Below are 110901 nucleotides of genomic sequence, written 5' to 3'. Positions count from 1 at the left end.
CAACTGCGTGACAACGCCGACGAACAGCAGCCCAAGGAAAGGCTCGCACCCGAGTTGCTTCGGGACGAAGAGGTCCCCGTGCCATATCCGTGCCAGATCGTGCAGGGAATCACGGGGAACAAGGGGCGTTGTCGGACTCTGGGGTGTAGATCAGCTCCCGCAGCATCTGTGCATGTCAGGCATGGCACGGCCCTCCCGCTCTCCTAAAGCGGTGGTTCTCTGACGAACCGCGGCCAGCTGGCGCAGGCCACCAGTGCGCTGCCGTCCTCGGTGAGGAAGAGCAGGGACGTCCATGTCCGATCGGCAGAATCGATCAGCCCTGTGCGCACGGGCTGGCCATGTTCGCGGACGAGCTGCACTGCTCGTTCCAGCCCAAGAGGTTCGAATCCGTGCATCCGCATGCGCTGAAGTCGGCGCTTGAAGACTCCAGCATGCGCGCCAGCGGGTTGTGCCCGGTCTCCCACGCTGTAGGTGGCGCCGCTGCGGAGGAGGGCCAGAGCTATCACGGACGCCTCGTCGTCACCGGCCAACAGCGATTCCAGCACATGCCGTTCCATGGTCACCCCGTCTGGATCCTGCGGTACGGCAGCCAGGTACCGCAACCCGAGCAATCGCCCGCGTCCAGTAGCGCCCCTACAGGGCTTGGTAGCGGCCGGTATGGCCGTCGCTGACCGATCCGGCTAGAGCTACGGATCAGAAGGGTCGGGAGATCCCGTGAGCTTCGAGTGCTGCCGTGTAGCGCTGGAGCTTCGCGCCCAGGTCGGCCTGGAGGAGGCTGGCCACGTGCTGCGCCTCCTTCAGGTCGCCGGCGGCGCACAGTTCGACGAGCTCGGCGACATTGCTCTGCAGGATGCTGAGGGTGTCCCCCTGGATCAGGACGCCGGGGAAGTTGCGGCGCGGGAGGCGGACCACGGCGTCGTTGCCGCCGTCGGTGAACAGCTCGGCCTCAACTCGTTCCATCGCTACCCCCGTCTCAGTTTCCGTCTCATTCAGCTCCGTTCACGGGGGTTCAGGGCAGGCCCAGACCCGGTACCGGCTGAGCCGCCGACCTCGCACGAACGCAGGTGAACAGCCTCGTACACGACGCCGTGCAGCATCAACAGACTTGGAAAGCGGGTTGGGGGCAACCCCTCACGAGTTCGAATCTCGTATCCTCCGCCAGTGCCTCACCGGGCACGATGTCGAAGGGCCCCACCGCTTGCGGTGCGGCCCTTCGACGTACCTCGGTCTCAGCCCGCAGCCGCCGTGGCGGGTTCTGCCGGTGCCGAGGGCAGGCTGCGGAGTCGGCTGACCGGGGACAGGACGAGCGCGATCAGTACCGCAGCAGATCCGACCGCCGCCACGGTCAGCGCGTCCTGGGCGCCGATCCGGCCGGAGAGCAGGCCCGCGGACAGGCCGCCGAGTGCGCCGCCGCCGAACAGCAGGGTGCGGAAGACCGCCGTCATCCGGCCCATCATCGACTGCGGGGTACTCGCCTGGCGCAGGCTGACGATGACGACGCCTGCGACGCCGAGTCCCAGGTAGGTGGTGAAGAAGGAGAGGACGAACATCCCCACCATCACCGGCCGGGGGCCGGCGGCCAGGACGATCAGCATCGGGCCGATGAGGAGGGTCGCCTGGGCGACGAGATAGACCCGCCCGAGCCGGAAGCGCCGGATGATCTTGCGGGAGATCGCCGCGCCGATCAGTCCGCCCACGGAGGCGGTGGCGAAGATGCCGCCGAGGGTCGTCGAGTCCAGGTGCAGGTCGCGTGTTCCGTACAGCAGGAACATCGTCCATACGGTGACCATGGAGAAGTTGCAGCAGAACCCGATCAGGGCCAGCGACCGCAGGACCGGGTTCTTCAGGACCCAGCGCAGGCCGTCCCGGAGTTCGGTCGGCACATGCCGTCGTACGGCCGGGGGCGAGGGGCTTGGCTCGGGCGTGCGGATGAGCAGCAGCGAGATCAGGGACACCAGGTAGGAGAACGCGTCGACGATCAGCGCCACGGGCGCGGTCAGGGCGCCGACCAGGACACCCGCGAGCCCGGGTCCCGCCACATCGGCCGCCGACGAGCTCATCCCCATCTTGGCGCCGGCTTCGACGTAGTGCTCGGGGTCGCGTACGAGAGTGGGCACGTACGACATCCAGCTCACGTCGAACAGCACCGAGGCGACACCGACGGCGCAGGCGATCACCAGGAGCGAACCCATGCTGAGCGCGTCCGTCCAGTACAGGACGGGCACGAGGGCCAGCAGGACCATCCGGACGAGGTTGGCGCCGAGCATGATCCGCCGACGCCGGGCGCGGTCCACCCAGACCCCGAAGACCAGGGCGAGTCCGAGGTACGGGACGAGCTGCAGGAAGCGCAGGACACCGACCTGCTCGTCGGTGGCGTCGAAGGCGATGATCGCGGTCAGCGGCAGGGCCAGGTTCGTGACCTGGGTGCCGAGGAGCGAGAGGGTCTCGCCGAGCCAGAACTTGAGGAAGTCGCCGTTGCGCCAGAGGCTTTGCCCGGACGGTTCTGCGGTGCGTGTCTGCGTGGCGGTCATCGCCGTCCCTGGCGGGCGAGGTCCGCGACCGCGTCCGCGACGTGGTCCACTTCCTCCTCGGTGTTGTAGTAGTGCGGCGACAGGCGCAGACACCAGTCCACGTCCTTGTCGCCGAAGTCGAACTGCGCGAACTCGCGGAAGCTGAGCGCCGAGTTGATGCCGCGGGCATCCATGGCCGCCTTGAACGGCTGCGGCTGCCAGCCCTCCACGCCGAAGGTGACGAGCGCGGCAAGACGCGGGCCGCGGTCGAGCACGCGCACCCCCGGAATCGGTGCGAGCCGGTCGCGCAGCCGGGCCGCGAGCGCCGGTGTGCGCTGCTCGATGGCCTCGATGCCGACCTCGCGGGCATAGCGCGTCGCGGCGGCGCTGCCGAGCACCGTGGCGTAGGGGAACTCCCACTCCTCGAACCGGGCCGCCGTCCCGACGGGCTCGTAGCCTCCCGGCTCGGTCCAGCGAGCGCCGTGCATGTCGATGAACAGCGGTTCGTAGCCCGCGCGCAGGACGCGGTCGGAGACGTACAGGAATCCGGAGCCGCGCGGGCCGCGGAGGAATTTGCGGCAGGTGGCGGTGAGGAGGTCGCAGCCGATCTCCTCGACGTCGATGACGAACTGGCCCACCGACTGGCAGGCGTCGACCAGGTAGAGCAGGTCCAACTCGCGGCAGTGGCGGCCGATCTCGGCGACCGGCGAGACCAGCCCGGAGTTGGTGGGGACATGGGTGGCGGACACCAAGCGCGGGCGGTGGGTCCGCATCAGCGCGGCCATCGCCTCCACGTCGACCCCGCCCTCGGGCGCGTCGGGCGCGTGGACGATGCGTACGCCGAATCGCTTGCGCAGGGACAGGAAGGCGATCTGGTTGGAGACGAAGTCGTCGCGGGTGGTGAGGATGACGTCGTCGGCCTCGAACGGGATCGACGAGAGGGCGTTGGCGTAGGCGTGTGTGGCGCTGCCCGCGAAGGCGATGTTGTCGGGCGTGGTGTTGATGAGGGCGGCGATCTCCGTGTAGAACCCGCGGACTTCGGCGGCCTGGGCGGCCGATGCCTCGTAACCGCCGATCCGTGCCTCGAGGTTCAGATGGCCGACCATCGCGTCGAGGACCGGGGCCGCCAGCAGGCCACAACCCGCGTTGTTGAAGTGGATGACCTGGCGGCACCCCGGGGTGTCCGAGCGCAGGGCGGCGACGTCCAGCTGAAGTGCTTCCGAAGCAGATCCAGTAGCGCTATTCTCATCTCTCATGAATGACGGTAGCACTTCTGGGGAGTTGGCCGACAGACTCCGTACGCTGCTCTCCCGGCTTTCGCCCGGCGACCGGTTGCCGAGCAGCCGGGAGTTGATCAAGGAGTACCGGGTCGGCCCCGCGACCGTGGCGCGGGCCATCGCCGCACTGGCCGCCGAGGGCGCGGTGGTGACCCGTCCGGGCAGTGGGACGTACGTGGCGCAGCGCACCCGGCTCGGCGCCGAAGCCACTGCCGCCGACACGGACTGGCAGACGGTCGCCCTCACCGACCGCGCCGTCGACACCCACCTGATCGCCGACCCGCTCGGCCCGCCGCCGGCCGGGACGATCACCATGGACGGCGGTTACGTGCACCGCTCGCTCCAGCCCACCCGGGCCCTGAGTGCGGCGCTGGCGCGGGCGGCACGCCGCCCGGACGCCTGGGACCGCGCCCCGGCCGGCGGCCTGATGGCGCTGCGCACCGTGTTCGCCCAGATCATCGGCGGCAGTGTGGCACCGGAGGACGTGCTCGTCACCGCGGGCGGGCAGAGCGCGCTGTCGATCGCGTTCCGGGCCATCGCCGGGCCGGGCAGCCCGGTCCTGGTGGAGTCGCCCACCTATCCCCGGGCTCTGGCCGCGGCCCGCGCCGCGGGGCTGCGGCCGGTGCCGGTGCCGCTCGACGCCGACGGTGTCCGGCCCGACCTGCTGGCCGACGCGTTCGCGATGACCGGCGCACGACTGCTGTACTGCCAGCCGACCTACCAGAATCCGACCGGCGCCGTGCTGGCGCCCGAACGACGCGGCCAGGTCCTCGATGTGGCGCGCGCTTCGGGTGCGTTCGTGATCGAGGACGACTTCGCGCGGCACCTGGGACACGGCGGCCCGGTGCCGCGGCCGCTGGTCGCCGACGACCGCGACGGCACGGTCGTCCACGTCACCTCACTCACCAAGCCCGCCGCACCGAGCCTGCGGATCGGGGCACTGGTGGCCCGTGGACCGGTCATGGACCGCATGCGCGCGGTGCGCCTGGTCGACGACTTCTTCGTCACCCGCCCACTGCAGGAGTCCGCGCTGGAGGTGCTCAGCTCCCCGTCCTGGGACCGGCACGTCCGGTCTCTCGGCACGGCGCTCCGGGAGCGGTGCGCCGTGCTGGCCGCCGCGATCACCCAGGAAGTCCCCGGCGCGGCCCTGGCCGCGCTGCCCACGGGCGGACTTCACCTGTGGGTTCGCCTGCCGCCCGGCGTGGACGACACCGTACTGACGAGCGCCGCCCGGCAGCGCGGCGTGGCCGTGAGCGCCGGCAGCCGTTACTTCGCCACCGAGCCGCCGGCGGCCCACCTGCGGATCGGATTCGCCGCGACCGCCGACCACGCCGAGCTGACCGAGGGTGTACGTCGGCTGGGAGCCGCGCTTGCGGATCTCGGCCCTGGGCAGGAGTGAGGCGCATCGCCAATGTCGAAGGGCCCCACCGCGAACGGTGGCGCCCTTCGACGTCGGCGGTCGCATCCCGGGGGTCAGGGCGTCCCCGCCCGATCAGAATTCACCTGGTCAGAAGTCACCTGGTCAGAAGTCACCTGGTCAGAACCGCTCGCCCGACCAACGCTCGGAGTACGCTGAAAGTACCGGGAGTAACTCGAACACCCGCTCCCACGCGGACGTCGTTTCCGGCGATCAAGACACTGGGCCGCCCTGCAGGACGGCCCGGAGACGGGTCCGCATCATGACCACGACCCTCGCTCCCACGCTGTCGCCGCGCCTTGCGCTCACGCCGAAGACTTCTCGCACGGGTCTGTTGGACGGCGCGTGGTGGCCTCGTTCACGCGATCTCGCAGCCGAGCTTCCGCTCCTCGTCGACGCACTGGAAGGGCGCTGGGGACGCATCACGCGCGTCATGGTGAACCCCACCCGCTGGCCCGTCGTCCCGCACAAGGTTCCCGTCACCGGGCACACCGTGCACGTCGGCTGGTTCACCGAACAGGATCCCGACAAGGTGATCCTGCTCTCCTACACCGTCGGCCGCTGCGACCTGCTGGTGATCCCGCCCGAGACCGAACCCGCCGCAGCCGCCCGGCTGATGACCGCCGCAGCCATCCCCGGCAGCCTTCTCACCACCGTCACCCTCATGTCCGACGAAACCGCGATCGGCCGCCGTCTGCGCGACGGCGCCCGCGACGACGCCCAAGGCCGGGAGGACGTCGACGACGCCCGAGGCCGGGTCGACGACGCCCGAGGCCGGGAGGACGTCTGGGAGACCGACGGCGGGGCCTCCCCTCCGCCCCTCCGGCATCCGGTCGTCGGGGCACGGATGATCCCCCTGCCCCGGAACAAGTGGGGGTGGTGACGTCATGGAGACCTTCGTCCTGATCGCGGCGGCCGCCCTCGTGATCGCCCTGGGCATGTTCCTGATCCACCGACTCAACGCCGAGCACGCCGCACGCATCGAGGCCCACCACTTCAGCGACCCCTTCCCGGCCATCAGCCGCCCACCCGGCTACAGCCGCAACGGGCCGACAGGACAGACCCCCGGCCGCAGGCGTACAGGCACCTGGCCCTGACCCGACCTGACCGTGGCCCTGGCCCTGGCCCTGACCCTGGCCCTGACCCTGACCCGACCTGACCTGACCTGACCTGACCCGCACCTCAGACCACTCCTCCGACCGAAGGCCGCGGGTGGGGCACCCGACACCCGGGACAACCCACCCACCGGCCTCTCGCTCGCCCCTGAAGGGACGACACACCTTGTACCCCACCGACACCGCGACCCTGCCCTCGGCCGGACACGCCGAGATCCGCATCGTCGCCGCCACCCCCGAAACCGCCCGCGCTGTGGCCGAGTTGCTCCGCCACACCTTCGCCGGCACGGAACAGCGCAGCTACCCCGTTCCCGAAGGCGGCACGCGGCTCCACCTCACCGTCGACACCGAGTCCGTCGCCGAACCGTCCCACTCCTGGTTGGGCACCAGCAGGCCGTCCACCGGCACCGGCACCCACGTCGACGAAGTCTGAGAAGCGCACACCGCCACGCACACCGGGTCACCAGGCGGCTGACATCCCGCCGGGTCCCGATCAGCAGATCGACATGGTCCGTACGTAGCCGCCGAAGTTCTCGTCGTCCGTGCCGAGGACGCCGTCGCCCGCGGCGGATCCGGGCAGGCACTCCACCGCCTCGATCTTGTACTGCGGGAACGTCCCGAGCACGGTCGGGGAGGCGTCGAGCGCGACCCGGACCCGGCCCGACGTGGACACGGTCACCCGGCCTGCGTCGGTCAGCGCCGAGTCGAAGGGGCCGTCGTCGCCGGCGTCCGCCGCCGAGCTGACGAGGACGCGGCCGGCGTCGGTCACCACGATGTCGGAGATGTGCCGCGTTCCGCCGTCGGTCGGGTACGGCGCCCGGTAAGCGCGGCGGGTCACGGCCCCGAACAGCGGCTGGCCCCACGACGCGAACGTCAGCGGCGCCGCGTACAGCGTGGCCGGACGGTCCGCGCCCGCGCCCCGGTCCGCCCAGAGGGCGGCGAGCTTCCCGTTCTGGGCGACGAGCGCGAAGCTCTCGAAGTCGTCGCCCTCGCCGATCGCCGGCAGCGGCGTGTAGTCGACGACCGTCGCCGTGGAGCCGCTGACCTTCAGGCGGTACACGATGCCGCGGCCGGTGAGCGCCACGTACTCCCCCGGCATCCCGGGGATGGCCTCGATGGCCTCCAGATCGACGGGTTCCGGACCGTCCCAGGTGATCGGGGCGACCGTGTCGGAGCCCTCCCCGTGGGTGATCCGGGACAGGCGCTGCTGCCCGGTCCGCTTGTTGTCGTGCACGGCCAGCAGGTGCACCCCGCTTCCGTCCGCGGTCCGGCCCTCGTACGCGAGGCCGCTGACGCCGCTGCGGGCGTCGGCGCCGACCTGCTGCCACGCACCGGCCGCACCGGACGGTGCGGTGCCGAGCACCGCGAGGAGGGTGGTCGCCGCCGCGAGCGAGGCCGTGCGTCGCACCATCGGGAGTTCCACGGGTCGCTCACCTTCTGTCCGATCAGACGCGAGGTCACGCGTCGGGCGCCAGGTTATTGATCATGGTGAGCTCCCCGCAGTGCCGCTTACGCCGTTCGCCGGAGCGCGAAGGCGCACTCGGCAGGCGCGTGTGGAGTGGAGCCCGTGCCGTCCCCGCCGCCCGTGCCGTCCCCGCCGCCCCCACCGCCCGTGTCACCGGTCACCCCCACTGATACGGCTCCCAGGCGTTCGACCCCAGGGGGAACTGGTACGTGGGCATGTTCGCCGTGGCGCTCGTGGTGAAGGGCCGGCCCCGGTCGTCCACCCGGAGCACGCCTCTGCGACCGCCGCTGCTCCACTCCAGCTCCAGGTACCACTTCACGCTTCGGCCCCGCGTGTGCGCGGTGATCGTCAGTACCTGCGGGTCGCTCGCGGACACCTTGTACGGGAAGTCCGACGCCGGGCGGTACTCGTCGCCCTTCCACCCCGCCACAGGGACGGGCCGCGGCCGGGCCGCGTCCAGGTTGATGTCCAGGCTCTGCAGGCGCGCGTCCCCGCCGCAGCCGACGCCCATCGCGTACACGTTGCCCGGCAACGGCGCGGACGTGTCGACCGTTCGTACGTGGAGGGCCTGGAGGACGACCGTGTCGTCACCGAGCCCCTGGAGCGACACATCGATCACCATCTCGCCCCCGGGAACCCCGCCCAGGGGGGTGACCCAGCCCCGCGCGTCCTGCGGGGAGGGCGGTGGCGGCATGCGCTTCGGGTCCTGGTCCACCACGTAGAACTGGCTGCACGGGTCCTTCCATACGTACGGATTGACGTCCACCGCCAGGGGCACCTCGGGCGGCCTCTGCCTCCCCGTGGACGTGTCGCCCCCCTTCCCGCCGGAACCGCTGCCTCCGGTGGGCGTGACCGTGCCGGCCGACGAGGGCCCGGCAGGCGTCGGGCTGCCGGGCGTGGCGCTGCTCGCGGCCGGGCCACCGGGCGGGCGTGCGGCGGTGGAGGGCGCCGCGGAGCTCCCGGCCGCGCCGAGTTGGTCACTGGAGGCCTCCGGCGTACTGGGCCAGAGGGTGGTGGTGGCGAACGTCGCGACGGCGACGGTCGCCGCGACTACGGCGGCCAGCGTCCAGAGACGCCGCCGGCGGCTGGTCCGGGCGGGGGCGGCGGGAGCGGCGGGAGCGGTCGGCTCGGGAAGCTCCTCGTCTTCTGACTCCCGTACGGACTGCGGTTCCTGGGAGTCGGCGTCCGCGGGCGCCGGTACGGCCGGGACCGCCGACACCGCTGGCACCGCCGACTCTGCCGCCGCAGCCGTAGCGGTCTTGGCCCGACGGCGGGTCTCGTCCGCCACGATCCAGAGGCGGTGGAGCCGTAGGAGCTCCTCACGGTTCGCCCCGCACAGCCGCGCGATCTTCTCCAGGGGAGCGAAGTCCGTCGGCACGGCGTCGCTGTTGCAGTAGCGGTGCACGGTCGACGGACTCATGTGCATCTGCTTGCCGAGGGCGCCGTAGCTGAGCCCGGACCGTTCCTTCAACTCCCGCAGAAAGCCGGCCAGGTCCTGGCTGTCCATCCCCACCCCGAGTGGTCCCTTCCGGTCGCCGTGCCGTTCGACGTCGCATTCGACGTCCCAGGCGGGCGTTCCAGGGGGAACCCGTTTCCCCAGGTCAACCCCCGTACGAGCATTCGCCCGTACGACATTCTCTCCCGTCGCTGGTGCGAATGCGAAGGCGGCGCACAAGGTGAGTGCAGCGCCGCTCGGACCGGGCGCTTCCACTGATCCACCGTCACCACCACTCATCCAACGGGGGAACAACCTCATGCGTACGTTCGACATCCGCCGCACCGTCCTGGCCGCCACCGTCCTGACCGCCGCGCTCGCCACCACCGCCTGCGGCGCCACTGAGACGGGCAAGGCCCCCTCCTCCGACGCGGCGGGGAAGGGCCCGTCCGTGACGTCGACGGCGACCGCTTCGCCCTCGCCCAGCCAGTCCGGCGCGACGTCCTCGAACTCCGGCGGAACGAACTCCGGCGGCAAGCAGAGCACCGGGGGCACGAGCACCGGCACGAACACCGACGGGAGCACCGGCGGGAGCACCGGCGGGAAGCAGACCACCGGCGGCGCCAAGCAGCCGGCCGACGGCCCGGTCAAGGCCGTCACCTGCACCGGCGACAACAACAGGGTCGTCGTCACGCGGCCGACCCGCCCCATCAACCACCTGCTGATCACCGCCACCAACAAGGGCTCCGTGCCCTGCGACCTCTACAGCGCACCGCTCCTGCGCTTCGACGAGGAGCAGGCCGCCACCGCCATCGACGACGGCACCAAGCAGCAGAGCGTGATCCGGCTCGCCCCGGGCCAGTCCGCGTACGCCTCCGTGATCCTGATGGCCGAGCGCACCGGCAGCGAGGTCAACGGCCGCACCACGTCCCGGCTCGGCGTGAACTTCGCCTCGCGCGACGCGTCCGGCTCCGTCGGCCGGACGGCGTCCGTGACCCTCCCGGCCGACACCTACAAGACCGACGACGCCAAGGTCACGCACTGGGTGACCAGCCTGGACGAGGCGCTCACGTACTGAAGAGCAACACCCCCGGGCCGGATCCGGGGCCGCGTACCCGACCGGACCTGGCCCGGCTTCCCGCCCCGACCCGGAAATCCGCACACCCTGAAGCGGAACTGGCGGTAGGTCGTGCCACCGTCCGAAGCCCCCACCGTTCGCGGTGGGGCCTTCGGACGTACATCCCGCCGCTACAGCTGCACCGGGCAGGGGCGGTACTCGAGGCTCAGTTCGCGGTCGACGGCGTAGCTGGTGCGCATGGAGGCGTCGGTGACCTTCTCCCAGGAGCCGTACTTGGCGTAGAGCTGGTCCGCGGTGGGGCCGAGGGGGTTGCCGTACTTCGCGATGTTCCGCTCCTCCAGGATGCGGACCTCCTGCGGGGTCATGCCCGCGCGGGTGATCTCCTTGGCCTGGTTGCGCATGTCGACCAGTTCCCGGGCGATCTCCTCCTCGGAGGCCCCCGCCGCGCGCATGTTGGCCTCGGTGCGGTGCATGTCCTCCAGGAGGTCGTGGTACCGGATCCGGGTCCTCTGGGCCTCGACCTTCTCGTCCATCGGCATGGCCCGGATACGGCACACCACCGGGTCCGTACTGGGACAGGGGTCGTCGGCGGCGACGGGGCGGGCGAGCGGGGCGGTGATGATCGAGCCGCAGGCCTCCCCCGCGGTGGCCGCGGAGGAGGCGGCTGTGGTCAGCAACGCGACGGCGGCCACGAACGGGACGAGGACGCGGCGGGGCAGCGAAGTGGGAATGCGCATGCGCGCATCCTTGGGGGCGGAGCCGCGCCGGTTCACGCAGGCACACCGGTGATCACCCCTACGGGGCGGCGGCGCTCATCGGCGGCGCTCATCGGGGGAGGTCGGTGGGGGCAGGTCCGGGGAAGGTCGGGGGACGTCCGGGGGACGTCCGGGGGGACGTCGGTGGGTCAGCTCGGCAGGCGCAGGGCCAGGCCGTCCAGGACGACCTCGAGCCCGTACGCGAACTTGGTGTCGCGAATCTCAACCGGATCGGCGGCCAGGGTCGCCTGGTAGGCCTCGGTCAGGTGGTCGTGGCCTACCGCCGCCTCTTGGGCGGCGGGGGTGAGGCGGGCGATGAACTCGGCCTCCGTCTCGCCGGAGCGGGCGACCGTCGTGAGCCAGGCCGCCTCCGTCGTACTCATGCCGATGACGTACCCCAGGAGGGTCTCGATCGCCCGGCTCGGCTCCGGGAAGCCGACGGCCGTGAAAAGAGTGGCCAGTCGCTCCGAGTACGCCATGAGGTTGGGACCCAGGTACGCGAGGCCCGCCTGGCCGAGGACCGAGGTCAGCCAGGGGTGGCGCAGAGCCGACGCGCGGAACGAGCCGGCGGCCTCGGTCGCGGCGGCGCGCCAGTCCGGGCTGTCGGCGGGCGGTACGGCGATCTCGCCGAAGACCTCGTCCACCGCGAGCTCCATCAGCTCGTCCTTGGTGGCGACGTGCCGGTAGAGGGAGGTCGCGCCGGCGTTCAGGCGGGCGCCGAGCTTGCGCATGCTCAGCGCGTCGATGCCGTCGGCGTCCAGCATGGCGATCGCCTCGCGGACGATCGCGGCGCGGCTGAGCGCGGGCTGTTCGGACGCGGCCTGCTGCCGGGCCCACACGGACGGGATGGGGTTCGTCTTGGCGGCCATGACCCTCCTTCGGTGCGTACAGCGTTCGCATTCAGCGTACAGGAGTGAGGGCTTGCGCACGGCGTACGCGTCTGCGTACAGTGTTCGCACCGAAGGAACACCGTGCGCAGCCGAGAGGAACAAGAGGAACTCCCATGGAAACCGTCCGTAATCCACGCCGCTGGTGGATCCTCGTCGTGCTGTGCCTCAGCACGCTGGTCCTGGTCGTCGACAGCATGGCGCTGACGGTCGCGGTGCCCTCGATGACCGAGGACATCGGCGCGAGCGCCCAGGACATCCAGTGGATCCTCGACTCCTACATCCTGGTCTTCGCCGGCCTCCTGCTGACCTCCGGAAGCCTCGGCGACCGGTTCGGCCGACGGAAGATCATGATCATCGGCCTGCTGCTCTTCGGCCTGGCGTCACTGGCGGCGACCTTCGCCGACAACCCCGGTGAGGTCATCGCCGTACGCATCGCGATGGGCGTCGGCGGAGCGCTGATCATGCCCTCGACGCTGTCGATCCTCATCACCGTCTTCGAGGAGGACGAGCGCAGCAAGGCGATGGCGGCATGGGGTTCGGTGTCCATGCTCGGCCTGGTCGGCAGCCCGGTGCTCGGCGGCGTGCTCATCGACCACTTCTCCTGGCAGTCGATCTTCCTCATCAACGTCCCGGTCGTCGTGCTGGCCGTCATCGCGGCGCTCACCCTCATGCCGGAGTCCAAGGGCCCGTGGCAGAAGCCGGACCCGCTCGGCGCGATCCTCTCCGTGGTCGGCATGACCGCCCTGATCTGGTGGATCATCGAGATCCCGCAGCACGGCGCCTTCGAGGGCCGGTCGGCCGTCACCCTGATCGTCGCGGTCGCCGCGCTCGCCGGCTTCGTGATCTGGGAGAACGTCACCCCCTCCCCGATGGTCCCGCTGGTCCTCTTCAAGCACCGCAACTTCAGCGGCGGTTCGCTCTCGCTGACCCTCGTGCAGATCGGCAACGGCGGCCTGCTGCTGGTCCTCACCCAGTACCTGCAGTTCGTCCTCGGCTACTCGCCGGTGAAGGCGGGCCTCGCGTTCATGCCGCTGGCCGTCGCCGCCCTGATCGGCAACGCCGCCGGCGCGGGCCTCGCCGCGAAGATCGGCTACCGCTGGCTGGTCCTCGGCGGAATGCTCGTCATGGCCGCCTCGTTCACCCTGCTGACCACGGTCGACGCCACCTCCGGCTTCACCGTCCCGGCCGTCGCACTCGGCCTGCTCGGCCTCGGCGCCGGCCTGGCGATGCCGGCCGCGGTCGGCGCGCTGATGGGCACGATCCCGACGGAGAAGGCGGGCGTCGGCTCGGCCCTGAACGACACCATCCAGCAGGCCGGCACCGCGCTCGGCATCGCGATCCTCGGCTCGCTCCTGTCGAGCCGCTTCGCCGCCGAGATGCCGGCGGACGCCTCGGAACAGGCCAAGGACTCGATCGGCGGCGCCCTGGCGGCGGCGCAGGGCGACGCGGGCCTGATGAACGCGGCCCGGGAAGCCTTCACGACGTCGATGTCGGCGACCTTCACGATCAGCGCGATCGGGGTCCTGGCGGCGGCGGTACTGGCGGCGGTGGTCATGCGGGACGGGAAGCCGGGGGCGGGGAAGCCGGAGGCGCCGGAGGGCGCGGGTTCGGGTGCGGGTTCGGGTGCGGAGGGCAAGGCGGAGCTCGTGGCCTGACGGGGACGCCGAGCACCTCGGCCTGCACGCGGCGGAAGGCCCCGACCGGGAAACCGGTCGGGGCCTTCGGCGTTCCTCGGAGCGTCTCCGGCCTGTGGCGATGGTCCGACTCGTGTGGTGATTTCACCGGTTCGGGGGGTCCGGGGCGGCAGAGACGTTACGGCGGGTGATGCTCTCCGTAATCGCTGGGACACTTTCCGCAACGCCCGTGTGGGGTGCTCTCAAGGTGGAGGAAACGTGCGGAAGTTGGCGACGGTGGCGGTGGCGGCGGGGTTGTTCCTGGGCGGGATGGGGGTTGCTGTGGCGGATTCCGGGTGGAAGGCCATCGGTCCGATGCGGACCGACGGCGCGGAGCTGCGGGCTGCGCAGTACAAGTTCTGGCCCAAGGGCCAGAACCACGGCGGGTTCCACCTCAAGGGAGCGCTTAGGGACGTCCTGCCCGACGACGGCCACAACGTCTACGCAGAAGTCAGGGTCGAGGGCTACGACTGGAACCGGTTCAGCGGCGTTCAGAAGAAGACCGTCCAGCTGGACAAGGTCGTGTACGACGGCGCCGCCCAGTACACGAAGAACGCTCGGATCCGGGTCTGCCGCGATCGAGGCACCCTGCGGCCGGATGGCTGCACAGCCATCAACTCGTACCACCGCAACTAACCGACGACCGCCTCGTCACGAAGGGACACAACCGTGAACGCCATTCTCCGCGCCGAGGGCGTGGATCTCTTCTACGGGACGCACCAAGCAGTCAGCGGTGCGGACTTCTCGCTGAAGCGCGGGGAGGTGACGGCGGTCATGGGGAGCAGCGGCTCCGGGAAGTCATCACTGCTGTACTGCCTGGCCGGGGTGCTCGCGCCCACGCGCGGCACCGTGGCTTTCGACGGAGTCGCGTTGTCCTCGCTCAGCAACGAAGAGCTGAGCACCATGCGTCGGGAACGGTTCGGATTCGTCTTTCAGTACGGGGAATTGCTGCCCGAGCTGACGGTCGAGGAGAACGCCGCGCTCCCCCTGCGGCTCGCCGGCCAGCGCAAGGCGCCCGCGCACGCGGCCGCCGGGGAGGTCCTCGGACGGCTCGGGATGACCGAGCTGCTCCAGCGCAGGACCGCCCAGCTGTCCGGCGGGCAGAGCCAGCGGGTCGCCGTCGCACGGGCGCTCGTGCATCGGCCGGACGTGGTGTTCGCCGACGAGCCGACCGGTGCGCTCGACAGCGTCAACGCCTCCGCCGTACTGGAAGAGTTCCTGCGTCTCGCGCGGGATCAAGACACCGCCGTCGTCATCGTCACGCATGACCCGACAGTGGCCGAACAGGCCGACAGCCGGTACACGATGGCCGACGGGATCCTGAAATGAACCCGTTCCTGCTCGGCATGCGACTGCTGTGGCGTGGCGGACGCAGAAGCCGGGGCCGTTTCCTGTTGATGGCCATGGGCTGCGCGATCGGGGTCGCCTGTCTGGCCGCCGTCCTCACCATCCCGGCGATCCTCGCCGCCCATGACAACCGGGCTGCCGCCCGTCATCCGCAAGTAACGCACGAAGCGGAACACCCGCCGGCGGCCGGCGACACCTTCGCCATGGCTCCACTTGTGGACTCCTACGGATCCCAGCCGCTCCGCCGGGTCTTCGTCGCCCGCTCGTCCTCCGGTCTTGCCCCGGTCCCCCCTGGCGTGGATCGCCTTCCCGCCCCCGACGAGGTACTTGTCTCACCCCGGCTGCGGGACGAACTGGCGTACCACCCCTCCCTGGCAGGGCTGTTGCCCGGCCGTGTCGCCGGGACGATCGGGCCGGCGGGTCTGACGGGACCGGACGAGCTCTTCGCATACATCGGCAGCACCCGCGCCCAACTGCCTCAGGCAGGAACGGTGGACTACTTCGGGTCGAGGTGGCCGCCGTACACGGTGGTGGATTCGTCCACCCTCGACATCCTTCGGTTCACACTCGCCTGTGTCGTCCTGCTGCCCCTCGCTGTGTTCCTCTCCGTGTGTGCCCGGCTCTCCGCAGAGTCCCGCGCCCGCAGGCTCGCGGCGCTGCGGCTCGTAGGAATGAGCGTCAAAGACACCCTGCGGGTCAACGCCGGCGAGACGGTGTCGGCCGCCTTCCTCGGGGCGCTGCTCGGCGTCGGCGGATACCTCGTCTTCAACGAGATCATGGCGAGGATCGGCCTCCCGGGGCTCCACTGGTACCCGGCCGACGGACGTCCCGAGGCCAGCACGCTCGCTGTCTGCCTGATCCTCTGCCCGGCCCTCGCCTGGTTCGTGGGACGACACAGCGCACGTGCTGCCGCGCGCACTCCGCTCAACGTCCGGCGCACCGCAGAACGGAAGCCGCCCACGATGTACGGAACGCTGCTGCTGATCCCGGGACTCGGCATCATCGGCGGCTACTGCGTGCTCAGCGTGCTGGGGAAGGATCCGTCCGGCGGCTCCCACGACACCCTCCTCGTACCCGCCGCTGTCCTGCTGACCGGAGCCGGGCTGATCTTCGGGCTTCCACCGATCACCATGTGGCTCGCCCGCAGTCTCGCCGGCACCGCACGGTCACTCCCGCTGGCGCTCGCGATGCGCCGCGCCGAAGTGGAGCCGGGCGCCTCGCTCCGCGTGGTCACCGGACTCGTGTTGCTGGTCTTCGCCACGTCCCTAACCCAGGGTGTCCTCGTCGAGCTCGACCAGGTCAGCCGTCGCACAGCGCCGGTGCAGGAGTACGGCGTGCCGCACGCAGGGCTCACGGCGAAGCAAGTCGAGGGGATGACCAAAGCCGACAGCGTGCGGGCTCACGCCGCCACGCTGTCCTCCTGGACTCCCATGGACGACACCGACAGCCCTACGCTGCGTGCCGTGGTCGCCACTTGCGACCAACTCGACGCCTTCGTCGAGTGGTCGAATGGTTGCGTCGACGGGCAGGTTCTCCGGTTGCGCGATTCGACCCTCTTGCCGAACAACGACGCACAACCCGGTCGCGCCTTCCCGTTCCACCTCAGGAGTCGGCAGGTCACCATCACCGTGCCGAGCAAGCACGTAGACCTCCGCGCCTTCGATCCATCCGCCTTCGGGACAGATGTTCTGATTCCCCCCTCCCTCATTCCCTCGGATGAGCTGCCTGCTAGCTCAGAACTCGTCCTCGTCAGTGATGCCGACCCTCAGACCGTCCGCACCACGCTCGACGCCCTCGGTACCATCGCCCCGCTCGCCGAGGTCCGACCCGTAGGCATCGTCATCGAGTCCCTCGCCCAACTCACCGTCATCCGCAGCCTCCTCGCCGCCGGCATGGTCCTAGGCCTCGTCATCAGCGTCGCCGCCTTCGTCGTCTCCGTCGCCGATCGGGCCATGGAGCGACGCGGGCAGGTCGCCGCGCTTGCGTTGCTCGGGGCTCGGGCCGGGACCTTGCGGGTGGTGCAGTGTGTGCAGGTGGTCCTGCCGCTCGGGGTTGGGCTGGGGGCGGCCGTGGTGACCGGGTGGTTGGCCGAGTCGAGTTATCTGATCACCGGGGGTGGGGCCGTGCACTGGGACTGGAGTGGGCTGCCGCTGCTGCTCGTCTGCTGTCTCGGCGTGCTGCTCGCCGCCGCGGCCGCCTCGCTGCCGCTCGTGCGGCGCCATGTCGATCCCGAGCACATCCGGCGCGACTGACCGCCCCCGTCACCCATCGCGTCGCTCGATGGGCGGCAGGCGGTACGTGCCCTCCAGTACCGGGGCCTTGGGCAGGTACAGGCGCACCACCGGACGGAAGTCGCCCTTCGGTGTCGGCAGCCAGTTCGCCGCCTCCGACGGGTCCCCGGGGCGGTCGTGCCGCAGGACGAGGGTCAGGGAGCCGTCGGCGGCGTACGTCAGGCCGGGGGTGCGGTCGCCGATCGAGTAGCGGGCGATCGGGTTGTCGACCAGGTGGTAGTCCGGGGTGTCGTACATGGTCACCGACCAGAAGGCCTCCACGGGCGGTGGCTGGTCGAAGCTCAGCACGTACGCGTGCGCGCCGTTCAGTTGCCGGCCGGCGGAGTCGGCATAGGTGGTCGCGTACACCGCCTCGTAGCCGTGGTTGCCCCAGAGCCGCGCCCGCGCCGCCGCCGCTCTGACCACGTAGGACGCCTCGCGGTCGGCGATCCGCCATTGCGGTGAGCGCAGGGTGCCGACGCCGAAGTGGTCGAGGTTGTAGTCGAAGAGGTGCGGGTCGGCCGACCAGCCGCCGGGCGGGCCCTCCCCGGCACTCGGCCTGGTCGCCGCCTCGACGCGCTCCCGGCCCGCCGCGAGTCCCTCCGTCAGGGCGCGGGCGAGCGCCGGGGCGGCGTTCCGGTACGGGGAGGGACCCTCCTCCAGGAGGCCCAGTGACTGGAAGCGTTCCTCGTACGCCTGGTCCGGGGCCGAGGAGGGGAAGTCCGCCATCCAGACGCGCAGTTGCTCGAAGAAGCGCAGCGCTTCGGGTACGTCGGGGTCGGGCGACGGCAGTCCGTGGAGATGGGCCGTGTGGTCGAGCGGGGTCACGGTGAGCCCCTGCTGCACCGCACGGACCCGGGGCATGTCGTCCGGGCCGTCGCAGGCGTTGCGGCCGACGATCGAGACCACGGACGTCGGCGCGTCGATCACTCCGCTCAGCCCCTCGGGAACGGTGCCGGCCCAGCCGGGCGGGGCGATCAGCCAGTGGCCTTCCGCCGTGCCGGTGGCGCGCTTGCCGACGTACGCGAAGTTGTTCGTCCACACGTCCACGAACTGCAGGACGTAGTACGCGCCCGCCGTGTCCGGCACGTGCAGGAGGAGCGGGCCGCCCGAGAGGTCCAGCTGGGCGATCGAGTACACCGTGTCGTTGTTCACCGAGACGACGTGCGCGTCGGGGGCCGCGAGTCGGTCCGCGTGGGCGAACTCGTTGAACGGCGCCGGGAGGAGGGCGCCGAAGCCGTTCTGTACGCATGCGGCGACCGTCGCGATGTCGTGGACGAGTGGGTAGCCGTAGACGTACGCCTCGGTGGCCAGCGATGTCAGGTCGGGCGCGGATCCGGTCATGTGTCGTTCACCGCCAGCCGCGGCATCGACCAGCCGCCGTTCAGCACCGAGGGATCGGGGCCGTACACGCCGAGCGCGATCGTGAACGGGCCGTCGGGGGCCGGGAGCCAGTTGGCCGCGTGCTCGGGGTCGCCGGGGCGCGTCTGCTGGACGTAGAGCGTGAGGCCGCCGTCGTCGTCGTACACGAGGCCGGGCGTGCGGTCGCCGATCGAGTACCGGTCGATCGGGTTGTCGACGAGCAGGCGCTCCGGGAGGCGGTAGTTCTCCAGGAGGGGGTAGCCCCAGATCCATGCCTCGGCAGCCGTCCGCTGGGCCTCGTCCGGTGTCGGCCGGGCCTCGTCCCGTGTCGGCTGCTGCACGCGATCCCGCCTCTCGAAAGGGGTCAGACGGGATCAAAGCTCGCACTTGTTCGGGCGCTTCGCATCCCCTGCCTGGCGGGCGCCGCCCGGGCCGGCGACCCCTACCCGGCCGTGTCCGGCGGGCCTCGCATCCCCGCCCGGCGGGCCCGGCTCCCGGCCGGGGGCCCGTGCCCGGCCGTGCCCGACGGGCCCCACATCCCGGCCCGGCGGGCCCCCGCTCGGCCCGGCGTCCACCGCCCGCCGTGCCCGGCGGGCCCCACATCTCCGCCCGGCGGGAACCCGCCCGGCCGGTCCGGGCGGGTTCCCGCCCGCGGCGGCCTCGCCTGGCAACGCGCCCGCAGCCGTACCCGGGCCGCGCCCGCACCGCCCGCTGACGCCCCCTCACACCCGCCCGCGCCCGCACCGCCCGCTGACGCCCCCTCACGCCACCAGCGCGTGCTCCGTGCGGCGCGCGACCCTGCTCGTGAGGGTGAGGGTCGTCGCCGCGGCGAGGGTGCCTGCGGCCAGGGCGGTCCACCAGAGAGCTGCCGGGCCGAGGCCGGTGTAGAGCGTCACGCCCAGGGTGAGCGCGCCGAACCGGGCGACGCCCCAGGTCCAGCTGAAGGCACCCTGGTAGCGGCCGCGGGCGTGGGCCGGGGCGAGGTTGGCGACGATCGTCGCGGCGATGCCCGCGACGCACACCTCGCCCAGGGACCAGACGACCACCGACACCGTGAAGCCCACGACCCCGTCCGCGAGACCCGTCAGAGCCACGCCGGAGGCGATCAGCACGCTGCCCGCGGCCTGGACCGGAAGCTGGGGAAGGCGGGCCAGCCGGGCCGTGACGAACGGCTGGAGGGCGACGACCAGGATCGCGTTGACCGCCGCCATCGCCCCGTACACCGCCGGGGAGAGACCGCTGTCGTGGACGGCGAGCGGCAGGGCGACCTCGGTGAGGGAGTAGACGAAGAGCTGGACGCCGAACAGGGGCAGGAGCGCCAGAGCCAGTCGGTCCCGGAACACCACTCCGTAGCCGATGCCGTCATCCGTCCCCTGTGTCGCCTTCGTGCGCGGCGGCTCGCTCAGCCGCGTCGCCACGACCACCGCGTAGATCAGCATCGTCCCCGCGTCCACCGCGAACAGCAGCCAGTAGCCCTGCGCCGCCAGGAAGCCGCCGAGTACGCCCGCCACCGCCGTGCCGATGTTGACGCCCCAGCCGAACAGTGCGTACGCGCGCTGCCTGCGCTCCGCGTCGACGGCGTCGGCCATCAGCGCGAACGCGGCGGGGCCGACCATCGCGCCCGTCGCGCTGATCAGCAGCGCCGCGGCGGCCATCGTCCACACGCCCGGCGCCACGAAGAGCGCGCCCTGCGCCGCAGCCGCGCCCAGCAGGCCGATGAGCATGGTGGGGCGGCGGCCGACGCGGTCGGCGAGGACGCCGCCCACCGCCGGGCCGAGCAGATTGCCGGCGCCCAGGGCGCCGAGGACGTACGTGGTCTCGGGCCCCGTGACGTCGCGCGCGGCGAGGAAGAACACGAGGAAGGGCGTGACCATGAAGCCGAGCCGGTTGATGACGGTGCCGGCGAAGAGGGTCCACACGGTGGGCGGGAGTCCGCGGAAGGAGGAGAGCATGCGAGGAGACTGCGCCCGGGACACCGAGACGTTCCATTGATTAAGCTCAGACCGAATCGATCTGTCGATCCACGGTACGGGGGACGCATGGAATCGGGGCTCAGCTTCTCGGCGGCGGACCTGGCGCAGACCCGGTTCGCCGTCTCCCCCATGTGGGAGGTCGTCACCAGCTTCCGGCTGCTCAGGGACACCGCCGAGCCGCCGCTGCACCGGCGTTGGGCCGCGCAGGTACGGCCCCGGCTCGCGCGGGCGGGGCTCGACGGCGGCTGGCTGGCCGAACTGATCCCGGGCCACGGCTACCTCGCCGACTTCCTCAACCCGACCCCCGCCACGCCCTTCCCCACCCTCGCCGCCGAGCTGGACGCGATCCGCGCGTCCACACCCGCGCAGGTACGCAAGGACCTGGAGCTCCTCCGGGCCAAGGAGCCGGCCGGCCACCGCGCCTCGCCCCGGCTGCGGCTGCTGCGCGAGGCCCCCGAGGAGGCTCTGGAGAAGGTCGCCGCCGAGATCGAGAACTACTGGGAACTCGCCCTCGCCCCCTACTGGGCCCGCATCCGCCAGCTCCTCGAAGCCGACGTCTTCCACCGGGCCAGGCAGGTCGCCGAGCACGGTTCGGCGCGCGTCCTGAGCGAACTCCACGAGACCGTACGGTGGGACGACGGCACTGCGCACTGACCCGCGACCAGGTCGGCTCCGGACTGCTGCTCGTCCCCTCGGCGTTCGCCTGGCCGCGTGTCCTGACCCGCGCCGTGGCGCCCGATCCGCCCCAACTCGCCTATCCCGCACGGGGCATCGGCAACCTCTGGGAGCCGCGGACGACCACCGCGACCGACGCCGTCGCCGCCGTCCTCGGCCGCTCCCGCACCCTGCTCCTCACCGAGCTCGACACCCCGGCCTCCACCACCCAACTCGCCGTCCACTGCGGCCTGTCGGCCGCCGGCGTCTCCCAGCACCTCACGGCGCTGCGCAACGCGGGCCTCGTCACCGCGCACCGCAGCGGCCGCTCCGTCCTCTACGCCCGCACCTCGGTCGCGGACGCCCTGCTCACGCCGTCGGGCGAGCCCGCATGACTCCTGAGGCGGGTAATGACATGTGCGAAGCGGACGCCCTCCACGCGTCGCTCGTGGACGTCATGGCCTCCGGGGCCGGGTCTTGCGCTGGAGTCCACTCCAACTCCTAAAGTCTCCGCATGCGTTATCGCGTACTCGGCGGGACCGGGATCGAAGTCAGCACGTACTGCCTCGGCACGATGATGTTCGGCGCCGTCGGCAACCCCGACCACACGGACTCCGTACGGATCATCCACTCCGCCCTCGACCACGGCATCAACTTCGTCGACACGGCCGACATGTACTCCATGGGCGAGTCCGAGGAGATCGTCGGCAAGGCGCTGCGCGACCCGAAGCGCCGCGCCGAGACCGTTCTCGCCACCAAGGGGTACTTCTCGATGGGCGAGGGGCCCGCCCGTGGCGGTCTGTCCCGGCGCTGGATCACCCGCGCCGTCGAGGACAGCCTGACGCGGCTCGGCACCGACTGGATCGACCTCTACCAGGTCCACCGGCCCGACCACCGTACGGACATCGAGGAGACGCTCGGCGTCCTCGGCGACCTCCAGGCCCAGGGCAAGATCCGCGCGTTCGGCTGCTCCACCTTCCCCGCCGAGGAGATCGTCGAGGCGCACGCCGTCGCCGAGCGGCGCGGCCTGCGCCGCTTCCGCACCGAGCAGCCGCCGTACTCGCTGCTCGCCCGGGGCATCGAGGCCTCGGTACTGCCGGTGGCGCAGCGGTACGGGATGGGGGTGCTGACCTGGGCTCCTCTGGCGTCCGGGTTCCTCACCGGGAAGTACCGCAAGGACCGGCCGATCGACCTCACCAGCGGGCGGCCGGCGCTCCACCCGCACCGCTTCGACCCCACGATCCCCGGCAACGCCGCCAAACTCGACGCCGTCGAGCAACTCGTCGCCCTGGCGGAGGAGATCGGCTGCTCGCTGCCCGAGCTGGCGCTCGCGTTCGCGGCCGCGCACCCGGCCGTGACCTCCGTGATCATCGGCCCGCGGACGAGGGAACAGCTGGAGGGGCTGGTGAAGGGCGCCTCGCTCGTCCTCGACGACAAGGTCCTCGACCGCATCGACGAGATCGTCCCGCCCGGCACGAACCTCTACCGGCCGGACGGGGTCTGGCGCCCGCCGTTCCTGGTGGACGCGACGCTGCGGCGCCGCCCGCTGTCCGAGCGCGCGGCGGGCTGAGCGCGGCCCCGCCCGCCCCGCTGTCCGGTCCCCGCTGGGCCATGCTTGCCCGCATGGGGAACGAGACGAAGCGCCGCATCGACGCGGACGAACGCAGGGCCCGGCTCGCCGTACGGCACCGGCTGGCCGGAGCGGCGCGGGCGGACAGCGCGGAAGCGGTGGCGGGGTCCCTGGTGGCCCTGCACGCGACCGACCCGGCGAGCGTCTTCCTCGCGGTGGGGGCGCGGCTGAGTGGGCAGGCGGGCGTCGAAGGGCCGGTACGGGATCTGGAACGGGCCCTGTACGAGGACCGGACGCTGACCCGGATGCACGGGATGCGGCACACGATCTTCGTCTTCCCGACCGACCTCACCCCCGCCGTGCACGCCTCCACCACACGTGACGTCGCCACCCGCGAGCGCGCCATGCTCGTCAAGGACCTGCGCAAGGGCAGCGAGTACGACGAGGAGTGGCTGGCGGAGACCGAGCGGCTGCTGACCGCGGAGCTGGCGGTACGGGGCGAGGCCACCGGCGCGGAGCTCGGCGAGGCCGTGCCGCGGCTGCGCGTGCAGTACGTCTACGGGATCGGCACCCGCCAGGAGGGGAACCAGCCGCTCTCCAGCCGGCTGCTCCGCGTCCTCGGCATGGAGGGCCGGATCGCCCGCGGCCGGCCGCAGGGCACCTGGACCTCCAGCCGCTTCCGCTGGCGGCTGACCCCGCAGCGCCCCGACCCGAGCGACGCGGACGCCCACGCCCAACTCGTACGGCGGTGGCTGGCGACCTACGGGCCGGCGACCGAGGCGGACCTGAAGTGGTGGACCGGGTGGAAGGTCACCGACGTCCGCAAGGCCCTTGCGGCGATCGACGCGGAGGCGGTGGAGCTGACGGAGGGCACGGGCTACGTCCTGCCGGAGGACACCGCGCCCGTACCGGACCCGGAGCCGTGGGCGGCGCTGCTGCCCGCGCTGGACCCGACGGCGATGGGCTGGCAGCACCACGACTGGTACACGGATCCGGCCCACAAGGCGGCGCTGTACGACCGCACCGGGAACATCGGCCCGACCGTGTGGTGGAACGGCCGCGTCGTCGGCGTGTGGGCGCAGCGCCCGGACGGCGGGATCGTCCACCGCCTGCTCTCCGACGTGGGCGCGGAGGCCGGTGCGGCGATCGCGGCGGAGACGGAACGGCTGGCGGGCTGGGTCGGCGACGTACGGGTGACACCCCGCTTCCGCACCCCGCTTGAACGGGAACTGGCGGCCGGAGGGTGAGGCGGTCAAGGTTCGAGGCGGCCATGGTTCCCCCGGGTGGAATCCGAGAAGAATTCTGATCGGCCCCCGCGAGGTGTCGAGAATCGGTGCCCGGCTCCGACGTCCCCTGTGAAAGGCAACAGGGAACCACGAGTTAAGGAGCAAGTCATGAAGTACCTCGTCATGGTGCAGGGATCCCAGGCCGACTACGACGCCATGGTCGGCAGGGGCTCCGGGCAGAGCCCCGCCTGGAGCGAGCAGGACATGAAGGCGATGTTCGAGTTCATGGGATCGATCAACAACGACCTCGCGGAATCGGGCGAGCTGGTCGACGCGCAGGGGCTCGTCGAGCCGGGCAAGACCCGGCACGTGTCCGTCGACAAGGCCGGGCAGCCGGTGATCACCGACGGGCCGTACAGCGAGACGAAGGAGCTGCTCGCCGGTTACTGGGTGCTCGACTGCGCGAGCCTGGAGCGGGTCACCGAGATCGCGGCGCGCGTCGCCCGGTGCCCGCAGCCGGCCGGTGCGCCGGAGTACCCCGTGGTGATCCGGCAGATCGACGACCGCTCCGCCGACGAGTTCATCGCCGGCTGAGCGTGGCCGGGGAGGAGACCGTCGAGGACCTGCTGCGCCGACACGCGCCGCAGGTCCTCGGTGCGCTCGTGCGCCGGTACGGACACTTCGACGCCGCAGAGGACGCCGTGCAGGAGGCCCTGCTGGCCGCCGCGCGCCAGTGGCCGGAGACGGGGACGCCCGGCAATCCGCGCGGCTGGCTGATCCGGGTGGCCTCGCGGCGGCTGACCGACCAGCTGCGGGCGGACGAGGCGCGGGCCCGGCGGGAGGCGACGGCCGCGCGCCTGGAACTCCGCGAGACCCGGGCGGCGCCGTCCGACGACGACACCCTGACGCTGCTCTTCCTCTGCTGCGACCCGGCGCTCGCGCCCGCCGCGCGGATCGCGCTGACGCTGCGCGCGGTCGGCGGCCTCACCACGGCGGAGATCGCCCGGGCCCATCTCGTACCGGAAGCGACGATCGCGCAGCGGATCAGCCGCGCGAAGGCGAAGCTCCGCGACCACCCGTTCCATCCTCCCGGCCCGGAAGACCGCGACGCCCGCCTGGTCACCGTCCTCCAGGTCCTCTACCTGATCTTCAACGAGGGCTACACCGCCACCTCCGGCCCCACCCTCCACCGCGCCGACCTGGCCCGGGAGGCGATCCGGCTGACCCGGTCACTCCGCCGCCTGCTGCCCCGCGAGGGCTCGGTGACCGGTCTGCTGGCGCTGATGCTCCTGACGGAGGCCCGCGGCGCGGCCCGCACCGGCCCGCACGGCGAGCTGATCCCCCTGGACGAGCAGAACCGCACGCTCTGGGACTCCGCCGCGATCGCGGAGGGCACGGCTCTGGTCGAGGAGGCCCTCGCGGCGGGCCCGCCCGGCCCGTACCCGCTCCAGGCGGCGATCGCGGCCCTCCACGACGAGGCGCCGAGCCTCGAGGAGACGGACTGGCCGCAGATCCTCGCCCTGTACGACCTGCTGGTCGCCCACGCCCCCGACCCGATGGCTGAACTCTCCCGCGCGGTGGCCGTCGCGATGGTCCACGGCCCCGAGTCCGGCCTCGCCGAACTCACCGCCCTGGAACCCCGCCTGCCCCACCACCACCGCCTCGAAGCGGTCCGCGCCCACCTCCTCGAACGCGCCGGCGCGACCGAAGCCGCCCGCGCGGCCTACGCCACGGCGGCCACCCTCACTCTCAGCCTCCCGGAACGCCGGTACCTGCTGACGAGGGCGGCCCGTCTCGATCGGTGAAGGTGCGGTAACAAGGGCCGGCTAGCCCCGGCGCAGCCGCTCCAGGGTCGCGTCGAAGCCGATCCCGCACGCCGCGCCGCGGTTGTACGGGAGCTTTCCGAGCACCACCGCCATGCCGCAGGTGTTCGTGAGCGCCGAGAAGACGAATCCGCCGGCGACGCCCGCCGACAGCAGCTGCCAGGCCGGGTGCAGGAGCAGCCCCAGGGTCAGGCCGATCAGGACCAGCGTCCCGGCGGCGAGCCGGACCTGGCGCTCCATCGCCCACGTGGCGTGCGCCGGGGCGCCCACGGGACGCGCGAGTTCATGGCCGCGCGAGGCCCAGTCGCCGGTGCCGCCGGCGAGGTTGAGCGCCGGCACGCCCTCCGCGGAGAGCCGGGCGCAGGCGCCGGCCGAGCGCCCGCCCGACTGGCACACCACGAGCAGTTCCCCGCGCTGCGCGGCCTCCCTGAGCGCCGGCATCGCGCGGCCGAGCTGGTCGAGGGGGACGTTGAGGGCGCCGGGCACATGGCCGGAGGCGTACTCGCCGGGCGTACGGACGTCGACGACCGTCAGCGCGTCCAGCCGGGCGCGGGCCTGGTCGGCGTCGAGGGAGGAGGGAGTGTTCACGGGCAGCAAGCTACTCCCTGGAGCGCCCACACCGGAACGCCCGATTCCGCGGACTGGTCGGTCGGACGGCCCGTCGGACGGGCCGGCCAGGCCGGTCAGCCAGGCCGGTCAGTCGGACTGGTCGGTCGGACGGGCGGTCGGGCCGGACGGCCGGTCAGTCGACCGCGAGGCCCTTCAGCCGCTTGGCGATCTTCGCGAGCCGCTCGCCCTGGTACCGCGCGGCCTGCAGCACGTTCTCCTCCGGGGCGCCGTTCGCGCCCGGGTGGGCCGTGCCGTACGGGTTGCCACCCGCCGCGTAGACCGCCGGGTCGGTGAAGCCGGGCGAGACGATGACCGAGCCCCAGTGGTGGAAGGTGTTGTAGAGCGCGAGCAGCGTCGACTCGTTGCCGCCGTGCACGTTGTGGGCGCTGGTGAAGGCGGTCGCCGGCTTGTCGGCCATGACGCCCTGCTGCCACACACCGCCGGTGGTGTCGATGAACTGCTTCAGCTGCGCGGCGACGTTGCCGAACCGGGTGGGCGAGCCGAGCGCGTAGGCGTCGGCCCACTCCAGGTCCTCGATCGTGGCGATCTCGACGTCGCCGGTGGCGTCCACATGGGCGCGCCAGGCCGGGTTCGAGTCGATGGCGGCGTCGGGGGCGAGCTCGTTCACGCGGCGCAGCCGGACCTCCGCACCGGACTTCTCGGCGCCCTCGGCGACGGCCTGGGCGAGCTCGTGCACGTTCCCCGTGGCCGAGTAGTAGATGACAGCAACCTTGACGGACATGGCGAGCCCCTTCGGCGGTCTAAGCGGATTCCGTTCCGGTTCAACGAGTCAGAGATTAAACGGATACGGATCCACTTTGCAAGGGGAACACGCGAACAACCGGATAGCGCTCCGTTATGCTCATGCCACGGGCGCACCGAGGGGGCTTGGAACGAAGGGCAGGCGGACGAGATGAGCACGAAGAAATCAGGACCGGCGGCAGGGTCGGGGCAGGCCGCCCCCGCGTCCGGCCTTCCCGGGATCACCCTTCTCCCCACCACCGGCCGCGCCGCCCCCGAGCGCGCCGACGCCGCCCGCAACCGGCGCAAGATCCTCGACGCGGCGGCGCGGATCGTCGCCGAGGTGGGACCCGAGGCCGTCACCATGAACCAGGTCGCCCACGCCAGCGGCATCGGCGTCGGCACGGTCTACCGCCGCTTCGGCGATGTCTCCCAGCTCCTGTGGGCCCTCCTCGACGACCGGGAACGGCAGTTCCAGGAGGCGTACATGGGCGGGCCGCCGCCGCTCGGCCCCGGCGCGCCCGCCGACGAGCGGCTGCACGCCTTCCTCGACGCCCTCGTCGACCGGGTCATCGAGCAGCGCGAACTCCTGCTCGCCGCCCAGGCCGCCGCCCCCAGCGCCCGCTACACCAGCGGCGCGTACCTCGCCATGCACACGCATGTCGCCCTGCTGCTCGCGCAGCTGCGACCGGAGGAGAACGGCGCGCTCCTCGCCCATCTCCTGCTCGCGCCGTTCTCGCCGAGCCTGATGCACCACCTGTCGGTCGAGCAGGACCTCTCCGCCGACGCGGTCAAGGCGGGGCTCACCGCGCTGCTGAACCTCGGGCGATGAGCGCCGCGAACCCGTCCAGGACGCGGGCGAGGCCGAAGGCGTAGGCATGGCCGGCGTCGTACAGGCCCTGGTACGCCACCGCCGACGCCTCCCCCACCCGCGACGCCAGCGGGAAGCGGTCCGGGTCGAGCACCCGCAGCAGCAGCGGCTCGTGCGCCGCCCACCACTCGTGGTCGGACAGCACGCTCTCGCGCTCCACCGCGCGCGCGTCCAACTCGGTCCGCGCCACGGTCTGTACGAAGCCCAGGAGATGCGTCAGCGCCGAGTCCATGGCCACGTCGCCCAGGCCCAGGCCCTCGAAGGCGCCGAGCTCGTGCTCGTACTTGGTCATCACCCCCGGGCCGAGTGGCGGCCGGTGAACCCGCAGTTCCGCCAGCCACGGGTGGTCCAGATACAGCGCCCGGTTGGCGTCGGCGACCGCCGTCACGCGCTCCCGCCAGGGCTCGTCCGCCGCGAAGGCGGCGCGCGGCATCCGCAGGAAGACGGCGTCCAGCATCAGATCGAGCAGCTCGCCCTTGCCCGGGACGTAGGTGTAGAGCGTCATCGGGGTGACGCCGAGGCGCTGCGCGACCGCGCGCATGGTGAGCGCGTCGAGCCCGCCCTCGTCGGCCAGGCCGATCGCCGCGTCGACGACCGCGTCGACGGTCAGCCCCTGCCGGGGCCCGCGCCGGCTCCCCTGCACCGCCGCGCCGTCCCGCCACAGCAGCTCCAGGGTCCGCGCCGGATCGCCCGCGCCGCTGCTCCGCTCCTTCGCCATGTCACCCATCTTCGCAGGTCAGGACCTAATCCTCTTACTTTGTACGCCGTATAGAGTACCGTGTACGGAGATTGGGACCACCATCGGAGGGCGCACACCATGACCACCCCCGCCGCAGCGGACAACCACCACGTCATCCAGGTCCGCGGAGCCCGGGAGAACAACCTCAAGGACGTCTCCGTCGACCTCCCCAAGCGCCGCCTCACCGTCTTCACCGGTGTCTCCGGCTCCGGGAAGTCCTCGCTCGTCTTCGGCACCATCGCCGCCGAGTCGCAGCGCCTCATCAACGAGACCTACAGCGCCTTCCTCCAGTCCTTCATGCCGAGCCTCGGCCGGCCGGACGTGGACGGACTGCACAACCTCAGCGCCGCGATCGTCGTCGACCAGGAGCGGATGGGCGCCAACTCCCGCTCCACGGTGGGCACGGCGACCGACGCGTACACGATGCTGCGGATCGTCTTCAGCCGCCTCGGCACCCCGCACATCGGCACCTCCGGCGCCTTCAGCTTCAACCTGCCCGAGGGGATGTGCCCGCGCTGCGAGGGCGTCGGTCAGGTCTCCGACATCGACGTCGACGAGCTCGTCGACCGCACCAAGTCCCTCAACGAGGGCGCCATCACCGTGCCGGGCTACGCGGTGGACTCCTGGATGTGGCAGATCATGGCCGGCTCCGGTTTCTACGACCCCGACAAGAAGCTGGCGGACTTCACCGAGCAGGAGTGGGAGGACTTCCTCCACAAGCCGTCCTGCAAGGTGAAGGTCGGCAGCAACAACTTCACCTACGAGGGTCTGGTGGTGAAGCTCCAGCGGACGGTCCTCACCAAGGACCGGGAGGCCATGCAGGCCCACATCCGGGCCTTCGTGGACCGGGCCGTCGTCTTCCGCACCTGCCCCGACTGCGCGGGCACCCGCCTCACCCAGGCCGCGCTGTCCTCCCGTATCGACGGGATCAACATCGCCGAGTGCTCCGCGATGCAGATCAGCGACCTGGCGGAGTTCGTCCGCCGGATCGAGGACCCGTCCGTCGCCCCGCTCCTCGCGAGCCTGCGCGAGCTCCTCGACTCCCTCGTCGAGATCGGCCTCGGCTATCTGAGCCTGGACCGGGCCTCCGGCACGCTCTCCGGCGGCGAGGCGCAGCGCGTGAAGATGGTGCGCCACCTCGGCTCCTCGCTCACCGACGTCACGTACGTCTTCGACGAGCCCACCATCGGCCTGCACCCGCACGACATCCAGCGGATGAACGACCTGCTGCTGCGGCTGCGCGACAAGGGCAACACCGTCCTCGTCGTGGAGCACAAGCCGGAGGTCATCGAGATCGCCGACCACGTGGTCGACCTGGGCCCGCGGGCCGGCACGGCGGGCGGCGAGATCTGCTACTCCGGCGACGTGCCCGGCCTGCGCACCTCCGGGACGCTGACCGGCGACCACCTCGCGCACCGGGCGAAGCTCCGCCCCGAGGTGCGGCCCCGGACCGGTTCGCTCTCCATCGAGGGGGCGGCCCAGCACAACCTGCGGAACGTGAGCGTCGAGATCCCGACGGGCGTCCTGACGGTCGTCACGGGCGTGGCCGGGTCCGGCAAGTCGTCCCTCATCCACGGGAACCTGCCGGGCCGAGAGGGCGTCGTCGTGGCCGACCAGTCCCCGATCCGCGGCTCGCGCCGCTCGAACCCGGCGACGTACACGGGCCTACTGAACCCGATCCGTACCGCCTTCGCCAAGGCCAACGGCGTCAAGGCGGCGCTGTTCAGCGCCAATTCGGAGGGCGCGTGCCCGAAGTGCAACGGGCTCGGGCTCGTCTACACCGACCTGGCGATGATGGCGGGCGTCGCCTCGGTCTGCGAGGAGTGCGAGGGCAGGCGCTTCACCAGTGAGGTGCTCTCCTACACGCTCGACGGGAAGAACATCCACGAGGTGCTGTCGATGTCGATCGAGGAGGCGTACGAGTTCTTCACGGCGAAGGGCCAGGCGCGGACGATCCTCGGCCGCCTGAACGACGTCGGCCTCGGCTACCTCCGCCTCGGCCAGCCCCTGAACACGCTCTCGGGCGGTGAGCGCCAGCGCCTGAAGCTGGCGATCCACATGGCCGAGAAGGGCGCGATCTACGTCCTCGACGAGCCGACCACGGGCCTCCACCTGGCCGACGTCGACCAGCTCCTGGCGCTCCTGGACCGGCTGGTCGAGGCCGGCAACACGGTCGTGGTGATCGAGCACCACCAGGCGGTCATGGCCCACGCGGACTGGCTGATCGACCTGGGCCCGGGCGCGGGCCACGACGGCGGCCGGATCGTCTTCGAGGGCACCCCGGCCGAACTGATCGAGAAGAGCGACACCCTGACGGCACGTCACCTCAAGGCGTACGTGGGCGCCTGACCGTTTGGTGGTGGGGGTGGGGGTGGGGGCAGGTACGAACTGCCTCACCCCGGCCCCGGTAGGGTCGGCCGGATGTTCCCGGAGATCGAAGCGTACGAAGAGGGCCTGCTCGACGTGGGCGACGGCAACCACGTGCACTACTCGGTCGCCGGCAACCCGGAAGGGAAGCCGGCCCTGTACGTCCACGGGGGGCCGGGCGCCGGAGCCCGCCCGAGCGCCCGCCGCGCTTTCGACGCGGAGAAGTACCGGATCGTCCTCTTCGACCAGCGCGGCTGACGCTGCCCCTCCGCGCCCTCGCCGGCCGGCGCCCCACGTGCAGGCGCACCACCGCCTGGAGACCGATCCAGTGGCGGGCTCGCGGGCTCCCGCCCCACTACTCCGTGTGGGCATTCGTTCCGCTGGGGCGGAACGGGTGGGCACACGGGACGGCGCCCTTGCGGGCGCGTCCGCTCCTTGGGCCCCTGTACCCCGAGGGCGCCGCGCTGGTGGGCACCGCACACGTACTGATCCACGGCCGCCAGGACATGGGCGGCCCGCTCACCACCGCCTGGGAGCTGGCCCGCGCCTGGCCGGACGCGGAGCTGCACGTGGTCGAACGCGCCGGGCATCTCGGCGGCGAGGAGACCCGCGCGCTCGTCCTCTCGGCCCTGGCGCGGTTCGCGGAAGGGTGACAGGCCGTGCGCGTCCCCTGCCCCGGGGAGATCATCGGGTCATGACCACCGAGATCCACCTCGCCCAGCAGCCCGAGGCCGACGAGCTGCTCGGCCGCTCCCCGCTCGCCGCGCTCGTCGGCATGCTGCTCGACCAGCAGGTCCCCATGGAGTGGGCGTTCTCCGGGCCGTACACCATCGCCCAGCGGCTCGGCACGGACGATCTCGACGCCGGGCAGATCGCCGCGTACGACCCCGAGGCCTTCGGCGCGCTGCTCTCCGACAAGCCCGCCGTGCACCGCTATCCCGGCTCGATGGCCAAGCGGATCCAGCAGCTGTGCCAGTTCCTCGTCGACGAGTACGGCGGCGACGCCGAGGCCGTCTGGGCGGACGCGGGGACCGGGAAGGAGCTGCTGGCCAGGCTGAAGGCGCTGCCCGGTTTCGGGGTGCAGAAGGCGCAGATCTTCCTGGCGCTCCTCGGCAAGCAGTACGGCGTACGTCCCGAGGGCTGGCGGGAGGCGGCCGGCGCGTACGGCGAGACCGGCTCGTACCGTTCGGCCGCGGACATCACGGGACCGGAGTCGCTCGCCAAGGTCCGCGCGTTCAAGCAGGAGGCGAAGCGCGCCGCAAAAGCGGCCAAATCATCCGAGAATTGACGGTTCCGGATGTCAATCCTGCTAATTCCGACATGAATTGTCGCGGAGCTGTTCACAGGAAGCACCGGAGATCGCTAACTTCCCCTCAACCTCGTTCGCATCGGGAAGGACCTCTGTGAACGCATCCTCTCGCAGAGCCGCGGCCACCCTGGCCGCAGCCGCACTCGCCACCCCGCTCCTGCTGGCCGCCGCTTCCCCCGCCACCGCCACCTCGGACCCCGGCGCCAAGCCCGCCCGGGATGCCGCGCAGCTGGCGAAGAAGCTGGTCCGTGAGACGTCCGGCAAGGACGCCTACCGGCACCTGCAGAAGCTCCAGGCGATAGCCGACTCGGCCGGCGGTCACCGCGCGGCCGGCTCACTCGGGCACGACGCCTCCGCGGCGTACGTGTACCAGCAGCTCAAGAAGGCCGGCTACAACGTCTCGTACCAGAAGTTCGAATTCATCTACACCGAAACGCTGGCCCAGAAGGCCTCCGTCATATCCCCGGCGCCCCGCGACATCGAGATCGCGGCGATGACCTACACCAAGTCCACCCCGGTCGGCGGGATCAAGGCCGACCTGGCCGCCGTCCCGGTCGACGCCGACGGCACCAACGGCTGCGAGCCGGGCGACTTCGCGTCCGGCACCTTCACCGGGAAGATCGCCCTGATCAAGCGCGGCGGCTGCACCTTCGCGCTCAAGCAGGAGAACGCCGCGGCGGCGGGCGCCGCGGGCGCGATCATCTACAACAACACCGACGGCGCGCTCTCCGGCACCCTCGGCGACCCGGCGGCCGGCAAGATCCCGACCGGTGGCGTCACCCAGGCCGAGGGCCAGAAGCTCGCCGCGGACCTCGCCAAGGGCGCGGTCAACATCTCCTTCGAGATCCGCCAGCTCCAGGAGAAGCGTTCCACCAACAACGTCATCGCGGAGACGAAGGGCGGCAACGCCGCCAACACCGTGATGCTCGGCGCGCACCTCGACTCCGTGACCGCCGGCCCCGGCATCAACGACAACGGCTCCGGCTCCGCCGGTCTGCTCCAGGCCGCCCTGGAACTCGCCGAGTCGAAGTCGAAGGTCCGCAACAAGGTCCGCTTCGCCTGGTGGTCGGCCGAGGAGAACGGGCTGCTCGGCTCCGAGCACTACGTCGCGAACATGAGCGAGCTGGACAAGAAGGAAGTCAAGCTCTACCTCAACTTCGACATGATCGCCTCGCCGAACTACGGCCTGTTCGTCTACGACGGCGACAACTCCGACAACGTCGGCGCGGGCGCGGGACCGGAGGGCTCCGCCCAGCTCGAGCGCGACATCAACGAGTTCATGGACAAGCGCGGCCTCCCGCACGAGGGCACCGACTTCACGGGCCGCTCGGACTACGGCCCGTTCATCGAGGTCGGCATCCCGTCGGGCGGCACCTTCACGGGCGCCGAGGGCATCAAGACGGCGGCGCAGGCGGCCAAGTTCGGCGGGACGGCGGGTGTCGCGTACGACGTGAACTACCACGCCGCCGGCGACAACCTGTCGAACATCAACATGACGGCGTTCGACGCCAACATCGACATCATCGCCAACGCGGTGGGCACCTACGCCCACGACATCAGCTCCCTGAAGAAGCCGGTCGTCTCCGTCCCGACGGACGGCGACGCCGGCAGCGGCGGCGGCCTGCACGACGGCCACGACCACGAGGTCACGGAGTAGCACGACCTCCGGGGCCCGGTCCTTCAGAGGGCCGGGCCCTCCCTCTCGCGGCGCGCAGCTGTCGCGCCGGCGGGGGTTCGGGGGCGCAGCCCCCGGTCCCGTCAGGGTTTCGGGATGGGGGTCTCCCCGGACGGAGTCCGGGGAGGGTGGGGTGGGGGAAATCCCCGCCCCACCCCCTACCTCTTCCGGCGGGCCGTGCCGAAGAGCGACCGGGAGATCTCCCGGCCCAGCTGCGTGCCGATCGACCGCGCCAGCGACTTGAAGACCCCGCTCCCCACCACCTGTTCGGCGAGCGACTCGTCCTTCTTCGGAGCCGTACGGGCACCCTCCGCCGCCCTCATCGCCGCCTCCTCCGCCTCCCGCTGCTCCGCCGTCAGCTTCTCGTACGCCGACTCCCGGTCCACCGCCTCCGCGTACCGCCCGTACAGCGGCGAGCCCTTCACCGCCGCCTCCAGCGCCCCCGCCTCGATCGGACCCATCAGCGACTCCGGCGCCCGCAGCCGCGTCGCCGCCACCGGCGTCGGCGCGCCCGTCTCGCTCAGCACGGTCACCACCGCCTCGCCCGTCCCGAGGCCCGTCAGGACCTCCTCCAGGTCGTACGCCGACTTCGGGAACGTCCGTACCGTCGCCTTCAGCGCCTTCGCGTCGTCCGGAGTGAACGCCCGCAGCGCGTGCTGCACCCGGTTGCCCAGCTGGGCGAGCACATCACCCGGCACGTCCTTCGGCGTCTGGGTCACGAAGAAGACCCCGACCCCCTTCGAGCGGATCAACCGCACCGTCTGCGTGATCGACTCCAGAAACGCCTTCGACGCCCCGTTGAACAGCAGATGCGCCTCGTCGAAGAAGAACACCAGCTTCGGCTTCTCCAGGTCCCCCACCTCCGGCAGGTCCCCGTACAGATCCGCCAGCATCCACATCAGGAACGTCGAGAAGAGCTGCGGCTTGTCCTGCACGGCCGGCAACTCCAGTACGGACACCACCCCGCGCCCGTCCGCCGCCGCCCGAAGGAACTCGGCCGTGTCGAACTCCGGCTCCCCGAAGAACCCGCCCGCGCCCTGCTGCTCGAACGCCGTGATCGCCCGCAGGATCACCCCGGCCGTCACCGTCGAGAGCCCGCCGATCCCCTTCAGCTCCGGCTTCCCCGTGTCCGAGACCAGGAAGGCCACCACCGCCCGCAGATCCTTCAGGTCCACCAGCTCCAGGCCCTTGGAGTCGGCGTAGTGGAAGATCAGGCCGAGCGACTGCTCCTGCGTCTGGTTGAGCTGAAGCACCTTCGACAGCAGCACCGGACCGAAGCTGGTGACCGTCGCCCGCACCGGGATGCCGGGGCCGATGCCCCCGAGCCCGTAGAACTCGCAGGGGAAGCCCTTCGCCGCCCACTCCTGCCCCACCTGCCCGGCCCGCTCACGGACCTTCTCGCCCTCCGCGCCGGGCGCCGAGATCCCGGAGACGTCCCCCTTGATGTCGGCGAGGAAGACGGGCACGCCGTTCGCCGACAACTGCTCCGCGATGAGCTGGAGGGTCTTCGTCTTGCCCGTCCCGGTCGCGCCGGCGACCAGGCCGTGGCGGTTGAGCATCGGGAGCGGGATGCGGATCTGCGCGTCCGGGTGACAGGTCCCGTCCCACAGCAGCGCTCCCAGGTCGAGCGCGGCCCCGGTGAAGGCGTACCCCGCCGCGATCTCAGTGGCCGGAGACCGTTCGCTCACGCTCATCAGAGGACCCCAATTTCCGGGTTTGTTGCGATTTGCCCCAGCATCCCACTGCGTTCGCGTGGCTGCGCCGGGAGCCGCTTGCCCGGTAGGCTTTCCGTGTGATCTTCAAGCGCATCGGAAACGGCCGGCCGTACCCCGACCACGGCCGGGAAAGCACCCGGCAGTGGGCGGACGTCGCCCCGCGCCCGGTCCGCCTCGATCAGCTGGTCACCACCAAGGGCCAGCTGGACCTGGAGACGCTGCTCGCCGAGGACTCCACCTTCTACGGCGACCTCTTCGCGCACGTCGTGAAGTGGCGGGGCGACCTCTACCTCGAGGACGGGCTGCACCGCGCGGTGCGCGCGGCGCTCCAGCAGCGGCAGGTGCTGCACGCCCGCGTCCTGGAGATGGACTAGCGCCGGCACTGACCCTTTCGGGGTCTCTTCCCGCCCATCCGGACGCGATCACATGATCATCCAGTAGGCATCCTCGACCGACGGCATTACGCTGCGTCCATGAGCATGCTCACTCCCCCCGGAATGGGCGGAAAATACCGCATCACGGGCGACAAGTACCCGCGCATGCGCCGCCCCCGGCACCGTCGCAGGATCGTCCTCGCGGCCGGGGCCGCCGTGATCGTGCTCGGCGCGGCCGGCTGGGGGACACTGCAGCTCGTCGACGTGTTCTCGGGCGGCGACGAGACGAAGACGACGGCCGGGCGCAGCATCGACTGCAAACCCGTCGCCAAGGCCACCACGGCGCCCGTCGCCGCGCTGCCCAAGCCCGCGCAGATCACGGTGAACGTCTACAACGCGACCCCGCGCAGCGGCCTCGCGAAGTCGACCGCCGACGAGCTCAAGAAGCGCGGCTTCACCATCGGCAAGGTCGGCAACGCGCCCGCCGCGTACGACAAGAAGGTTCCCGGCGCCGGGATACTGCTCGGCGCTCCGGGGGCCACCAAGGGCGCGTTCTCCGTCCTGGGCACCCAGCTGAAGGGCGCCACGACCAAGACGGACACCCGCGCCACGGCCGACATCGACCTGATCATCGGGACCGCGTTCAAGAACCTGGACGCGAAAGCGACGGCGGACGCGGCCCTGGCCGTTCTCAACAAGCCCAAGCCCGCGCCCACCGGTAAGTGCTGACGCCGTACGGAACCGACCCGTACGGACCGACTAGTCGGCGGTGCCGTACATCCGGTCGCCCGCGTCACCGAGCCCCGGGACGATGTAGCCGCTCTCGTTGAGACGCTCGTCGACCGAGGCCGTCACCACGGTCACCGGCGTGCCCGCCAGCTCGCGCTCCATGATCTCGACGCCCTCCGGGGCGGCGAGCAGCACGACCGCGGTCACATCGTCCGCGCCGCGCTTGATCAGCTCCTGGATCGCCGCGACGAGCGTGCCGCCGGTCGCCAGCATCGGGTCCAGGACGTACACCTGGCGCCCGGAAAGGTCCTCCGGCATCCGCGTCGCGTAGGTCGACGCCTCCAGCGTCTCCTCGTTGCGGATCATCCCGAGGAAGCCGACCTCGGCGGTCGGCAGGAGCCGCACCATGCCGTCGAGCATCCCGAGGCCGGCGCGGAGGATCGGGACCACCAGCGGCCGCGGGTACGACAGCTTCACGCCCGTCGTGGGCGTGACGGGGGTCTCGATGTCGACCTGCTCGGTCCGCACGTCCCTGGTGGCCTCGTAGGCGAGCAGGGTGACCAGCTCGTCGGCCAGCCGGCGGAAGGTCGGGGAGTCGGTGCGCTTGTCGCGCAGCGTGGTGAGCTTGTGGGCGACCAGCGGGTGATCGACGACGTGGAGACGCATGAGTCCAACAGTAGCCCGCACTGGCATCAACCCACGCCGTGGAGGGAAGGTGGGGGCACAGGACCCAGTCGTGGGGTGGTGTGGCCCATGCCCGACCCGGAAGACCCCGCCGACGCACGGGGCGGTGAGACGCCGCCGGAGACCGACGCGGAGCGCCGCAGGCGCCGCGCCCAGTTCCTGCGCGAGCTGCACGAGGCGAAGGCGCTGCGCGAGCGCGTCCAGCCCCGGCGCGCGCGAGCGGCCAGGATGCGCCAGGCCATGCGGATGCGGACCTTCCGCTGGTGACGGCCGCGGCGCCCGCCCACGCGTGTGCGCCGCCTGTGCGCCGGGTCCGTGCGCCGGTGCCACCCACCCACCCGTTCACCGTCTCGATCAGACTGATGCACGACGCAAGAGCCGAAGACCTCTCCTGAAGCCGCTGTTTCTGCCACGATGCCGATTGGGCGGGGCATGCATCAGGAGCGCGCCGCCGGTTCGTCACACCTCTGATCAGTGGGAGAGTCACGGTGTACTTCGCCGCACTGCTCGCGCGCACCGAAGACGGGTGGGAAGCGAGCGACACAGAGATCGACGATGTGGAGACCCTGTCGGATCTGACCGAACTGGCCCGTGAGGCCTCGGTCGACGACGACACGGTGATCGTCTTCATCGAGGAGGAGGACGCCTGGTTCGGCCTCCTCCGGATCGAGGGCGAGGACGACCCTCGCATCTACGTGTCGGACGGGGCGGCCGCCGCCCGCTCCTCGTACGGGGAGATCCTCACCAAGGAAATTCTCGGCGACGACCTGGACGACGACGCCGACGACCTGGACGCGCTGAACCTCGACGGCACGGAGGACGGCGAGCCTCTCGGCCGCGAGGACGACGAGGAGGACGCGGGAGCGTCCGGCGACGCCCTGCCGGCGGCGCCGGTCGGCGACCGGCTGATCCTCGCGGACCTCGGCCTGTCCGAGAAGAGCCTGCTGGCGCTGGAGAGCGACGCGCTGGCGGAGATCGCGGACGCGCTGGGCGCCGCGGAGGTACTGGAGACCGTTCGCTAGTGACCGAAGCAGTACCCGACCCCGTACCCGACCCCGTATCCGCTCCCGATCCCGTACGGGACCCCTGGCGGGAGACCATGCGGCTCGCGCTCGCCGAGGCCGAGCAGGCTGTGCCGGCCGGTGACGTACCGGTCGGCGCGGTCGTGCTGTCCCCGGACGGCACGGTCCTCGCCGTCGGGCACAACGAGCGCGAGGCGACCGGCGACCCGACCGCCCACGCCGAGATCCTGGCCCTGCGCCGGGCCGCGGCGAAGACCGGGGAGTGGCGGCTGACCGGCTGCACGCTCGTCGTGACCCTGGAGCCCTGTGTGATGTGCGCCGGCGCGCTCGTGCAGTCCAGGGTCGCCCGGGTGGTGTTCGGCGCGCTCGACGAGAAGGCGGGCGCGGCCGGTTCGCTGTGGGATCTCGTACGGGACCGCCGGCTGAACCACCGCCCCGAGGTGATCCACGGCGTCCTCGGAGAGGAGTGCTCGGCGCAGCTCACGGCCTTCTTCCGCAGCCGCTGACCTGGGAACCGATACGGATTTCATCGCAGCGGCATCTTTGGGCTAAGCTCTCTCTCGGTAGCGTGTCCGAGCGGCCGAAGGAGCTCGCCTCGAAAGCGAGTGTGGCGCAAGTCACCGAGGGTTCAAATCCCTCCGCTACCGCTTCGATCGAAGGGCCCGGTGCATCGCACCGGGCCCTTCGGCGTATCCCGGCTGCATGAACGACAGAAGGCCCCCACCGCGCTCTCAGGCGCGGCCGGGGCCTTCTCCGTCGGACGGGGGGAGCGGCATCGGGGGGACAAGCCGCTCCCCCCGATGAGAACCGGTCCTGCAAGTCCTGCGCCGCAGTCAGGGGGAAGCGCGCGGCGCGGGACCCCGCAGTGAGGGCCGGTTCCTCGGCCCCGCGGATTCCTGCCAGATCCGCCGGGCTCGACATCCATACTGCTCTGCCGTCACCCTTCCGGGGGGCGGCAAAAGGCCCCGATTCCCGGGCCCTTGGTCCATAAAGACCCGGTGAAGTGGCTGAAGTGGCTCCGTTAGACTCACGCGTCCACACAGGGGTACAGACAGGGGAGGTCGCGGCAGATGGCGCAAGCGAAGAAGGTCGCGCTGTACGCGGTCGTGGTCTTTGTGCTGTACACGATCATCAATTCGCCCGACAGGGCCGCCGATCTCGTCCAGGTAGGGTTCGAGGGCATATCGTCCGCCGCACAGGGCGTCGGCGAGTTCATGACCGAACTCGTCAACTAGAACCACCGACGAGGAGTCCTGCTGTGATCCGCCATCTGGTCCTGTTCAAGCTCAACGAGGGCATCACGAAGGACGACCCGCGTGCCGTCGCCGCCGCCGCGGCGTTCGACGGGCTGGAGAAGGAGATCCCGGAGCTGGCGGGCTGGGAGTGCGGCTGGAACATCAGCGAGCGCCCGATCGCGTACGACTTCGCCATCAACTCGGCCGTCGCGGACGCCGATGCGCTGAAGGTCTACCTGGAGCACCCCGCCCACCAGGCGGGCGTCGCCCTGTGGCGCGAGATCGCCACGTGGGTGATCGCGGACTACGCGTTCTAGCCCTTCCACCATCCGGGCCCCTCGCCGTTCACGGCGGGGGGCTTTTTGTCGCCAACACGAAGCCATACGGTGCTTGCACACAGTGGACATGTCTTGTGATGCTATGACCGCTTTTGACGGATGAGTTGACCGTAGTTGACCAGCTAAGGGGTGGCGTGAACGTGCCGGCCAGTACAGCGCCTCAGGTACCGCCCCAGAACGAGACCTGCGGAACGGACTCTCCGCGTCCGCGACCGCAGCCCACCCGACCGCAGTCCACCCGCCCCCAGAACAACCGGCCCCAGAGCACCCGGGGCGCCGACACCCGGGCCCTGACCCAGGTGCTCTTCGGACAGCTCAAGGGGCTCGAGCCGGGCAGCCCGGAGCACGACCGCGTACGCGGGGCGCTGATCGAGGCGAACCTGCCGCTCGTGCGGTACGCGGCCGCCCGCTTCCGCTCCCGCAACGAGCCGATGGAGGACGTCGTCCAGGTCGGCACGATCGGCCTCATCAACGCCATCGACCGCTTCGACCCGGACCGCGGCGTCCAGTTCCCGACCTTCGCGATGCCCACGGTCGTCGGCGAGATCAAGCGCTACTTCCGCGACAACGTGCGGACCGTCCACGTACCGCGCCGGCTGCACGAGCTCTGGGTCCAGGTCAACGGAGCCACCGAAGACCTGACGACCGCTCACGGCCGCTCCCCCACCACCGCCGAGATCGCCGAGCGGCTGAAGATCGGCGAGGACGAGGTACTGGCCTGCATCGAGGCGGGACGGTCGTACCACGCCACCTCACTGGAGGCGGCCCAGGAGGGCGACGGGCTGCCCGGACTGCTCGATCGGCTCGGCTACGAGGACCCCGCGCTCGCCGGCGTCGAGCACCGCGATCTCGTACGGCATCTGCTCGTGCAGCTGCCCGAGCGCGAGCAGCGGATCCTGATGCTCCGTTACTACAGCAACCTGACGCAGTCCCAGATCAGTCAGGAGCTCGGCGTCTCGCAGATGCATGTGTCAAGGCTCCTCGCCCGGAGCTTCGCCCGATTGAGATCCGCAAATAGGATCGAGGCGTAGCCGGAACGGGTAGACCGGTTCGGAGCAGTTCTGCGACGCCCCAAATGCCGTACACCCCTTGTTTCCTGCGGATATTCACCTACGCCATGTCGACAAGTCACTACAGCGTGTTGCCGACATGTGACATTCTGCTGGAACCGCGTTTGCCGCAGCCCCGCCTCCGGTATTCAGGTGGAGGCTGCGTTCCTCCGATGGTCGTGGCCGCCGCGACCGTCCGCGACCTCAAGGGGGTGGCATGTCCGCAGAACAGGGCAGCTCGAAGGTGCTCACGCTCACGCCCGCGGCGACGCAGACGCCGGTACCGACGCCGGTGCCCGTCCAGCCGTCGGCGGAGACCGCCGAGCCCACCGCGCCGCTTGTCGTCACGCCGGAAGCCATCGACACCCGCACGCTCTCCCGCTCCCTCTTCCTCCGGCTGCGCGCCCTGGACGACGCGGGCGCCGCCGCGGACAGCCCGGAGCGGACGTACGTCCGCGACACCCTGATCGAGCTCAACCTGCCGCTCGTGCGGTACGCGGCGGCCCGGTTCCGCTCCCGCAACGAGCCGATGGAGGACATCGTCCAGGTCGGCACCATCGGCCTGATCAAGGCGATCGACCGCTTCGACTGCGAACGCGGCGTGGAGTTCCCGACGTTCGCGATGCCGACGGTCGTCGGCGAGATCAAGCGCTTCTTCCGCGACACCTCGTGGTCCGTGCGCGTCCCGCGCCGGCTCCAGGAGCTGCGCCTCGCGCTGACCAAGGCGAGCGACGAGCTCGCGCAGAAGCTGGACCGCTCCCCGACCGTGCCCGAACTCGCCGCCGTGCTCGGGGTGTCGGAGGAGGACGTCGTCGACGGCCTCGCGGTCGGCAACGCGTACACCGCCTCCTCGCTCGACTCGCCCTCCCCGGAGGACGACGGCGGCGAGGGCTCGCTCGCGGACCGGCTCGGCTACGAGGACACGGCCCTGGAGGGGGTCGAGTACCGCGAGTCCCTGAAGCCGCTGCTCGCCAAACTCCCGCCCCGGGAGCGGCAGATCATCATGCTGCGGTTCTTCGCCAACATGACGCAGTCGCAGATCGGCGAGGAGGTCGGCATTTCGCAGATGCACGTCTCGCGGCTGCTGACGCGGACGCTGGCGCAGCTGCGGCAGGGTCTGATCGCCGACTGAGGCTTCCCTGCTGACGATGCGTCAGACACACTGACGCCATGCGGCGACAGAGGTCACTTCTGACAGTGGTCGCGCTCTGCCTCGGTGGAGCGCTGACCGCGTGCGGCAGCGGAGACGACGGCGAGGGCTACGCGGCGGTCGGCGCGGGCTCCTCCCCGAAGGGCGCGGTGCCGCCGTCCGGATCGGTCACGCTGGTCCCGCTCGACGGCCCGAAGCCGTCTGCGAGCGGTACGACCTCCAGCACGTCGTCACCCTCACCACGGCCACCGACGGCAACCCCGGGAACGACCCCGGCACCACCCGGCGGCGGTACGGGCACAGGTACGGATACGAGTCCGGGTACGGGTACGGGTCCGGGGACCTCGCGCCCCGGATCGACGACGGCGCCCGGTTCGACCCCGCCCCGCACCGCGACCGCGCCGCCCCCGGGCACGACGACACCGGCCCCGCCGCCCCCCTCGCCGACCGGCACCCCGGCCGGCCCCGCCATGCTCACCCTCTCCGCTCCCGTACTCGCGGACGCGGACCGGAGATGGTGCGAGCAGGTGACGGTCGGCTTCCGGAACACCGGTGGTACGGCGGCCACTTCGGGCACCGTCACCTTCGCCACGCACATCATCGGAGCGCTCGGCATCGACTGGGCGACGATCGAGTCGTCGCAGCCCCTGCCCGCCCCCATCGCGGCCGGAGCGACGACGACCCGGACGTACACGGTCTGCGTGGACTCGTGGCGCGTACCGCTCGGCATGCACGTGGACACCCAGAAGGTCACGGCGACCTGGAAGTGACCCCTGCGCCGTCGAACACCACGTCCCTCTGATTCCTCAGGCCAGAATCAGCGCGGCGGCGACCGGGGCCGCGTAGAGCAGCGGCCAGGCCACGTGCGGGTACCGGCGGGCGCGGATCACGGTGATGACGGCGCCGGCGAAGTAGAGGACCGTGGCGATCCCGGCCGCCAGGCCGATCGCCGGGACCCAGAGGCCGACCACGAGGCCCGCCGCGCCGGCGGCCTTCGCGGCTCCGAGCCAGGTCCACCAGGAGCGGGGGACGCCGTACTCGGTCAGCGGCTCGACGACCCACGGGGCCTTGATGAAGATCGAGAGGGCCGAGAAGCCGACCATGAACGCGGCGACCGCGGTGACGACGATGTAGGTGGTGGACATCGGAGACGCTCCTCGGATCAGGTGGCGGCGAGGGTTCTCGCTCGCTCACCTCACTGACGGAGCGTGTCGCGCATGTGTGACAGGGGAAAGCAGAATCACCGACCCAAGCCAATGATCATGGAACGGGGAGTCACGCCATGCGTGTGGTGTTGTCGACGTACGGGGCGCGCGGGAGCGTCGAGCCGATAGCGGGACTCGCGGTGTAGTGCAGACGGGCGCGTGGCTGCTGAGCGACGAACGGCCGCTGCCGGTGGAGCTGGTGGAGTTCCTGGACGCCGGTACGGCACCGGTGTACCTGGGCTTCGGCAGCACGCCCATGGGCGATCCGAAGGGCGTCGCCCGGGCGGCCATCGAGGCGATCCGGGTGCAGGGCCGCCGTGTCGTCGTCTCCCGTGGCTGGGCCGGCCTGGCCCCGATCGACGATCAGGACGACTGTTTCGTCGTCGGCGAGGTCAACCAGCAGGCGCTGTTCCGCCGGGTCGCCGCCGTCGTGCACCACGGCAGCGCGAGCACGACGACGACCGCCACGCAGGCGGGTGCGCCTCAGGTCGTCGTGCCCCAGGGCGGGGACCAGCCGTACTGGGCCGGCCGGGTGGCCGACCTGGGCATCGGCTCGGCACACGACGATCCGACGCCGACCACCGAGTCCCTGTCGGCCACGCTCAAGACGGCCCTGGCTCCCGAGACCCGGGAACGAGCCACCGCCGCGGCCGGCACGATCCGCACGGACGGGCTGACGGTGGCGGCGAAGCTGCTGCTCGACGCGGTCGGCTGAACGCCCTCCCGCCGGCCGTCCCCACTGAGCATTCACCCCTATCCATTGCAACATTCAGGGTAGGGGGTGTTGCATTGACGCCATCACCGTTGCAATGAAATCCCTGCATTCACCTGCACTGATACAGATTCAGCGCAACAAGCATGTTGCCCGATCTTTGAACGCAACGTAGCTTTTCCCTTGTCGGAAACAAGCACCGGCGCCAACGAGCAGACAAGGGAAGCATCATGCAGACGTTCGCCACCACCGCCCCGATCTCCGCCCTCCTCAACGTCCCCGCCGGGATCGTCCGGTTCATCGCCGCCGACCGCGCCGACACCACCGTCGAGGTCCTCCCCGCGAACGCCTCCAAGAGCCGCGACACGAAGGCCGCCGAGCAGACCACCGTCGACTACCGCGACGGCATCCTGCGGATCACGGCCCCCGAGGCGAAGAACCAGATCCTCGGCAACTCCGGCGTCGTCGAGATCACCGTCCAACTGCCCGCCGGCTCCCACATCGAGGCCAAGACCGCCTGCGCCGAACTCCACGGCGTCGGACGCCTCGGCGACGTCACCTTCGAAAGCGCCCAGGGCCCCATCAAGCTCGACGAGACCGCGAGCGCCCGCCTCACCCTCATGGCCGGCGACATCACCGTCGGCCGCCTCGGCGGCCCCGCCGAGATCACCACCCAGCAGGGCGACCTCCACATCGCAGAGGCTGCGAGCGGCGCGGTCACCCTGCGCACCGAATCCGGCGCCATCACCGTCGGCGCCGCCCACGGAGTCTCCGCCACCCTCGACGCCGGCACCGGCCACGGCCGCATCCACAACACCCTCAAGAACACCGACGGCGCCGACGCCACCCTCCACATCCACGCCACCACCGCCTACGGCGACATCACCGCCCGCAGCATCTGAACCGCCGACCCGATCCCCGTCCACCGCTCCTGACACCGGAAGAAGGCACACCCATGACCAGAAAGCAGTCCACCTGGACCGGCATGGTGGCGATCGACGACACCGCACTGGCCGTGAGCGACACCGGCGGCTCCGGCACCCCGGTGGTCTACCTCAACGGTTCGTACGCCGACCAGTCGCACTGGCGGCGCGTCATCTCCGAACTCGGCGGCGACTACCGACACATCAGCTACGACGAGCGCGCCCGCGGCAAGTCGAAGCGCGCCGGCGACTACTCGTTCGAGGCGTGCATCCGCGATCTCGACGCCGTGCTCGCCGCCAGGGGCGTGGAGCGGCCGATTCTGGTGGGCTGGTCCTACGGCGCCATGCTCGCCGTGCACTGGGCGTCCCGGAACCCGGACCGCGCCCTGGGGGTGGTCTCGGTGGACGGTGCCTTGGCGCACGAGTGGCTCACCGACGGCACCAAGGAACAGGTCCGCAAGCTGTTCCGCCGGCTGGGCACGCTGTTCCCGATCGCCCGCCCGCTCGGCCTGGCCGCGCGCATGAGCGCCGCACAGCACGCCGAGATCAACATCGAGATCAACGAGCTCTGCGCGCCCGCCGCCCTCAACCCGGTCTTCGACCGGCTGACCGTACCGACCCGGTACGTGCTCGCCTCCGGCGGCAACCTGGGCGGCGACGCGAAGGTGATGGAGAAGATCCGCGCCGACCTCGGCCCGGTGCTCGACCGCAACCCGAACATCGAGGTCAGCGCGAAGGTCCCGAGCAACCACTCCAAGATCCTGCGCAAGGACTTCCGGGCCATCGCCGACTCCGTACGCGAGATCGCCGCCGTCCGCACCCACGTGGCCGGTTGAGACGTGCGGGGCGTCACCCCGCCCGCGACTCGCAGACCGGGCGTCGGAACGAGGGCGGCCGAGCCGGTGGCCCGCAAGGGCCCCGGGCCTCGACCGCCCCGGAGACCCGAAGCCCGCGAGGGCTCAGCTCAGCCCAGGGCCAGCCAGGCCACCGCGGCCAGGACCACGATCGCCGCGACGACGCCGACGATGAGGCCCACGCGGGGGCCGGAGGACTGGGGCGCCGCCGCCTGGCGGCCGCCGCCCTGCGGGCCCTCGTCGACGAAGGCGCGGAACATCTGGGTGCTGCCGGCGGGGTCGTAGTTGCCCTCGGGGGCGGGGCCCTGACCGTACGGAGCTTGGGGGTTGTGTGCCATGAGCCAGGACCCTAGCGAACCCCGGGTGCCGCGCCCAAGCCCCGGTTCCGCCCGTACCCGTTCCGGCACCGATCCCCCGCACCGCCCCCACGCCCCTCCCTCACTCCCTTCCCGCGCTCTTCCCCCGTTCTCCCCTCCCGCCCCCAGGCCCCCTTTGCCGATTCTTTAGCGCCGTTTGACCGATTTAGTTTGCCTGGAGCAACCATCCATCTCTATGGTTGCCCTAAGCAACAAGATGCGGGAGTGCCCCATGGACACCGTGGCCACGCGGAATCGCTACGAGAACCTCGCCCGCCAGGTGAGCGCCATCGGCGCCGTGAAGCGCGGGCTCGCCCGCGTCCTGCCCGTCGAGTGCCAGGGCGGATCCGCCGCCGTACTGGCACTCCTGAAGCACCACGGCGACATGCGGATGGGCCGCATCTCGGAGCTGATGGCCGTCGACATGTCCGTCAGCAGTCGCCATGTGGCACACACCGTGGATCACGGCTGGGTCGAGCGGCTCCCGGACCCCGCCGACAAGCGCTCCCGGATCCTGCGGCTCACCACCGCCGGCCACGACATGCTCGCCGAGCTCGACCGGCGGGTGACCGAGACGTTCACCCGCAACCTCGCGGAATGGTCCGACGACGACGTCGAACTGCTCACCGTCCTGCTCGCCCGACTCCGCGACTCCTTCGGGGACTGCCGGGCCCACCACGCGTAACAGCAAAGGAAGTTCATGGCCACGACCACCCCCGCCCCGCCCACGCAGGCGGGCGGCCACACCTCCGGCGGGGCGCCCATGACGCACCGGCAGATCATGGAGGCGCTCTCCGGGCTGCTGCTCGGCATGTTCGTCGCCATCCTGTCCTCGACGATCGTCTCCAACGCCCTCCCCCAGATCATCACCGACCTCGGCGGCGGCCAGTCCGCCTACACCTGGGTGGTCACGGCCGCTCTTCTGTCGATGACCGCGACCACCCCCCTCTGGGGCAAGCTCGCGGACCTCTTCTCCAAGAAGCTGCTGGTCCAGATAGCACTGGTCATCTACGTCGCCGGCTCGGTCGTCGCCGGTCTCGCCCAGAACACCGGCATGCTCATCGCCTGCCGCGTCGTCCAGGGCATCGGCGTGGGCGGTCTGACCGCCCTCTCCCAGATCATCCTGGCCGCCATGATCGCCCCGCGTGAGCGCGGCCGGTACAGCGGCTACCTCGGCGCCACCTTCGCCGTCGCCACCGTCGGCGGCCCGCTGCTCGGCGGCGTCATCACCGACACCGACTGGCTCGGCTGGCGCTGGTGCTTCTACGTCGGCGTGCCCTTCGCGCTCATCGCGCTCCTCGTCCTGCAGAAGACGCTGAAGCTCCCGGTCGTGAAGCGCAAGGTCAAGGTCGACTGGACCGGTGCCTTCGTCATCAGCGCCGCGGTCTCCCTGCTCCTGATCTGGGTGACCTTCGCGGGCGACAAGTACGACTGGATGTCCTGGCAGACGGCCGCCATGGTCGGCGGCTCCGTCGTCCTCGGCGCGCTCTTCGTGTTCGTCGAGTCGAAGGCCGCCGAGCCGATCATCCCGCTGCGCCTCTTCCGTAACCGCACCATCACCCTCGCCTCGCTCGCCTCGCTCTTCGTGGGCGTCGCGATGTTCGCCGGCACGGTCTTCTTCAGCCAGTACTTCCAGCTGGCCCGCAACGAGTCGCCGACCATGTCCGGCGTCCTCACCATCCCGATGATCGCCGGTCTGTTCGTCTCCTCGACCGTCTCCGGCATGGTCATCACCAAGACCGGCAAGTGGAAGGCCTGGCTGGTCGGCGGCGGTGCCCTGACGGCCGGTGGACTCGGCCTGCTCGGCACGATCCGCTACGACACGGAGTACTGGCACATCGCGCTGTTCATGGGCGTCATGGGTCTCGGCCTCGGCATGATGATGCAGAACCTGGTGCTGTGCACGCAGAACCAGGTGGCCCCGGCGGACCTCGGTTCCGCGTCCTCCGTCGTCACCTTCTTCCGCTCGCTCGGCGGCGCGATCGGCGTCTCGGCGCTCGGCGCGGTGATGGCCAACCGGGTCACGCACTACGTCCAGGACGGCATGGCCGCCCTCGGCCCGAAGGCCGCGGGCATGGGCGGCGGCGGTACCAGCGGCTCCATCCCGGACATGGACAAGCTGCCGGCCCCGATCCGTACCGTCATGGAGGACGCGTACGGACACGGTGTCGCCGACATCTTCCTCTACTCGGCGCCGTTCGCCCTGCTCGCCTTCGTGGTGACGATCTTCATCAAGGAGGTCGCGCTGAAGAGCAGTTCGACCGGTCGGACGGACGCGGCGCCGGTGACGACGTCGGAGGAGCCGGTCGCCGTGAGCGCGCCGGTCGCCGTGTCCACCGGACTGACCATCAGCGGCACGGTCCGTACGGCCGAGGGGACGGACCTCCCCGGCGCGACGCTCACGCTGATCTCGCTCGGCGGGCAGCAGCTCGGCCGCTCGGTCGTCGGCGGCGAGGGCCGGTACGCCTTCGACGCCCCGGCCGCCGGTTCGTACGTCCTGATCGCCTCCGCCGACGGCTTCCAGCCGCAGGCATCCACGGTCGTCGTGAACGACGGTCCGCTCGCCCACGACGTGCTCCTGACCGGCACCAGCGGGCTCACCGGCGCGGTGACCGCCGCCGAGGGCGGCGCGCCGGTGGACGGGGCGATGGTCGTGATCACGGACGTCCGGGGCGAGGTGCTGGCCACCGGGAAGTCCGGCGCGGACGGCACGTTCGCCTTCGGCGAGCTGGTGCCGGGCGCGGTCACGGTCGCGGTCACCGCCGCCGGTCACCGCCCGCAGGCGCTGCCCGTCGAGATCGGCGGCCAGGGCGTGACCCGGCTCGACGTGGCCCTCGCGGCCGGCGCGGCCGTCCACGGCACGGTCCGCGCGGGGCTCGACCACCGGCCGCTGGCCGACGCGCGGGTGACCCTGGTCGACGCCGCCGGGAACGTGAAGGCGTCGGCGACGACGGACACGGACGGCGCGTACGCCTTCGCGGACCTGGACACCGGCGAGTACACGCTCATCGCGACCGGCTACCCGCCGGTGGCGGGCCGACTGACCGTGACCGGCGCCGGCGTCGACGGCCACGACATCGAACTCGCCCACCCGGGCGAGTGACCGACCCCCGGCCGCGCTTCGAGCGGAGGCGCGGCCGGGTCCGGGGCGGCAGGCACAGCGAGCGAGCCGAAGGGGCGCGCCGCTGTCGAAAAGGAGTGGGGGCACCTCCCGCCGAAGGCAGGGGGAGCGCGGAGGCCGCGAGGGACGAGCGGGCGAGCACGGTCGACTGTCGACAGCGGCTCAAGCGCCCCGGAGGGGAGCGAGCGCAAAAAGAGGGGACGGCCTGCCGCCCCGTAGTTCTCTGCGCAGAGTGAGGGTACGGATGGGACTGCACGCACAGGTACGGACCCGAGACGGGTGGCCGGTCCAGCACGCGGTGGTGACCGTGACGGACGGATCGGGCGGACAGGTCCTGCGGGCGGCTGCGGACGGGGACGGAGTCGTACGGGCCGAGGGCGCGCTGGCTCCGGGGGCGTACACGGTGGTGGTGACCGCGCTCGGCTACGCGCCGGACGCGCGCACGGCGCTGGTCGGCGGGGGCGGGCGGGCGGATGTGGGGACGGTCGTCCTGGGCCGCGCGGGCGGTACGGCACTGCCGCCGCCGGGCGCGTGGACCCTGGACGCGGCGCACTCCTCGGTCGGTGCGGTGGCCCAGCACCTGGGGATCTCCAGCGTGCACGGCCGCTTCACGGAGTTCACCGGCCGGATCGAGATCGCGCCGGACGTCCTGGCGTCGCGGGTGGAGGCGGTGATCGCGGCCGGCTCCGTCGACACGGGCAACGACCTGCGGGACAAGCACCTGCGGTCCGAGGACTTCCTGGACGTGGACCGCTTCCCGGAGATCACGTACCGCAGTACGGCGCTGCGGGCGGCGGGCCCGGACCGGTGGACCGTCGACGGCGAGCTGTCCCTGCGGGGCGTCACGCGGGAGGTCCCGCTGGACCTCAGCTACCTGGGGACGGGCGCGGATCCGTGGGGCGGGGTGCGGGCGGCGTTCCGCGCCGAGGCCGAACTGCGGCGCGAGGACTTCGCGATGAACTACAACCAGGTGGTGTCGGCGGGCATCGCGGCGATCGGCGCGACGCTGCGGGTGACGCTGGACATCCAGGCGATACAGGAGAGTTGAGCGGCCGCGGGCCCTCAGGACCGGCCGGGTCTCAGGACCGGCCGGATCTCAGGACCGGCCGGATCTCTAGGACCGGCCGGTCTCCCGGGCCACCATCACCTCGATGCCCGCGATCAGGACGTCGAGGGCGTAGGCGAAGTCCCGTTCCCACATGTCGCTGACGCTGTCGTGCGACGCGCGCTCGGCGAAGAGCTCCTCCATCTTCGCCATCGGCTCGGCGAGCTGCGGCTCGTCGCGGAAGGCGGCGACGGACTCCGTGTAGAACTCGTCCTGCGTCATGCCCGCCTCGGCCGAGCGCCGCGCGAACAGGGCCTCGACCGTGCCGTATCCGTACACGAACTGGAACACCGCCGACAGCGTGCCCGGCTGGCCGTGGACCGGGAGTCCGGTCGCCCGGACGGCGTCCTGGATCGCGACCCCGACGCCGAGCGCCCGCGGCCCGACGTTCAGATACACGCCGACGCAGGGCGAGACCCAGGGGTGGCGGACCAGCAGTCGGCGGTAGCCGAGCGCGAGGGTACGGAGCCGGTCGCGCCAGTCCTCGGCCGCGGCGACGGCCTCCAGGTCGATCTCCTCGTAGACGGCGTCGAGGGCGTACTCGATGATGTCGTCCTTGGTGTCCACGTACCAGTACAGCGACATCGCCGTGACGCCCAGTTCGGTCGCCAGCTTGCGCATCGAGAGGCCGGCCAGGCCGTCCTCGTCCAGCATCCGGATCGAGGTCGCCACGATCCGGTCGCGGTCGAGGCCGGCCGGGCCGCCTCCGCTGCGCGGGGTCCGCTTCTCGAGCCACACGCTGGAACCCGCCGGGTTCTTGGCCCGGTCGCCGGCCTTGACCATCGCGTTCCTCCGTGAGCTCACTGTCAGCGGTCCTTCACCATGCTATGCAGCCGCTTCCTTCTTCTCGGACCGCTCCGCCCGCCGCAGCAGCGCCGCCGCGAGCAGGCCGCCCGCGAAGACGGCGACCGCGCCGACCAGCTGGCTGGTCTGGAGGCCGGAGGCGAAGGCGTCGGAGATCTCCGCCCGTTCGGCGTCGCTGCCGGCCGCCTTGAGGGCCGCGGGCAGCGAGGTGGCGGTGACCGCGACGAGCGCCGCGAACCGGGCGTTGAGGACGGCTCCGAGGACGGCGACGCCCAGGCCGTTGCCGAACTCGGCGAGGGTGCCGTTGATGCCGGCGCCCACGCCCGCCTTCTCCGGCGGGATGGCGCTCATGATGGCGTTGGCCATGGCCGGGGAGGAGACCGCGATGCCCGCGCCCATCAGGACCAGGCCGAGCAGCATCCCCCAGTAGCTGCCGTCCGTACCGCCGCCGAGCACGGCGATCGAGGTGAGGCCGCCGGAGACCAGGGTCATGCCGAGCAGCACCGCCACCGGCGTACCTATCTTCATGACGATCCGCGGGCCGACACCGGTCAGGTTGAGACCGACGATCGTCAGCGCGAGCGGCGCCATCCGCAGACCGGCCTCGAGCGGCTCGTAGCCGAGGACGAACTGCAGGTGCTGGGTGAGGAGGAAGAGCGAGCCGCCCATGCCGAAGACGACAAGCAGCGAGCCCCCGATGGCACCGATGAACTTCTGGTTCCGGAAGAAGTGCATGTCGAGCATCGGGTACGGGATGCGCAGCTCGTACAGCGCGAAGGCGCCGAGGACGAGGGCGCCGACGGCGGCCGGGAGCAGCACCTCGGCGGAGGTCCAGCCGTGCTCGGGGCCGGTGATGATCGCGTACACGACGGCCGTCATACCGATCGTGGAGAGCAGCGCGCCGATCAGGTCGGGGCGATCGCCCTGGGGGTTCTTCGACTCCGGTACGAGCTTGAGGACGGCGATCAGGCCGATCAGCGCGACCGGGATGTTGATGAGGAAGATCATTCCCCACCAGAAGTGGTTCAGGATGACGCCGCCGATCAGCGGGCCGCCGGCGAAGCCGAGCGAGCTGACCGTGGACCAGAGGGCGATCGCCTTGACCCGCTCCGAGTCGTCGAAGATCTGCATCACGACGGCGAGGGTGGTGGTCATCAGCAGCGCGCCGCCGACGCCCATGCCGGCGCGGGCGGCGATCAGCTGCCCGGTGGAGTCGGCGAGGCCGGCGGCGAGCGAGCCGATGCCGAAGAGCGCGAGGCCGACGGCGAGGAGCTTCTTGCGGCCGTAGCGGTCGGCGGCGTTTCCGGCGGTGAGCAGGAGGCCGGACTGGACGAGCGAGTACGCGTTGATCATCCACTGGATGTCGGTGGTGGACGCGTCGAGTTCGGAGGTCAGCGAAGGGATCGCGACGCTCAGAACGGTGTTGTCGAGCAGCACGGTGAGCTGGGCGAGGCAGATGACGCCGAGGATCAGCCAGCGCTGCGGGTGCCCGCCGGTGGTGGGTTTCCCGGCGATGGGTTCGTTCGCGGCGGTCGTCGCCGTCATGGGACAGCACTCCTTGTACGGTGTACGGGACTAGGTCTCGTACACCGTACAAGGAGTCTCTTACGCTGTATAGCGATTACTTCTTCTCGGTCAGGTCATAGAGCGTGGCGCCGTCGACAGTGACCTGCTCGAAGGTGGCCGTGACCCACTCGGAGATCTCCGAGTTGCCACCCATCCCGCCACCGCCGCCGCTGCCACCGACGAAGTAGTGGATCTTCCCCTGGGCCACGTACTGCTTGAACTGGGCGAGGGTCGGGGACGGGTCGCTGCCGTTGAAGCCGCCGATCGCCATCACCGGCTTCTCGGTGGCGAGCTGGTAGCTGGCCGCGTTCTGCGCGCCGACCGCCGCGGCGACCCAGGTGTAGTCGTCGGCGTCGGCGAGGAGGGCGGCCTTGGCCTTCGAGCCGACGCTCGCGCCGTTGAGCAGCCCGCCCATGCCGCCGCCACCGCCGGGGCCGCCGCGCTCGCCGGTCGCCGTACCGGTACCGGTACCCGTGCCCGTGCCGGTGCCCTGGGGCGGGGTGCCGCCGGGGCCGCCGGGCATCTGCCCGCCACCGGTTCCCCCTGGCATCTGGCCCTGCTGACCACCCTGGCCACCTTGGCCGCCCGGCATCTGGCCCCGCTGGCCGCCCTGACCGTCCTGACCACCCTGACCGTCCTGGCCTGCGGGCATCTGACCGCCGGGCATCTGGCCGCCCGGGGCTTCGCCCCCGCCCATCCGCATGCCGCCGCCCGGACGCCCGCCGAAGCCGGCCCCCGACGGACCCGCCGTCACGATCGACCCCTGGTGGCCGCTGTCCAGCGTCGCCAGCGTGTACGCCAACGGCCCCGCGAGCCCCGCCGCCAGACCGAGCCCCGCGATCCCGAGCCCGATCCGCCGGTCGAGGCGTCCGGCGAGCAGCAGCCCGATCGCGGCGAGCGAGCCCGCGACCAAGACCGCCCAGCGCAGCCACGGCAGCCAGTCGGGTGTCCGGCCGAGCAGGACGTACCCCCAGACCGCCGTCGCCGCGACCGTCACTGCGAGGGTCGCGGAGGCGAGGAACCGGCCGCGCTCCTCCCACAGGACGCTCGCGCCCATGCCGACGAGCGCCGCGACGTACGGGGCCAGGGCCACCGTGTAGTACTCGTGGAAGATGCCGGCCATGAAGCTGAACACGGCCACCGTGATCAGCAGCGAACCGCCCCAGACCAGGAACGCGGAGCGCGCCGTGTCCGTCCGGGACGAGCGCCAGGTGATCACCAGACCGGCCACCAGGAGGATCAGCGCGGCGGGGAGCAGCCAGGAGATCTGACCGCCGACGGCGTCGTTGAACATCCGCCCGATGCCGGTCTCGCCCCAGCCGCCGCCCTGACCTCCGCCGCCGCCCCCGCGGCCCCCGCCGCCGACGCTTCCGGTCTCGTTGCCGTTGATCCGGCCCAGGCCGTTGTAGCCGAAGGTGAGCTCCAGGAAGCTGTTGTTCTGCGACCCTCCGACGTACGGACGGGAGGACGCCGGCCACAGCTCGACCAGGGCCACCCACCAGCCGGCGGAGACGATCATCGCCAGCCCGGCCAGGGCCAGTTGGCCGAACCGGCGACCGATGCCGGCCGGTGCGCACACCGCGTACACGAGCGCGAGCGGCGGGAGGATCAGGAACGCCTGGAGCGTCTTGGCGAGGAACGCGAGGCCGAAGGCGACCCCCGCCCACACCAGCCACTTCGTGCCGCTCTTCGCGCCCTCGAGGGCGCGCAGGACGCAGTACACGGCGACCGTCATCAGCAGGGCGAGCAGCGCGTCCGGGTTGTTGAAGCGGAACATCAGCGCGGCGACCGGGGTGAGCGCGAGCACCGCGCCCGCGAGCAGCCCGGCGCCCGCGCCGAACCGGCGCCGTACCGCCGCGTAGAGGACGGCGACGGTCGCCACCCCCATCAGCACCTCGGGCAGCAGGATCTGCCAGGACCCGAGCCCGAAGAGACGCACGGACAGCGCCATCGGCCAGAGCGCGGCCGGCGGCTTGTCGACGGTGATGGCGTTCGCCGCGTCGAGCGAGCCGAAGAAGAACGCCTTCCAGCTCTCGCTGCCGGCCTGGACGGCGGCGGAGTAGAAGGAGTTGGCGTAGCCGGAGGAGCTCAGGTTCCAGAGGTAGAGCAGCGTGGTGGCGAGGAGGAGGCCGAGGAACGCGGGGCGCACCCAGGGCGCGTCCTCGGCCCGCCCGCGCCAGACGCGGGCGAGGCGGCCGGGCGGCGCGGCATGGGCAGCGTGCGCCGGGGGCGCGGAAGGCACGGAAGGCGTGCCGTACGAGGTGGTCATCGGGTGTTCCTTGAGGAGGAGGCGTCCGGGAAGACCCAGAGCCGGAAGAGGAGGAAGCGCACGACGGTCGCGGCGAGGTTGGCCACGACCAGCACGGCGAGTTCGGTGGAGTGGGCGGGGTCGCCGGTGGCCGCGCCGAGCGCGGCGAGCGAGCCGCTGGTCAGGGCGAGACCGATACCGAAGACGACGAGCCCCTGCGCCTGGTGACGGACCGCACGGTCCCGGCCCCGCACCCCGAACGTGAGACGCCGGTTGGCGGCCGTGTTGGCGACGGCGGAGACCAGCAGTGCTGCCGCATTGGCGAGTTGGGAGCCGACGCCGAGCCGGAAGGCCGAGTACAGCGCGACGTAGAAGAGGGTGGACAGCACGCCCACGACACAGAAGCCGACCAGCTGCCGGGCCAACCCGCGCGGGACCCCGGCCAGTTCACGGTCCCGGGGGTCGTCCCCGAAGGGCCGGGAGAGCCGGTCGAGCGGCAGCGAGCCGGTGGCGAGCGCCCGGCCCACCCGCCAGACGCCCTTCAGGTCGTCGGTGGCCGTCTTCACGATGTGGACGGTGGAGTCGGGGTCGTCGACCCAGTCGACCGGGACCTCGTGGATGCGCAGCCCGGCGCGCTCGGCGAGGACGAGCATCTCGGTGTCGAAGAACCAGCCCGTGTCCTCCACCATCGGCAGCAGCCGTTCGGCGACCTCCCCGCGTATCGCCTTGAACCCGCACTGCGCGTCGGAGAACCGGGCGGCGAGCGAACCGCGCAGGATCAGGTTGTAGGCCCGCGAGATGAACTCCCGCTTCGGCCCGCGCACCACCCGCGAGGAGCGGGCGAGCCGGGAGCCGATCGCCAGGTCGGAGTGGCCGGAGATGAGCGGCGCGACGAGCGGCAGCAGGGCGTTCAGATCGGTGGAGAGATCCACGTCCATGTAGGCGAGGACGGGCGCGTCCGAGTGCGACCAGACGGTACGCAGCGCCCGCCCCCGCCCTTTCTCCTCCAGCCGTACGGAACGCACCTCGGGCAGCATCGCGGCGAGCGTCGCGGCCACCTCGGGCGTCCGGTCGGTGGAGGCGTTGTCGGCGACCGTGATGCGGAAGCCGTACGGGAAGGTGCGGGAGAGGTGGTCGTGGAGCCGCAGGACGCACGGCTCCAGGTCCTTCTCCTCGTTGTAGACGGGAATCACCACATCGAGGACGGGCCGCCCGGCCACACCGACGGGCAGATGCTCCCGGGCGGGCAGGGTGCCGGGCGTGGGTCCCGCGATCGTTTGGGTTCGCATGGCACAGACCCTCGCCGCGCCCGCTGTCACCGCTGTGTGATCAGCCTGTGCCCTGCCTGTGAGTCGACTTCGCGCGGGAGGCGCACGACGAAGAGGGTCCGCCCAGGAACGCTGCTGACGCCGACGTCGCCGCCGTGGGCGACCGTCACCGCGCGGACGATGGCGAGGCCGAGCCCGGTGCTGCCGGCGTGCCGTGAGCGGGAGGCGTCGCCGCGGGCGAACCGCTCGAAGACGGCGGGCAGGAGCTCGGGCGGGATGCCGGGCCCGTCGTCCTCGATCTCGACGAGGGCGTGACCGCCCGCTGTCCGTACGCGGGCGGTGACGGTCGTACCCGGCGGGGTGTGGGTCCGGGCGTTGGCCAGGAGGTTGACCAGGACCTGGTGGAGGCGTGCGCTGTCGCCGCGTACCGTCACCGCCGACCCGTCGTCTTCGGGCAGTTCGAGCCGCCACATGTGGTCCTGACCGGCCGCGCGGGCGTCGGAGAGCGCGTCCACGACCAGGGGAGCGAGATCGGTGCTCTCGTAGGAGAGCGGGCGTCCGGCGTCCAGCCGGGCGAGCAGCAGCAGGTCCTCCACCAGACCCGTCATCCGGGTCGCCTCGGACTCGATCCGCCCGAGCGCGTGCCGGGTGTCGGGCCCGCACTCCTCCCGGCCGCGCCGGGTCAGCTCCGCGTACCCCCGGATCGACGCCAGCGGCGTGCGCAGCTCGTGGCTGGCGTCCGCGACGAACTGCCGTACCCGCGTCTCGCTCTGCTGACGGGAGTGGAGCGCGGAGTGGACATGGTCGAGCATCCGGTTGATGGCCGCACCGACCTGCCCGACCTCGGTGCGCGGATCCGCCTCCGCGACCCGGTGGTGGAGGGCCGGCTCACCGCTGTGCAGCGGCAGTTCGGAGACCTGGGTGGCGGTCGCGGCGACCCGCCGCAGCGGCCGGAGCGCGATCCCGACCAGCGCCCCGCCGGCCAGCGAGGCGGCGACGAGACCGGCGCCCGTGACGCTCACCTCGACGAGGATCAGCGTGGAGAGGGAGCTCTGGAGCTCGGTGAGGGGGAGCCCGACGAGGAAGTCGCCGTTGCCGCCGCTGACGTAGACGACCCGGTAGTCCCCCAGGCCCGGCAGCTCGACGGTGTGCGGCCGGCTGTCGCGTGACACGGCGTCCAGGGCGGCGCGCTGCGCCTCGTCGAGCGGGGTGCTCTTGTCCTGCGGCCGATACCCGTCCTGCTCGACCTCGACGGACCGGTCGGCCTCGCCCAGCGTGCCGCCGTCCACGACCACCGCGCCGACCGTGCCGAGCGGGGCGCCGGGCCCGAGGACGAAGGCGAGCGGGTCGCCGCCCGGCTCCTGGGAGCGCAGGGCGGGAGGCGGCCCCATCGCGCGGGCCGAGACGTTCCGGAGCCGCTCGTCGGCCTGGTCGTACAGGTACGAGCGGTACGCGATCGTCGTCACCGTCCCGATCACGGCCGCGACGACCGCGATCAGGGCGACGGCGGAGACGACGAGCCTGGTGCGGAGCGACCAGGAACGGGGGCGGCGCATCGGCGGACTACTCCCCCGGCTTGATGAGATAGCCCGCCCCGCGCCGGGTGTGGATCATGGGGGAGCGCCCCGCGTCGATCTTCCGCCGCAGGTAGGAGATGTACAGCTCGACGACGTTGGCCTGGCCGCCGAAGTCGTACGACCACACCCGGTCGAGGATCTGCGCCTTGCTGAGCACCCGGCGCGGATTGCGCATGAGGTAGCGCAGCAGCTCGAACTCGGTGGCCGTGAGATGGATCGACTCGCCGCCGCGCGTGACCTCGTGGCTGTCCTCGTCCAGGGTCAGGTCACCGACGACGAGCAACGACTCGCTGCGCGCCTGCCCCGCACCGGACCGCCGGATCAGCCCGCGCAGCCGCGCCACGACCTCCTCCAGGCTGAACGGCTTGGTGACGTAGTCGTCGCCGCCCGCCGTCAGACCGGCGATCCGGTCCTCGACGGCGTCCTTGGCGGTCAGGAACAGCACCGGCACCTCCGGCTGCTCGCGCCGCAGCCGGCCGAGCACGGAGAGCCCGTCCATGTCGGGCAGCATCACGTCGAGGATCACGGCGTCGGGCCGGAACTCCCGCGCGGCGCGCAGGGCCCCGGCGCCGTCGCCCGCGCTGTGCACCTGCCAGCCCTCGTACCGCAGGGCCATGGAGAGGAGCTCGGCGAGCGACGCCTCGTCGTCCACGACGAGAACGCGGACGGCCGAGCCGTCGGGCCGGAGCATGTCAGTACGCCCCCGGGGCTTGGTCGCGGTCGACTTGGTCGACGCCGGCTTGGTCGCAGTCATACGGCCACGCTGTCCCGAGGTACTGAGAGCGTCCTTTCCCTTACCTGTGAATTCCCTGAGAAACCTGAAAGTCCACAGCGTCCTGGGGGAAGAGCGCGGCGCCGTTCTCGTACAGCACCCGGCGCATCCAGTCGTCGCCGAGGCCGAGCCGTTCGAGGGCCTGGAGCTGGTGGACGTACGGGTAGGGAATGTTCGGGAAGTCGGAGCCGAGGAGGATCCTGTCCCCCAGCTCGCGCAACCGGGGAAGCTCGGCGACGGGGAAGGGCGCGAGGCGTTCGCTGAAGTCGGTGAAGGCCATGGTGGTGTCGAGGTGGACGCCTCCGTACCGTTCGGCGAGGTCGAGGAAGTCGGCGTACTCGGGCATCCCCATGTGCGCGCCGATCAGCCGCAGCCGGGGATGGCGGGCGAGCAGCCGGCCGACGGGCCCGGGGCCGGTGAACTTGCCGGGGGCGGGTCCGGAGCCGCAGTGGATGACGACGGGCACGCGGGCGTCCGCGAGAGCACCCCAACTCGCCTCGAGCAGCGGATCGTTGGGATCGAACCCGCCGACCTGGAGGTGCACCTTGAAGACGCGGGCCCCGTCGTCGATGGCCTGCCCGACGTAGGTGGTCGCGTCCGGCTCCGGGTAGAGGGTGGCGGTGTGCAGACAGCCGGGCGTACGGGCGGCGAAGTCGGCGGCCCAGCCGTTGAGCCACGGGGCCATGCCGGCCTTGTGCGGATAGAGCATCGAGGTGAAGGCCAGGACCCCGAACTCGCGGAGGAGGGCGACCCGGCGGTCCTCCTCCTCGCGGTAGGTGATGGGCCACTCCATGCCGGTGAGGGGGCCGACGGAGTCGAAGTAGGCCCAGACCTTGTCGAGGACGTTCTGCGGCATGAAGTGGGTGTGGACGTCGATCAGGCCGGGCAGCCCGAGCCGCCGGACGAACTCTCGGGGGTCATCCCTTGTCAAAGCCGTAACTCCGCTCGACCTTGCCGATGTGGACGCTGTAGCTCTCGTACCAGTGTTTCCGGCCGTGACGCTTGGCCTCCTGGTGCTCGGGCTCGAGCCGCCAGGCGTCCAGGGACTCGAGGTCGCGGAAGTAGGCGACGGTGATGCCGATGCCGCCGGGGGTGCGGGCGGACTCGTAGCCGAGGAAGCCGGGGACGTCCTTGACGAGCTCCTGCATACGGGCGCTGGTCTCGGCGTACCCCTCGGGGGCGTCGGGACGGATCGAGGTGAAGACAGCGGTGTAGTAGGGCGGTTCGAGGCCCGCCACCAGGTTCGGGGTCATGTGGATCACCCTCCGCCGGGCGCGGTGGCCGTGTCCATACGGGCCGCCGGAAGGGATCCAAGTCTTTACTCCGGGAACAGCCCGTCCTGGACGTCGGTGTTCGCCTTCTTCACGGGCACGGTGACGGACGGCGTACCGGCCTCCGCCGCGACGAGCCCCCAGCCACGCATCAGACGGGTGTCGAGGGCGAGCACGCGCCCATCGGCGTCGAGAAGGTGCAGGTCAGGCCCTGCGGCGGCAAGGAGCCGCCCGGCGACGACGCCGTCCTCGACGAGTTCGGTGACGGTGCCGGCGAGCGGGGGCAGGCCGTCGAGGCGGAAGGCCTCACCGTGGTCGTACGCCCGGAACTCCAGCCGTTCCAAGGTCTCGGTCCACCCGGCGAGCCCGGTGGCCCGCCCGTACAGGACCTCGATCTCGCGGCGGCGCGCGTCCGGGTCCGGCAGTTCGTGCCGTACGGCGCGCTTCTGCGCGTACGGAATCCGGTCGGGCACCTTCAGGGCGTGCCGCAACAGCTCCTCGGTCCGCCGCGCGGCCATGAGCGGCCCCCGCCCGAGCCAGCTGAAGGCGACGGCCCCCTGCTCCAGGAGCCGGGCGTCACCCCGCTCCTCGGCGGTGATCCCGACCTTGGTCATCCCGGGCCCGAACCAGGCGAGGTAGACGCGGTACGTCCGCGGATCGTCGGCGATCGTGTCGGCGGCGACCGAGTGGGCCCGGTCGAGCCGCGCGCATTCGGGGCACTGCCCGCCTGTGGCACGCGCCGGAACGGTCGCTTCGAGCGGGCAGGGGTTGCCGCGGGCACCCGGGCACCGCCGGCCGCCGACGGCCCGGAAGGCGATCTGCTGCCCGTACGCGAGCACGGACACCCGCCCACCCTCCCAGCGGAGCCCGGGAACACCCCCGCTCCACCGCATCCCGGCACATCGCCACACCACGCGCTCGCTCCACCCCGTCCGTCGTCACCGCCCAGTCTCCCAGTCCGCCGGACAGGCCCTAGGGCAGCACGTAGATCCTCGCCCCGTCGCGGGCGGACCCGGTCTGCCGCATGCACCCCCGCTCGACGAGCAACCCCACACAGTCCTGCACCCGCTCGACCGCGAGCCCGGTCCGCTCCGCGATCTCCTCCAGCCGGTACCGCGCGCCGCCGCGCACGAGCGCGGGCGCGAGGTAGGCGGCGACGGCGTGCACGTCACCGGTGACGGCGAGGTGGTCGGTCTGCCAGGAGGCGAGGAGCTCCTGCGGAGTCATGGCGGGCCGCGCGACGCGCTGGGCGGGAAGGGCGAGCCGCTCGAGGGAGTCGGCGATCCGGGAGAGCGCCTGGGCGGTCGCCTGCTGCGAGCGGTTCGTCTCCTGCATGAGCGCGAGGCGCTCGGACTCACGGGCGGCGAACTCCTCGTCCAGCCGCAGGTTCCGCTCCTCGAGCCGCACGATGATGTCGGCGACGGCTTGGGGCATGACGTACCCGGGATGCACGGGAGACGGTTCGAGGGCGTAGGAACCGTCACGCTGGATGGTGGCGATGACTTCGGAGACCCAGGCTTTGAAGGGGGCGCACTCGGGCTTGGTGCAGGCGTTGACGAGCTGGATGAGTCCTTGGAGATTCACCATGCGCATCGACTTCTTGAAGCCGTGACCTGCAATGTTGCGTGAAGCGTCTGCTCCACAGACGCTTCGTGCAACATCACCGAACACCACGTGACTCTCGGTTTCCACATGTGCAAGCAGCGCCTGACGTGTGTTCACGTACCCAAGATGCCTCGCCACATCCACGGCCGGGAACCAGTGCGTCCCGTCCGGCATCGTCAGCCTCCGCAGCCGCGCGCCTGTGGCCGCGAACACGAAGTCGTTGATGTCGATCGCGTCCTTCTTCTGCCCGTACTGCTCGTCCTGCCTGTACTGCTCGTCCATCGAGCATCACCTCCACGAGGGAAGCTAGGCCCAAGGCATATTCAACTGTCATGACAATCAGTCCTGTTCACCCGATTGTGTCGAGCACGGTTCGCCACCCAGCAGGCAGGAACACGTACTCGATCGAGTCGCGAGATGGAGTGACAGGCGTACGAGAGTGGTACATCCGTGCAGCATCATCGTTACAGTGCGTGGTCATGAAGCTGGTGGTCAAGGTCAAGCTCCAGCCGACGCCCGCACAGGCGGCGGCACTGGAGGCAACCTTGCGTGCATGCAACCGGGCCGCCATCCACGCCTCCAACGTCGCGTTCGCGAGCGGTGTAAAGGACCGCAACAGCCTGCAGAAGCTCGTGTACGCGGATCTCAAGGGCAATTTCGGGCTCTCGGCTCAGCCGGCAGTACGAGTCGTGAAGAAGGTCGTGGACGCATAGGCCACGCTACGAGCACAGGCCCGATCCAGGGCGCTTGGCCCTTCGCACTCGCAGCGACATCGCAAGGCGCCGGCCGGACCGGTCGCGTTCCGACCGGATGCGGCACAACCGTTCGACGACCGCTGTCTGTCCTGGCAGTACGACCGGCAGACCGTGTCGATCTGGACGGTGGACGGCCGACTGAAAAACCTACGCTTTGCCTGCTCGCCGGACCAGTTCAAGACTCTGGTCGAGCACCGCAAGGGCGAGAGCGCTCTCATCCAACAGGGTGGAAGGTGATTTCTGATCGCCACCTGCGACCTCCCCGACCCAGAGGTCCACGAGCCGGTCGACTGGCTCGGCGTGGACAGGGGCGTCGTAAACCTCGCCACCACCAGCGACGGCATCAACTATCAGGGACGACGCCTGGACCGCTATCGCAGGTGGCAGGCCCGCGGAAGCGTGCCGAGTTGCAGAGGAAGAACACCCCCTCGTCCCGACGGCGACTGGCTCGCCGCTCGAGGAAGGAACGTCGCCATGCCGCGCACGTGAACCATGGGATCAGTAAGGAGATCGTGGCCGTCGCGCAACGCACCGGTCGTGGGATCGCTGTCGAGGAACTCGGCGGGATCCGCGATCGGGTACGGCTTCGCCGCGACCAGCGGGCCACACTCTCTTCCTGGCCTTTCCATCAACTCGGACAGCACCTCGCCTACAAGGCGCGTCGCGCCGGGGTGCCATTCATAGAAGTGGATGCGGCCTACACCTCCCAGCGCTGCCCGCGCTGTGGCCACACCGAGCGCGCCAACCGGCCCACTCGGGACACTTTCCGCTGTCGTCAGTGTGGGCTCGTTGGTCCCGCCGACGTCGTCGCCGGGACCAACGTGCGCGACCGTGCACGCCTGGCGTGGGTATTCGTCACCATGCCCGTCCCGCACCCGGCGCAGCCGGTAGCGGGAGATGCGTCCCGTGACCGTCCCGTCGTAGGGGACAGTCGGGAGCGCGACAAGGTGTGAACACCGGGCCACACATGCCCGACCGTTCACGGCCGAGAAGGTGACCCAAAAGGAGAAGGCCCCCGGGAACCCCGGAGGCCTCGCTTCTCACCGCACGCCGTGGGACTACCGCGCCACGAACTGCGTCAGGATCGCCTGGACTTCGTAGATGTCCACGCCCTTGGTGAAGGTCTTCTGGACAGGGACGGAGTTGCCGGAGATCCAGATCTTCAGCTCGGCGTCCAGGTCGAACGTGCCGGCCGTCTCCACGGCGAAGTGCGTGATGCTCCGGTACGGGATCGAGTGGTACTCGACCTTCTTGCCGGTGATGCCCTGCTTGTCGACGAGGACCAGCCGACGGTCGGTGAAGAAGATGGTGTCGCGGATCAGCAGATACGCGGCGTGGATCTGCTCCCCCTGCCCGAGCAGCCGCGCGTAGTCCTGCTGCGCCTGCGCCGGGTCGATCTTGTGCGCGTTCCCGAACAGTGCCATACCCCAACCCCCACAATTCAGAAGAGAGAACGATCTTCAGACTTTATCCGCCTCAGGAGACCCACGAAGGGGCGGAACGGTTGTCCAGGAACGGCACTTCGCCGAAAACAGCGGCCGCGCCGCCGTGAGAGCTAGGATCCTGGTCATGGCCCTGACCATGAACGACGTGGACCGGTTTGAAGCCTCCATGCCCCGCCTGAAGGCCATCGCGTACCGCCTCCTCGGCTCCGCGAGCGAGGCCGAGGACGCCGTACAGGACACGTTCCTGCGCTGGCAGGCCGCCGACGTGGACCGCATCGAGGTCCCCGAGGCCTGGCTGACGAAGGTCCTCACCAACCTCTGCCTCAACCAGCTCACCTCGGCCCGCGCGCGACGCGAGACCTACGTGGGCGAATGGCTCCCCGAGCCCCTGCTCGCCGGAGACCCGATGCTCGGCCCGGCCGACACCGCCGAACAGCGCGAATCGGTCTCGTACGCGGTCCTCACCCTGCTGGAACGCCTCTCCCCCAACGAGCGGGCGGTGTACGTGCTGCGGGAGGCCTTCGACTACCCGCACCGGGAGATCGCCGAGATCCTCGACATCACCGAGGCCGCCAGCCAGCAGATCTTCCACCGCGCCAAGAAGCACGTCACGGACGGAAAGGCCCGGAGCGAGATCGACGAGGCCGCGGCCCAGCGGATCGTCGAGGAGTTCCTGGCGGCCGCCACCAACGGCCAGACCGAACTGCTCGTACGGATGCTCACCGACGACGCCATCGCGATCGGCGACGGCGGCGGGAAGGTCCCGGCCCGCGCCAAGGCGTTCGAAGGCGCCCTGGCGGTCGCGAGGTTCATGCGGGGGCTGTTCAAGCCCAGCAAGGCCAAGCGCGCCATCGTCGGCGGCCCGGCCGACATCTACATCACGACCGCCAACGGCGCCCCCGCCATCGTGGCGGTCGTCGAGGGCCGGGTCATCGGCGTCATCTGCCCGGAGTTCGACGCCGGGGGCATCGCCGCGTTCCGCAGCCAGGTCAACCCCGACAAGCTCCAGCGCGCGACGGAGCGATGGGCGGCCGCCGGCCATGGGGAACCGCTGCTCCACGCATTCTGACATCGATGTGACGTGCTTCACATCCCGCTCCTGTCAGGAAACGGCGGGCTGCCCGGTTCAGGTGGCGAACCCGCTGAAGACAGGAGCACGGACATGCAGCACCGCATCATCGTCCTCGGAGCCGGATACACGGGAGCCATCGCTGCCGGGCGCCTCGCCAAGCGACTGCACCGCGAGGACGTCGCCATCACCCTCGTCAACGCCGAGCCCGACTTCGTCGAGCGCGTCCGGATGCACCAGCTGGCCGTCGGCCAGGACCTCAAGCCGCGGCCCTTCAGCGAGATGTTCGCGGACACCGGCGTCGAGCTGAAGCTCGCGAAGGTCACCGGCGTCGACGTCGAGCGCAAGACCGTCACCGTCGACGCGAACGGCGCCGCCGAGGAACTGGAGTACGACACCCTCGTCTACGCCCTCGGCAGCGGCTGGAACAGCCAGGGCGTCCCCGGCACGGCGGAGCACGCCCACCAGATCGCCGGCCGCGCCGGAGCGCTCCGGCTGCGCGAGCGTCTGGCCCGTCTGGACGCCGGACAGCCCGTGGTCGTCGTCGGCGGGGGCCTCACCGGCCTGGAGGCCGCGACCGAGATCGCCGAGGCCCGCCCGGACCTCGACGTCGCGCTCGCCGCCCGCGGCGAGCTCGGCGACTGGCTCTCGCCCAAGGGCCGCCGGCACCTGCGGAAGGTCGTCGACAAGCTCGGCATCACCGTGCACGAGCAGGCCGCGGTCACCGCCGTCGAGGCCGACCGCGTCGCCACCGCCGACGGGGCGTCCATCCCGGCCGCGGTCACCGTGTGGACCACCGGCTTCGCGGTCCACCCGATCGCGCAGGCCACCACCCTGGAGCTGACCGACACGGGCCAGATCGTGGTCGACCGGACCATGCGCTCGGTCTCGCACCCGGACGTGTACGCCGTCGGCGACGCCGCCATGGCGATGGGCCCCGGCGAGAAGCCGCTGCGGATGTCGTGCGCCACGGGCACCCCGATGGCGTGGCAGGCCGCCGACACCATCGCGGCGCGCCTGACCGGCGGCAAGATCCCGAACACGCCCATCCGGTACTTCAACCAGTGCATCTCGCTGGGCCGCAAGGACGGCCTGATCCAGTACGTCACGGCCGACGACCGCGCCGTCAAGGGGGCCCTGACAGGACGGCTCGCCGCCGTCTACAAGGAGCTGATCTGCAAGGGCGCGGCCTGGGGCGTCGCCAACCCGGTCCTCGGCATCCCGACCCGCCCCCGCCGCCTCGCCCACCCCCGGGCCACCCCGGCCCAGGCACCGGCCTGACCACCCGGCACAACACAAGAGGCCCCGGACTCCCGTCCGGGGCCCTCGGCCACCGGCCGGGCGCAGTCGCATGTACGTCGCTGCTGTACGTCACTGCTGTACGTCACTGCTGTACGACCCCAACGCGAGAGGCCCCCGGATCTCTCCGGGGGCCTCTCGTCTGATGTGCACTCGGCAGGATTCGAACCTGCAACCTTCTGATCCGTAGGCGCGTGCCATGCGTTTCACCCCGCGCAGCGACCTGCCGGATGCCTGGCTCGTGGGCCTGCCGCTACGGCCCTCCAGCCGCGGGTGTCCTGTGGCGTTCGCTGGTGTTGATGTCAGCCGCTGATGTCAGCTGATCGGGGCCGCGTCAGTGGAGCCACACTCGTACTACTACAGCTCCGAGAGCGCTCGCTGCTCCTGTCAGAAACCCAGCTGCGGCGTGGCGCGCAAGAAAACGTCCCACGCGTTCGCTCTTGGGACGCCGCTTGCTGGGGAGCAATGCGCGGCGCTTCGTCGTTCCGTAGATCTATCCACCGCACGGCCAGCACGGTCAGGGCTCATGGATCGCCACCACGAGCACGCAAGACCGGCATGTCGTCTCGGCCATCGTCGGCGAGGACCCAGCCGCTGATTGGGGTGTCCGGCGCCTGTAGTAATCATTTTGCCGAGTCAGTCAATACTCGTCCGCAATCACCCTTGTTCGTGGTTACACAGTGACAGAAAGCAAGCCTGTTCTCACTGTCTGGGCGAAGCCTGACGTCCCTAACCGCGGTGTATGGGCGAAGCCTGCCAGCTTCCACCAAAACCGCATCTGTTGGAATAATGATCGTGTTCCCGCAGGCGAGGAATGCCGCCACATTCGGCCCCTTTCCCAGGAATAGCAAGTTGGGATCTTCCAGCGCTTCGGGACCTGGCTTCGATTTATCCATCAGTGTGACGCGTGCCGGATGAGCAGAAATGTCGAGAACGGGAAATGTGAAGACGTCAATTGGATCGACCGGGTATCCGCGGATTGCCGCTTCAATTCGCATCTCCACGGCGGCAAGTTGCGCAAAGAGAGTCATCGCAAGCGCGAGCGTCCCCCCGGCAACGGCGGCTGCCGTGGAAAATTTGCCAAGCTTTCTGTGAGTTAGAACGAAAACGAGAAGCATGGCCAATGTGATTACAGGCGCCAGCACTCCTACGAGCCAGACACTTTCCTGTACGATTCCGATAACCTGAACCAGTGCAAGAATGCCGTATGAGATGCACAGTGAGATCATCGGATGCTTGCGAATGAATGGAATGCAGTAGGCGACCAGCCCGATCGCCAGGAGAATTACGTAAGCGCAGAGCGCGAGCCCTGCCGTCCGGGCGAGTACCCCTACACGGTCTAGGCCCACTTCCTCCGGGCGCACACCCAGCGCCTCGTAAAATTGAATGTATCCCGCATTTAGCAAAACAAAGAATAGGCCGAGGAGGGATCCTGCGAAAGTGAGCAACTCCTGCCAATGCTGCTTAAGGAGGCTCGGGCGTCGACTCGCTTCCTTTCCCTCTGCGTGCACCCTTGACATCTGTCGCTTCAAGTGGCGAATTTGTCGATTCACTCGACCCCCTTGCGATACTGCGGCTACCCTCCCTGTATTTCCCTGAATAGAGTGAACGCAAGGGCACTTCCTCCAAATGGGCGAATTTCTTCACTGCGTGGAGGGAACTTGCCCCCACCGGTCCCTGCACCGCGTTCAAGGCCGCCCGCCACGGGTGAGCGGCCGACACGGCCGCGTCAGATCCCGGAGTCCGTGATCCTGAGCGGCGCGCGCGGGACGCTGAGCAAGCCATCCCGATACGCGCGGCCCGCCGTTCACCGCTCCACCCTCGGTGACAGTGCGGACGTGATCGAAGCCGTGCTGGAGGTAGTACCGCTGAAGGGCGGCATTCGTCGTCCAGGCGTCGAGTCGGAGCCACGCGGCGCCGGAACGATGAGCCCGATCCCCTGCCCAATCGAGCAGCCGGCCGCCGAGGTCCTGGCCCGAGTGCGTTCGTGCCACGGTCAGCTTGTTCACGAACATCGAAGGCTCGGCAAGCTCCTGATCGGACCAGAGCCCATCCTCAGCTTCAGGGGTCAAGGTGATCGTCGCAGCCGTTGCGGCGCCGTCGCGCACCATGAAGACGACGCCGGTCTCGATGGTGGCCAGCAGCTTGTCTGCCGGGTAAGGACGGCGCCACTGATCAGTGCCAAGCGCAGTCAGCCAGGATGCAGCCTCCTCCCTGAAGGCCAGCAGCTTGCCGAGATCGTCCGATGTTGCGCTCTCTACGATCACTGGGGCTCATCCTCCTGGCGGGCGGACAGCGTCCCGATCTCATAGTTCATGCGGTTCAGGTCGCCTCGGAACGTGGTGACCGTGCAGCGGATCGGCTTGTCGCCCGAGTAGCCCGTGCGCGTCCACAGCAGCACCGGTACGCCGCCGCCGATGTCCAACAGCCTGGCTTCATCAGGGGTGGGCATCCGCGCTGCGATCTCGTCGAAGTACCCAATCTGCTCGATGCCGATCTCGGCCAGATAGCGGGTAGTCCCTTCGGCGATGTCACCCGGCTCGGCGAGACGGGGAGCGTCCTTCACGAGCCAGTCGGGGTAGTACGTGGCTTGAGTCGACCACGGCACGTCGTCCACGAACCGGTGGCAGAACCGGAGGACCGTCGTGGAACTGCCATCCACCTTCAGGCGCTCCGCCACGTACTCGCTCGCCGGGGTGACTTCCACACGGAAGGTCTGCGTCGGCCGACGGCCGGCGTTGGTGACGTCCGTGTTGTAGGCGTCCCCGTTCTGCGGGAACGTCAGGTTCTCGAAGCGGGAGGCGTTCAGCTCGAACACCTCATGCTTCCGCACCTCATACCCAAGCCCCTGGCTTGACGAGATCAACCCCTCACTGACCAGCATGTTCAATCCCGAGCGAACCGTGTTCCGGGACGCATCGAAACGGCTGGAGAGATCCGCCTCGGAGGGCAGGCGAGAGCCCGGCGGGTAGACGCCACTGTCGATCTCGCGACGGAGCGCGTCGGCCACCTGCCGGTACTTCGGCTGCTTGTTCATGACCCCATCATGACGCACTCGCTCAACTTGTTGGTACATGTGGGCCCCGATCTCTTGACGACTCACTGTCCGTGGGTGCAGCATCACTGCATCAGCTTGTACCAACAAGTTGAGCAAGTGGTGCAGCACCATTAAGCGTGCCCGCTTGCGGCGGCATTCCCACTGGGAGCGTCGCCTTCGACGCCCGGAGAGCTCCGTGTAGGCGGGTCGGCTCGATGGCAGCGCCAGGTGCTTGAGAACTGAACAGCGTGATGAGGGTTCGCCGCCTGTCCTTAGGAACAACAAGGCGGCCGGCGCGGCCGAGGTCCGCGCACCCAATCTCTCCGCAGCTCGCCACTGCGGTCGGTTGCCTCCCCCGCCCGTCCGGCTCTGGCCGTACGGGCGGGGTGGAGGGGAGCCGGATGGTTCCAACGGCGAGAACCCCCGGAGGGCCAACTCCGGGGGTTCGGTTCGGGCCGTTCCTGTCTGAGAGGAACACACCCAATGAAGTCCATCGCTGCACTTCAGGCCGTTGTTACGGCCGTCCCGTTCGACGGTGAGCCGTCGGACGCGGAGCTGGACGCGATCGAGCAGGAGATGCCGCTGATCCTGGCGGAGGTCGACCTGCTCGACGCGGAGATCATGACGATCGACCGCCCGGCCACGGTGCTGGACGAGCGGCGCATCCGCCGCGCCCGCAAGAAGGTCATGGCGGCCCGCCGCGACCTCACGAACCGCCTCGGTTCGGGTGAGGCGGCGTGAACCGCGCCGGCAAGACGCTGCTCGTCCTCGCGCTGGTCGCCGTGGTCGGCATGGCGTTCCGTGTCTCATGGAACGCCCTGCGGGACGTGGCCACGGCCGTCGGCGCGGACGAGACCGGAGCGACGCTCTACCCGTTCGTGGTCGACGGCCTGATGGCCCTGGCCTTGGTCGCCACGCTCGTGCTGACCGATCGGGCGGACAAGCGGTTCGCGCTGCGGGTCCTGGCCGCTTACACCGCCGCTTCGCTGGTGCTCAACTTCGTGCACGGTCTCGTGCCGGAGCTTCACGGTGAGTCGGTCGACTGGACGCGGCTGGCCGACTGGGACGCGGTCAACTGGCTGCTCGTCCTGCTCGCCACGTCGCTTCCGGTCGGGTCGATCTACTTCGGCTCCGATCTGGTCGCCAAGGTCCTGCACCATCGACCGATCGACCCCACGAATGTGGAGAAATCGACTCAGATCTGCACGAAACGGTCTACCTCTGACGTGGCCGAACCTGTCCTGGAGCCGGTCCCCGCGCTGGTCGGGCCGGTCGCCGTCGAGCGGTCCGAGGAGGTCGATTCTCCGCTCGATGCGGAGTCGACCGATCGGGTCGCGGGTCGTGTGGTCGCGGCCGAGCAGTCGGTTCCGCGTCGGGCGACCGGTCGGGTCCCGGACGCTGCCCGATCGACCCGCCCGCGCCGCACGGCCGATGAACTGCTTTCTGAGGCGCGGCAGTTGACTGAGTCGTGGCCGGTCGAGCAGTTGACGGCCGAGGGTATCCGTAAGGCGCTGCGCACGTCCCCGGACAAGGCGCGGATGCTGCGCGAGACCCTGCGGGCCGAGCGGGCCACCGTGCAGGCTCCTGAGCCGGTCGCGGTGGGCTGATGGGCGCCATCCCTGTCTACCCGTGGCGCCTCGCCCCGGACGGGTTGGCCACGTTCCGGCAGCTCCGTGCCCGGGGCTTACGTCCGGGGGGTCAGCCGGTCGTGGCGCAGCTCGAAAGGCCTCGCCGTCAGCGGGGGCCGCTGGTCGCCTACCTGTACCGGATCGACCAGGCCAAGCCGGTCCGCCCCATGACCCCCGCCAAGAGGGCGGCGCTGGCCAGGGCGAACGCGGTCCGCCGGGTCTGCCCAACCTGCCGTCGTGACGCCGGGTACCGCATCCCGCCGTCGCTCGGCATGTGCACCCCCTGCGCCTACCCCGAGCAGCAGTCAGAGAGGACACAGCCGTGAGCAACCTGCCCGAGCCCGCCCCCGTGGTGCGGCTCCCGGACGGCACCTACGCCTACGCCGACCACCTGCCCGCCATCCACTCGCCGACCGCCGCCCCGCAGGTCGTGCATCAGCACATTCACCAGGCGCCGCCGGACCGGACGGTTCAGCGGGTCGCGCTCGGCTCCGGTGTCGGCGCCGGCGCGGTCGCCGCCGGGGTCTACTTCGGCCCGCTGCTCGTCGGGGCGCTCACCGCGATCGCCGCGAACCTCGCGCTGCTTGCGTTCCTCGCCGTTGCCCTCACCTGGGGCGTGGTCACCGTCGTGAAGTCCGTCGGTGGCTCGGACGGCAAGGCCGCAGCCAAGACGGTGCGCAAGGCCCGCCGGAAAGGGCGGTGACCGTGTTCTCCACCGGAGACAAGGTGCTGATCCTCGCGTGTGAGGACGACCCCCGCGCCGTGGGGCGGACGGGCCGGATCGTGGACGAGGTCCCGCCCGGCCCGCTCACGGCCGGCCGCTGGACGGTCGCCGGAATCAGCCTGCTCATCGCCCCGGTCCTGTGCCACAGCCACGAACTGCGGCCCGCCTGATGGCTGCCCGATCCGCCCGACCTGCTCGGGCGGTGAGGGGAGCCGGACAGTCCGGCCCCGGAAGGGACGCACCGCTGTGGACAGCAACGACTACCGCGCCCGCGCCGAACACCTCCTGACCAGTCAGCACCCGCTCGACCTGAACCCGGACATCGTCGCGCAGGCGGCCGTGTGGGCGCGGCTCGCGACCGCCGCCGCGATCGTCGAGGCCGCCGAGCTGACCGCCGAAGCCAAGTGATCGCGCCTCCGGCGCCCCCAACCCAACGAAGGACAGAGAACATGACCGAGACGATCGAGACCATTCGCTACACCGCCGATGTTGTCGTCACCACGACCGACGGGTACGTCCTGCTGATCGAGCGTGGCTGGGACCCCTTCAAGGGACAGTGGGCGCTGCCCGGTGGCCACGTCGACCCCGGCGAGACGAGCCGCGCCGCCGCTGCCCGTGAGCTCGCCGAAGAGGCCGGCGTGCACGCGGCGCCAGAGGAGCTGACTCACGTCGGCGTGTTCGACGAGCCCAACCGTGACCCGCGCGGCCGGTACGTCACCGTCGCCTACCACCTGACCGTCATCCCCGGAACGATCGTCGAGGCCGGCGACGACGCGACCCGCGCCGAGTGGTGGCCCCTGAACGACCTGCCGCAGCTCGCGTTCGACCACGCCCTGATCATCGAGGCCGCCGAGATGAACGGCGAGGCCAAGTGATGGCGGCGCCGGACCCGAACTACCCCAAGCTCACGGTCGGCGAGAACGCCCGGATTGCCTTGCTCGTGGCCCGGATGGCCAAGCGCTGCATCGCGAGCGAGAGCGTCGACCGCAGCGACCTGGAACGGAAGGTCGACCGGATTCTCGACGGCGCCCGCAAGCGTGCGGAGCGCGAGGAGAAGAAGCGCAAGTAGCTGTGTCCCGGGGCGGCCGACAGCCGCCAAGCATCCCGACCGCCCCGGGCCCTGCACCGCCACCCAATCGAGCAGCAGCAGGAGACCAGCATGACCGAGAACGTCATCCCCCTGTTCAAAGACCCCCAGACCGAAGAGTCCACCGCCCCGGTCACGGTCCCGTCCGAGTCGGTCAAGCCGGTGAGGGTGTGGAAGCGCACCGGGCGCGCGGTGGTCGGCGCGGTGAAGCACGACCGCACCAAGGGCGCCGGCCGTGCCGTGGTCCGGCACGGCTCGTACGTCATCGGCGGAACGAGGATCGTCACCCGGCGGGCGTGGGACGGCCGCACGGGTGCCCGCTACGAGCGGTTGCTCCGCGCGGCGGAAGCCGCGGGAAACTATCAGGTGGCGGGTGAGTGGGAGGAGCGCCTGAGTCGCTTCCGCGAGCAGCGCCACCGGCGCCGCATGGACCTGCTCATGGCCCCGGAGAAGCTGGTGAAGGGCGCCGCCTACGGCGCCGGCGGTTCGCTCGGCGCGCTAATCGCGATCGGGGTCGCGCTGGCCATAGCGAACAAGGACGCCTCCGACGTGTTCACCCCGCTCATGGCCCTGATCGAGCTGATCCGGCTGCTCGTCACCCTGGTCACGATCCTGTGGGGCCCGCTGGTCGCGGTCGGGCCGTGGCTGGCGCTGGCGGGGGTGTGGGCGGTCGGCCGGCACCGTGGCGCCGCCCCGCAGTGGGCCCTCCCCGTGGGCGACCGCACGAACGACGCCGGGGCGCCGATCACCCCGTCCATCGTGGTCACCGCCCTGCGGGATCTCGGCATCGCGACACTGCGCAAGGCCATCAAGGAGATGGGCGACGCCGGGGCCGCGATGCTCGGCCCGATCCGGATCGCCGGGTGCGGCGTCGAGGTCGACGTCACCCTCCCGTCCGGGGTGTCCACGGAGGAGATCCAGAAGCGGCGGAAGAAGCTCGCTGAGAACCTCTCCCGCCACGAGCACGAAGTGTTCATCACCATCCCCGAAGCGGCCCGCACCGTGCGGCTGTGGATCGCGGATTCCGGCGCGCTGGACGAGCCGATCGGCCCGTCCCCGCTCGTCCTGGACGAGACCGCTACCGCCAACTACAAGACCGGCAAGGCGCCGTGGGGTCAGGACCTGCGCGGGGACGGCGCCGCTCTGAGTCTGTATCAGCGACACCAGCTCATCACGGGTCTGTCGAACCAGGGCAAGACCGCCGCCCTGCGTGCGCTCGCGCTCTGGCTCGCGCTCGACAAGACGGTGGAGTTCCGCATCGCCGACCTCAAGGGCATCGGTGACTGGGCCATGTTCAACGGTCTCGCCACCGTCCTGATCCAGGGGCCGACCGACGAACACGTCATCGACGCCACCGAGATGGTCGAAGCAGGTGTGAAGGAGATGGAGCGCCGGATGATGGCGCAGAAGGGCGCGACGTTCTCGCCGCTGATCCTGATCGTGGATGAGGCGCAGGTCGCGTTCATGTGCCCGGCCATCGGGAAGGACAAGCGCCAATACGGCGGTACCAAGGCCACATCCCGCTACTTCCAGGCGGTACGGAAGATCCACAACCAGGGGCGGGCCGTGGACGTGCTGCTGTGGCAGGGCACGCAGGACCCGACCGACGAGAACCTGCCCAAGCTCGTCCGCGAGGGCGCCCACACGCGTGCCTCGCTCGTTCTGGGCACCGATTCGCAGGCCCGCATGGCGCTGGGAGACAAGGCCATCGACGGCGGCGCCGCCCCGCACATGCTGCGCCAGGGGCTGGACAAGGGAACGCTCGTCGTCGCTTCCGACGGCGTCACCATCCCGGCCGGGCAGGCATCGATCACCATCCGCACCCACTACATCGACGACGACGGCGCCGCGCAGATCGCCCGGCGCGCCAAGGACCTGCGCGACGGCATCACCACCGCGACGGCCGTCGAGCCGTCCGCAGACACGGTCGACGCGCTCGCCGACATCGCGAGCGTGCTCGGAGACGCGCCGAAGATGCTCACGCAGGAAGTCCTTCAGCGGCTCGCCCAGAAGAACCCGGGCGAGTACCGCGAGTGGACCTTCCAGGACCTGCGCCAGGTCCTGGAAGCGGCCGACGCGGCGCCCCGGAAGTCCGACGGCCGCATGGTCGTCGACGGCCTCCGCGTCGCGAATGCGCTCGCTCAGCGTGACGGCGAGAGCCCCGAGAGCGCGACCTCGTAGCAGGGAGGCGGCAGGGAGGCAGGGAGAACTCCCTGACCGCCTCCCTGACCCGCATCCCTGTACCTGACCAGCACGAACAGACGATCAGGGAGTCAGGGAGGAACCCCAGCTCACCACCCCGGAACACCCTCCAAAGGCGTGTCCGGCGGTACCGCCTGCCTCCCTCCCTGCCTCACACCCCCAACTACGAGGAGTGACATGCTGCGGCTTCGGATTCGAGTGGAGGAGTGGCCCCGCAAGGCCCTGTTCCTCACCGACACACCCCGCCCCCACTGCCCCGACTGCCAGGGCGAGGGCGGCCACTACGTCCAGTACGGCGACGAGGCCGGCGAGTACGTCGACACCGACTGGGACCCCTGCCACTGCTGGGAGTGGTACCGCAAGTGGCTCCTCCTCCCGCTCCCCAGGCGCCCGCGCCCCGGTCAGCCCCACCTCGACCCGTGGGGCAACGCCTACAGCGACGAACCGCCCTTCTGACCCGCCATGGCCTCCCTCCTCGACTGGGGCGACGCCCGCCACTTCGACCACAGCCGGGACCTGCCGTGCTGCCTGTGCGGCGGGCTCACCCCGATGCGATCCCATGCCAGCGAGCCCGTCCACAAGGTGTGCGCGCAGGAGTGGAACGCCGCCCACCCAGACGAGCCCCGCCGCTACACCCAACCCGGGCCGGACCGGCCGCAGCACGACGCGGGCACGTGGCGGTTCCACAACGACGGCCCCCTCACCGACCGGCGCCTGACCGTCCCTACCCCGGTCACCACCAACTCCCCGCCGGCCGCCGTCCACGACGTCGGCCCCAAGCCGGGACAGAGCGGCCTCTTCGCCGCCTAGCAGCACGAGAGCGGCCCCACATGTCCGCCAAGACCGGGCCGCTCTCGTCAACCAGTGCTTCTCACAGAACTGGAGACACCCAGCATGACCCATGACCCCCGTCCCGCGCTGCTCCACGCAGCGTTGGACGCCGCCGAACGCGGCTGGCCCGTGTTCCCGTTACGCCCCGGCGACAAGCGCCCCGCCGGGCACGCCGAAGCGAACTGCCCCCGCACCGGCCGGTGCGCGGCCGGGCACCTCGTGCCCGAGCAGCGCGCCACCCTCGACCCGGACCTGATCCAGGCCGCGTGGACGACGCGGCCGTACAACGTCGGCATCGCCACCGGCCCGGCCGGGCTGCTCGTGGTCGACCTCGACACGCTCAAGCCGAAAGACGAAGAAGGAACGCCTGACGGCGCCACTTCCTTCAAGGCGCTCTGCGAGCGCGCCGGACAGCCCGTCCCGTCGACCTACCGGGTGCGGACCGCGAGCGGTGGAGAGCACCTGTACTTCACCGCCCCGGCCGGTGTCCGGCTGAGGTCGACGGCGGGCACGCTCGCCCGAAAGGTCGACACCCGGGCATGGGGCGGCTACGTCGTCGCCCCCGGCTCCATCGTCCCCAACGGCCCGTACACCGTCGCGGGAGCTCTCCCGGTTGCTGAAATCCCCGCGTGGCTCCTGGAGACCCTGACGCCCCCTCAGAAGCCCGTACGGCCGGTTGTGCTGTCCATGCCGAGCCGGACGACCCGGTACGCGGACGTGGTGCTGGAACGGGAGACCGCCGCCGTCGCTTCCTCCCAGGAGGGGCACAGGGAGGCGGAGTTGTTCCGGGCCGCACGCGCCGTGGGGCGGTTCGTCGCGTGGGGCGACCTCGACCGGCACACGGTTGAGGAGGCTTTTCAGGCGGCGGGGGAGTCGGCGGGACTGCGGCCGGCCGAGTGCCGCTCGACCCTGCGCAGCGCTCTGAACTGGTCCATCCGTAACGCCCGGCCCCGGGAGACGGCATGAGCGACCGCCCCAATCCCCGCCTGAAAAGCATCACCCCGACCACGGACCGGCCGGTCGTCGCCGAGCAGCCCCGGCACCTGCGGGCCGTGGGCGCCTCGAAGGTCGTCGCCGAAGGCGTCGCTTCTGCTCTTCTCCCGAACCCCGGCGACCCGACGCCGGATCAGCCCGGAATCCGGATCTACGCGGCTCCGGTCTACCGGTCGCACTACGACGGCGCCCGCTGGTCCAAGCGCACCGACGGCACCCCGAACGCCGCGTACGCCTGCGCCTGCGGGCAGACCGGCACCGCCACCGGCCTGAACACCGTGGCGGCCCTGGTCGCCGAGTACACCGCCCACAAGACCGCCTGCACCGGGGCCGTGGTCCCGCTCACCGAAGGGAGGGATGCCGCGTGAGCGTGCAGCCCATCGACGGCGCCGCCCTGCTCGCCGAAGTCGAGCAGTTCCACCGCCGGTTCAACGTCTTCCCCCGCGAGGCCGCCTACGTCGCCGTGGTGCTGTGGGACGCCCACGCCCACCTGATCGACGCGTTCGACTCCACGCCCCGCATCGCGTTCCTCTCCCCGGAACCCGGGTCGGGCAAGTCCCGGGCCCTGGAGATCATGGAGACCCTGGTGCCCAACAGCATGGCCGCCGTGGACGCCTCCGCCTCCGCTCTCTTCCGGGCGGTGTCCGGCGTGGAGGGTGAGCGGCCCACGATCATCTTCGACGAGATCGACACCGTGTTCGGGCCGAAGGCGGGGGAGAACGAGCAGCTCCGGGGCTTCCTGAACGCCGGACACCGCAGGGGACGGCTCATGTACCGATGCGTCGGCGACGGCTCCAACCAGACCGTGCAGGGCTTCCCCTCGTACTGCGCCGTGGCCGTCGCCGGACTCGGCTCCCTGCCGGACACGATCCTGACGCGGTCCGTCATCATCCGGATGCGCCGCCGGGCCCGGAACGAGTTCGTCGAGCCCTACCGGATCGGCGACCACGAGAAGCAGGGCCACGCCATCCGCGACCGCCTCGCCAAGTGGGCCGACCAGGTCCGCGACCGCGTCGGCGGCATCCGCCCGGCCATGCCGGACGGGGTCACCGACCGGCCGGCCGACGTGTGGGAACCCCTGCTCGCCATCGCGGACGTAGCCGGAGGCGACTGGCCCGAGCGTGCCCGCGCCGCCTGCGCCGAGCTGGTCAAGGCGTCCCAGACCAACGACAAGGGCTCACTCGGCATCCGGCTGCTCACCGACCTGCGCGACCACGTGCTGGTGGGCCTGGACAAGCTGCCTACCGTCGCCATCCTCGACCGGCTCAACGCCCTCGAAGACGCCCCGTGGGCAGACCTCCACGGCAAGCCCCTCGACAACCGCCGCATGTCCAAGATGCTCGGCGAGTACATGACCGGCGACAACGAGCCCATCGCCTCCCGGAACATCCGCACCGCCGGCGGTGTCCTCAAGGGCTACTTCGCCAAGGATCTCCTCGACGCCTGGACGCGGTACTGCCCGCCTCCCCAGGAGGCCGCTACAGCCGCTACGCCGCTACAGCCCAGCTCAGACCCCCTCTTCGCGTAGCGGCGACTCCCGATGTAGCGGCTACGCCGCCACGCCTCGGACGCCCCACGCGGGGCCGCCGTGAGCGAGCCGTAGCCGCTACACCCGACCTTCCCGCTACACAAAACCCGCCGCTGACCTGCGATGTAGCGGCGTAGCGGATGTAGCGGACTCTCCAGAAGGGGGCCAAGAGGCCCCACCAACCGCCGATGGAGGCTGCGTTGGCACTCACGCTTCCCACCACTCACGTCGCGGTCACCGTTCCGGAAGCCATGACCGCTCTGAAGCTGAGCCGCAGCAAGATCTACGACCTGATCCGGTCCCGCGCTCTGCCCAGCTACACCGAGGGACGCGCCCGCCGCATCCCCCTGGACGCCCTGCACGAGTACATGCGCAACAAGCTTGAGGAGGCTGCCTGATGGCCAAGAGGCGCGCCAACGGAGAAGGCACCATCACGAAGCGCTCGGACGGCCGCTACCAGGCCGCCGCATACGTCTACCGGCCGGACGGCACTCGGACGCGGAAGTTCGTCTACGGCCGGAGCCGGGACGAGGTGAGCGGGAAGCTCATCGAGATGCAGGACAAGACCCGCCAGGGCATCCCGGCCGCCACGTCTGCCATGGCCTTCGGGGACTACCTGACGTACTGGCTCGCGGCCATCGCTCCGACCCGGCTCAAGCCCGCGACGCTCAACAGCTACGAGGGACTGTCGCGGCTCTACATCAGGCCCGCGCTCGGGAAGAAGCGACTCAACCGTCTCTCCCCCACGGACGTCCGCCTGTTCCTCGCCGCGTTCAAGGACGGGTGCCTGTGCTGCCTGCGTGGGGTGGACGCCGCCCGCCCCACGGACGAGCAGACCTGCTGCGCAGTACGGAAGTGCTGCGAGCGCCGGCCGTCGGCTCGGACCGTGCAGTACGTCCACGCGGTGCTCCGCTCGGCCCTTCAGCAGGCAGTCCGTGAGGAACTGATCGCCCGCAACGTCGCCAAGATCGTGGAGACCCCCACCGTGAAGCGCGAGGAAGTGCACCCGCTGGACGCAGGTGAAGCCCGGCTGCTCCTCAAGACCGCCCGCCCACACCGCCTCTACGCCCTGTGGCTGCTGCTGGTGTCCACCGGCCTCCGTCGTGGGGAAGTCCTCGGTCTCACGTGGGCGGACGTCGACCTCGCCGCCGGGCAGCTCCGGGTCCGGCGGAACCTTCAGCGGATCAAGCGGGAACTGATCTTCGGCACCCCAAAGACCGCACGGTCGATCCGTACCGTCTCGCTCCCGAAGAGGTGCGTGGACGCGCTCACCGCCCACCGGGCCACCCAGGAGAAGGAGCGGAAGGTGGCCGGCGAGAAGTGGAAGCCGCTCGACCACCAGCCGACCGGTCTCATCTTCACCACGTCGACCGGTCGGGCCACGGACCCCCGGAGCCTGAACCGGATGCTGACGATCCTCTGCACGAACGCGAAGGTACGGAGGGTCCGGGTACACGACCTGCGCCACACGTGCGCCTCGCTCCTCCTTGCACAGGGTGTGGACGCCCGGACCATCATGGAGACGCTCGGGCACAGCACGATCACGATGACGCTCGACACCTACGCCCACGTCATGCCGACGACGCTGAAGGCAGCAGCCGATCGGATGGATGACGCGCTGGGGTTTGACGACGCCGGCGAGGAAGGAGAGGGCGAGGAGCCCGAGGAGTCGTCGGCCGCCTGATCCGTCCGGCCGTACGCGTTGATGTCACCCGCTGATGTCAAAGGCCCCCTGGATGATGTCCAGGGGGCCTTTGACCTGTGTGCACTCGGCAGGATTCGAACCTGCAACCTTCTGATCCGTAGTCAGATGCTCTATCCGTTAAGCTACGAGTGCTTGTGCTTCTCGGCTTTTTTCTTGCCGGTCGGCGTTGCGTGGACAACATTACATGACCTGCGCCGTAGCGCGAAATCCATTAGCCAGACCCCATCTGACCTGCGAAAACGCCATCCAGGGGCTTCCGCGGCGCTCCGCCACGTCCGCCGGACGGGTGACTCCGAGCGGCCCGCGGCGGGGCGGAAACGGCCGAAGCCCCGGCCGTGTGGGCCGGGGCTTCGGTGTGGGGCGGAGGCGGAGGGATTTGAACCCTCGATGGGCTTTAAGACCCAAACCGCATTAGCAGTGCGGCGCCATAGACCGGACTAGGCGACGCCTCCTCGCACCCCGCGCAGGCGCGAGTGGTGCGTGCAGATGATGACACAGGCGAGCCGGGTGTCACCAATCGCTTCTCACCGTACTAGCCCTCCGGGGCCGAGAGCAAAGCCCCTCGGCCCATCCCGCTTGCGCAACGAACGGCAGTACGGAGCGTTAGAGGAGACGGGCCCGAGCCCATGGCCCCCACTCGCCTCCCTGGAGTTCGTATGTTGCGCCACCTCGTACTCGCCACCCTCGCCACCACCGCCGCTGGCGCCGTCGGGCTCGGGCCCGTGCCGCCGTTGCCCTTGCTGTCGTCACCCGCCGCGCCGTCGTCGCCCGGCGCGCTCACCGTGACCATCAGCAAGAGCGGGCACCCGAACGCCGACGGCACGTACCGCCTCGACTGCGGCGGGAAGCCCGGCGGCAACCACCCGGCCGCCCACCGCGCCTGCGCACGCCTCGCCACGCTCGCGAAGGAGGGACAGGACCCCTTCAAGCCCGTCCCCAAGGACGCCTTCTGCACACAGGTGTACGGCGGTGCCGTCCTCGCCCGCGTCACCGGCGAGTGGCGGGGCGACACCGTCGACGCCCGCTTCTCCCGGGCCAACGGATGCGAGATCGACCGCTGGGAGAACCTGGAGCCCGTGCTTCCCCGCGTGCGGGGATGAGGTGAGGATGACGTTCGGATGTTGCCGCGGGCATGAGACCTCCCCCCGCGACCGCCAGGGCTGCCCTTAGACTCCTTGCAGTGACAGGCTGCGGCCCGAGGGGCAAGATGGGGCCGGCCAGCCGGGCAAGGTGCAGTGGGTCAGGGAGGAAGCGTCGTCGTGAGCAGCAGGCCATCCCGAGGCGCTGCTCGCCTCGCAGCCATACTTGACGCCCTCCCCGACGGCCTCGTGCTCGTCAACTGCAACGGCACGGTCGTCAACGCCAACACCATCGCCCTCGGCATGTTCGAGACCCCTGGCACCGCGCTCGTCGGGCGCGGGCTGCTCGATCTGCTGCCCGGCTTCGACTCGCGGCTGATCCCCGGCTCCATGCGGCGCCCCGAGGGCACCGACGAGCAGGGCCGCACCAAGCCGACCCGGATGATCGCCCGGCGTACCGACGGCAGCGAGTTCGCCGTCGAGGTGACCAGCGCCAGCCTGGAGGACGGGCGCGAGGCCTACGACTCGTACACCGCCTACACCGGTGACGAGCTGCTCATGCTCGTCGTCCGCGACCTCACCGGCACGCTCGACACCGAGGCCGAACTCGCCCGCTCGCAGCGCCAGACCGAGATGATCCTGCGCGCCGCCGCCGAGGGCGTCGTCGGCACGGACACCGACGGGCGGGTCGTGCTCGTCAACCCCGCCGCCGCGCAGATCCTCGGCTTCCGCGCCAGCGATCTCGGCGGCAAGGAGCTGCACCCGCTGATCCTGCACTCGCGGGCGGACGGCGAGCCGTTCGCGTACGAGGAGTCGCCGCTCGCCGACACCCTCAAGTCGGGGCGCAAGCACCGCGTCCGCGGGCAGGTGCTGTGGGCGAAGAACGGTTCGCGGGTGCCGGTCGACCTGACGACCGCGCCGGTACGGGACGGGGACCAGCTCGTCGGCGCGGTGATGACCTTCACCGACCGCCGGCCGTACGAGCAGCTCGCCGAGGAGCACGCCGCCGAGCTGACCGGACTCACCGAGAAGCACGCCGCCGAGCTCGCCGAGCTCAGGAAGAGCCAGGCGGAGGAGGTGAAGCGGGAGAAGGACCGGAACGAGGCCCTGGTCGCCCGGCACGAGCAGCTGACGGCCGTCCTCGGCGAGTCGCTGCGTGGGCCCCTGGAGGAGCTGCGGAGCGAGCTCTCCACGCTCGCCGCCGACGACGCGGGCCAGCTGTGGCCGGAGGCCAACCAGCTGCTGCACCATCTGGCCGCCGGGTACGCCCGGATGACCACCCTCGTGGACAACGTCCTCGGCTATCAGCGGCTGGACGCCGGGACGGAGACCCTCGGCAAGTCCGTGGTCCCGCTCGACGGCGTCGTGACCGCGGGTATCGACGGGGCCGTGGAGCTCATCGGGCCCGGCCGGGCCCAGTTCGCCGTGCACGCCCCGCCGATCGAGGCCGAGGTGGACGCGGGACGGCTCGCGACCGCGCTCGCGCACCTCGTCGCGGACGTGGCCGGCGTCGACTCCACCGGCAAGGCCCGGGTCGTACCGGGCGCGGGATACGCCGACTCGACGATCGTGGTGGCCGCGGCGCAGCGCGGGGACGTCGTACGGATCGAGGTGCGCGGGCCGTACGCCGGCGGCGACCCGGTCCACCAGCCCATCGTGCGCGGGATCGTGGCCGCGCACGGCGGTGTGGTGCAGACGCACGAGGTTCCGGGGACGAGCGGCAGCGCGTACGTCCTGGAGGTGCCGCTCGGCGCCGGCAAGGGCACGGTCGCCGCGCCTCCCGCCCCCGAACCGCAGCCCGAGACCGATGGCGCTCAGGCCGGTGGGGCGCTCGCGCTGCCCGCGCAGGCCTCGGACACCCAGGGCGGCGGACGGCGCCGCGCCCGGCGGGCGTCCACCGATGCCTTCCTGGAGAGCGCGGTGGCCCCCGACAGCCCCGGAACCGGTGCTGCGGGTGCTGCCGGTGCTGGTGCCGTCGAGCCGACCGGCCGTCGCCGAGGTCGTACGGCGGAGGCTCCGGCCGCCGCCCCCGCCGAGCTGATCCCCGCCCAGAGCTCGGGCGCCGCCGGTGCTGTCGAGCCGACCGGCCGGCGTCGCGGCCGGCCCGCCGAGGGAGCCGTGGTGACGGCCGCCGAAGGCGCGCAGGGACGGGCAGCGCTCGGGGAGGCCGTACCCCCGCAGGGTGTTCCCGTACCCGCCCAGGGTGCCCCCGCCGAGGCTCCCGCCCCCGCCCTCGCCCGGGCGGCCCTTCCCGCGGTGGGGAGTGGCGATCAGGCGACCGAGGACCGGCCCACCGGTCGGCGGGCTCGTCGGGCGCTCGCCGCGCAGGAGCGGACCGCGGCCGCCGAGGCCGGGCCCCGTACGCCGTTCGCGCTGCCTCCGGCCGACGCGGATCGCGCTCCGGAGCCCGTACCCGCGCCGCAAGCCGTACCCGCACCGCAGGCCATGCCTCTTCCTCAGCCGATGCCGGTGGGCGACGAGGGGCAGCACGACGCCGCGCGGTCCGCGCCGGACGCCGACCACACGCCTCCGCAGCCCCACCCGCTGCCCGAGCCGACCGGTCGCCGCCGGGGACCGGGCGTCTCCGAGGAGACGCGTACCGGCACCGGGTCCGGGGGCGGTACCGGGACCGGATCCGTACCGCTGCCTCCCGAGGTACCGGCGCCCGTACCGTCCGCGCCGCCTGCCCCGCCGAAGGACGCGACGCACAGCGGGCGGGCGTTCAGCGTGCGGACGCTCGGGCAGGGCGTGCCCTTCGCCCAGCAGATCGGTGCTCAGCAGGGCGGTACTCCGCCGACCGGTACGCAGAACGGCCAGAGCAACGGCTCCGGACGGCGGCGCAAGCTCGCCACCCCGCCCGATGGCGACCGTCCGGCCCCTGTCCCGGCCCCCGCGCCCGTACCTGCCGCTCCAGCGGAGCCCGCCGCCAAGCCGCACCCGCAGCCCAAGCCGGCCCCGCTCGCTCCGGCGGCCCCCGAAGGCCGTGCCTACGCCATAGGGGCACCCGCCGCGGGCGCCGCCGAGGGCCCCGAGCCGCTCGACGGTCCCGGCGGCGCGGTCGAGGTCGCCAACAAGCCGCTGCCGCAGCCCGTCGACGACGAACTGCCCCCGGAGCCGCTGGACAACCCGCGCCGCCTGCTTGTCTGGCCGGCGCCGGACGTCGCCACGCAGCAGGCGCTGAGCGACCGCGGCTACCGCCCGGTGATCGTCCACTCCCGTGAGGAGGTCGACGCCCAGATCGCCGCCTTCCCGGCCGCGCTCTTCGTCGACCCGCTGACCGGGCCCATCACCCGGACCGCGCTCCAGTCGCTCCGCCAGGCCGCCGTCGCCGCCGAGGTGCCCGTGCTGCTCGCGGCCGGGCTCGGACAGGCGACGCGGGAGGCGGCGTACGGCGCCGATCCCGCCGTACTCCTCAAGGCGCTGGCGCCCCGCGACAGCGAGCAGCACCCGTCGCGCGTGCTGCTCATCGAGGAGAACGAGGACATCGCGCAGGCGCTCGCGGCGACCCTGGAGCGGCGCGGGATGCAGGTGGCGCGGGCGGCGGCGGACACCGACGCGGTCGCGCTGGCCACGCAGATCCGGCCGAACCTGGTGGTGATGGACCTGATGCAGGTGCGCCGCCGCCGGGCCGGGATCATCGACTGGCTGCGGGCGAACGGGCAGTTGAACCACACGCCGCTCGTCGTCTACACCTCCGCCGGGCTCGACGAGGAGGAGCTGCCGAAGCTGTCCTCCGGCGAGACGGTCCTCTTCCTGGCCGAACGCTCCACGAGCAACGAGGTGCAGGCCCGGATCGTCGACCTGCTCGCGAAGATCGGCACCAACTGAGCACGAACTGAAAGGAGGGGGAGCGGCCTTCGCCGCTCCCCCTCCTTCGTCGGGAACTACAGCTGGGTCACGTCCAGCTCGCCGTCCGCGTACTGCTTGCGGATCACCTTCTTGTCGAACTTGCCCACGCTCGTCTTCGGCACCGCCGGGACGATCGCCCAGCGCTCCGGCACCTGCCACTTGGCGATCGACTCGGCGAGGAAGTCCCTCAGCGTCACGAAGTCGGCCGTCGAGCCCTCCGTGAGGACGACGGTCGCCAGCGGGCGCTCGCCCCACTTCTCGTCCGGTACGGCGACGACGGCGGCCTCGGCGACCTCCGGGTGCGCCATGATCGCGTTCTCCAGCTCGACGCTCGAGATCCACTCGCCGCCGGACTTGATGACGTCCTTGGCGCGGTCGGTGAGGGTGAGGTAGCCGTCCGGGCTGATGACGCCGACGTCGCCGGTCTTCAGCCAGCCGTCCTCGCTGAACTTGTCGGCGGGGCGGATCGCCTCGCCGTCGATGCCGCCGAAGTACGAGCCCGCGATCCAGGTGCCGCGCACCTCCAGCTCACCGGCCGACTCGCCGTCCCAGGGCAGGTGTTCGCCGCCGGGGCCGACGAGCCGGGCCTCGACGCCGGCGGGGAAGCGGCCCTGCGTGACGCGGTACGGCCACTCCTGCCCCTCGGTCAGCCCGGCCGGCGGGTGGGCCATGGTGCCGAGCGGGGAGGTCTCCGTCATGCCCCAGGCGTGGCAGAGGCGGACGCCGAGCCGGTCGTACGCCGCCATGAGGGAGGGCGGACAGGCCGCGCCGCCGATGGTGACCTGCTTCATGGAGGAGAGGTCGCGCGGGTTGGCGGTGACCTCGGCGAGCAGGCCCTGCCAGATGGTGGGGACGGCGGCCGCGTGGCTCGGCTTCTCGCGCTCGATCATCTCGGCGAGCGGGGCCGGCTGGAGGAAGCGGTCCGGCATGAGCATGTTGATGCCGGTCATGAAGGTGGCGTGCGGCAGACCCCAGGCGTTGACGTGGAACTGCGGGACGACGACCAGGGTCGTGTCCTTGTCCGTCAGGCCCATCGACTCGGCCATGTTGACCTGCATGGAGTGCAGGTAGATGGAGCGGTGGGAGTAGACGACGCCCTTGGGGTCGCCGGTGGTTCCGGAGGTGTAGCACATGGCGGCGGCCGAACGCTCGTCCAGCTCGGGCCAGTCGAAGGTGGTGGGGCGGCCGGCGATCAGCTCGTCGTAGTCGTGCACGCGCGGCGCCACGCCGTCCAGGACGGAGCGGTCGCCGGGGCCCGCGACCACGATGTGCTCGATGGTGGGGAGGTGAGGGAGGAGCGGCGCGAGGAGGGGGAGCAGGGAGCCGTTGACGATGACGACCCGGTCGACGGCGTGGTTGACGATGAAGACCAGCTGCTCGGGGGGAAGCCGCAGGTTGAGGGTGTGCAGGACCGCGCCCATGGAGGGGATCGCGAAGTACGCCTCGACGTGCTCGGCGTTGTTCCACATGAGGGTGGCGACACGCTGGTCGCCGGTCACGCCGAGCTCGTCGCGCAGGGCGTTCGCCAGCTGGGTCGCGCGGGCTCCCGTCTCCGCGAAGGTGCGGCGCTGCGGCTCGGGCTCACCGGTCCAGGTGGTGATCAGTGACTTCCCGTGGATCGTCATCCCGTGCCTCAGGATGCGGGTCACGGTCAGCTGTACGTCCTGCATGGTGCTCAGCACGGCGTCCTCCCGGTGGGCGCTACGTGGCAGTAGTAAGGGTGTGGAGATTCTGCGCACGTACCGCTCGGTATGTCACTACCCGGGAGTAGGGAAATTGCCAGTGATCGCTGGCGGATGTCGTGCGCTCCTGGCCGGGTCGGAGCAGGAGTGGCACGGACCGGCGCGGATCCGGGCGGGGATCCGGGCGCGGGATCCGGGCGCGGAATCCGGGCGCGGAATCCGGGCGCGGAATCCGGGCGCGGATCTGAGCGCGGATCCGGGCGGGGACCCGGGCGCGGATCTGAGCGCGGATCCGGGCGGGGATCCGGGCGCGGGATCAGCGCACCGGGGACAGCTCCGGGTCCTCGCGGAGCTTGCCGAGCGCGCGGGACACGGCGCTCTTGACGGTGCCGATCGACACCCCGAGGACCTCGGCCGTCTGCGCCTCGCTGAGATCCTCGTAGTACCGCAGCACGACCATCGCCCGCTGGCGGTCGGGCAGTTTCATGACCGCGCGCCACATGGCGTCGTGCAGCACCTGCTGCTCGGCCGGGTCCGGCTCGGGCAGTCCGGCGGGCTCCGGCAGCTCCTCGCAGGCGAACTCGTCGACCTTGCGCTTGCGCCACTGGGACGTCCGGGTGTTCAGCAGCGCCCGGCGGACGTACCCGTCCAGGGCGCGGTGGTCCTCGATCCGCTCCCACGCGACGAACGTCTTGGTGAGGGCGGTCTGCAGCAGGTCCTCGGCGTCGCTCGGGTTGGCGGTGAGCGAGCGCGCCGTGCGCAGGAGGACGGGCCCACGGGCCCGGACGTACGAGGAGAACGACGGGTAGCCGGCGGTCGTCACGGCGGTCCCGAGAGCGGCCGTGGAGGCGCCGGCGCAGACGGGGCCAGGAGGTGGCGGAGTCATGACTCCACGCTAGGAGCGGCGACCCGCCCGGGGATCGGCCCCAGGTCCCGACCCGCACTCCGCCTCAGGTTGTAGGGGTGGGGACAGCTGGACCTCCTGAAGGTGGAGTCCGGGAGACGAGAGCCTCAGGGTCGGACCTCGGAGGCAGGACCCGGAGCGGGAGCCTCCGGTCGGGGACTCGGGGCGGGGCTCGGGTCGGGGGCACGGAGTCGGGGCTCGGGTCGGGGGCTCGGACCGTGGCTCGGATCGGGGGCCTGGGTCGGGGGCTCCGAGTCGGGGGCTCCGAGTCGGGGGCTCCGAGTCGGGCCCCGGAGCCGGCTGGGGTCGGGCTCCGGAGCTGGCCCGGGTCGGGCTCCGGAGCTGGCCCGGGTCGGGCCCCCGGGCCGGGCGGGTGGGGCCCCCGGGCCGGGCGGGTCAGGCCCCCGGGCCGGGCGGGTCGGGCCCCCGGGCCGGCCAGGTCAGGCCCCCGGGCCGGGCAGGTCAGGCCCCCAGACCGGCCGGGTCAGGCCCCCGGAGCGGGTCCCGGAGGCCCGAAGCGTGGGCCCGGCTCTCAGTCGTCCGTGCCCAGGATCAGTCCGGACGTGGGGACCCCGGTGCCCGCCGTGACCAGTGTCCTGGCCGCGCCGGGTATCTGGTTCACGGACGTGCCCCGCACCTGGCGCACGGCCTCCGCGATGCCGTTCATCCCGTGCAGATACGCCTCCCCCAACTGTCCCCCGTGCGTGTTCAGCGGCACCGCGTCCGCCGCGACGAAGTCGGCCGCCTCCCCCCGCCCGCAGAAGCCGAACTCCTCCAGCTGCATGAGGACGAACGGAGTGAAGTGGTCGTAGAGGATGGCCACGTCGATGTCGCCCGGTGCCAGCCCTGAGTTCCGCCACAGCTGCCCGGCCACCACGCCCATCTCCGGCAGACCGGTCAGGTCGTCCCGGTAGAAGCTGGTCATCGCCTCCTGGTTGCGGCCGGCCCCCTGAGCGGCGGCGACGATCACGGCGGGCGGATGGCGCAGGTCGCGGGCGCGTTCGGCGGAGGTGACGACGATCGCCTGTCCGCCGTCGGTCTCCTGGCAGCAGTCGAGGAGCCGGAGCGGCTCGACGATCCAGCGCGAGGCGGCATGGTCGGCGAGGGTGATCGGTTTGCCGTGGAAGTACGCGGCGGGGTTGCGGGCGGCGTGCCGGCGGTCGGTGACGGCGACGTGGCCGAAGGCCTCCGGGGTCAGCCCGTAGGCGTGGAGGTACCGCTGGGCGATCATGGCGACCCAGGAGGCCGGGGTGAGCAGGCCGAAGGGGAGCTGCCAGCCGAGCGCGGTGCCTTCGGCGGAGGGCTCGCGCTGCTGGACCCCGGAGCCGAAGCGGCGCCCCGAGCGTTCGTTGAACGCCCGGTAGCAGACCACGACGTCGGCGACCCCGGCGGCGACGGCGAGGGCTGCCTGCTGGACGGTGGCGCAGGCGGCCCCGCCTCCGTAGTGGATGCGGGAGAAGAAGGACAGCTCGCCGATACCGGCCGCCTGGGCGACGGTGATCTCGGGGCTGGTGTCCATGGTGAAGGTGACCATGCCGTCGACGTCGGCGGGGGTGAGCCCGGCGTCGTCGAGGGCCGCGTGCACGGCCTCGACGGCGAGCGTGAGCTCACTGCGGCCGGAGTCCTTGGAGAACTCGGTCGCCCCGATGCCGGCGATGGCCGCCCGGCCGCCGAGACGGTCGGCCCTGCGGATGCTCATGCGCCCGCCCCCTTCGGCTCCTGCTCCTGCTCCCGCTCCAGCACCGGCCCCGGGTCCGGGTCCGGGTCCGGGTCCGGGTCCGGACGGCCGAGTGTCACCGTCACCGTGCCCGTGACGTGGTGACCGAGCCCGTTCGCGCCGACCACCCGTACGCGGGCCGTGCCCCCGTCGACGTCCGTCACCGTCCCCGTCAACGTCATCGTGTCCCCCGGGTAGTTGGGCGCCCCGAGCCGTATCGCCACCTTCCGGAGCACGGCCCTGGGGCCGAAGTGGTCGGTGATGTACCGCCCCACCAGGCCGTTGGTCGTCAGGATGTTCATGAAGATGTCGGGAGAGCCCTTCTTCCTCGCCAACTCAGCGTCGTGGTGCACGTCCTGGTAGTCCCGTGAGGCGACCGCACCGGCGACGATGAGGGTGCGCGTGATCGGGATGGTCAGCGGTGGCAGCGCGTCCCCGGCCTTCACGACAGGTCTCCGTTCGCGATCATGTCGCCGAGTTCGGCGAGGAGTTCTGTGCCGCAGCCGAGATAGGCGTCGAGCTGCCTGCCCCACAGGAAGTGCCGGTGGACCGGGTGGTCGAGATCGGCGCCCATGCCGCCGTGCAGATGCTGTCCCGCGTGGACGACCCGTTTGCCCGCCTCGGACGCCCACCAGGCGGCGGTCAGCGCGTGTTCGGCGGCCGGCAGGCCCTGGTCGTGGCGCCAGGCCGCCTCGTAGGCGGTGACCCGGATCGCCTCCGTGTCCATGTAGGCGTCGGCGGCGCGGAGCTGGACGGCCTGGCGGGTGGAGAGCGGGCGCCCGAACTGCTCCCGTACCGAGGTGTACGCGACGGCCCGGGCCAGCGACCCTGCGCAGACCCCGGCCTGGAGCCCGGCGAACGCGATCCGGGCCGCGGTCAGCACGTCCGCGCAGGCCCCGGCGCCGCCGATCCGCTCGCCGCGGGCGCCGTCGAGGACGAGCCGTCCGGCGGCCCAGGGGGCGGTGAGCTCGACGGGCACCACGGCGACCTCGGCCGTCGGGATCAGCCGGAGGGCGGCTTCGTCGTCCGGTACGAGGACGTGCGTGGCGTCCCTGAGCCACGGCACCCATTCCACGGTCCCGACGAGCCTGCCGTCCGCTTCGGCCCGGACGTGTCCGGCGGGCGGGAAGGCCGCCGTCACCACCGTCGTACCGTCCCGGAGCCCGGGCAGCAGCCGCTCGCGCTGCTCGTCCGTACCGTGCCGGGCGACGGCGAGGAGGCCGTACACACAGCTCGCCGTGAACGGCACCTGGGCCGTCGTACGCCCCTGTTCCTCGGCGAGCAGCACCAGGCCGAGCAGCCCGGTCTCCTCCACCGCGCCCGGCAGTCCGGCCGCGCACAGCGCTTTCCACAGCTCGGCGTCCGTGCCCGTGCCGGCCGCCGTGAGCCGTTCGTGCGTGGCAAGATCGCCGAAGATCCGCGCCGCCAGCTCCGCCGCCGCGGCCTGCTCCTCCGTGGGCGTGAAGTCCATCTCAGCCCTCACCCCCGTCCTGCGCCCGGAACACCGGCAGCTCCAGCTCCTCGTCCACACGGAGGAACTCCAGCCGGACCGGCACCCCGATCCGGACCTTGTCGTACGGCACCCCGACCACGTTGCCGACCATCCGGACGCCCTCGGCCAGTTCGATCAGACCGACCGCGTAGGGCGGGTCGAAGGCCGGGAAGGGCGGGTGGTGCATCACCACGTACGAGAAGACAGTCCCGGCGCCGCTCGCCTCGACGCTGTCCCACTCCCGCGAGCCGCAGGCGTTGCAGCCCGGCAGCCAGGGGAAGCGGAGTGTCGCGCAGTCGCCGCAGCGCTGGACGAGCAGGCGGTGCGCGGCGACGCCTTCCCAGAACCCTGCGTTGTCCCGGTTGATCACGGGGCGGGGCCGCCTGGCCTTCGTCGCCGTGGTGGCCGTCGTCGCCGTGGTGGCCGTCGTCGCCGTGGTGGCCGTCGTCGCCGTGGTGGCCTTCGTCGCCGTGGTGGCCGTCGTCGCCGCCGTGGCCGTCGTGGCCGTCGTCGCCGTCGGTTTCGGTGCCCCGGGTGCGTACTTGAGGATGCGGAAGCGGTGGGTGCCCGCGAGCTCGCCGTCCGCGCGGACGTCCATCCGGGTCGTGACGAAGTACCCCGTCCCGAGCTTGGTGGTCTTGCGCTCCGACACCGACTCGATCACCGCGTCGAAGGTGATCGCGTCGCCGGGCCGCAGCGGCCGCAGATACTCCTGCTCGCAGTCGGTGGCGACCACGGAGGTGCATCCGGCGCCGTCGAGGAGCGCGAGCAGCTCGTCGTAGGCGTCGGAGCGGCCGGTGTGCCCGGAGAGACCGCCCATCGTCCACGCCTGGAGCATGGTCGGCGGCGCGACGGCCTCCGGACCCTCGTAGGCCGGGTTGGTGTCGCCCATGGCCTCGCACCAGTGCCTGATCATGGGCTCGTTGACCAGGTCCTTGCCGACGCCCGCGATGGCGGCCGCCCGCCCCTCGTACACCTTCAGCCGGTCGTGGATGTCGTTCACGGCCGCCCCCGATCCCTCTTCGTACCGCTCATGCCGAGCCGCATCGTCGCGACGATCTCGCGCTGCACCTCGCTCACCCCTCCCCCGAAGGTGTTGATCTGCGCGGCGCGGTTCATCCGCTCGAGCTCACCGCCGTCGAACTCTCCCGGCGACCCCGCCCTCACCAGCCCCGCCCCGCCCGCGATCTCCTGACATATTCGGTACACCTCCACCGCCGATTCGGTTCCCGCGAACTTCACCCCGCTCGCGTCGCCGGGGGCCAGCCGGCCCGCCCCCACATCCCCCACCAAACGCCAGTTGAGCAGGCGCGTTGCCGCGAGCCTGGCGTGTGCCTCGGCGGCTCGGATCCGTATCCACGGCTCGTCAATGCGGCGCCGCCCCGTCACCTGATCGGGTGCGGCGGCCCGGCAGAGCACGGATGTGTAGAAGTCCTCGGCCTGCATCCCGATCGCGGCGAGCGCGACCCGCTCGTGGTTGAGCTGGTTGGTGATCAGCCCCCAGCCGCCGTTCTCCTCCCCGACCAGGTTCCCGGCCGGGACGCGGATCCCGTCGTAGTACGTCGCCGTCGTCGTCAGCCCGCCGACGGTCTCGATCGGCGTCCACGAGAAGCCCGGCGCGTCCGTCGGGACCAGGAAGATGGAGATGCCCCGGTGTTTGGGGGCTTCAGGGTCGGTGCGGCAGGCGAGCCAGATCCAGTCGGCGTTCTGGGCGTTCGAGGTGAAGATCTTCTGCCCGTCGATCCGCCAGGAGTCGCCGTCCCGCACCGCCTTCGTACGGAGCGAGGCCAGGTCGGTGCCGGCCTCCGGCTCGCTGTACCCGATGGCGAAGACGGTCTCGCCGCGCAGGATCCGGGGCAGGAAGTACGCCTTCTGCTCCTCGGTTCCGTACCGCATCAGCGTCGGACCGACGGTGTTGAGCGTGACCATGGACACGGGCGCGCCTGCCCGGTAGGCCTCGTCGAAGAAGACGAACTGTTCGTCGGGGCCGCGCCCCTGTCCGCCGTACTCCTCCGGCCAGCCGAGCCCGAGCCGGCCGTCGCCGCCGATCCGGCGGAGGAGCGCGCGCTGGCCGGCGGTGTCGGTGGGGGAGGGCGGGCCGTCGGGCATCACATCGCGGAAGTACGCGCGGAGTTCGGCGCGCAGCCGTAGCTGCCGCTCGGTCGGGGCGAGGTGCACGACGACGGCCTCCCGGAGGAACGACTAAGGTTTCTGACTGTCCGTCAGAAACTGGAGTCGTGTCAAGGTCACGGACGCGGAACGCGACCGGCACCCATGTCGGCTCGACAGCACGGCGACACCCGTGCGGATGCACCGCCCGCCCGAGCGGCCGACCGGCGCCCGAGCCGAAACGCCCCGCACACACGACGGCGGCCCGCGCGACGACACCGAAGTGCCGCCGCGCAGGCCGTCGTTCACCCCTCAGTCATGCCCCCCGTCGGGCCGGACCCCAGATGTCGGCTAGTACCACCAGGGGTGGAAGTTGACGACCGCGTTCGACTGGCCGATCGAGGTGAACCCGGAACCGTTCACACTCGCGGTGTTGTTCTGGTTGGAGGCACCGGAGCCGGTGGCCACCTGCTGCGTGGTGGTCGAGTTGCCGAAGTTGTCGCCGCCCACGCCGCTGCCGATGATGGTGGCGACGCTCGTGTTCGATCCGTCGTCCGCGAAGCCGCCGTTGTCGGCCTGAGCGACACCGGTGAAGAGCGCGGCGGCCAGGGGCAGGGCGGCAGCAGCGGCGAGAACGCGGGCGGTACGGATGCTTGCCATGTCATTTCCTCCAAGAACGGAACTGCGGCTGTAGTGCTGAAGCACTGAAGTACGGCTTGTTCCAAGGCAGTTGGCCGACCGCCCCGGTCGTTGTGCTCGACGTCGCGACTCCAGAGTTGCCCACGCAATCCCCGGCGAACCACCCTTCAGCGGTCGATTCCCCCTCAAGCGTGAGGACAAGTCGATAAACCCCCTTCGCACACCCAAAGGCGCAGCTCATCGCGGTGGGGGCGGGGTTACTGCACCGAAGCCGCGTCACGGCAAGGGAGGAAGCGTTCCGGCAGATTTTCAGCCAATCCTTCCCCCTTCCCTTCTTCGAACGCATGTACGAAACTGAGTCCATGGCCAACTCCGACCGGCGCTCCGCCACCCTGGCCCTTGCCCACGCCCTGTCCGCGGCAGAGCGCGGGCTCCCCGTCATCCCCCTGTCCGCCACGAAGCTCCCCGCCCTGCGCTCACCGCACCGGGACGACCCGCACCCGGTCCCCTGCCACGGAGAGTGCGGCCGGCCGGGCCACGGCGTGCACGACGCGACCACCGACCCCGCCGCCGTCCGAGCCCTGTTCGCGGCCGCGCCCTGGGCCACCGGCTACGGCATCGCGTGCGGACGCCCGCCGCACCACCTCATCGGCGTCGACCTCGACGTCAAACACGCGGACGCACCCGCGGACGCCACGGCCGAACTGCGCCACCTGGCGCTCCAGCACCTGTTCACCCTGCCGCCCACGGTCACCGTCCTCACCCCGAGCGGCGGCCGCCACCTGTGGCTGACCGGCCCGCCGGACGTCGTGGTCCCCAACTCGGCGAGCCGCCTCGCCCCGGGCATCGACATCCGCGGCGCCGGCGGCTACCTGGTCGGACCGGGCTCGGTGACGGCCAAAGGCGCGTACCGGCTCGCTCCGGGCAGCGCGGACCTCGACCCGGCCCCCTGCCCCCGCGCCCTCCTGAGCCTGATCGCGCCCCCCGCACCACCCGCGCGCCCCCACCACGACCCGGCCGGCCCCCACCACGACCCGGCCGGCCCCCGCCACGGCCGGGGCCTGGTCCACTTCGTCCTGACGGCCCACGAGGGCCAGCGCAACACCCGCCTGTTCTGGGCGGCCTGCCGGGCCTACGAGAACGGCCTCGGCGACACGCTCACGGACGCACTCACCTCGGCGGCGGTCCGCACGGGCCTGACCGAACAAGAGGCCCGCGCCACGATCATGTCAGCGGCCCGCCTGACACACTCCGAGCCCCCGCGCACCCGCTGCGGCGGCTGAACGACGGCTCAGCCGCCGAAGCAGCGGGGGCGTCCCGTTCGCGCCCACCGGTGCTGACAAGTCACCCACGACCGCCCGCGAGCGCCGGACAAGCCGACGGCCCCCGACCGTCGATCCTGGTCAGGGGCCGTTTCACAGGCGGTGGTGTGGGATTTGAACCCACGGTGACTTGCGCCATGACGGTTTTCAAGAGCGTTGCGCATCAGGGCGTCGTAGGCCGCTGACCTGCAGTGCAGCGGAATGCAGCGGCTCATCAACCTGACCTGGCCCACACATAGCCCACAGTCCGCCTCATGGACAGGGGTGTCTCGCCAATAGCATCGGCGTCTATGGGGACGCACATAGACGGGTTGATCGAGACACGTACGGCGGGCGGGGCGTGGGAGATGGAGGTCGATCTGCTCGACTTCGACCTCTGGAAGCAGCGGGACGAGCGCGAAGCCATGTTCGGCTACGGCGGGAGCCTCGGAGTGGACCGGCCGGTCTTCGGCGCACGGGGGTGGCCGGAGGACTCCTGCGAGGAGGTGCCGAAGCACGTCGACGAGCTGAACCACAGCCACTCGTACGCGACGTGGGCCGAGATCGCGGCGGTCGACTGGGACGCGCCGATCTGCGACCGCCCCGCCGGGAACCGTGTGGGCGAGTGGCGGCCGGGGCCGGACGGCGAGCTCGTCCTGCACGACGTGCCCTGGGCGCCGGTCGAGGTGCTCGACGCGGCTGAGGCGCTCTTCGGCGAGGATCTGTTCCCGAACGAATGGCCGCCGGGCGGCGAGGTCCATCTGAACGGCGCCGTGTACCGTCCGGTGGTCTACACGGCCGGGATGATCGTTCCGCCGGACGGCCGTTGGGCCCCGGTATGGGCGTCGATGAGCGCGCTGGCAGCCGAGTACGGCGACGAGAACGTCCGTCTGGTGGTCTGGTTCGGCTGAGCCGGCCCGCCCCGGACCGCCGACCTGGTCCGAAGCTTCGCCCACTGGGCCGCCGACGGCACCTTCGACCGCCTGCTGGCCGCAGCCCAGACGGAGCGGAGGTTCGGGCCCCGACGGCCACCGCTCGCGAAGGAGTCCTGCGGGGCCCCAGCTTCCCGCAGCGGCCTTCGGCTAGCAGCAACGCTTAGGCCTGTTGTGAAAGTGCTGGTCACAGTGCGGGGACACCAGCGGAGCCGTCGTCATCGTCGTCGTGCCCCCTACTGGCGGGGGCTCCGTTCACAGGTGCCGGCCGGTGGGGTGCTGAGGCGGGGAACTCCCATCCCGCCTGCCATCGCCCCAGGACAAGCCGAGCAGACACGGCACCGGGCGTCCAGGTCGTTCGTACAGTGGCGCGCTCCACCTGGACGCCCGGCACCGCGCCCGCTCCACATACGTGTGGGCCGACGGCAGACGGGATGGGAGTTGGGGGTGAGTGGTGGCGCCTGCGTGAGAACCCCCTACCTGTATTCGGTCACGAAGCCAGCTTGGTACTGACTTCGAAAGTCGTCGAGCGACCGCCGCAGGTGATCAGCTTCTTCGGGGAGGTGCTTCGTCAGGTCGCTCCATCCTGTAAAGCGCAAGTGGTCCGGCATGTCGACCAAGCCGGTGATTGCGTCCCAGAAGGCAGCCCAGTTCATTCCATAGAACGAAGGGAAGTCGAGTGAATCGCGCAGCACGGCGTGAAGCTGGCGGTGATCGCGAATGTCGCTGACGTCGATGATGACCATGCAGCATGGTCCCAGAGTGACTGTCTGGCCCTCAGGCTCGGGAGATCGTTCTCGGGCGGCAGGCGAGGTTTCCGACGTGCCCCTCCCGTGCCCGATCAGACAGGGAACAAGGGGGAGCGCCGGGCGATCACAGTGCCTGAACAAGCGAACGGCCCCCGACCATCGATCCTGGTCAGGGGCCATTTCACCTGGCGGTGGGTGTGGGATTTGAACCCACGGTGACTCGCGCCACGACGGTTTTCAAGACCGTTCCCTTAGGCCGCTCGGGCAACCCACCCATGCCCCGCCTCACCTGCTGCGGAGCGGGCAACAGCCTACCGGCTGGGCGCCTGGGGCGGGGAGGGGCGGCCGGAGGAGGGGGTGGTGACGGTCGGAGACCGTCCGCAAAGCGTTACGGCCGCTCGGCTTGCCCGTGTCCTGGCGTCGGTACGGTTCCCCCGGCAACCGAGCCGACCATCACCAGGGAGCACCCGATGCGCCGTATCCGCGCGCTCGTCGTCGGCACCGTGGGTGCCGCCCTGTTGGCGGCGGGCGGTACCGGCTGTGGGCCCGGGACCGGATCCAGTACGCAGGGCAAGGCGACCGCCTCCCGGACCTCGGCCTCGGTCCCTGCCCCGGTCGTCACCCACACGCCTTCGGCCTCGGCCTCCGCCTCGGCGAGTCCCACGTCCACACCCAAGACCAGCGCTCCCAGCCGAACCGCGCCGCCGACGTCGAAGCCCGCGACCAGGCCGCCCGTGCCGACGTACCTCTCGATGCGCGTGGCCGCGCCCGGCGGTCGGCTCAGTCTGAAGCCCGGCGGGGCCGCACAGGGGTTCACCGTCACCCTCGACAACGGCAACACCCGCGCCTACCGGCACCTGCTGCTCGCCTTCCAGATGGAGGCCATGCCGGGCGGTTCGGCCCACCCCGCCTACACCCTGGAGCGCTGGGACCGCGCGACCGGGACCTGGCGCCCGGCCACGCTGCGCATCGCCAACGACGCCTTCCCGTACGCGCTCTACGAGGGCGGCACACCCCTGGCCAAGGACGCGGCGCCCACCTACCGCTACCGCGTCCGCGCCCTCACGGGAGCGCCGCCCGGGCCCAACCCCGTCCTGGTCAGCCTGATCGACACGGACACGGACACCCGCGCGTCCTACGCCTCCCTGCCCCAGACCACGCTCGACTAGTCAGTTGTCGCCCGTGCGTTCGCCCAGGGTGACCGTGGTCTTCGCCGTCTTGCCGTCGCGCTCGTAGGTGAGCTCCACCGAATCGCCCGGCTGGTGGGTCCAGATCTCGCTGATCAGCGTCGGGCCGCTGTCGATCTGACGGTCACCGAAGCCGGTGATCACATCGCCCGCCTTCAGGCCGGCCTGCGCCGCCGGGCCGTTCGCGGTGACGGAAGGAGTGCCGCCCGCGCCCTCGTCCGCGATCGTGGCCCCCTCGCCCTTGTCGACCATGTTCACGGTCGCGCCGATCACCGGGTACACCGGCTTGCCCGTCTTGATCAGCTGCTCGGCCACGTTCTTGGCCTGGTTGACCGGGATCGCGAAGCCGAGGCCGATCGAGCCCGCCTGGGACTGGCCGAAGCCGTTGCCGGTCGACTGGATCGCCGAGTTGATGCCGATCACCGCGCCGCTGGCGTCGAGCAGCGGGCCGCCGGAGTTGCCCGGGTTGATCGAGGCGTCCGTCTGCAGCGCGCTCATGTACGAGTTGCCGCCGCCGGAACCGTCGCCCGAGGCGACCGGGCGGTTCTTGGCGCTGATGATGCCCGTCGTGACCGTGTTCGACAGGCCGAAGGGCGCACCGATCGCGATCGTCGAGTCGCCGACCGCCACCTTGTCGGAGTCGCCGAGCGGCAGCGGAGTCAGCCCTTCCGGTGCCTTCTTCAGCTTCAGCACCGCCACGTCGTAGCCCTCCGCCCGGCCCACGACCTCCGCGTCGTACGTCTTGCCGTTCGAGAAGGTCGCCGAGAGCGTGCCGCCCTCCGCCGCCGATGCCACCACGTGGTTGTTGGTGACGATGTGGCCTTCCTTGTCGTAGACGAAGCCGGTGCCCGTGCCGCCCTCGCCCTCGCTCTCACCGCTGCTGCCACCGGACTTCGCCTGGATCGTGACCACGCTCGGCAGCGCCTTGTCGGCCACCGCCGCGACCGTCCCCGGGTCACGCTTGAAGGCGGCGGGGGAGTCCGCCGAAGAGACCGTGGTCGAGCGGGTGCCCTCGTCACCGCGCTCGGCCGCCCAGTAGCCGATGCCACCGCCCACACCACCGGCCACGAGCGCGGCCACGAGAACCGCGGCGACCAGGCCGCCGGTGCGCTTCTTCGGGGCCAGTGGGGCAGGCGGGACGGGCGCGCCCCAGGCCGGCACGGCCGGCGGCTGCGGGGGCCGGCCACCCGCGCCCGCCGGTGCACCGGCACTCGCGCCGGCGCCGGCCGGGACCTCCGCCGGAGGGGTCACAGGCAGCGGTGCGGTGGCGTGCTCGGACCGGGGGGAGTGCCCGGGCGTCGGCTCCGACACCGCTGCCGTCTCGGAGGCGTCCACAGCAGGCGGTACGGGAGGGGCGGGAGGCGTCGGAGGGGCGGGAGGGACGGACGGGGCATTCGGGTCCGCCGGAACCGCGCTGCCCTCGTTCTCGGTGCTCACAGCTCTCTCCTCGTTCACTGCACGGGTGGATGCCATCACTAGGGTGCTGCGAACAGCTTTTCCCACAGGGCGTCAGGCCACTGTAAGCCGGAGCTGTGCGTCCGCGCCCGATTCTTTATTTACGGACAGACCGGACACGATCCGGTACGGCCGCCCCGCCAATGGCACCATGACGCGGTGACCCACGCACGGCAGCACACGAACCGCGTCCCCGTCCAGGTGGTGGCCCACCGCGGAGCCTCCGAGGACGCCCCGGAACACACTCTGGCCGCCTATGTGAAGGCCATCGAGGACGGCGCCGACGCCCTCGAGTGCGACGTCCGGCTCACCGCCGACGGCCACCTCGTCTGCGTCCACGACCGGCGCGTCGATCGCACCTCCAACGGCCGCGGCGCCGTCTCCGCCCTGGAGCTCGCCGACCTCGCCGCCCTCGACTTCGGCACCTGGAAGGGGCGCGAGGAGGCGAGGGAGAGTCCGGACTGGAAGGACCCCGAGCTCACGTCCGTCCTCACCCTGGAACGCCTCCTCGAGCTGGTCTCCGACGCCGGGCGGCGCGTCGAGCTCGCCATCGAGACCAAGCACCCCACCCGCTGGGCGGGCCAGGTGGAGGAGCGACTGCTCCACCTCCTCAAGCGCTTCGGCCTCGCCGAACCGGCGGCCCCCGAGGACTCCCCCGTACGCGTCATGAGCTTCTCGCCGCGCTCGCTGAGCCGGATCGCGGCCGCCGCGCCGACCCTCCCCATCGTCTCGCTGTCGCAGTTCGTCACGCCCCGGCTGCGCGACGGGCGGCTGCCGTCGGGCGCGCGGATCGCCGGACCGTCGATCCGGATCGTCCGCCACCACCCCACCGTGATCCTTCGGCTCCAGAAGGCCGGACACCAGGTCCATGTATGGACTGTGGACGATCCGGAAGACGTGGAGCTGTGCGAGCGGCTCGGCGTGGACGCGATCATCACCAACCGCCCGAAGCAGGTGCTGTCCCAGTTGGGCCGCGTTTGACCCGTTCTCCCCACCCGTATCGGGCCTTACAGGGAGTGCACCGGCGCGTTCGGTCCGTACTCGATCGTCACGAGTGCGTCACCGGACGCTTATCGGCCGGTTTCCGGTCCAGGCCATTGGGGCATCCACACCGTGGCGTGGGGCAAAGGAGGTCTCGGGGGTGGCGTTGGTGGTGGCACAGGAGGTGCCCACGTCGTCGAGCATGGCCGTACCCCATGGCCCTGCGGGCGTGGGTGAGGCGCGACACCGTATGCGGGAGCAGTTGAGCCGCAGCGGGATGTCCGAATCGGTCGTCGACGATGCGGTACTGATCCTTTCCGAGCTGCTCAGCAATGCCTGCCGGCACGGCAGGCCGCTGGGGCGGGCCGAGGTGGGCGACGGGGACGTCCGAGCCGCGTGGCGCGTCGACGCGTCGGGTGGCCTGACGGTCGAGGTGACGGACGGCGGTGGTCCGACACGGCCTGTTCCGTCGACGCCCTCGGTCACCGCTCGCGGCGGCCGTGGGCTGAACATCATCAGCGCGTTGGCTCAGGACTGGGGCGTACGGGACAGCGCGAGCGGCGAGGTCACAGTCTGGGTGATCGTCACCGAGGGCCATCGCCGCGAGGATTTCGCGGCGAGGGTCGGCGGCGGCTCGGGCTTCGACTTCCTGGACGCGTACGACGACCTGGACTGACGGGGCACGTACGACGACCTGGGCTGGGGATCTGGGCCGAGGATCCGGGCTCGGATCTGGGCCGAGGATCCGGGCTCGGGGCCCGGGCTCGGGATCTGGGTTGAGGATCCGGGCTAGGGGATGCGCGCTCGGGATCTGGGCTCGGGATCCGGGCTGAGGACCGAGCGGCAGCTGACCGCGCTGCGGCTGCGGGACAGAGCCCGCGCGACAACGGACAGCAGGGCCGGGCCGCTGGTCGGACACCCACCGACGCGGCCTTCGCCCCGCATCGCTTCCGTACGGCTAGGCTCGCCCGACACAGAGCCGTGCACCGAGCACGGCGCCTGCACAACAGCACTGCCGCTATCGGGAGAAGCCACACCATGGCCAAGAAGCGCCCCCAGACGAAGGCCGCCAAGGCACAGGTCACGAACGGGGAGATCCCGGTCGTCGGTGCGCGGGAGCCGTGCCCGTGCGGTTCGGGCCGCCGCTACAAGGCGTGTCACGGCCGGGCCGCCGCGCACGCCGTGACCGAGCTCGTCCAGCGCCCCTTCGAGGGACTGCCCGGCGAGTGCGACTGGGTCGCGCTGCGCGAACTGGTGCCCGCCGCCACCGTCCCGCTCACCCTGAAGGACGGGCTGCCCGAGGGCGTGCCGTCCGTGACGCTCGCGACCGTGCTGCCGATGGCATGGCCGGCGCTGCGCCGCGACGACGGCTCCGTGCTGCTCGCGCTGCAGAACGACTCCTCCTCCGGCGACCTCGCCCGCGATCTCGCCGACACCCTCCAGCGCGCCCTGGAGGCGGAGCCCGGCACCCCGGTCACCGCCCGCCGCGTCCCGACCGAGGGCCCCCGCCTGCAGGACCTGCTCGACCCGAACAGCGATTTTGCGCCGGTCGTGCACGAGGGCTTCGAATTCTGGATTCCGGAGTCCGCCGACAACTCCAACCCCGAGGTCACCGCATCTCTGGAGCGGGCGAACGCCGCCGCGATCCCCACCGTCAAGCTGACCGGCGTGGACTCCGCGTACTGGTGCGAGACCCCGGAGAAGAACCACCTGCGCTGGGTCATGCCGTACCCCGAGGAGAAGCTCCTCGACGCGCTCGCCCGCCTGCACGCAGCCGGCACCTCCTCCCTCCGCGACGACACCCGCCTGGTCGGCTCCTTCCGGGCGCACGGCCTGATGGTCCCCGTCTGGGACCTGCCGACGTCGATGGGCGCCGAGGAGTGCGAGAAGCCGGCCGCCGAGTTCGCCGAGCGACTGGCCACGGCGCTGGCCTCCGACGCCCCGCTGACGCCGGAGGAGCGCCGGGCGCGCGGTGGTCTCACCAACCGTCAGGTCACTCTCAGCTGACCTCCGGGGCGGCCGTGGTGACTGACAGACCGATCAGTCGGTGACTTCCGCCACAACTCCCCCGCACGACCGGGTAAATCCCTGTCCGAATAACCGAGATCGAATTTGCGAACCGCAGATCTCTTGTTACCGTTCTAGAAGCCCGGTCGCTGGTGCATCCCCCGTCGCCAGCGACCGGGCCTTCTCATGTCCGGACGGATCCCGTCCGATGACTCAACTGCCGCCCGCACCGGCCGCATTGCTCCCCGACCGCAGCAGCAGCGGCGTACGGCCGCCCTCTCCCGCACCCGCGAATTCCGCCACCGCCGAATATGCCGAAGCGGCCCCCCGGGCGCGTTCCCGAGGCGTCTCGCAGGCCCCCGGTTCGTCCTGTGCGGCAACGGCGCAGCGCACTTGTACGGTCCGCCCGCCGGGGCCCATCAGGGTGAGCACGGCGTCCAGCCGCTGGCCGGTGGCGTTGCGGTAGTACGTGCGCGCCCAGGTGTCGGGTCCCTCCGTGAGCACACAGGTCTGGGCCTCGATCCCGTCGGGCGAGGTCAGCTCGGGTCCGCAGTGCGAGGCGCGGCCGGGGAGGTCCGAGGGCGACGGCTGCGTCGCGGGTGGAGTCGGGGGCGTCGGCTGCTCCGTGGGAGCGCCCGCGGGAGCGCCGAGGCCGAGCCCCGGCAGCAGGCCGCCGTCGGCCTTCGGCTTCGCGTCGTCGCCGGGCCCCGGGCCGGCTGCCGGGCCCGCCAGGGCAGCCAGCGGCAGCAGCGTGGCAGCCACCACGACGGCCCCGAGCCCGATCATGCGGAGATTCATGGGACCCACCTGCCCGGCTGGCTGCGACTCGTGAACGGTGGGCCGAAGATATCGGCGGATCGGGGGCGCACCGTGCGCCGCGCGCCCATTTCCCGTACAAGTCGGGCAGCCTCACACCCGTTCGGGTGACGCAGACGCCGGACACGACCCCGGGATCCCACCGCTGCCGCGCGAGCCACACGGGCCGCACCGGTCGCCGCCGGCCGGCCAGACGTCCGCCGATCAGGCCCTCCGCCGACCGGACCGTCCGCGGCCCAGACGTCCGCCGACCAGGCCCTCCGCCGACCGGACCGTCCGCGGCCCAGACGTCCGCCGACCAGGCCCTCCGCCAGCCGGACGTCCGCCGACCAGCCCGTCCGCCAGTCAGTACGCGAGTCTGCTGCCGCCGCCCGGCGCGCCGGTGCTCGCCTCCACCAGCGCGTCCACCACCGCCTCCACGTCCGGCAGCCACGGCCTGGCCGAGCCCCGCAGCGGCGCCCGCTCCCAGCGCACCTGCCCCGTCCCCGCGACCGACGGCGGCAGCAGCAGATAGCCGCCCTCGCCGTGGAAGCGCAGCGAGCTGGGCACGCTGTCCTTCGCGTAGAGGAGTTCGCCGAGCTGTTCGAGGCTGTACGGGGCGACCAGCAGCGACCAGCGGGTCGGCGTGGCCACCACCGGGCCGAGCCGCATGCCCATCGCATCGAGGGCCGCAAGGGCGCGCGCCCCCGCGACGGCCGGCAGGCTCAGCGCGCAGGGCGCCGTACCGCCGGTGGCCAGGACGATCGGGGCGTCCGGGCGGCGGGTCCACCACCAGCGGATCATGCGCTCGTCGGTGGTGGCCGCGAGCAGCCCGGGGTCGAAGGGGTGCGCGCCGGGGACGACGCACTGCGGGTCGGGGCAGGCGCAGCCGGCCGCTCCGGACGTACGTGCACCGCCGGACATGCGCGTCGTCGTCTTCAGCCCCACGCCGGGCAGTACGGGCCAGCCCCAATCGGTGGCGCAGGTGAGCGCCGCGTCGAGCCGGACGGTCCTCTCCTTGCGCCGGAACCGGAACCTGCGTCGCCTTCCGAGGATCTCGCGCATGAGCGCTCGTTCCTTTCCGTTGAACGCCGAATCCACATCACACCATGTGCAGATCACTTCACTGTGCGTATCAGCGCGTACAAGGTCGGCGGTTCACCGCCCCGTGCGGTGGGGCGGGAGGGGCCGAGCTGAGGCTCGTCGTCCACTCGAGGGGCGCGGCCTGCGGCGGTGAGGACGCCCAGGCACCCTGCCAGGTTCCGGGGCTGCTTCAACTGCCCCTGGCCATCACCGTTTACGTACCCATCACGTTCAAATCAACGCGCTTTCAAACGACGCCAGTCGACCGCAAAAGGTGCACGGTGGGGGTAATTTTCAGCCAACTTGGCCTGCACTTCAACCCTTCCGTCAAACCCCATAGACACCACAAGTCCCGCGGGGACAATGCTGGACATCGCTCCTCTTGTGCGTGTACATGTGGATGCATTGCTAGCGGCGCAGATTGACATGGGGGTTTGCGATGCTAATGAGCGAAACGAACCGGTCGGAAAGCCGGTCGACATGAGCGCCCCACACCTGCCGAAAGTGGCCGGAATCGATTCCACGGTTCCCTCGCCCGCGCACACTGCCGCGCCCATCCCGACCGTCATCCCGTCCGCCGCGGCCCTCCCGGGCATCCCCGGCGCGATGATCCAGGACCGGCTGGCCGGCTGGGTCTCCGACCTCACCACCCTCCACGAACTCACCGAACGCCTGGTCAAGACCGCTTCGCTCGACGAGGCACTGCACGAGGTGCTCCGCGCCGGCGCCGCCCTCGTCGGAGCCCGCCGCGGCATGGCCGTCTTCGAACCCGCCGACGGACTCGGCCCGACGTCCACCGTCGGCCTCGGACTCGCCCACGCCGAGCTCGGCACCATCGAGACCGTGCCGCGCAGCGCCACCTCCTACGGCCGCATCCTCGACGGCCTACCCGAACCGACCGGCTCCCGGACCGCCGTCCCCGATCCGATCGCCGTCCCCGACCTCCTCGGCGAGGCCGAGCTCGACCCGCGCCACCGCGAGGTCGCCGCCCGGCTCGGCTACGCCGCCAGCTACGCCCTCCCCCTCGCCACCGAGGCCGCCGGCCGCCTCGGCGCCCTCGTCTGGCTCTACGACGAGCCCGCCGAACCCGTCGAACGCCAGCGCCACCTCGTCGGCCTCTACGGCCGGTACGCCACCGAACACCTCGGCCGCCTCCTCGAGCTGGAACGCGCCCGCGTCCAGGTCGCCACCATCGCCGAGGAGTTGCTGCCCAGCCGCCTCCCCCGCGTCCCCGGCGTCCAGCTCGCCGCCCGCCACCGCACCGGCCCCCAGGGCGGCGGCGACTGGTACGACGCGCTGCCGCTGCCCGAGGGCGCCCTCGGACTCGCCGTCGGCTCCGTGTCCGGAACCGGCCCGAGCGCGCTCGCCGCCATGGGCCGGCTGCGCGCCTCCCTGCGGGCGTACGCGGTCATGGAAGGCGAGGACCCCGTCGCCGTCCTGTCCGATCTGGAACTCCTGCTCCGACTGACCGAGCCCGCCCGCTCCGCCACCGCGCTCTTCGCCTACTCCGAGCCGAAGGAACGCAAACTCGTCCTCGCCGGCGCCGGGCACACCCCGCCGCTGATCATCGGCGACCACCGCACCGAGTTCGTCGAGACCTCCCTGTCCGCCCCCCTCGGGATGCTCGCCTGCTGGGAGGCGCCCAGCGTCGAGATCGCCCCCGCCCCCGGAGAAACGGTGCTGCTCTACACCGACGGGCTGCTCCGCCGGACCGGCGACCCCATGGACCGGGCCTTCGCACGGCTCCACGCGGCCGCCGCGAGCGTGCCGAAGGCCGACCGCACCGACCCCGGTGCCATCGCCGATCACGTACTGCGGACCCTGCTGCCCGACGGCCTCGACAGCGCCGTCGACGGGGAGGACGTGGTCCTGCTCGCGGCCCGCTTCGAGTGAGCGGTATGTGACTCAGCGGTAACGGGTCTTCCGGCCCTGGGCCCCCTTCCGTACGACCGTACGATGGTGATGGTTCAGTGTCGTACCAATGAGGAGGCAGACCCGTGGCCGAGGAGCTCACACCGGAGACCCCGGACGAGACCGAAGAGCCGATCAAGCAGCGTAAGAACGGCCTTTACCAGGGCGTCTCCGACGAGCTGGCCGAGAACATGAAGTCCGGCTGGGCCGACACCGAGCTGCACGACCTGCGGCCGATCGCGCAGGCGAAGCACACCGCCGCCCGTCGCGCCGCGCTGTCCGCCCGCTTCCCCGGCGAGCGACTGGTGATCCCCGCGGGCAACCTGAAGACCCGCTCCAACGACACCGAGTACAGCTTCCGCGCCTCCACCGAGTACGCCTACCTCACCGGCGACCAGACCGAGGACGGCGTCCTCGTCCTGGAACCGGTGAAGAACGGCGGCCACAAGGCGACGATCTACCTACTGCCCCGCTCCGACCGCGAGAACGGCGAGTTCTGGCTCGACGGCCAAGGCGAACTCTGGGTCGGCCGCCGCCACTCCCTCACCGAGGCCGAGCAGCTCCTCGGCATCCCCGCCAAGGACGTCCGCAAGCTCACCGCCGCCCTCAAGGACGCCACCGGCCCCGTCCGCAACGTCCGCGGCCACGACGCCGGCATCCAGGCCGCCCTGGCCGACAAGGTCACCGCCGAGCGCGACGAAGAGCTGCGCGTCTTCCTCTCCGAGGCCCGCCTCGTCAAGGACGACTTCGAGATCGCCGAGCTCCAGAAGGCCTGCGACTCCACCGCCCGCGGCTTCGAGGACGTCGTCAAGGTCCTCGACAAGGCCGAGGCGACCAGCGAGCGCTACATCGAGGGCACGTTCTTCCTGCGCGCCCGCGTCGAGGGCAACGACGTCGGCTACGGCTCCATCTGCGCCGCCGGACCGCACGCCACCACCCTCCACTGGGTCCGCAACAACGGCCCGGTCCGCTCCGGCGACCTGCTGCTCCTCGACGCCGGAGTGGAGACCAACGAGCTCTACACCGCCGACGTCACCCGCACCCTGCCGATCAACGGCCGCTACACCGAGCTCCAGCGCAAGATCTACGACGCCGTCTACGAGGCGCAGGAGGCCGGCATCGCCGCGGTCAAGCCCGGCGCCGCCTACCGCGACTACCACGACGCCGCCCAGCGCGTCCTCGCCGAGAAGCTCGTCGAGTGGGGCCTCATCGAGGGCCCGGTCGACCGCATCCTGGAACTCGGCCTCCAGCGCCGCTGGACCCTCCACGGCACCGGCCACATGCTCGGCATGGACGTCCACGACTGTGCCGCCGCACGCACCGAGACGTACGTCGACACCACCCTCGAGCCGGGCATGTGCCTGACCGTCGAGCCGGGACTCTACTTCCAGGCCGACGACCTGACCGTGCCGGAGGAGTACCGAGGCATCGGCGTCCGCATCGAGGACGACATCCTCGTCACCCAGGACGGCAACCGGAACCTCTCCGACTCGCTGCCGCGCCAGGCCGACGAAGTCGAGGCATGGATGGCCGCCCTGAAGGGCTGACCCGCGCGCCTACGAGAGGGCCCCCGCCGACACCGGTCGGCGGGGGCCTTCCCGTATCCGGCAGCCGTACTCAGGCCAGCGCCAGAGGTGGGGGTGCCCCCGCGCCCACGGCGTAGGGGGAGTCCGACCGCCATTTGACGATCTTGTCGAAGCTGACCAAAGCCCCTCCCCGGCCCGTACGGCCGAAGTGGACATGGTCCGCCAGCTCCTCGATCAACCGCAGACCCCGACCGTTCTCCGCATCGGGCGCGGCGGGCAGCGGCGAACCGGAAAAACCCGGACCCGAGTCCGCCACCTCGATCCGGCAGGTCTCGCCGTCCAGATAAGCGGTCACCCGATACGCCTCCGAGCCCACACCGGAACCGGTGTCACCACCGTGCTCGACGGCATTGGCGCACGCCTCGGTCAGCGCGACCGACAACTCGTACGACACGTCCGGGTCGACGCCCGCGGTCTCCATCGTGCCGAGAAGGAGCCGCCGGGCGAGCGGAACGCTCGCGGCCTCGCGCCGCAGATGGAGAGACCACCAGATGCTCATGCTCCAGCCTCCTGGCTGCGGCTCGACATGCTGCGGCTCGACATACCGATACCTATTGCCGCCCGAAGGGGTCCGTAAGCCCCTGAGGAACACAAGAGCGCTCATTCGGCGGATGTGGGCACGCCGTGGGCCGGTGTATGTCGCGCCCGAAGGCACCAAAGGGTGACCTTCCGGACCTGCCGTATGGCAGGCAGGGGCCTGGTGCGATGATGGCCCCGCCATGTCTGCCCCCGCGCTCGCGCCACGCCTGCTGAGGGCCGCGGTGTTCACCGCGGTCTGCGTCGTGCTGTCCGGGCTCGGACACGCCCTCGCCGCATGCGCGGGCATCGCACTGTGGACCGTGGTCGCCGGATTCCTCGGAATCTTCGGGATCACCGTCCTCTTCGCCGGACGGGAGCGTTCACTTCCCGTCATCGTCACCGCGCTGGCCGGCGGACAACTCGGACTGCACGTCCTGTTCGGCCTCGGACAGCGCCCGCTGACGGCCGGCACCCTCGGCCCGGCCTCCGACGACGCACTGATCCGCATGGCCGCCAAGCTGGTCTGCGGCGCGGGGGCCGCGTCGATCAGCCCCGCCGACGCGACCCGGATCATCACCGACGCCGGCCTCGACCCGGCCACCGCGGCCACCCAGCCGCACCCCTCCCACGCCGCCCACCTGGCGACCGGCGCCGCGCAGAACACCGACCTGCTGCCCAACCTGCCGATGGCGCTCGGCCACCTGCTGGCCGCGCTCGCCACCGGCTGGCTGCTGCGCCGCGGCGACCTCGCCCTCGGCCGACTCGTCCGGCTCTCCGCCCACGGAGCGACCGAACTCGCCGAAGGCGCCCTCGTCCGGTCCCTGCGCGCCGCACTGACTCTCGTACGGGCGCTGCTCGCCGGCCTTCCCGGGCTCCCGGCGGCCGGGCCGCGCCGCCCCGCCCGTACCGCGGCCGACACCTCTCCGCCGCCCGTCGCGGCGGCACTCCAGCACACGGTGATCCGACGCGGCCCGCCGGCCGCCGACTGCGTCCTCGCAGCCTGACGCGGACCGCTCACAGGGAGCGGGCCGCGGTGAACCGCGTCCCCACGCCCACGACCGGTCGTCGCGCTCGATCACACCGCTCTGCCGCACCGCTCGAGCGCACCGATCCGTCGCACCGATCCGCCGCGTCGCCGCGGCAGTCGGCGTGGTGGACCTCCCACCCCTTCTCCCGAGCTGGAGTGTCTTCTGCCATGAACGTTTCCCGTATCGCCGTCGCCGGTGGCATCGCCCTCTCGTCCGTCGTCCTCCTCTCCGGCACCGCCTTCGCGCACGTCAGCGTGCAGCCCCAGGGCGAGGCCGCCAAGGGCGGCTACGCGACCGTCAACATCAAGGTCCCCAACGAGCGCGACAACGCCTCCACCGTCAAGGTCGAGGTCAACTTCCCCACGGACCACCCGCTCGCGTCCGTGATGCCGCAGCCGGTGCCGGGCTGGAAGGCCGAGGTCACCAAGGCCAAGCTCGCCAAGCCGCTGGAGCTGCACGGCAAGAAGATCAACGAAGCCGTCTCCAAGGTCACCTGGACCGCCGACGGTTCGAAGATCGGCCCCGGCCAGTTCCAGCAGTTCCCGCTCTCCCTCGGCCAGCTGCCCGAGGACACCGACCAGCTCGTCCTCAAGGCCATCCAGACCTACGACAACAACGAAGTCGTCCGCTGGATCGAGGAGACCAAGGAAGGCGCCGAGGAGCCGCAGAACCCCGCCCCCGTACTGAAGCTCTCCGCGGCGACCGACGACCACCACGGCGGCGGCGCGAAGACGGACGACAAGGCCGGTCACGACGAGAAGCCGCACACCGAGGCCGCCGCCGACAACCACGCCGACTCCAGCGACACCACCGCCCGCGTACTCGGCGTCGTCGGCATCCTCGTCGGCATCGCCGGCGTCGCCTTCGGTGTGCTCGCCGGCCGCCGCCGCTCGGCCTGACCCCCTTCCGTAGAGAGAACACCTTTCATGTCAGTCCAGAAGACGACCGACCCGAAGACCGATGCGCAGCCCCGGCCCAGCCGCCGCGCGCCCCTGATCGCCGCGGCCGTCGCGGTCGTCGCCGCCCTCGCGGTGACAGCCGTGGTCGGCCTCGGCGGAGGCGACGACAAGACGACGGGCTCCGGCAACGGACCGGTCGCCGAAGTCTCCACCGACGGCGACAGCACCAAGGCCGCAACGGTCCTCGACCGGCCGTTCACCAAGCCCGACCTCGTCCTCACGGACACCAAGGGCCAGAAGTTCGACCTGCGCGAGAAGACCAAGGGCAAGCCCACGCTGATCTACTTCGGCTACACGCACTGCCCCGACGTCTGCCCGCTGACGATGAGCAACATCGCCATCGCCAAGAAGCAGCTCCCCAAGGCCGACCAGGACAAGCTCCAGGTCGTCTTCGTCACCACCGACCCCGAGCGGGACACCCCGGCCTCACTGGCCAAGTGGCTCCCCGCCGCCGGTGACCCCTCCTTCACCGGTCTCACCGGCGACTTCTCCACGATCCAGGCGGGCGCCCGCCAGATCGGCATCGGCATCGACCCGCCGAAGAAGGAGAAGAACGGCTCGGTCGTCTCCATGCACGGCGCCCAGGTGATCGCGTTCTCGCCCACGACCGACCAGGGCTACGTCCTGTACGGCGAGGACACCACCGTCGAGGACTACGCCAAGGACCTGCCGAAGATCATCAAGGGGGAGAACCCGTGAACCGCCGCACCACCGTCCTGTCCGCCACCGTCGCCCTCACGGCCGCACTCGCGCTGACCGGATGCTCGACTGACAGCTCCGCCGAAGCCGGCGGCAAGCCC

The 110901-nt window shown here is 71.1% G+C and carries 116 protein-coding genes, 4 tRNA genes and 1 pseudogene (1 of these 121 cut by a window edge); 72 read left to right on the top strand and 49 right to left on the bottom strand.

Going from position 1 to position 110901, the window contains the following annotated elements; translation table 11 throughout:
* Positions 1–203: 203 nt before the first annotated feature.
* The 4 genes from ACFV9D_RS10360 to ACFV9D_RS10345 form a co-directional block, all read right to left on the bottom strand.
* On the bottom strand, positions 204–557 hold the full coding sequence (locus ACFV9D_RS10360) for a hypothetical protein (protein WP_385143868.1): 354 nt from the start codon (positions 555–557) through the stop codon (positions 204–206).
* 136 nt (positions 558–693) lie between these two features.
* On the bottom strand, positions 694–960 hold the full coding sequence (locus ACFV9D_RS10355; protein ID WP_385143734.1) for a DUF6959 family protein: 267 nt from the start codon (positions 958–960) through the stop codon (positions 694–696).
* A gap of 269 nt (positions 961–1229) precedes the next feature.
* Positions 1230–2531, bottom strand: coding sequence for an MFS transporter (locus ACFV9D_RS10350; protein ID WP_385143732.1), 1302 nt, complete (start codon positions 2529–2531; stop codon positions 1230–1232).
* Complete coding sequence (locus ACFV9D_RS10345; RefSeq protein ID WP_385143730.1) at positions 2528–3766, bottom strand: aminotransferase class V-fold PLP-dependent enzyme; 1239 nt, start codon at positions 3764–3766, stop codon at positions 2528–2530. Before ACFV9D_RS10345 ends, ACFV9D_RS10350 begins: the two co-directional genes overlap by 4 nt.
* Between ACFV9D_RS10345 and ACFV9D_RS10340 the strand changes: the two genes are divergently transcribed.
* The 4 genes from ACFV9D_RS10340 (at position 3765) to ACFV9D_RS10325 (ending at position 6752) form a co-directional block, all read left to right on the top strand.
* Positions 3765–5186 (top strand): PLP-dependent aminotransferase family protein, encoded by a 1422-nt coding sequence (locus ACFV9D_RS10340; RefSeq protein WP_385143728.1) that lies wholly within the window; start codon positions 3765–3767, stop codon positions 5184–5186. The genes ACFV9D_RS10345 and ACFV9D_RS10340 overlap by 2 nt on opposite strands.
* A gap of 280 nt (positions 5187–5466) precedes the next feature.
* The gene (locus ACFV9D_RS10335) at positions 5467–6087 is read left to right on the top strand and encodes a DUF5994 family protein (RefSeq protein ID WP_385143726.1); all 621 of its coding nucleotides are present in this window, start codon (positions 5467–5469) and stop codon (positions 6085–6087) included.
* 4 nt (positions 6088–6091) lie between these two features.
* Positions 6092–6301, top strand: coding sequence for a hypothetical protein (locus ACFV9D_RS10330; RefSeq protein ID WP_385143724.1), 210 nt, complete (start codon positions 6092–6094; stop codon positions 6299–6301).
* 184 nt (positions 6302–6485) lie between these two features.
* Positions 6486–6752, top strand: coding sequence for a hypothetical protein (locus ACFV9D_RS10325; protein WP_385143722.1), 267 nt, complete (start codon positions 6486–6488; stop codon positions 6750–6752).
* Between the two features lie 60 nt (positions 6753–6812).
* On the opposite strand, the gene ACFV9D_RS10320 is transcribed toward ACFV9D_RS10325, so the two are convergent.
* Together ACFV9D_RS10320 and ACFV9D_RS10315 are read right to left on the bottom strand one after the other, a co-directional pair.
* A complete protein-coding gene (locus tag ACFV9D_RS10320) occupies positions 6813–7742 on the bottom strand; it encodes a hypothetical protein (RefSeq protein WP_385143720.1) in 930 nt (309 codons plus the stop codon).
* 199 nt (positions 7743–7941) lie between these two features.
* Positions 7942–9291 carry a helix-turn-helix domain-containing protein gene (locus ACFV9D_RS10315; protein WP_385143718.1) on the bottom strand — a complete coding sequence of 450 codons (1350 nt, stop codon included), beginning with the start codon at positions 9289–9291 and terminating at the stop codon, positions 7942–7944.
* 247 nt (positions 9292–9538) lie between these two features.
* Between ACFV9D_RS10315 and ACFV9D_RS10310 the strand changes: the two genes are divergently transcribed.
* Positions 9539–10297 carry a DUF4232 domain-containing protein gene (locus ACFV9D_RS10310; RefSeq protein ID WP_385143716.1) on the top strand — a complete coding sequence of 253 codons (759 nt, stop codon included), beginning with the start codon at positions 9539–9541 and terminating at the stop codon, positions 10295–10297.
* Positions 10298–10467: 170 nt separating this feature from the next.
* Here ACFV9D_RS10310 and ACFV9D_RS10305 read toward each other — a convergent pair whose 3' ends face one another.
* Both ACFV9D_RS10305 and ACFV9D_RS10300 read right to left on the bottom strand, forming a co-directional pair.
* The gene (locus tag ACFV9D_RS10305; protein ID WP_385143714.1) at positions 10468–11034 is read right to left on the bottom strand and encodes a hypothetical protein; all 567 of its coding nucleotides are present in this window, start codon (positions 11032–11034) and stop codon (positions 10468–10470) included.
* 167 nt (positions 11035–11201) lie between these two features.
* On the bottom strand, positions 11202–11921 hold the full coding sequence (locus tag ACFV9D_RS10300) for a TetR/AcrR family transcriptional regulator C-terminal domain-containing protein (protein ID WP_385143712.1): 720 nt from the start codon (positions 11919–11921) through the stop codon (positions 11202–11204).
* A gap of 134 nt (positions 11922–12055) precedes the next feature.
* Here ACFV9D_RS10300 and ACFV9D_RS10295 point away from each other — a divergent pair, with 134 nt between their 5' ends.
* The 4 genes from ACFV9D_RS10295 (at position 12056) to ACFV9D_RS10280 (ending at position 17214) form a co-directional block, all read left to right on the top strand.
* The gene (locus ACFV9D_RS10295; RefSeq protein ID WP_385143710.1) at positions 12056–13597 is read left to right on the top strand and encodes a DHA2 family efflux MFS transporter permease subunit; all 1542 of its coding nucleotides are present in this window, start codon (positions 12056–12058) and stop codon (positions 13595–13597) included.
* Positions 13598–13834: 237 nt separating this feature from the next.
* Positions 13835–14251, top strand: coding sequence for a hypothetical protein (locus tag ACFV9D_RS10290; RefSeq protein WP_385143708.1), 417 nt, complete (start codon positions 13835–13837; stop codon positions 14249–14251).
* Positions 14252–14284: 33 nt separating this feature from the next.
* Positions 14285–14944: an ABC transporter ATP-binding protein gene (locus ACFV9D_RS10285; protein ID WP_385143706.1), complete on the top strand. Its 660-nt coding sequence runs from the start codon at positions 14285–14287 to the stop codon at positions 14942–14944.
* Entirely contained in the window at positions 14941–17214 is a 2274-nt protein-coding gene (locus tag ACFV9D_RS10280; protein WP_385143704.1) for an FtsX-like permease family protein, read from the top strand. The genes ACFV9D_RS10285 and ACFV9D_RS10280 overlap by 4 nt, the downstream gene beginning before the upstream one ends.
* 9 nt (positions 17215–17223) lie before the next feature.
* Here the strand turns inward: ACFV9D_RS10280 and ACFV9D_RS10275 are convergent, their stop codons facing one another.
* The 3 genes from ACFV9D_RS10275 to ACFV9D_RS10265 all read right to left on the bottom strand — a co-directional run bounded on the left by ACFV9D_RS10275 (position 17224) and on the right by ACFV9D_RS10265 (position 20546).
* A complete protein-coding gene (locus ACFV9D_RS10275) occupies positions 17224–18576 on the bottom strand; it encodes a DUF1254 domain-containing protein (RefSeq protein ID WP_385143702.1) in 1353 nt (450 codons plus the stop codon).
* Positions 18573–18935 (bottom strand): DUF1214 domain-containing protein, encoded by a 363-nt coding sequence (locus ACFV9D_RS10270; protein WP_385143700.1) that lies wholly within the window; start codon positions 18933–18935, stop codon positions 18573–18575. Before ACFV9D_RS10270 ends, ACFV9D_RS10275 begins: the two co-directional genes overlap by 4 nt.
* A 420-nt stretch (positions 18936–19355) precedes the next feature.
* Positions 19356–20546, bottom strand: coding sequence for an MFS transporter (locus tag ACFV9D_RS10265; protein ID WP_385143698.1), 1191 nt, complete (start codon positions 20544–20546; stop codon positions 19356–19358).
* An 87-nt stretch (positions 20547–20633) separates the two neighbouring features.
* Here ACFV9D_RS10265 and ACFV9D_RS10260 point away from each other — a divergent pair, with 87 nt between their 5' ends.
* The 6 genes from ACFV9D_RS10260 (at position 20634) to ACFV9D_RS10235 (ending at position 25822) form a co-directional block, all read left to right on the top strand.
* On the top strand, positions 20634–21221 hold the full coding sequence (locus ACFV9D_RS10260; protein ID WP_385143696.1) for a hypothetical protein: 588 nt from the start codon (positions 20634–20636) through the stop codon (positions 21219–21221).
* Positions 21197–21616: an ArsR/SmtB family transcription factor gene (locus ACFV9D_RS10255; RefSeq protein ID WP_385143694.1), complete on the top strand. Its 420-nt coding sequence runs from the start codon at positions 21197–21199 to the stop codon at positions 21614–21616. Before ACFV9D_RS10260 ends, ACFV9D_RS10255 begins: the two co-directional genes overlap by 25 nt.
* A 119-nt stretch (positions 21617–21735) precedes the next feature.
* Positions 21736–22791: an aldo/keto reductase gene (locus ACFV9D_RS10250; protein WP_385143692.1), complete on the top strand. Its 1056-nt coding sequence runs from the start codon at positions 21736–21738 to the stop codon at positions 22789–22791.
* Positions 22792–22844: 53 nt separating this feature from the next.
* The gene (locus ACFV9D_RS10245; protein ID WP_385143690.1) at positions 22845–24038 is read left to right on the top strand and encodes a winged helix DNA-binding domain-containing protein; all 1194 of its coding nucleotides are present in this window, start codon (positions 22845–22847) and stop codon (positions 24036–24038) included.
* 147 nt (positions 24039–24185) lie between these two features.
* Positions 24186–24611 (top strand): YciI family protein, encoded by a 426-nt coding sequence (locus ACFV9D_RS10240; RefSeq protein ID WP_385143688.1) that lies wholly within the window; start codon positions 24186–24188, stop codon positions 24609–24611.
* A gap of 2 nt (positions 24612–24613) precedes the next feature.
* Positions 24614–25822, top strand: a complete 1209-nt coding sequence (locus tag ACFV9D_RS10235) for an RNA polymerase sigma factor (protein ID WP_385143686.1) — start codon at positions 24614–24616, stop codon at positions 25820–25822.
* Positions 25823–25843: 21 nt separating this feature from the next.
* On the opposite strand, the gene ACFV9D_RS10230 is transcribed toward ACFV9D_RS10235, so the two are convergent.
* Entirely contained in the window at positions 25844–26428 is a 585-nt protein-coding gene (locus ACFV9D_RS10230; RefSeq protein WP_385143684.1) for a rhodanese-like domain-containing protein, read from the bottom strand.
* 154 nt (positions 26429–26582) lie between these two features.
* Positions 26583–27191 (bottom strand): NAD(P)H:quinone oxidoreductase, encoded by a 609-nt coding sequence (gene wrbA / locus ACFV9D_RS10225; RefSeq protein ID WP_385143682.1) that lies wholly within the window; start codon positions 27189–27191, stop codon positions 26583–26585.
* Between the two features lie 171 nt (positions 27192–27362).
* On the opposite strand from wrbA, the gene ACFV9D_RS10220 reads away from it, so the two are divergent.
* On the top strand, positions 27363–28022 hold the full coding sequence (locus ACFV9D_RS10220; RefSeq protein WP_385143680.1) for a TetR/AcrR family transcriptional regulator: 660 nt from the start codon (positions 27363–27365) through the stop codon (positions 28020–28022).
* Here the strand turns inward: ACFV9D_RS10220 and ACFV9D_RS10215 are convergent.
* Positions 27994–28779 (bottom strand): TetR/AcrR family transcriptional regulator, encoded by a 786-nt coding sequence (locus tag ACFV9D_RS10215; RefSeq protein WP_385143678.1) that lies wholly within the window; start codon positions 28777–28779, stop codon positions 27994–27996. The two genes, ACFV9D_RS10220 and ACFV9D_RS10215, sit on opposite strands and share 29 nt — an antisense overlap.
* A gap of 99 nt (positions 28780–28878) precedes the next feature.
* Here ACFV9D_RS10215 and ACFV9D_RS10210 point away from each other — a divergent pair, with 99 nt between their 5' ends.
* The 5 genes from ACFV9D_RS10210 to ACFV9D_RS10190 all read left to right on the top strand — a co-directional run bounded on the left by ACFV9D_RS10210 (position 28879) and on the right by ACFV9D_RS10190 (position 34133).
* Positions 28879–31149, top strand: coding sequence for an ATP-binding cassette domain-containing protein (locus ACFV9D_RS10210; RefSeq protein ID WP_385143676.1), 2271 nt, complete (start codon positions 28879–28881; stop codon positions 31147–31149).
* A 72-nt stretch (positions 31150–31221) separates the two neighbouring features.
* Positions 31222–31425: a hypothetical protein gene (locus ACFV9D_RS10205; protein WP_385143674.1), complete on the top strand. Its 204-nt coding sequence runs from the start codon at positions 31222–31224 to the stop codon at positions 31423–31425.
* A 209-nt stretch (positions 31426–31634) separates the two neighbouring features.
* Positions 31635–31820, top strand: coding sequence for a hypothetical protein (locus ACFV9D_RS10200; protein WP_385143672.1), 186 nt, complete (start codon positions 31635–31637; stop codon positions 31818–31820).
* A gap of 41 nt (positions 31821–31861) precedes the next feature.
* Positions 31862–32455 carry an HhH-GPD-type base excision DNA repair protein gene (locus ACFV9D_RS10195; protein WP_385143670.1) on the top strand — a complete coding sequence of 198 codons (594 nt, stop codon included), beginning with the start codon at positions 31862–31864 and terminating at the stop codon, positions 32453–32455.
* 115 nt (positions 32456–32570) lie between these two features.
* On the top strand, positions 32571–34133 hold the full coding sequence (locus tag ACFV9D_RS10190; RefSeq protein WP_385143668.1) for a M28 family metallopeptidase: 1563 nt from the start codon (positions 32571–32573) through the stop codon (positions 34131–34133).
* A 176-nt stretch (positions 34134–34309) separates the two neighbouring features.
* Here ACFV9D_RS10190 and ACFV9D_RS10185 read toward each other — a convergent pair whose 3' ends face one another.
* Positions 34310–35845 carry a helicase HerA-like domain-containing protein gene (locus ACFV9D_RS10185; protein WP_385143666.1) on the bottom strand — a complete coding sequence of 512 codons (1536 nt, stop codon included), beginning with the start codon at positions 35843–35845 and terminating at the stop codon, positions 34310–34312.
* A gap of 98 nt (positions 35846–35943) precedes the next feature.
* Between ACFV9D_RS10185 and ACFV9D_RS10180 the strand changes: the two genes are divergently transcribed.
* The gene (locus tag ACFV9D_RS10180; RefSeq protein ID WP_009067182.1) at positions 35944–36240 is read left to right on the top strand and encodes a type II toxin-antitoxin system VapB family antitoxin; all 297 of its coding nucleotides are present in this window, start codon (positions 35944–35946) and stop codon (positions 36238–36240) included.
* Between the two features lie 99 nt (positions 36241–36339).
* Positions 36340–36969 (top strand): LytR C-terminal domain-containing protein, encoded by a 630-nt coding sequence (locus tag ACFV9D_RS10175; RefSeq protein WP_385143663.1) that lies wholly within the window; start codon positions 36340–36342, stop codon positions 36967–36969.
* 30 nt (positions 36970–36999) lie between these two features.
* On the opposite strand, the gene upp is transcribed toward ACFV9D_RS10175, so the two are convergent.
* The gene (gene upp, locus ACFV9D_RS10170) at positions 37000–37635 is read right to left on the bottom strand and encodes a uracil phosphoribosyltransferase (protein WP_355110873.1); all 636 of its coding nucleotides are present in this window, start codon (positions 37633–37635) and stop codon (positions 37000–37002) included.
* An 87-nt stretch (positions 37636–37722) separates the two neighbouring features.
* Between upp and ACFV9D_RS10165 the strand changes: the two genes are divergently transcribed.
* The 8 genes from ACFV9D_RS10165 (at position 37723) to ACFV9D_RS10130 (ending at position 42429) form a co-directional block, all read left to right on the top strand.
* Positions 37723–37920 (top strand): hypothetical protein, encoded by a 198-nt coding sequence (locus ACFV9D_RS10165; RefSeq protein WP_385143661.1) that lies wholly within the window; start codon positions 37723–37725, stop codon positions 37918–37920.
* Between the two features lie 221 nt (positions 37921–38141).
* On the top strand, positions 38142–38675 hold the full coding sequence (locus ACFV9D_RS10160; RefSeq protein WP_385143659.1) for a hypothetical protein: 534 nt from the start codon (positions 38142–38144) through the stop codon (positions 38673–38675).
* 77 nt (positions 38676–38752) lie between these two features.
* The gene (gene tadA / locus ACFV9D_RS10155) at positions 38753–39181 is read left to right on the top strand and encodes a tRNA adenosine(34) deaminase TadA (RefSeq protein ID WP_385143866.1); all 429 of its coding nucleotides are present in this window, start codon (positions 38753–38755) and stop codon (positions 39179–39181) included.
* Positions 39182–39237: 56 nt separating this feature from the next.
* Positions 39238–39322: transfer RNA gene (locus ACFV9D_RS10150), tRNA-Ser, on the top strand.
* Between the two features lie 423 nt (positions 39323–39745).
* Entirely contained in the window at positions 39746–39910 is a 165-nt protein-coding gene (locus ACFV9D_RS10145) for a hypothetical protein (protein ID WP_355110869.1), read from the top strand.
* 23 nt (positions 39911–39933) lie between these two features.
* Positions 39934–40227 carry a Dabb family protein gene (locus ACFV9D_RS10140; RefSeq protein WP_385143657.1) on the top strand — a complete coding sequence of 98 codons (294 nt, stop codon included), beginning with the start codon at positions 39934–39936 and terminating at the stop codon, positions 40225–40227.
* A 161-nt stretch (positions 40228–40388) separates the two neighbouring features.
* Entirely contained in the window at positions 40389–41279 is an 891-nt protein-coding gene (locus ACFV9D_RS10135; protein ID WP_385143655.1) for an RNA polymerase sigma factor SigF, read from the top strand.
* 235 nt (positions 41280–41514) lie between these two features.
* Positions 41515–42429: an RNA polymerase sigma factor SigF gene (locus ACFV9D_RS10130; protein WP_385143653.1), complete on the top strand. Its 915-nt coding sequence runs from the start codon at positions 41515–41517 to the stop codon at positions 42427–42429.
* A gap of 127 nt (positions 42430–42556) precedes the next feature.
* Here the strand turns inward: ACFV9D_RS10130 and ACFV9D_RS10125 are convergent, their stop codons facing one another.
* Positions 42557–42919, bottom strand: a complete 363-nt coding sequence (locus tag ACFV9D_RS10125; protein ID WP_385143651.1) for a hypothetical protein — start codon at positions 42917–42919, stop codon at positions 42557–42559.
* Here ACFV9D_RS10125 and ACFV9D_RS10120 point away from each other — a divergent pair.
* Positions 42918–43217: a hypothetical protein gene (locus ACFV9D_RS10120; protein ID WP_385143649.1), complete on the top strand. Its 300-nt coding sequence runs from the start codon at positions 42918–42920 to the stop codon at positions 43215–43217. The two genes, ACFV9D_RS10125 and ACFV9D_RS10120, sit on opposite strands and share 2 nt — an antisense overlap.
* 36 nt (positions 43218–43253) lie before the next feature.
* Here the strand turns inward: ACFV9D_RS10120 and ACFV9D_RS10115 are convergent, their stop codons facing one another.
* Positions 43254–43592, bottom strand: a complete 339-nt coding sequence (locus ACFV9D_RS10115) for a DoxX family protein (RefSeq protein ID WP_385143647.1) — start codon at positions 43590–43592, stop codon at positions 43254–43256.
* Between the two features lie 202 nt (positions 43593–43794).
* Here ACFV9D_RS10115 and ACFV9D_RS10110 point away from each other — a divergent pair.
* The 3 genes and pseudogenes from ACFV9D_RS10110 to ACFV9D_RS10100 all read left to right on the top strand — a co-directional run.
* Positions 43795–44367 (top strand): annotated as a pseudogene (locus tag ACFV9D_RS10110) (glycosyltransferase); the annotation flags it as partial.
* A 227-nt stretch (positions 44368–44594) separates the two neighbouring features.
* Positions 44595–45266, top strand: a complete 672-nt coding sequence (locus ACFV9D_RS10105; protein ID WP_385143645.1) for a DUF4097 family beta strand repeat-containing protein — start codon at positions 44595–44597, stop codon at positions 45264–45266.
* 53 nt (positions 45267–45319) lie between these two features.
* Entirely contained in the window at positions 45320–46123 is an 804-nt protein-coding gene (locus ACFV9D_RS10100) for an alpha/beta fold hydrolase (protein WP_385143643.1), read from the top strand.
* A 128-nt stretch (positions 46124–46251) separates the two neighbouring features.
* On the opposite strand, the gene ACFV9D_RS10095 is transcribed toward ACFV9D_RS10100, so the two are convergent.
* Positions 46252–46479, bottom strand: coding sequence for a hypothetical protein (locus tag ACFV9D_RS10095; RefSeq protein ID WP_385143641.1), 228 nt, complete (start codon positions 46477–46479; stop codon positions 46252–46254).
* Between the two features lie 259 nt (positions 46480–46738).
* Between ACFV9D_RS10095 and ACFV9D_RS10090 the strand changes: the two genes are divergently transcribed.
* From ACFV9D_RS10090 to ACFV9D_RS10080, 3 genes are all read left to right on the top strand, one after another.
* Entirely contained in the window at positions 46739–47182 is a 444-nt protein-coding gene (locus ACFV9D_RS10090; RefSeq protein ID WP_385143864.1) for a MarR family winged helix-turn-helix transcriptional regulator, read from the top strand.
* 15 nt (positions 47183–47197) lie between these two features.
* Complete coding sequence (locus ACFV9D_RS10085) at positions 47198–49600, top strand: MFS transporter (RefSeq protein ID WP_385143639.1); 2403 nt, start codon at positions 47198–47200, stop codon at positions 49598–49600.
* 262 nt (positions 49601–49862) lie between these two features.
* A complete protein-coding gene (locus tag ACFV9D_RS10080) occupies positions 49863–50666 on the top strand; it encodes a YceI family protein (protein WP_385143637.1) in 804 nt (267 codons plus the stop codon).
* Positions 50667–50732: 66 nt separating this feature from the next.
* Here the strand turns inward: ACFV9D_RS10080 and ACFV9D_RS10075 are convergent, their stop codons facing one another.
* The 10 genes from ACFV9D_RS10075 to ACFV9D_RS10030 form a co-directional block, all read right to left on the bottom strand.
* Positions 50733–51506, bottom strand: a complete 774-nt coding sequence (locus ACFV9D_RS10075) for a TetR/AcrR family transcriptional regulator (protein WP_385143862.1) — start codon at positions 51504–51506, stop codon at positions 50733–50735.
* Positions 51507–51548: 42 nt separating this feature from the next.
* The gene (locus ACFV9D_RS10070) at positions 51549–53072 is read right to left on the bottom strand and encodes an MFS transporter (RefSeq protein ID WP_385143635.1); all 1524 of its coding nucleotides are present in this window, start codon (positions 53070–53072) and stop codon (positions 51549–51551) included.
* 76 nt (positions 53073–53148) lie between these two features.
* Positions 53149–55362 carry an ArnT family glycosyltransferase gene (locus tag ACFV9D_RS10065; protein ID WP_385143633.1) on the bottom strand — a complete coding sequence of 738 codons (2214 nt, stop codon included), beginning with the start codon at positions 55360–55362 and terminating at the stop codon, positions 53149–53151.
* On the bottom strand, positions 55359–56630 hold the full coding sequence (locus ACFV9D_RS10060; protein ID WP_385143631.1) for a glycosyltransferase: 1272 nt from the start codon (positions 56628–56630) through the stop codon (positions 55359–55361). Before ACFV9D_RS10060 ends, ACFV9D_RS10065 begins: the two co-directional genes overlap by 4 nt.
* A gap of 26 nt (positions 56631–56656) precedes the next feature.
* The gene (locus ACFV9D_RS10055; RefSeq protein ID WP_385143629.1) at positions 56657–58165 is read right to left on the bottom strand and encodes a sensor histidine kinase; all 1509 of its coding nucleotides are present in this window, start codon (positions 58163–58165) and stop codon (positions 56657–56659) included.
* Between the two features lie 7 nt (positions 58166–58172).
* Positions 58173–58940: a response regulator transcription factor gene (locus ACFV9D_RS10050; protein ID WP_385143627.1), complete on the bottom strand. Its 768-nt coding sequence runs from the start codon at positions 58938–58940 to the stop codon at positions 58173–58175.
* A 40-nt stretch (positions 58941–58980) separates the two neighbouring features.
* Positions 58981–59889 (bottom strand): amidohydrolase family protein, encoded by a 909-nt coding sequence (locus tag ACFV9D_RS10045; RefSeq protein ID WP_385143625.1) that lies wholly within the window; start codon positions 59887–59889, stop codon positions 58981–58983.
* Complete coding sequence (locus ACFV9D_RS10040; RefSeq protein ID WP_385143623.1) at positions 59876–60211, bottom strand: antibiotic biosynthesis monooxygenase family protein; 336 nt, start codon at positions 60209–60211, stop codon at positions 59876–59878. The genes ACFV9D_RS10045 and ACFV9D_RS10040 overlap by 14 nt, the downstream gene beginning before the upstream one ends.
* Positions 60212–60276: 65 nt before the next feature.
* Entirely contained in the window at positions 60277–61122 is an 846-nt protein-coding gene (locus ACFV9D_RS10035; protein WP_385143621.1) for a DUF2797 domain-containing protein, read from the bottom strand.
* A gap of 79 nt (positions 61123–61201) precedes the next feature.
* On the bottom strand, positions 61202–62116 hold the full coding sequence (locus ACFV9D_RS10030) for a Bro-N domain-containing protein (RefSeq protein ID WP_385143619.1): 915 nt from the start codon (positions 62114–62116) through the stop codon (positions 61202–61204).
* Positions 62117–62313: 197 nt separating this feature from the next.
* On the opposite strand from ACFV9D_RS10030, the gene ACFV9D_RS10025 reads away from it, so the two are divergent.
* Complete coding sequence (locus tag ACFV9D_RS10025; RefSeq protein WP_385143617.1) at positions 62314–62547, top strand: hypothetical protein; 234 nt, start codon at positions 62314–62316, stop codon at positions 62545–62547.
* Positions 62548–62822: 275 nt separating this feature from the next.
* Positions 62823–63542, top strand: a complete 720-nt coding sequence (locus tag ACFV9D_RS10020) for an RNA-guided endonuclease TnpB family protein (RefSeq protein ID WP_385143615.1) — start codon at positions 62823–62825, stop codon at positions 63540–63542.
* 105 nt (positions 63543–63647) lie between these two features.
* Here ACFV9D_RS10020 and ACFV9D_RS10015 read toward each other — a convergent pair whose 3' ends face one another.
* Positions 63648–64013, bottom strand: a complete 366-nt coding sequence (locus ACFV9D_RS10015) for a PH domain-containing protein (RefSeq protein ID WP_355110824.1) — start codon at positions 64011–64013, stop codon at positions 63648–63650.
* Between the two features lie 145 nt (positions 64014–64158).
* On the opposite strand from ACFV9D_RS10015, the gene sigJ reads away from it, so the two are divergent.
* On the top strand, positions 64159–65103 hold the full coding sequence (sigJ, locus tag ACFV9D_RS10010) for an RNA polymerase sigma factor SigJ (RefSeq protein WP_385143613.1): 945 nt from the start codon (positions 64159–64161) through the stop codon (positions 65101–65103).
* A 93-nt stretch (positions 65104–65196) separates the two neighbouring features.
* On the top strand, positions 65197–66384 hold the full coding sequence (locus tag ACFV9D_RS10005) for an NAD(P)/FAD-dependent oxidoreductase (RefSeq protein ID WP_385143611.1): 1188 nt from the start codon (positions 65197–65199) through the stop codon (positions 66382–66384).
* Positions 66385–67025: 641 nt separating this feature from the next.
* Here the strand turns inward: ACFV9D_RS10005 and ACFV9D_RS10000 are convergent.
* The 3 genes from ACFV9D_RS10000 to ACFV9D_RS09990 form a co-directional block, all read right to left on the bottom strand.
* Positions 67026–67934 carry a hypothetical protein gene (locus ACFV9D_RS10000; RefSeq protein WP_385143609.1) on the bottom strand — a complete coding sequence of 303 codons (909 nt, stop codon included), beginning with the start codon at positions 67932–67934 and terminating at the stop codon, positions 67026–67028.
* A gap of 156 nt (positions 67935–68090) precedes the next feature.
* Positions 68091–68669 carry a GNAT family N-acetyltransferase gene (locus tag ACFV9D_RS09995; protein WP_385143607.1) on the bottom strand — a complete coding sequence of 193 codons (579 nt, stop codon included), beginning with the start codon at positions 68667–68669 and terminating at the stop codon, positions 68091–68093.
* Positions 68666–69439, bottom strand: coding sequence for a GntR family transcriptional regulator (locus ACFV9D_RS09990; RefSeq protein WP_385143605.1), 774 nt, complete (start codon positions 69437–69439; stop codon positions 68666–68668). The genes ACFV9D_RS09995 and ACFV9D_RS09990 overlap by 4 nt, the downstream gene beginning before the upstream one ends.
* 483 nt (positions 69440–69922) lie before the next feature.
* Between ACFV9D_RS09990 and ACFV9D_RS09985 the strand changes: the two genes are divergently transcribed.
* The 16 genes from ACFV9D_RS09985 (at position 69923) to ACFV9D_RS09910 (ending at position 80116) form a co-directional block, all read left to right on the top strand.
* On the top strand, positions 69923–70180 hold the full coding sequence (locus ACFV9D_RS09985; RefSeq protein ID WP_385143603.1) for a DUF6284 family protein: 258 nt from the start codon (positions 69923–69925) through the stop codon (positions 70178–70180).
* A complete protein-coding gene (locus tag ACFV9D_RS09980) occupies positions 70177–71046 on the top strand; it encodes a DUF2637 domain-containing protein (protein WP_385143601.1) in 870 nt (289 codons plus the stop codon). Before ACFV9D_RS09985 ends, ACFV9D_RS09980 begins: the two co-directional genes overlap by 4 nt.
* Positions 71046–71393: an RRQRL motif-containing zinc-binding protein gene (locus ACFV9D_RS09975; RefSeq protein ID WP_385143599.1), complete on the top strand. Its 348-nt coding sequence runs from the start codon at positions 71046–71048 to the stop codon at positions 71391–71393. The genes ACFV9D_RS09980 and ACFV9D_RS09975 overlap by 1 nt, the downstream gene beginning before the upstream one ends.
* Complete coding sequence (locus ACFV9D_RS09970; RefSeq protein WP_385143597.1) at positions 71390–71770, top strand: DUF6251 family protein; 381 nt, start codon at positions 71390–71392, stop codon at positions 71768–71770. The genes ACFV9D_RS09975 and ACFV9D_RS09970 overlap by 4 nt, the downstream gene beginning before the upstream one ends.
* A 2-nt stretch (positions 71771–71772) precedes the next feature.
* A complete protein-coding gene (locus ACFV9D_RS09965) occupies positions 71773–71961 on the top strand; it encodes a hypothetical protein (protein ID WP_385143595.1) in 189 nt (62 codons plus the stop codon).
* Positions 71962–72037: 76 nt separating this feature from the next.
* The gene (locus ACFV9D_RS09960) at positions 72038–72199 is read left to right on the top strand and encodes a hypothetical protein (protein ID WP_385143593.1); all 162 of its coding nucleotides are present in this window, start codon (positions 72038–72040) and stop codon (positions 72197–72199) included.
* Positions 72200–72240: 41 nt separating this feature from the next.
* Entirely contained in the window at positions 72241–72666 is a 426-nt protein-coding gene (locus ACFV9D_RS09955) for an NUDIX domain-containing protein (RefSeq protein ID WP_385143591.1), read from the top strand.
* Positions 72666–72860: a DUF6257 family protein gene (locus ACFV9D_RS09950; protein WP_385143589.1), complete on the top strand. Its 195-nt coding sequence runs from the start codon at positions 72666–72668 to the stop codon at positions 72858–72860. Before ACFV9D_RS09955 ends, ACFV9D_RS09950 begins: the two co-directional genes overlap by 1 nt.
* Before the next feature lie 90 nt (positions 72861–72950).
* On the top strand, positions 72951–75059 hold the full coding sequence (locus ACFV9D_RS09945) for an ATP-binding protein (RefSeq protein ID WP_385143587.1): 2109 nt from the start codon (positions 72951–72953) through the stop codon (positions 75057–75059).
* A gap of 198 nt (positions 75060–75257) precedes the next feature.
* Positions 75258–75536 carry a hypothetical protein gene (locus ACFV9D_RS09940; RefSeq protein WP_385143585.1) on the top strand — a complete coding sequence of 93 codons (279 nt, stop codon included), beginning with the start codon at positions 75258–75260 and terminating at the stop codon, positions 75534–75536.
* Between the two features lie 6 nt (positions 75537–75542).
* Complete coding sequence (locus tag ACFV9D_RS09935) at positions 75543–75890, top strand: hypothetical protein (protein WP_385143583.1); 348 nt, start codon at positions 75543–75545, stop codon at positions 75888–75890.
* An 84-nt stretch (positions 75891–75974) separates the two neighbouring features.
* Complete coding sequence (locus ACFV9D_RS09930; RefSeq protein ID WP_385143581.1) at positions 75975–76877, top strand: bifunctional DNA primase/polymerase; 903 nt, start codon at positions 75975–75977, stop codon at positions 76875–76877.
* Positions 76874–77272, top strand: coding sequence for a hypothetical protein (locus ACFV9D_RS09925; protein ID WP_385143579.1), 399 nt, complete (start codon positions 76874–76876; stop codon positions 77270–77272). The genes ACFV9D_RS09930 and ACFV9D_RS09925 overlap by 4 nt, the downstream gene beginning before the upstream one ends.
* Positions 77269–78432: a DUF3631 domain-containing protein gene (locus ACFV9D_RS09920; RefSeq protein WP_385143577.1), complete on the top strand. Its 1164-nt coding sequence runs from the start codon at positions 77269–77271 to the stop codon at positions 78430–78432. The genes ACFV9D_RS09925 and ACFV9D_RS09920 overlap by 4 nt, the downstream gene beginning before the upstream one ends.
* A 200-nt stretch (positions 78433–78632) precedes the next feature.
* A complete protein-coding gene (locus ACFV9D_RS09915; RefSeq protein ID WP_385143575.1) occupies positions 78633–78830 on the top strand; it encodes a helix-turn-helix domain-containing protein in 198 nt (65 codons plus the stop codon).
* On the top strand, positions 78830–80116 hold the full coding sequence (locus tag ACFV9D_RS09910) for a tyrosine-type recombinase/integrase (RefSeq protein WP_385143573.1): 1287 nt from the start codon (positions 78830–78832) through the stop codon (positions 80114–80116). Before ACFV9D_RS09915 ends, ACFV9D_RS09910 begins: the two co-directional genes overlap by 1 nt.
* 80 nt (positions 80117–80196) lie before the next feature.
* Here the strand turns inward: ACFV9D_RS09910 and ACFV9D_RS09905 are convergent.
* Positions 80197–80269, bottom strand: a tRNA-Arg gene (locus ACFV9D_RS09905).
* 229 nt (positions 80270–80498) lie between these two features.
* Positions 80499–80589, bottom strand: a tRNA-Ser gene (locus ACFV9D_RS09900).
* A 204-nt stretch (positions 80590–80793) separates the two neighbouring features.
* Between ACFV9D_RS09900 and ACFV9D_RS09895 the strand changes: the two genes are divergently transcribed.
* Positions 80794–81237 (top strand): SSI family serine proteinase inhibitor, encoded by a 444-nt coding sequence (locus ACFV9D_RS09895; protein WP_385143571.1) that lies wholly within the window; start codon positions 80794–80796, stop codon positions 81235–81237.
* Between the two features lie 159 nt (positions 81238–81396).
* Entirely contained in the window at positions 81397–85044 is a 3648-nt protein-coding gene (locus ACFV9D_RS09890) for a PAS domain-containing protein (RefSeq protein WP_385143568.1), read from the top strand.
* Positions 85045–85100: 56 nt separating this feature from the next.
* On the opposite strand, the gene ACFV9D_RS09885 is transcribed toward ACFV9D_RS09890, so the two are convergent.
* From ACFV9D_RS09885 to ACFV9D_RS09850, 8 genes are all read right to left on the bottom strand, one after another.
* A complete protein-coding gene (locus tag ACFV9D_RS09885) occupies positions 85101–86747 on the bottom strand; it encodes a long-chain fatty acid--CoA ligase (RefSeq protein ID WP_385143566.1) in 1647 nt (548 codons plus the stop codon).
* 316 nt (positions 86748–87063) lie between these two features.
* The gene (locus ACFV9D_RS09880; protein ID WP_385143564.1) at positions 87064–87633 is read right to left on the bottom strand and encodes a SigE family RNA polymerase sigma factor; all 570 of its coding nucleotides are present in this window, start codon (positions 87631–87633) and stop codon (positions 87064–87066) included.
* A 550-nt stretch (positions 87634–88183) separates the two neighbouring features.
* Positions 88184–89350: a lipid-transfer protein gene (locus tag ACFV9D_RS09875; RefSeq protein WP_385143562.1), complete on the bottom strand. Its 1167-nt coding sequence runs from the start codon at positions 89348–89350 to the stop codon at positions 88184–88186.
* Positions 89347–89814, bottom strand: a complete 468-nt coding sequence (locus ACFV9D_RS09870) for a MaoC family dehydratase (protein WP_385143560.1) — start codon at positions 89812–89814, stop codon at positions 89347–89349. Before ACFV9D_RS09870 ends, ACFV9D_RS09875 begins: the two co-directional genes overlap by 4 nt.
* Positions 89811–90839, bottom strand: coding sequence for an acyl-CoA dehydrogenase family protein (locus tag ACFV9D_RS09865; RefSeq protein ID WP_385143558.1), 1029 nt, complete (start codon positions 90837–90839; stop codon positions 89811–89813). Before ACFV9D_RS09865 ends, ACFV9D_RS09870 begins: the two co-directional genes overlap by 4 nt.
* A 1-nt stretch (position 90840) precedes the next feature.
* Positions 90841–91863 carry a bifunctional MaoC family dehydratase N-terminal/OB-fold nucleic acid binding domain-containing protein gene (locus ACFV9D_RS09860; protein WP_385143556.1) on the bottom strand — a complete coding sequence of 341 codons (1023 nt, stop codon included), beginning with the start codon at positions 91861–91863 and terminating at the stop codon, positions 90841–90843.
* Positions 91860–93038, bottom strand: a complete 1179-nt coding sequence (locus ACFV9D_RS09855) for an acyl-CoA dehydrogenase family protein (RefSeq protein WP_385143554.1) — start codon at positions 93036–93038, stop codon at positions 91860–91862. The genes ACFV9D_RS09860 and ACFV9D_RS09855 overlap by 4 nt, the downstream gene beginning before the upstream one ends.
* Before the next feature lie 282 nt (positions 93039–93320).
* The gene (locus ACFV9D_RS09850) at positions 93321–93629 is read right to left on the bottom strand and encodes a hypothetical protein (protein WP_385143552.1); all 309 of its coding nucleotides are present in this window, start codon (positions 93627–93629) and stop codon (positions 93321–93323) included.
* 341 nt (positions 93630–93970) lie between these two features.
* Between ACFV9D_RS09850 and ACFV9D_RS09845 the strand changes: the two genes are divergently transcribed.
* Both ACFV9D_RS09845 and ACFV9D_RS09840 read left to right on the top strand, forming a co-directional pair.
* Positions 93971–94891, top strand: coding sequence for a bifunctional DNA primase/polymerase (locus ACFV9D_RS09845; RefSeq protein ID WP_385143550.1), 921 nt, complete (start codon positions 93971–93973; stop codon positions 94889–94891).
* Between the two features lie 329 nt (positions 94892–95220).
* The gene (locus ACFV9D_RS09840) at positions 95221–95820 is read left to right on the top strand and encodes a hypothetical protein (protein WP_385143548.1); all 600 of its coding nucleotides are present in this window, start codon (positions 95221–95223) and stop codon (positions 95818–95820) included.
* Positions 95821–96317: 497 nt separating this feature from the next.
* Here the strand turns inward: ACFV9D_RS09840 and ACFV9D_RS09835 are convergent, their stop codons facing one another.
* Both ACFV9D_RS09835 and ACFV9D_RS09830 read right to left on the bottom strand, forming a co-directional pair.
* On the bottom strand, positions 96318–96587 hold the full coding sequence (locus tag ACFV9D_RS09835) for a barstar family protein (RefSeq protein ID WP_385143546.1): 270 nt from the start codon (positions 96585–96587) through the stop codon (positions 96318–96320).
* Positions 96588–96776: 189 nt separating this feature from the next.
* Positions 96777–96864: transfer RNA gene (locus tag ACFV9D_RS09830), tRNA-Ser, on the bottom strand.
* Positions 96865–97060: 196 nt separating this feature from the next.
* On the opposite strand from ACFV9D_RS09830, the gene ACFV9D_RS09825 reads away from it, so the two are divergent.
* Positions 97061–97759 (top strand): hypothetical protein, encoded by a 699-nt coding sequence (locus ACFV9D_RS09825; RefSeq protein ID WP_385143544.1) that lies wholly within the window; start codon positions 97061–97063, stop codon positions 97757–97759.
* Here ACFV9D_RS09825 and ACFV9D_RS09820 read toward each other — a convergent pair whose 3' ends face one another.
* Positions 97760–99214 carry a S1C family serine protease gene (locus ACFV9D_RS09820; RefSeq protein ID WP_385143542.1) on the bottom strand — a complete coding sequence of 485 codons (1455 nt, stop codon included), beginning with the start codon at positions 99212–99214 and terminating at the stop codon, positions 97760–97762.
* Between the two features lie 177 nt (positions 99215–99391).
* Here ACFV9D_RS09820 and ACFV9D_RS09815 point away from each other — a divergent pair, with 177 nt between their 5' ends.
* The 3 genes from ACFV9D_RS09815 to ACFV9D_RS09805 all read left to right on the top strand — a co-directional run bounded on the left by ACFV9D_RS09815 (position 99392) and on the right by ACFV9D_RS09805 (position 102220).
* Complete coding sequence (locus ACFV9D_RS09815; RefSeq protein WP_385143540.1) at positions 99392–100213, top strand: glycerophosphodiester phosphodiesterase; 822 nt, start codon at positions 99392–99394, stop codon at positions 100211–100213.
* Between the two features lie 73 nt (positions 100214–100286).
* Positions 100287–100889 carry an ATP-binding protein gene (locus ACFV9D_RS09810; protein ID WP_385143538.1) on the top strand — a complete coding sequence of 201 codons (603 nt, stop codon included), beginning with the start codon at positions 100287–100289 and terminating at the stop codon, positions 100887–100889.
* Positions 100890–101251: 362 nt separating this feature from the next.
* A complete protein-coding gene (locus ACFV9D_RS09805) occupies positions 101252–102220 on the top strand; it encodes a DUF5926 family protein (RefSeq protein ID WP_385143536.1) in 969 nt (322 codons plus the stop codon).
* 213 nt (positions 102221–102433) lie between these two features.
* On the opposite strand, the gene ACFV9D_RS09800 is transcribed toward ACFV9D_RS09805, so the two are convergent.
* Together ACFV9D_RS09800 and ACFV9D_RS09795 are read right to left on the bottom strand one after the other, a co-directional pair.
* Entirely contained in the window at positions 102434–103018 is a 585-nt protein-coding gene (locus ACFV9D_RS09800; protein WP_385143534.1) for a hypothetical protein, read from the bottom strand.
* Positions 103019–103381: 363 nt separating this feature from the next.
* Positions 103382–104080 carry a bifunctional DNA primase/polymerase gene (locus ACFV9D_RS09795; protein ID WP_385143532.1) on the bottom strand — a complete coding sequence of 233 codons (699 nt, stop codon included), beginning with the start codon at positions 104078–104080 and terminating at the stop codon, positions 103382–103384.
* A gap of 381 nt (positions 104081–104461) precedes the next feature.
* Between ACFV9D_RS09795 and ACFV9D_RS09790 the strand changes: the two genes are divergently transcribed.
* Positions 104462–105991 carry a PP2C family protein-serine/threonine phosphatase gene (locus ACFV9D_RS09790; protein ID WP_385143530.1) on the top strand — a complete coding sequence of 510 codons (1530 nt, stop codon included), beginning with the start codon at positions 104462–104464 and terminating at the stop codon, positions 105989–105991.
* A 104-nt stretch (positions 105992–106095) separates the two neighbouring features.
* Entirely contained in the window at positions 106096–107556 is a 1461-nt protein-coding gene (locus tag ACFV9D_RS09785; RefSeq protein WP_385143528.1) for an aminopeptidase P family protein, read from the top strand.
* Between the two features lie 70 nt (positions 107557–107626).
* Here the strand turns inward: ACFV9D_RS09785 and ACFV9D_RS09780 are convergent, their stop codons facing one another.
* Complete coding sequence (locus tag ACFV9D_RS09780; RefSeq protein ID WP_385143526.1) at positions 107627–108094, bottom strand: ATP-binding protein; 468 nt, start codon at positions 108092–108094, stop codon at positions 107627–107629.
* Between the two features lie 220 nt (positions 108095–108314).
* On the opposite strand from ACFV9D_RS09780, the gene ACFV9D_RS09775 reads away from it, so the two are divergent.
* From ACFV9D_RS09775 to ACFV9D_RS09760, 4 genes are all read left to right on the top strand, one after another.
* On the top strand, positions 108315–109118 hold the full coding sequence (locus ACFV9D_RS09775) for a hypothetical protein (protein WP_385143524.1): 804 nt from the start codon (positions 108315–108317) through the stop codon (positions 109116–109118).
* A 191-nt stretch (positions 109119–109309) separates the two neighbouring features.
* Complete coding sequence (locus ACFV9D_RS09770; RefSeq protein WP_385143522.1) at positions 109310–110041, top strand: YcnI family protein; 732 nt, start codon at positions 109310–109312, stop codon at positions 110039–110041.
* Positions 110042–110134: 93 nt separating this feature from the next.
* A complete protein-coding gene (locus ACFV9D_RS09765; protein WP_385143860.1) occupies positions 110135–110800 on the top strand; it encodes an SCO family protein in 666 nt (221 codons plus the stop codon).
* Positions 110797–110901, top strand: the start of a protein-coding gene (locus tag ACFV9D_RS09760; RefSeq protein ID WP_385143520.1) for a copper chaperone PCu(A)C. Its footprint extends 363 nt past the window's final position; only the first 105 of its 468 coding nucleotides appear in the window; it begins with the start codon at positions 110797–110799; the stop codon falls past the right edge of the window. The genes ACFV9D_RS09765 and ACFV9D_RS09760 overlap by 4 nt, the downstream gene beginning before the upstream one ends.

Source organism: Streptomyces sp. NPDC059875, assembly GCF_042731085.1.
Classification (GTDB): Bacteria; Actinomycetota; Actinomycetes; order Streptomycetales; family Streptomycetaceae; genus Streptomyces.
This window is presented reverse-complemented; position numbering and strand designations above follow the sequence as displayed.

Bases quoted from the DNA above. Each gene is read 5' to 3' on its own strand.
- ACFV9D_RS10340 (WP_385143728.1), top strand. From the start codon at position 3,765: ATGAATGACGGTAGCACTTCTGGGGAGTTGGCCGACAGACTCCGTACG.
- ACFV9D_RS09825 (WP_385143544.1), top strand. From the start codon at position 97,061: ATGCGCCGTATCCGCGCGCTCGTCGTCGGCACCGTGGGTGCCGCCCTG.
- ACFV9D_RS10350 (WP_385143732.1), bottom strand. From the start codon at position 2,531: ATGACCGCCACGCAGACACGCACCGCAGAACCGTCCGGGCAAAGCCTC.
- ACFV9D_RS09895 (WP_385143571.1), top strand. From the start codon at position 80,794: ATGTTGCGCCACCTCGTACTCGCCACCCTCGCCACCACCGCCGCTGGC.
- ACFV9D_RS09790 (WP_385143530.1), top strand. From the start codon at position 104,462: ATGCTGGACATCGCTCCTCTTGTGCGTGTACATGTGGATGCATTGCTA.
- ACFV9D_RS09935 (WP_385143583.1), top strand. From the start codon at position 75,543: ATGGCCTCCCTCCTCGACTGGGGCGACGCCCGCCACTTCGACCACAGC.
- ACFV9D_RS09865 (WP_385143558.1), bottom strand. From the start codon at position 90,839: ATGGACTTCACGCCCACGGAGGAGCAGGCCGCGGCGGCGGAGCTGGCG.
- ACFV9D_RS09775 (WP_385143524.1), top strand. From the start codon at position 108,315: ATGTCTGCCCCCGCGCTCGCGCCACGCCTGCTGAGGGCCGCGGTGTTC.
- ACFV9D_RS10100 (WP_385143643.1), top strand. From the start codon at position 45,320: ATGACCAGAAAGCAGTCCACCTGGACCGGCATGGTGGCGATCGACGAC.
- ACFV9D_RS09840 (WP_385143548.1), top strand. From the start codon at position 95,221: ATGGGGACGCACATAGACGGGTTGATCGAGACACGTACGGCGGGCGGG.
- ACFV9D_RS10300 (WP_385143712.1), bottom strand. From the start codon at position 11,921: ATGGCCGCCAAGACGAACCCCATCCCGTCCGTGTGGGCCCGGCAGCAG.
- ACFV9D_RS10080 (WP_385143637.1), top strand. From the start codon at position 49,863: ATGGGACTGCACGCACAGGTACGGACCCGAGACGGGTGGCCGGTCCAG.
- ACFV9D_RS10035 (WP_385143621.1), bottom strand. From the start codon at position 61,122: ATGCGGTGGAGCGGGGGTGTTCCCGGGCTCCGCTGGGAGGGTGGGCGG.
- ACFV9D_RS10280 (WP_385143704.1), top strand. From the start codon at position 14,941: ATGAACCCGTTCCTGCTCGGCATGCGACTGCTGTGGCGTGGCGGACGC.
- ACFV9D_RS09975 (WP_385143599.1), top strand. From the start codon at position 71,046: ATGGGCGCCATCCCTGTCTACCCGTGGCGCCTCGCCCCGGACGGGTTG.
- tadA (WP_385143866.1), top strand. From the start codon at position 38,753: ATGCGGCTCGCGCTCGCCGAGGCCGAGCAGGCTGTGCCGGCCGGTGAC.
- ACFV9D_RS10165 (WP_385143661.1), top strand. From the start codon at position 37,723: ATGCCCGACCCGGAAGACCCCGCCGACGCACGGGGCGGTGAGACGCCG.
- ACFV9D_RS10120 (WP_385143649.1), top strand. From the start codon at position 42,918: ATGCTCACCCTCTCCGCTCCCGTACTCGCGGACGCGGACCGGAGATGG.
- ACFV9D_RS10345 (WP_385143730.1), bottom strand. From the start codon at position 3,766: ATGAGAGATGAGAATAGCGCTACTGGATCTGCTTCGGAAGCACTTCAG.
- ACFV9D_RS09945 (WP_385143587.1), top strand. From the start codon at position 72,951: ATGACCGAGAACGTCATCCCCCTGTTCAAAGACCCCCAGACCGAAGAG.
- ACFV9D_RS10175 (WP_385143663.1), top strand. From the start codon at position 36,340: ATGAGCATGCTCACTCCCCCCGGAATGGGCGGAAAATACCGCATCACG.
- ACFV9D_RS10060 (WP_385143631.1), bottom strand. From the start codon at position 56,630: ATGCGAACCCAAACGATCGCGGGACCCACGCCCGGCACCCTGCCCGCC.
- ACFV9D_RS10240 (WP_385143688.1), top strand. From the start codon at position 24,186: ATGAAGTACCTCGTCATGGTGCAGGGATCCCAGGCCGACTACGACGCC.
- ACFV9D_RS10220 (WP_385143680.1), top strand. From the start codon at position 27,363: ATGAGCACGAAGAAATCAGGACCGGCGGCAGGGTCGGGGCAGGCCGCC.
- ACFV9D_RS10085 (WP_385143639.1), top strand. From the start codon at position 47,198: ATGGCCACGACCACCCCCGCCCCGCCCACGCAGGCGGGCGGCCACACC.
- ACFV9D_RS09845 (WP_385143550.1), top strand. From the start codon at position 93,971: ATGGCCAACTCCGACCGGCGCTCCGCCACCCTGGCCCTTGCCCACGCC.
- ACFV9D_RS10250 (WP_385143692.1), top strand. From the start codon at position 21,736: ATGCGTTATCGCGTACTCGGCGGGACCGGGATCGAAGTCAGCACGTAC.
- ACFV9D_RS10075 (WP_385143862.1), bottom strand. From the start codon at position 51,506: ATGGTCAAGGCCGGCGACCGGGCCAAGAACCCGGCGGGTTCCAGCGTG.
- ACFV9D_RS10095 (WP_385143641.1), bottom strand. From the start codon at position 46,479: ATGGCACACAACCCCCAAGCTCCGTACGGTCAGGGCCCCGCCCCCGAG.
- ACFV9D_RS09835 (WP_385143546.1), bottom strand. From the start codon at position 96,587: ATGGTCATCATCGACGTCAGCGACATTCGCGATCACCGCCAGCTTCAC.
- ACFV9D_RS10145 (WP_355110869.1), top strand. From the start codon at position 39,746: ATGGCGCAAGCGAAGAAGGTCGCGCTGTACGCGGTCGTGGTCTTTGTG.
- ACFV9D_RS10315 (WP_385143718.1), bottom strand. From the start codon at position 9,291: ATGGACAGCCAGGACCTGGCCGGCTTTCTGCGGGAGTTGAAGGAACGG.
- ACFV9D_RS10245 (WP_385143690.1), top strand. From the start codon at position 22,845: ATGGGGAACGAGACGAAGCGCCGCATCGACGCGGACGAACGCAGGGCC.
- ACFV9D_RS10305 (WP_385143714.1), bottom strand. From the start codon at position 11,034: ATGCGCATTCCCACTTCGCTGCCCCGCCGCGTCCTCGTCCCGTTCGTG.
- ACFV9D_RS10335 (WP_385143726.1), top strand. From the start codon at position 5,467: ATGACCACGACCCTCGCTCCCACGCTGTCGCCGCGCCTTGCGCTCACG.
- wrbA (WP_385143682.1), bottom strand. From the start codon at position 27,191: ATGTCCGTCAAGGTTGCTGTCATCTACTACTCGGCCACGGGGAACGTG.
- ACFV9D_RS10275 (WP_385143702.1), bottom strand. From the start codon at position 18,576: ATGACCGGATCCGCGCCCGACCTGACATCGCTGGCCACCGAGGCGTAC.
- ACFV9D_RS10330 (WP_385143724.1), top strand. From the start codon at position 6,092: ATGGAGACCTTCGTCCTGATCGCGGCGGCCGCCCTCGTGATCGCCCTG.
- ACFV9D_RS09990 (WP_385143605.1), bottom strand. From the start codon at position 69,439: ATGAACAAGCAGCCGAAGTACCGGCAGGTGGCCGACGCGCTCCGTCGC.
- ACFV9D_RS09985 (WP_385143603.1), top strand. From the start codon at position 69,923: ATGAAGTCCATCGCTGCACTTCAGGCCGTTGTTACGGCCGTCCCGTTC.
- ACFV9D_RS10310 (WP_385143716.1), top strand. From the start codon at position 9,539: ATGCGTACGTTCGACATCCGCCGCACCGTCCTGGCCGCCACCGTCCTG.
- ACFV9D_RS10070 (WP_385143635.1), bottom strand. From the start codon at position 53,072: ATGACGGCGACGACCGCCGCGAACGAACCCATCGCCGGGAAACCCACC.
- ACFV9D_RS10260 (WP_385143696.1), top strand. From the start codon at position 20,634: ATGGAATCGGGGCTCAGCTTCTCGGCGGCGGACCTGGCGCAGACCCGG.
- ACFV9D_RS10210 (WP_385143676.1), top strand. From the start codon at position 28,879: ATGACCACCCCCGCCGCAGCGGACAACCACCACGTCATCCAGGTCCGC.
- ACFV9D_RS09950 (WP_385143589.1), top strand. From the start codon at position 72,666: ATGGCGGCGCCGGACCCGAACTACCCCAAGCTCACGGTCGGCGAGAAC.
- ACFV9D_RS09770 (WP_385143522.1), top strand. From the start codon at position 109,310: ATGAACGTTTCCCGTATCGCCGTCGCCGGTGGCATCGCCCTCTCGTCC.
- ACFV9D_RS10185 (WP_385143666.1), bottom strand. From the start codon at position 35,845: ATGAGCGTGAGCGAACGGTCTCCGGCCACTGAGATCGCGGCGGGGTAC.
- ACFV9D_RS09875 (WP_385143562.1), bottom strand. From the start codon at position 89,350: ATGAGCATCCGCAGGGCCGACCGTCTCGGCGGCCGGGCGGCCATCGCC.
- ACFV9D_RS10265 (WP_385143698.1), bottom strand. From the start codon at position 20,546: ATGCTCTCCTCCTTCCGCGGACTCCCGCCCACCGTGTGGACCCTCTTC.
- ACFV9D_RS09850 (WP_385143552.1), bottom strand. From the start codon at position 93,629: ATGGCAAGCATCCGTACCGCCCGCGTTCTCGCCGCTGCTGCCGCCCTG.
- ACFV9D_RS10055 (WP_385143629.1), bottom strand. From the start codon at position 58,165: ATGCGCCGCCCCCGTTCCTGGTCGCTCCGCACCAGGCTCGTCGTCTCC.
- ACFV9D_RS10205 (WP_385143674.1), top strand. From the start codon at position 31,222: ATGTTCCCGGAGATCGAAGCGTACGAAGAGGGCCTGCTCGACGTGGGC.
- ACFV9D_RS10065 (WP_385143633.1), bottom strand. From the start codon at position 55,362: ATGACCACCTCGTACGGCACGCCTTCCGTGCCTTCCGCGCCCCCGGCG.
- upp (WP_355110873.1), bottom strand. From the start codon at position 37,635: ATGCGTCTCCACGTCGTCGATCACCCGCTGGTCGCCCACAAGCTCACC.
- ACFV9D_RS09795 (WP_385143532.1), bottom strand. From the start codon at position 104,080: ATGCGCGAGATCCTCGGAAGGCGACGCAGGTTCCGGTTCCGGCGCAAG.
- ACFV9D_RS10040 (WP_385143623.1), bottom strand. From the start codon at position 60,211: ATGACCCCGAACCTGGTGGCGGGCCTCGAACCGCCCTACTACACCGCT.
- ACFV9D_RS09940 (WP_385143585.1), top strand. From the start codon at position 75,258: ATGCTGCGGCTTCGGATTCGAGTGGAGGAGTGGCCCCGCAAGGCCCTG.
- ACFV9D_RS10005 (WP_385143611.1), top strand. From the start codon at position 65,197: ATGCAGCACCGCATCATCGTCCTCGGAGCCGGATACACGGGAGCCATC.
- ACFV9D_RS09930 (WP_385143581.1), top strand. From the start codon at position 75,975: ATGACCCATGACCCCCGTCCCGCGCTGCTCCACGCAGCGTTGGACGCC.
- ACFV9D_RS10130 (WP_385143653.1), top strand. From the start codon at position 41,515: ATGTCCGCAGAACAGGGCAGCTCGAAGGTGCTCACGCTCACGCCCGCG.
- ACFV9D_RS09800 (WP_385143534.1), bottom strand. From the start codon at position 103,018: ATGAATCTCCGCATGATCGGGCTCGGGGCCGTCGTGGTGGCTGCCACG.
- ACFV9D_RS10105 (WP_385143645.1), top strand. From the start codon at position 44,595: ATGCAGACGTTCGCCACCACCGCCCCGATCTCCGCCCTCCTCAACGTC.
- ACFV9D_RS09955 (WP_385143591.1), top strand. From the start codon at position 72,241: ATGACCGAGACGATCGAGACCATTCGCTACACCGCCGATGTTGTCGTC.
- ACFV9D_RS10215 (WP_385143678.1), bottom strand. From the start codon at position 28,779: ATGGCGAAGGAGCGGAGCAGCGGCGCGGGCGATCCGGCGCGGACCCTG.
- ACFV9D_RS10295 (WP_385143710.1), top strand. From the start codon at position 12,056: ATGGAAACCGTCCGTAATCCACGCCGCTGGTGGATCCTCGTCGTGCTG.
- sigJ (WP_385143613.1), top strand. From the start codon at position 64,159: ATGGCCCTGACCATGAACGACGTGGACCGGTTTGAAGCCTCCATGCCC.
- ACFV9D_RS10050 (WP_385143627.1), bottom strand. From the start codon at position 58,940: ATGACTGCGACCAAGCCGGCGTCGACCAAGTCGACCGCGACCAAGCCC.
- ACFV9D_RS09925 (WP_385143579.1), top strand. From the start codon at position 76,874: ATGAGCGACCGCCCCAATCCCCGCCTGAAAAGCATCACCCCGACCACG.
- ACFV9D_RS09880 (WP_385143564.1), bottom strand. From the start codon at position 87,633: ATGACTCCGCCACCTCCTGGCCCCGTCTGCGCCGGCGCCTCCACGGCC.
- ACFV9D_RS10195 (WP_385143670.1), top strand. From the start codon at position 31,862: ATGACCACCGAGATCCACCTCGCCCAGCAGCCCGAGGCCGACGAGCTG.
- ACFV9D_RS09910 (WP_385143573.1), top strand. From the start codon at position 78,830: ATGGCCAAGAGGCGCGCCAACGGAGAAGGCACCATCACGAAGCGCTCG.
- ACFV9D_RS10015 (WP_355110824.1), bottom strand. From the start codon at position 64,013: ATGGCACTGTTCGGGAACGCGCACAAGATCGACCCGGCGCAGGCGCAG.
- ACFV9D_RS10115 (WP_385143647.1), bottom strand. From the start codon at position 43,592: ATGTCCACCACCTACATCGTCGTCACCGCGGTCGCCGCGTTCATGGTC.
- ACFV9D_RS10030 (WP_385143619.1), bottom strand. From the start codon at position 62,116: ATGGACGAGCAGTACAGGCAGGACGAGCAGTACGGGCAGAAGAAGGAC.
- ACFV9D_RS10025 (WP_385143617.1), top strand. From the start codon at position 62,314: ATGAAGCTGGTGGTCAAGGTCAAGCTCCAGCCGACGCCCGCACAGGCG.
- ACFV9D_RS10355 (WP_385143734.1), bottom strand. From the start codon at position 960: ATGGAACGAGTTGAGGCCGAGCTGTTCACCGACGGCGGCAACGACGCC.
- ACFV9D_RS10125 (WP_385143651.1), bottom strand. From the start codon at position 42,919: ATGGCGGGGCCGGCCGGGGTGCCGGTCGGCGAGGGGGGCGGCGGGGCC.
- ACFV9D_RS10360 (WP_385143868.1), bottom strand. From the start codon at position 557: ATGGAACGGCATGTGCTGGAATCGCTGTTGGCCGGTGACGACGAGGCG.
- ACFV9D_RS09805 (WP_385143536.1), top strand. From the start codon at position 101,252: ATGGCCAAGAAGCGCCCCCAGACGAAGGCCGCCAAGGCACAGGTCACG.
- ACFV9D_RS09780 (WP_385143526.1), bottom strand. From the start codon at position 108,094: ATGAGCATCTGGTGGTCTCTCCATCTGCGGCGCGAGGCCGCGAGCGTT.